The sequence below is a fragment of the Burkholderia sp. Z1 genome (assembly GCF_014893795.1).
Classification (GTDB): domain Bacteria; phylum Pseudomonadota; class Gammaproteobacteria; order Burkholderiales; family Burkholderiaceae; genus Burkholderia; species Burkholderia theae.
On record NZ_JACFYL010000002.1, the window covers coordinates 569,515 to 684,857 of the forward strand.

The 115,343-nt window shown below is 66.2% G+C and carries 101 protein-coding genes and 1 pseudogene (2 of these 102 only partly in view); 64 read left to right on the plus strand and 38 right to left on the minus strand.

Annotated features, from left to right (window positions below; translation table 11 throughout):
- A protein-coding gene (locus tag H3H55_RS19635) for a hypothetical protein (RefSeq protein WP_193099848.1) crosses the window boundary here: on the plus strand, positions 1-548 show its 3' portion. The gene continues 265 nt to the left of window position 1, outside the view; 548 of the gene's 813 nt are visible here — the last part of the coding sequence; the start codon falls outside the window, past its left edge; the stop codon is at positions 546-548.
- 20 nt (positions 549-568) lie between these two features.
- On the opposite strand, the gene H3H55_RS19640 is transcribed toward H3H55_RS19635, so the two are convergent.
- Positions 569-1,837 (minus strand): lipoprotein-releasing ABC transporter permease subunit, encoded by a 1,269-nt coding sequence (locus H3H55_RS19640; RefSeq protein ID WP_193099849.1) that lies wholly within the window; start codon positions 1,835-1,837, stop codon positions 569-571.
- Between the two features lie 291 nt (positions 1,838-2,128).
- Between H3H55_RS19640 and H3H55_RS19645 the strand changes: the two genes are divergently transcribed.
- Positions 2,129-8,134: an alpha-2-macroglobulin family protein gene (locus H3H55_RS19645; RefSeq protein WP_193099850.1), complete on the plus strand. Its 6,006-nt coding sequence runs from the start codon at positions 2,129-2,131 to the stop codon at positions 8,132-8,134.
- Between the two features lie 45 nt (positions 8,135-8,179).
- Positions 8,180-10,591: a penicillin-binding protein 1C gene (gene pbpC / locus H3H55_RS19650; RefSeq protein WP_193099851.1), complete on the plus strand. Its 2,412-nt coding sequence runs from the start codon at positions 8,180-8,182 to the stop codon at positions 10,589-10,591.
- A gap of 55 nt (positions 10,592-10,646) precedes the next feature.
- On the opposite strand, the gene H3H55_RS19655 is transcribed toward pbpC, so the two are convergent.
- The gene (locus tag H3H55_RS19655) at positions 10,647-12,575 is read right to left on the minus strand and encodes a protease pro-enzyme activation domain-containing protein (protein WP_193099852.1); all 1,929 of its coding nucleotides are present in this window, start codon (positions 12,573-12,575) and stop codon (positions 10,647-10,649) included.
- A 1,042-nt stretch (positions 12,576-13,617) separates the two neighbouring features.
- Positions 13,618-13,956, minus strand: a complete 339-nt coding sequence (locus H3H55_RS19660) for a helix-turn-helix domain-containing protein (RefSeq protein ID WP_069617470.1) — start codon at positions 13,954-13,956, stop codon at positions 13,618-13,620.
- A 78-nt stretch (positions 13,957-14,034) separates the two neighbouring features.
- Between H3H55_RS19660 and H3H55_RS19665 the strand changes: the two genes are divergently transcribed.
- Entirely contained in the window at positions 14,035-14,934 is a 900-nt protein-coding gene (locus H3H55_RS19665; protein WP_129515685.1) for a hypothetical protein, read from the plus strand.
- 207 nt (positions 14,935-15,141) lie between these two features.
- Entirely contained in the window at positions 15,142-15,372 is a 231-nt protein-coding gene (locus tag H3H55_RS19670; protein ID WP_193099853.1) for a hypothetical protein, read from the plus strand.
- A gap of 97 nt (positions 15,373-15,469) precedes the next feature.
- On the opposite strand, the gene H3H55_RS19675 is transcribed toward H3H55_RS19670, so the two are convergent.
- From H3H55_RS19675 to H3H55_RS19705, 7 genes are all read right to left on the minus strand, one after another.
- Positions 15,470-16,477: an aldo/keto reductase gene (locus H3H55_RS19675; RefSeq protein WP_193099854.1), complete on the minus strand. Its 1,008-nt coding sequence runs from the start codon at positions 16,475-16,477 to the stop codon at positions 15,470-15,472.
- A gap of 45 nt (positions 16,478-16,522) precedes the next feature.
- The gene (locus tag H3H55_RS19680) at positions 16,523-16,849 is read right to left on the minus strand and encodes a carboxymuconolactone decarboxylase family protein (RefSeq protein ID WP_193099855.1); all 327 of its coding nucleotides are present in this window, start codon (positions 16,847-16,849) and stop codon (positions 16,523-16,525) included.
- Positions 16,850-16,970: 121 nt separating this feature from the next.
- Positions 16,971-17,864, minus strand: coding sequence for a LysR family transcriptional regulator (locus H3H55_RS19685; protein ID WP_193099856.1), 894 nt, complete (start codon positions 17,862-17,864; stop codon positions 16,971-16,973).
- Between the two features lie 76 nt (positions 17,865-17,940).
- Positions 17,941-18,819, minus strand: a complete 879-nt coding sequence (locus tag H3H55_RS19690; protein ID WP_193102064.1) for an alpha/beta hydrolase — start codon at positions 18,817-18,819, stop codon at positions 17,941-17,943.
- 122 nt (positions 18,820-18,941) lie between these two features.
- Positions 18,942-19,670 (minus strand): alpha/beta fold hydrolase, encoded by a 729-nt coding sequence (locus tag H3H55_RS19695; RefSeq protein ID WP_193099857.1) that lies wholly within the window; start codon positions 19,668-19,670, stop codon positions 18,942-18,944.
- Entirely contained in the window at positions 19,667-20,473 is an 807-nt protein-coding gene (locus H3H55_RS19700) for a DinB family protein (RefSeq protein ID WP_193099858.1), read from the minus strand. The genes H3H55_RS19695 and H3H55_RS19700 overlap by 4 nt, the downstream gene beginning before the upstream one ends.
- Positions 20,474-20,575: 102 nt before the next feature.
- Positions 20,576-21,454, minus strand: coding sequence for a LysR substrate-binding domain-containing protein (locus H3H55_RS19705; RefSeq protein ID WP_048243251.1), 879 nt, complete (start codon positions 21,452-21,454; stop codon positions 20,576-20,578).
- Positions 21,455-21,637: 183 nt separating this feature from the next.
- On the opposite strand from H3H55_RS19705, the gene H3H55_RS19710 reads away from it, so the two are divergent.
- The 3 genes from H3H55_RS19710 (at position 21,638) to H3H55_RS19720 (ending at position 25,083) form a co-directional block, all read left to right on the plus strand.
- Complete coding sequence (locus H3H55_RS19710; protein WP_193099859.1) at positions 21,638-22,777, plus strand: C45 family autoproteolytic acyltransferase/hydolase; 1,140 nt, start codon at positions 21,638-21,640, stop codon at positions 22,775-22,777.
- Positions 22,778-22,943: 166 nt separating this feature from the next.
- On the plus strand, positions 22,944-23,696 hold the full coding sequence (locus H3H55_RS19715) for an alpha/beta hydrolase (RefSeq protein ID WP_193102066.1): 753 nt from the start codon (positions 22,944-22,946) through the stop codon (positions 23,694-23,696).
- A gap of 4 nt (positions 23,697-23,700) precedes the next feature.
- Positions 23,701-25,083, plus strand: a complete 1,383-nt coding sequence (locus H3H55_RS19720) for an MFS transporter (protein ID WP_193099860.1) — start codon at positions 23,701-23,703, stop codon at positions 25,081-25,083.
- A 39-nt stretch (positions 25,084-25,122) separates the two neighbouring features.
- Here H3H55_RS19720 and H3H55_RS19725 read toward each other — a convergent pair whose 3' ends face one another.
- Together H3H55_RS19725 and H3H55_RS19730 are read right to left on the minus strand one after the other, a co-directional pair.
- Entirely contained in the window at positions 25,123-25,554 is a 432-nt protein-coding gene (locus H3H55_RS19725; RefSeq protein ID WP_193099861.1) for a YciI family protein, read from the minus strand.
- 212 nt (positions 25,555-25,766) lie between these two features.
- Positions 25,767-26,213 (minus strand): YciI family protein, encoded by a 447-nt coding sequence (locus H3H55_RS19730; protein WP_048243256.1) that lies wholly within the window; start codon positions 26,211-26,213, stop codon positions 25,767-25,769.
- Positions 26,214-26,418: 205 nt separating this feature from the next.
- Between H3H55_RS19730 and H3H55_RS19735 the strand changes: the two genes are divergently transcribed.
- On the plus strand, positions 26,419-26,649 hold the full coding sequence (locus H3H55_RS19735; RefSeq protein WP_129517323.1) for a hypothetical protein: 231 nt from the start codon (positions 26,419-26,421) through the stop codon (positions 26,647-26,649).
- Between the two features lie 42 nt (positions 26,650-26,691).
- Here the strand turns inward: H3H55_RS19735 and H3H55_RS19740 are convergent, their stop codons facing one another.
- From H3H55_RS19740 to H3H55_RS19755, 4 genes are all read right to left on the minus strand, one after another.
- A complete protein-coding gene (locus tag H3H55_RS19740; protein WP_226800310.1) occupies positions 26,692-26,955 on the minus strand; it encodes a hypothetical protein in 264 nt (87 codons plus the stop codon).
- A gap of 20 nt (positions 26,956-26,975) precedes the next feature.
- A complete protein-coding gene (locus tag H3H55_RS19745; RefSeq protein WP_193099862.1) occupies positions 26,976-28,400 on the minus strand; it encodes an MFS transporter in 1,425 nt (474 codons plus the stop codon).
- A 150-nt stretch (positions 28,401-28,550) separates the two neighbouring features.
- A complete protein-coding gene (locus H3H55_RS19750) occupies positions 28,551-29,312 on the minus strand; it encodes an ABC transporter permease (protein WP_048243260.1) in 762 nt (253 codons plus the stop codon).
- 5 nt (positions 29,313-29,317) lie between these two features.
- Positions 29,318-30,262 (minus strand): ABC transporter ATP-binding protein, encoded by a 945-nt coding sequence (locus H3H55_RS19755; protein ID WP_193102068.1) that lies wholly within the window; start codon positions 30,260-30,262, stop codon positions 29,318-29,320.
- A 437-nt stretch (positions 30,263-30,699) separates the two neighbouring features.
- On the opposite strand from H3H55_RS19755, the gene H3H55_RS19760 reads away from it, so the two are divergent.
- From H3H55_RS19760 to H3H55_RS19800, 9 genes are all read left to right on the plus strand, one after another.
- Positions 30,700-30,996 (plus strand): cupin domain-containing protein, encoded by a 297-nt coding sequence (locus H3H55_RS19760; protein WP_193099863.1) that lies wholly within the window; start codon positions 30,700-30,702, stop codon positions 30,994-30,996.
- A 617-nt stretch (positions 30,997-31,613) separates the two neighbouring features.
- The gene (locus tag H3H55_RS19765) at positions 31,614-33,227 is read left to right on the plus strand and encodes a DUF2957 domain-containing protein (protein WP_193099864.1); all 1,614 of its coding nucleotides are present in this window, start codon (positions 31,614-31,616) and stop codon (positions 33,225-33,227) included.
- A gap of 73 nt (positions 33,228-33,300) precedes the next feature.
- Complete coding sequence (locus tag H3H55_RS19770; RefSeq protein ID WP_193099865.1) at positions 33,301-34,554, plus strand: DUF2957 domain-containing protein; 1,254 nt, start codon at positions 33,301-33,303, stop codon at positions 34,552-34,554.
- Positions 34,555-34,627: 73 nt separating this feature from the next.
- Positions 34,628-35,452 (plus strand): OmpW/AlkL family protein, encoded by an 825-nt coding sequence (locus tag H3H55_RS19775; RefSeq protein WP_048243265.1) that lies wholly within the window; start codon positions 34,628-34,630, stop codon positions 35,450-35,452.
- Positions 35,453-35,573: 121 nt separating this feature from the next.
- On the plus strand, positions 35,574-36,077 hold the full coding sequence (locus H3H55_RS19780) for an activator protein (protein WP_129515668.1): 504 nt from the start codon (positions 35,574-35,576) through the stop codon (positions 36,075-36,077).
- Positions 36,078-36,310: 233 nt separating this feature from the next.
- Positions 36,311-37,432 (plus strand): hypothetical protein, encoded by a 1,122-nt coding sequence (locus tag H3H55_RS19785; RefSeq protein WP_193099866.1) that lies wholly within the window; start codon positions 36,311-36,313, stop codon positions 37,430-37,432.
- 346 nt (positions 37,433-37,778) lie between these two features.
- Entirely contained in the window at positions 37,779-38,921 is a 1,143-nt protein-coding gene (locus H3H55_RS19790) for an MGDG synthase family glycosyltransferase (protein ID WP_048243268.1), read from the plus strand.
- Positions 38,918-39,415, plus strand: coding sequence for a hypothetical protein (locus H3H55_RS19795; protein ID WP_048243269.1), 498 nt, complete (start codon positions 38,918-38,920; stop codon positions 39,413-39,415). Before H3H55_RS19790 ends, H3H55_RS19795 begins: the two co-directional genes overlap by 4 nt.
- A gap of 13 nt (positions 39,416-39,428) precedes the next feature.
- The gene (locus H3H55_RS19800) at positions 39,429-40,028 is read left to right on the plus strand and encodes a dual specificity protein phosphatase family protein (RefSeq protein WP_193099867.1); all 600 of its coding nucleotides are present in this window, start codon (positions 39,429-39,431) and stop codon (positions 40,026-40,028) included.
- A 79-nt stretch (positions 40,029-40,107) separates the two neighbouring features.
- Here the strand turns inward: H3H55_RS19800 and betA are convergent, their stop codons facing one another.
- Genes betA through betI form a run of 3 tightly spaced genes read right to left on the minus strand, consistent with a single transcriptional unit; the run spans position 40,108 to position 43,918 of the window.
- Positions 40,108-41,808: a choline dehydrogenase gene (gene betA / locus H3H55_RS19805; protein WP_193099868.1), complete on the minus strand. Its 1,701-nt coding sequence runs from the start codon at positions 41,806-41,808 to the stop codon at positions 40,108-40,110.
- Positions 41,809-41,831: 23 nt separating this feature from the next.
- Positions 41,832-43,301, minus strand: coding sequence for a betaine-aldehyde dehydrogenase (betB, locus tag H3H55_RS19810; protein WP_193099869.1), 1,470 nt, complete (start codon positions 43,299-43,301; stop codon positions 41,832-41,834).
- A gap of 32 nt (positions 43,302-43,333) precedes the next feature.
- Complete coding sequence (gene betI, locus H3H55_RS19815; RefSeq protein WP_048243403.1) at positions 43,334-43,918, minus strand: transcriptional regulator BetI; 585 nt, start codon at positions 43,916-43,918, stop codon at positions 43,334-43,336.
- Between the two features lie 364 nt (positions 43,919-44,282).
- Here betI and H3H55_RS37565 point away from each other — a divergent pair, with 364 nt between their 5' ends.
- The 10 genes from H3H55_RS37565 to fdhA all read left to right on the plus strand — a co-directional run bounded on the left by H3H55_RS37565 (position 44,283) and on the right by fdhA (position 55,385).
- Positions 44,283-44,408: a hypothetical protein gene (locus H3H55_RS37565; RefSeq protein WP_264299675.1), complete on the plus strand. Its 126-nt coding sequence runs from the start codon at positions 44,283-44,285 to the stop codon at positions 44,406-44,408.
- 231 nt (positions 44,409-44,639) lie between these two features.
- On the plus strand, positions 44,640-45,542 hold the full coding sequence (locus H3H55_RS19820; protein WP_193099870.1) for an alpha/beta fold hydrolase: 903 nt from the start codon (positions 44,640-44,642) through the stop codon (positions 45,540-45,542).
- Positions 45,543-45,600: 58 nt separating this feature from the next.
- The gene (locus tag H3H55_RS19825; protein WP_011547084.1) at positions 45,601-46,170 is read left to right on the plus strand and encodes a methyltransferase family protein; all 570 of its coding nucleotides are present in this window, start codon (positions 45,601-45,603) and stop codon (positions 46,168-46,170) included.
- Positions 46,171-46,187: 17 nt separating this feature from the next.
- A complete protein-coding gene (locus tag H3H55_RS19830; RefSeq protein ID WP_193099871.1) occupies positions 46,188-47,471 on the plus strand; it encodes a glycosyltransferase in 1,284 nt (427 codons plus the stop codon).
- Complete coding sequence (locus H3H55_RS19835) at positions 47,468-49,063, plus strand: DHA2 family efflux MFS transporter permease subunit (RefSeq protein WP_193099872.1); 1,596 nt, start codon at positions 47,468-47,470, stop codon at positions 49,061-49,063. The genes H3H55_RS19830 and H3H55_RS19835 overlap by 4 nt, the downstream gene beginning before the upstream one ends.
- A gap of 10 nt (positions 49,064-49,073) precedes the next feature.
- Positions 49,074-50,012 carry a glycosyltransferase family 2 protein gene (locus H3H55_RS19840; protein ID WP_129515659.1) on the plus strand — a complete coding sequence of 313 codons (939 nt, stop codon included), beginning with the start codon at positions 49,074-49,076 and terminating at the stop codon, positions 50,010-50,012.
- 8 nt (positions 50,013-50,020) lie between these two features.
- Positions 50,021-51,868, plus strand: coding sequence for an efflux transporter outer membrane subunit (locus H3H55_RS19845; protein ID WP_193099873.1), 1,848 nt, complete (start codon positions 50,021-50,023; stop codon positions 51,866-51,868).
- Positions 51,868-53,058 (plus strand): efflux RND transporter periplasmic adaptor subunit, encoded by a 1,191-nt coding sequence (locus H3H55_RS19850; RefSeq protein ID WP_193099874.1) that lies wholly within the window; start codon positions 51,868-51,870, stop codon positions 53,056-53,058. The genes H3H55_RS19845 and H3H55_RS19850 overlap by 1 nt, the downstream gene beginning before the upstream one ends.
- 174 nt (positions 53,059-53,232) lie before the next feature.
- Positions 53,233-53,991, plus strand: a complete 759-nt coding sequence (locus H3H55_RS19855) for an SDR family NAD(P)-dependent oxidoreductase (protein WP_193099875.1) — start codon at positions 53,233-53,235, stop codon at positions 53,989-53,991.
- Positions 53,992-54,188: 197 nt separating this feature from the next.
- Entirely contained in the window at positions 54,189-55,385 is a 1,197-nt protein-coding gene (fdhA, locus tag H3H55_RS19860; protein ID WP_193099876.1) for a formaldehyde dehydrogenase, glutathione-independent, read from the plus strand.
- Between the two features lie 93 nt (positions 55,386-55,478).
- Here fdhA and H3H55_RS19865 read toward each other — a convergent pair whose 3' ends face one another.
- Complete coding sequence (locus H3H55_RS19865) at positions 55,479-56,237, minus strand: hypothetical protein (RefSeq protein ID WP_193099877.1); 759 nt, start codon at positions 56,235-56,237, stop codon at positions 55,479-55,481.
- 260 nt (positions 56,238-56,497) lie between these two features.
- The gene (locus H3H55_RS19870; protein WP_193099878.1) at positions 56,498-57,919 is read right to left on the minus strand and encodes a PLP-dependent aminotransferase family protein; all 1,422 of its coding nucleotides are present in this window, start codon (positions 57,917-57,919) and stop codon (positions 56,498-56,500) included.
- 266 nt (positions 57,920-58,185) lie between these two features.
- Between H3H55_RS19870 and H3H55_RS19875 the strand changes: the two genes are divergently transcribed.
- Positions 58,186-59,598, plus strand: coding sequence for a discoidin domain-containing protein (locus tag H3H55_RS19875; protein ID WP_193099879.1), 1,413 nt, complete (start codon positions 58,186-58,188; stop codon positions 59,596-59,598).
- Between the two features lie 233 nt (positions 59,599-59,831).
- Here H3H55_RS19875 and H3H55_RS19880 read toward each other — a convergent pair whose 3' ends face one another.
- The 6 genes from H3H55_RS19880 to H3H55_RS19905 form a co-directional block, all read right to left on the minus strand.
- Complete coding sequence (locus tag H3H55_RS19880; RefSeq protein WP_319022305.1) at positions 59,832-60,347, minus strand: hypothetical protein; 516 nt, start codon at positions 60,345-60,347, stop codon at positions 59,832-59,834.
- Between the two features lie 21 nt (positions 60,348-60,368).
- A complete protein-coding gene (locus tag H3H55_RS19885; RefSeq protein WP_193099880.1) occupies positions 60,369-60,857 on the minus strand; it encodes a hypothetical protein in 489 nt (162 codons plus the stop codon).
- Positions 60,857-61,531, minus strand: coding sequence for a M35 family metallo-endopeptidase (locus H3H55_RS19890; protein ID WP_193099881.1), 675 nt, complete (start codon positions 61,529-61,531; stop codon positions 60,857-60,859). Before H3H55_RS19890 ends, H3H55_RS19885 begins: the two co-directional genes overlap by 1 nt.
- Positions 61,518-62,069: a PAAR domain-containing protein gene (locus H3H55_RS19895; RefSeq protein ID WP_193099882.1), complete on the minus strand. Its 552-nt coding sequence runs from the start codon at positions 62,067-62,069 to the stop codon at positions 61,518-61,520. The genes H3H55_RS19890 and H3H55_RS19895 overlap by 14 nt, the downstream gene beginning before the upstream one ends.
- A 10-nt stretch (positions 62,070-62,079) precedes the next feature.
- Complete coding sequence (locus H3H55_RS19900; protein ID WP_193099883.1) at positions 62,080-62,763, minus strand: hypothetical protein; 684 nt, start codon at positions 62,761-62,763, stop codon at positions 62,080-62,082.
- Positions 62,764-63,450: 687 nt separating this feature from the next.
- Positions 63,451-64,476 carry a GlxA family transcriptional regulator gene (locus tag H3H55_RS19905; protein ID WP_193099884.1) on the minus strand — a complete coding sequence of 342 codons (1,026 nt, stop codon included), beginning with the start codon at positions 64,474-64,476 and terminating at the stop codon, positions 63,451-63,453.
- 445 nt (positions 64,477-64,921) lie between these two features.
- Here H3H55_RS19905 and H3H55_RS19910 point away from each other — a divergent pair, with 445 nt between their 5' ends.
- From H3H55_RS19910 to H3H55_RS19970, 13 genes are all read left to right on the plus strand, one after another.
- Positions 64,922-66,196, plus strand: a complete 1,275-nt coding sequence (locus tag H3H55_RS19910; protein ID WP_048243288.1) for a serine hydroxymethyltransferase — start codon at positions 64,922-64,924, stop codon at positions 66,194-66,196.
- A gap of 42 nt (positions 66,197-66,238) precedes the next feature.
- Positions 66,239-67,210: a dipeptidase gene (locus tag H3H55_RS19915; protein WP_129515643.1), complete on the plus strand. Its 972-nt coding sequence runs from the start codon at positions 66,239-66,241 to the stop codon at positions 67,208-67,210.
- A 139-nt stretch (positions 67,211-67,349) separates the two neighbouring features.
- A complete protein-coding gene (locus tag H3H55_RS19920) occupies positions 67,350-67,883 on the plus strand; it encodes a DUF5943 domain-containing protein (protein WP_048243292.1) in 534 nt (177 codons plus the stop codon).
- Between the two features lie 76 nt (positions 67,884-67,959).
- On the plus strand, positions 67,960-70,023 hold the full coding sequence (locus H3H55_RS19925; RefSeq protein ID WP_193099885.1) for an NADH:flavin oxidoreductase: 2,064 nt from the start codon (positions 67,960-67,962) through the stop codon (positions 70,021-70,023).
- Positions 70,024-70,025: 2 nt separating this feature from the next.
- Positions 70,026-71,951: a (Fe-S)-binding protein gene (locus tag H3H55_RS19930; protein WP_193099886.1), complete on the plus strand. Its 1,926-nt coding sequence runs from the start codon at positions 70,026-70,028 to the stop codon at positions 71,949-71,951.
- Between the two features lie 8 nt (positions 71,952-71,959).
- Positions 71,960-73,129 (plus strand): electron transfer flavoprotein subunit alpha/FixB family protein, encoded by a 1,170-nt coding sequence (locus H3H55_RS19935; RefSeq protein WP_193099887.1) that lies wholly within the window; start codon positions 71,960-71,962, stop codon positions 73,127-73,129.
- Positions 73,126-73,911: an electron transfer flavoprotein subunit beta/FixA family protein gene (locus H3H55_RS19940; RefSeq protein ID WP_193099888.1), complete on the plus strand. Its 786-nt coding sequence runs from the start codon at positions 73,126-73,128 to the stop codon at positions 73,909-73,911. Before H3H55_RS19935 ends, H3H55_RS19940 begins: the two co-directional genes overlap by 4 nt.
- A gap of 52 nt (positions 73,912-73,963) precedes the next feature.
- Positions 73,964-75,205, plus strand: a complete 1,242-nt coding sequence (locus tag H3H55_RS19945; protein WP_193099889.1) for an aromatic ring-hydroxylating oxygenase subunit alpha — start codon at positions 73,964-73,966, stop codon at positions 75,203-75,205.
- A 29-nt stretch (positions 75,206-75,234) separates the two neighbouring features.
- On the plus strand, positions 75,235-76,383 hold the full coding sequence (locus H3H55_RS19950; protein ID WP_193099890.1) for a hybrid-cluster NAD(P)-dependent oxidoreductase: 1,149 nt from the start codon (positions 75,235-75,237) through the stop codon (positions 76,381-76,383).
- Between the two features lie 133 nt (positions 76,384-76,516).
- Positions 76,517-77,380 (plus strand): glycine betaine ABC transporter substrate-binding protein, encoded by an 864-nt coding sequence (locus tag H3H55_RS19955; RefSeq protein WP_193099891.1) that lies wholly within the window; start codon positions 76,517-76,519, stop codon positions 77,378-77,380.
- Positions 77,381-77,548: 168 nt separating this feature from the next.
- Entirely contained in the window at positions 77,549-79,204 is a 1,656-nt protein-coding gene (locus tag H3H55_RS19960) for an APC family permease (RefSeq protein ID WP_193099892.1), read from the plus strand.
- Between the two features lie 206 nt (positions 79,205-79,410).
- Positions 79,411-80,028 carry a TetR/AcrR family transcriptional regulator gene (locus tag H3H55_RS19965; protein WP_193099893.1) on the plus strand — a complete coding sequence of 206 codons (618 nt, stop codon included), beginning with the start codon at positions 79,411-79,413 and terminating at the stop codon, positions 80,026-80,028.
- 163 nt (positions 80,029-80,191) lie between these two features.
- Entirely contained in the window at positions 80,192-81,184 is a 993-nt protein-coding gene (locus H3H55_RS19970) for a DMT family transporter (RefSeq protein ID WP_193099894.1), read from the plus strand.
- 33 nt (positions 81,185-81,217) lie between these two features.
- Here H3H55_RS19970 and purU read toward each other — a convergent pair whose 3' ends face one another.
- Together purU and H3H55_RS19980 are read right to left on the minus strand one after the other, a co-directional pair.
- On the minus strand, positions 81,218-82,102 hold the full coding sequence (purU, locus tag H3H55_RS19975) for a formyltetrahydrofolate deformylase (RefSeq protein WP_193099895.1): 885 nt from the start codon (positions 82,100-82,102) through the stop codon (positions 81,218-81,220).
- A gap of 174 nt (positions 82,103-82,276) precedes the next feature.
- Positions 82,277-83,182, minus strand: a complete 906-nt coding sequence (locus tag H3H55_RS19980) for a choline sulfate utilization transcriptional regulator (RefSeq protein WP_193099896.1) — start codon at positions 83,180-83,182, stop codon at positions 82,277-82,279.
- 240 nt (positions 83,183-83,422) lie between these two features.
- Between H3H55_RS19980 and betC the strand changes: the two genes are divergently transcribed.
- From betC to H3H55_RS19995, 3 genes are all read left to right on the plus strand, one after another.
- Complete coding sequence (gene betC / locus H3H55_RS19985) at positions 83,423-84,958, plus strand: choline-sulfatase (protein WP_193099897.1); 1,536 nt, start codon at positions 83,423-83,425, stop codon at positions 84,956-84,958.
- 45 nt (positions 84,959-85,003) lie between these two features.
- Positions 85,004-85,969 carry a choline ABC transporter substrate-binding protein gene (choX, locus tag H3H55_RS19990; protein WP_193099898.1) on the plus strand — a complete coding sequence of 322 codons (966 nt, stop codon included), beginning with the start codon at positions 85,004-85,006 and terminating at the stop codon, positions 85,967-85,969.
- Positions 85,970-86,226: 257 nt separating this feature from the next.
- Positions 86,227-87,366, plus strand: a complete 1,140-nt coding sequence (locus H3H55_RS19995) for a porin (protein WP_129515630.1) — start codon at positions 86,227-86,229, stop codon at positions 87,364-87,366.
- Between the two features lie 103 nt (positions 87,367-87,469).
- On the opposite strand, the gene H3H55_RS20000 is transcribed toward H3H55_RS19995, so the two are convergent.
- Positions 87,470-88,645, minus strand: a complete 1,176-nt coding sequence (locus tag H3H55_RS20000; protein ID WP_193099899.1) for a helix-turn-helix transcriptional regulator — start codon at positions 88,643-88,645, stop codon at positions 87,470-87,472.
- Positions 88,646-88,648: 3 nt separating this feature from the next.
- Between H3H55_RS20000 and H3H55_RS20005 the strand changes: the two genes are divergently transcribed.
- From H3H55_RS20005 to H3H55_RS20020, 4 genes are all read left to right on the plus strand, one after another.
- A complete protein-coding gene (locus tag H3H55_RS20005) occupies positions 88,649-90,109 on the plus strand; it encodes an aldehyde dehydrogenase family protein (RefSeq protein WP_226800312.1) in 1,461 nt (486 codons plus the stop codon).
- Between the two features lie 61 nt (positions 90,110-90,170).
- Positions 90,171-91,301 carry an NAD(P)-dependent alcohol dehydrogenase gene (locus H3H55_RS20010; protein WP_193099901.1) on the plus strand — a complete coding sequence of 377 codons (1,131 nt, stop codon included), beginning with the start codon at positions 90,171-90,173 and terminating at the stop codon, positions 91,299-91,301.
- Between the two features lie 93 nt (positions 91,302-91,394).
- Positions 91,395-92,228 carry an alpha/beta hydrolase gene (locus H3H55_RS20015; protein WP_226800314.1) on the plus strand — a complete coding sequence of 278 codons (834 nt, stop codon included), beginning with the start codon at positions 91,395-91,397 and terminating at the stop codon, positions 92,226-92,228.
- A 236-nt stretch (positions 92,229-92,464) separates the two neighbouring features.
- On the plus strand, positions 92,465-93,715 hold the full coding sequence (locus H3H55_RS20020) for an MFS transporter (RefSeq protein ID WP_193099903.1): 1,251 nt from the start codon (positions 92,465-92,467) through the stop codon (positions 93,713-93,715).
- 13 nt (positions 93,716-93,728) lie between these two features.
- On the opposite strand, the gene H3H55_RS20025 is transcribed toward H3H55_RS20020, so the two are convergent.
- The 5 genes from H3H55_RS20025 to H3H55_RS20045 form a co-directional block, all read right to left on the minus strand.
- A complete protein-coding gene (locus H3H55_RS20025; protein ID WP_193099904.1) occupies positions 93,729-94,091 on the minus strand; it encodes a YbjQ family protein in 363 nt (120 codons plus the stop codon).
- Between the two features lie 248 nt (positions 94,092-94,339).
- A complete protein-coding gene (locus H3H55_RS20030; RefSeq protein WP_193099905.1) occupies positions 94,340-95,593 on the minus strand; it encodes a M20/M25/M40 family metallo-hydrolase in 1,254 nt (417 codons plus the stop codon).
- A gap of 79 nt (positions 95,594-95,672) precedes the next feature.
- A complete protein-coding gene (locus H3H55_RS20035) occupies positions 95,673-97,385 on the minus strand; it encodes a M36 family metallopeptidase (protein WP_193099906.1) in 1,713 nt (570 codons plus the stop codon).
- A 474-nt stretch (positions 97,386-97,859) separates the two neighbouring features.
- Entirely contained in the window at positions 97,860-98,804 is a 945-nt protein-coding gene (locus tag H3H55_RS20040; RefSeq protein WP_129515624.1) for a GlxA family transcriptional regulator, read from the minus strand.
- A gap of 125 nt (positions 98,805-98,929) precedes the next feature.
- Positions 98,930-99,916, minus strand: a complete 987-nt coding sequence (locus H3H55_RS20045; protein WP_226800316.1) for a helix-turn-helix domain-containing protein — start codon at positions 99,914-99,916, stop codon at positions 98,930-98,932.
- 220 nt (positions 99,917-100,136) lie between these two features.
- On the opposite strand from H3H55_RS20045, the gene H3H55_RS20050 reads away from it, so the two are divergent.
- From H3H55_RS20050 to csgH, 13 genes and pseudogenes are all read left to right on the plus strand, one after another.
- The gene (locus H3H55_RS20050) at positions 100,137-101,294 is read left to right on the plus strand and encodes an amine dehydrogenase large subunit (RefSeq protein WP_193099907.1); all 1,158 of its coding nucleotides are present in this window, start codon (positions 100,137-100,139) and stop codon (positions 101,292-101,294) included.
- Between the two features lie 7 nt (positions 101,295-101,301).
- Positions 101,302-101,856: a MauE/DoxX family redox-associated membrane protein gene (locus tag H3H55_RS20055; protein ID WP_193099908.1), complete on the plus strand. Its 555-nt coding sequence runs from the start codon at positions 101,302-101,304 to the stop codon at positions 101,854-101,856.
- Positions 101,853-102,479 carry a methylamine dehydrogenase accessory protein MauD gene (gene mauD, locus H3H55_RS20060; RefSeq protein WP_193099909.1) on the plus strand — a complete coding sequence of 209 codons (627 nt, stop codon included), beginning with the start codon at positions 101,853-101,855 and terminating at the stop codon, positions 102,477-102,479. The genes H3H55_RS20055 and mauD overlap by 4 nt, the downstream gene beginning before the upstream one ends.
- 39 nt (positions 102,480-102,518) lie before the next feature.
- A complete protein-coding gene (locus H3H55_RS20065; protein WP_193099910.1) occupies positions 102,519-103,046 on the plus strand; it encodes a methylamine dehydrogenase light chain in 528 nt (175 codons plus the stop codon).
- The gene (locus tag H3H55_RS20070) at positions 103,043-103,543 is read left to right on the plus strand and encodes a c-type cytochrome (RefSeq protein WP_193099911.1); all 501 of its coding nucleotides are present in this window, start codon (positions 103,043-103,045) and stop codon (positions 103,541-103,543) included. The genes H3H55_RS20065 and H3H55_RS20070 overlap by 4 nt, the downstream gene beginning before the upstream one ends.
- Positions 103,544-103,575: 32 nt before the next feature.
- On the plus strand, positions 103,576-104,091 hold the full coding sequence (locus tag H3H55_RS20075) for a c-type cytochrome (protein WP_193099912.1): 516 nt from the start codon (positions 103,576-103,578) through the stop codon (positions 104,089-104,091).
- A gap of 56 nt (positions 104,092-104,147) precedes the next feature.
- A pseudogene (locus H3H55_RS20080) lies at positions 104,148-104,345 on the plus strand (aldehyde dehydrogenase family protein); the annotation flags it as partial.
- A gap of 547 nt (positions 104,346-104,892) precedes the next feature.
- Positions 104,893-105,447 (plus strand): CsgE family curli-type amyloid fiber assembly protein, encoded by a 555-nt coding sequence (locus tag H3H55_RS20085; protein WP_193099913.1) that lies wholly within the window; start codon positions 104,893-104,895, stop codon positions 105,445-105,447.
- A gap of 46 nt (positions 105,448-105,493) precedes the next feature.
- The gene (locus H3H55_RS20090; RefSeq protein ID WP_226800318.1) at positions 105,494-105,913 is read left to right on the plus strand and encodes a curli assembly protein CsgF; all 420 of its coding nucleotides are present in this window, start codon (positions 105,494-105,496) and stop codon (positions 105,911-105,913) included.
- A 23-nt stretch (positions 105,914-105,936) separates the two neighbouring features.
- Positions 105,937-106,875 carry a CsgG/HfaB family protein gene (locus tag H3H55_RS20095; protein WP_226800320.1) on the plus strand — a complete coding sequence of 313 codons (939 nt, stop codon included), beginning with the start codon at positions 105,937-105,939 and terminating at the stop codon, positions 106,873-106,875.
- Between the two features lie 24 nt (positions 106,876-106,899).
- Positions 106,900-107,442 carry a hypothetical protein gene (locus H3H55_RS20100; RefSeq protein WP_193099914.1) on the plus strand — a complete coding sequence of 181 codons (543 nt, stop codon included), beginning with the start codon at positions 106,900-106,902 and terminating at the stop codon, positions 107,440-107,442.
- Between the two features lie 105 nt (positions 107,443-107,547).
- Complete coding sequence (locus tag H3H55_RS20105; protein WP_193102075.1) at positions 107,548-108,918, plus strand: beta strand repeat-containing protein; 1,371 nt, start codon at positions 107,548-107,550, stop codon at positions 108,916-108,918.
- 114 nt (positions 108,919-109,032) lie between these two features.
- Positions 109,033-109,353: a curli-like amyloid fiber formation chaperone CsgH gene (gene csgH / locus H3H55_RS20110; protein ID WP_193099915.1), complete on the plus strand. Its 321-nt coding sequence runs from the start codon at positions 109,033-109,035 to the stop codon at positions 109,351-109,353.
- Between the two features lie 11 nt (positions 109,354-109,364).
- Here the strand turns inward: csgH and H3H55_RS20115 are convergent, their stop codons facing one another.
- Positions 109,365-109,814 (minus strand): DMT family transporter, encoded by a 450-nt coding sequence (locus H3H55_RS20115; RefSeq protein WP_193099916.1) that lies wholly within the window; start codon positions 109,812-109,814, stop codon positions 109,365-109,367.
- A 118-nt stretch (positions 109,815-109,932) separates the two neighbouring features.
- On the opposite strand from H3H55_RS20115, the gene H3H55_RS20120 reads away from it, so the two are divergent.
- Positions 109,933-110,826, plus strand: a complete 894-nt coding sequence (locus tag H3H55_RS20120; RefSeq protein WP_193099917.1) for a LysR family transcriptional regulator — start codon at positions 109,933-109,935, stop codon at positions 110,824-110,826.
- A gap of 95 nt (positions 110,827-110,921) precedes the next feature.
- On the opposite strand, the gene H3H55_RS20125 is transcribed toward H3H55_RS20120, so the two are convergent.
- Together H3H55_RS20125 and H3H55_RS20130 are read right to left on the minus strand one after the other, a co-directional pair.
- Positions 110,922-113,297 carry a GGDEF domain-containing phosphodiesterase gene (locus tag H3H55_RS20125; RefSeq protein WP_226800322.1) on the minus strand — a complete coding sequence of 792 codons (2,376 nt, stop codon included), beginning with the start codon at positions 113,295-113,297 and terminating at the stop codon, positions 110,922-110,924.
- Between the two features lie 591 nt (positions 113,298-113,888).
- Complete coding sequence (locus tag H3H55_RS20130; protein WP_193099919.1) at positions 113,889-114,491, minus strand: NADPH-dependent F420 reductase; 603 nt, start codon at positions 114,489-114,491, stop codon at positions 113,889-113,891.
- Positions 114,492-114,670: 179 nt separating this feature from the next.
- Between H3H55_RS20130 and H3H55_RS20135 the strand changes: the two genes are divergently transcribed.
- Positions 114,671-115,343: the 5' portion of a LysR family transcriptional regulator gene (locus tag H3H55_RS20135; protein ID WP_193099920.1), read on the plus strand. Its footprint extends 257 nt past the window's final position; only the first 673 of its 930 coding nucleotides appear in the window; the start codon lies at positions 114,671-114,673; its stop codon lies off the right edge, out of view.

Below are 115,343 nucleotides of genomic sequence, written 5' to 3' on the forward strand. Positions count from 1 at the left end.
TGGCCGACGCGCAGTTCGATTTCATGACCGACAACGGCCGGATCAAGGTCGTGTCGAAGACGATGACGGAAAGCGATCGCGCGTGGGTGGAGTCGACGCTGAACGCGAACGCGGGCCTCGTGCTCGCGACACGCGACTTTCACGAGCAGGCCGTCGACTTCGCCGAGCAGGGCGCTGCCGCGGTGGGCGACACGTTCACGGACGACGATCGCAAGGTGGCCAGCCAGCGCGCCGATGCGGACTTCCACTTCATGAGCGAGATCAACGCGTCCGTCGCGCGCAACCAGAAGTTCGAAGAGATCGGCGGGCATTTCACCACGCAGGATGGCGCGCGGCTGAAGTTCGAGCAGTCGGCCGGCAGCGCGCGCGGCACGCTCGCGTTGCTGGATACCGATCGTCAGTTGTCGTCGGGCGCGGCGGTTTTCGTCGACGATGCAGGTCAGAAGACGTACGGCAGGCGCGCGAACCTGATCGACGTCGGCCTGGGCGGCGCGTTCGAAGACATCCTGAACGGCAGCAACAGCGTCGGTTTCCACGAGATCGCGTAACGCCGCACCGGCCGTCGCGCCTATTCGTCGCGCAGCGCTTCGGCCGGCCGCACCCGCGCGGCGCGCCAGCTCGGGTAGAGCGTCGCGACGCACGACATCAGGAACGCGGCCGCGGCGATCTCGATCACGTCGCTCGCCGCGAGCTTCGACGGCAGCGAGCTGAGGAAATACACGGACGGCGTCAGGAAGCGGATGCCGAGCAACTGCTCGATCGCCGGCAGTACCCACGGGATGCTCACCGCGATCGCGCAGCCGAACGCGACGCCCGCCAGCGTGCCGGCGAGGCCGATCGTCATCCCCTGGATCGCGAAGATCTTCGTGATCGACCCGGGCGGCGCACCGAGCGTGCGCAGGATCGCGATGTCGCCCTGCTTCTGCGTGACGGTCATCACGAGCGACGACACCAGATTGAACGCGGCGACCGCGACGATCAGCATCAGGATCAGCGACAGCATGCGCTTCTGCAGCCGCTCGGCTTCGAACCATGTGCGGTTCTGCCGCGTCCAGTCGCGGATATAGAGATCGCCCGACAGCGTGCGCGACAGCGCCATTGCGATTTCGGGGGCGCGCTGGAGATCGTCGAGCCGCAGCCGGATGCCGGTCGGCGCGGGTGCGTTGAACAGCGTCTGCGCGTCGCGGATGTGGATGTACGCGAGTGCGCTGTCGTATTGATAGTGACCCGACTCGAACGTGCCGACCACGTTGAACTGGCGGAACCGCGGCAGCGCGTCGCCGATGCGCGCGCTGTTGCCGGGCGCGAAGAACGTGATGCGGTCGCCGATCTTCACGTGCAGCGCGTTGGCCAGCGCCGCGCCGAGCACGATGCCCATCTCGCCCGGCACGAGCGCGTCGAGGCGCCCGGTCTTCAGTTTGCGCGCGATCTCGGACACACGCGGCTCGAGCACCGGATCGATACCGCGCAGCGCGACGCCCGTCACGCTGCCCGCGTTCGTCAGCAGCGCCTGCGCGTCGACATAGGGCGCGACGGCGCGCACGGCGGGGTTCCGCAGCGATTCGTGCGCGGTGAGCCGCCAGTCGGGCATCGCGCCGGACGGCGAGAAGATTTCCACATGTGCGAGCACCGACAGCATCCGGTCGCGCACTTCGGTGCGAAAACCGTTCATCACCGACAGCACGACGATCAGCGCGGCGACGCCGAGCGCGATGCCGGCCATCGCGGCGCCGGCGATGAACGACACGAAGCCGTCGCCGGCCGAACGCCGGCCGCCGCGCGCATAGCGCAGCCCGATCTGCCATTCGAACGGGAGTTTCAAGCGGTTTCCTTTCATTTCGATTCGATCCCTGTCGAGCCGCGCATTCTAGCGAACGCGGCGCGGCCGCGTGCAGAGGCCGGGACGCGGATGAAATGCCGCCCGACCGGCCGGTCATCGGCCGGCGTTGCACGCCCGCACACCGATATTTCCATCGTTTCGCCTCTGGTCGATAATGGCGCCCAGCATCCGGTCGAACAAAACATTCCAAGCATTCACGGCGCAACCAGGGCCGCGCCGCCACAGACCAATAAATCTCGGGGTACGTCGCCGCAGCCGGCAGCACGTCCTTGACAAGGAAATAACAAAATGGATTTGCTGCGCTTCCTGCTGCTCCTGCCGATTCGCGCGGCCGGGTTCGTCTGGCGCCTGCTCGGTCGCGTGCTGCGGCCGCTGGTCGGCGACGTGTCGTGGACGGCGCCCGCGTGGCCTGGCGTGACCGCCGCGGCCGTGCGCCGCCGCCCATGGCATGCCGGCGGCATCGTGCTGCTCGCGGCCGCGCTCGGGTACGGCGCATACTGGTTCAAGCATCGGCCGAAGCCCCCTGAGCCGCAGACCGTCGGCTTCACCGTGAAGGCGCCGGCGATCACGACCTACGAGGCGGACGACAGCGGCAAGCCGAAGATCACCGTGCATCCGCTCGAAGTGGCGTTCGCGCAATCGGCCGCGCCGATCGAGCTCGTCGGCAAGCCGGCCGGGCAGGGCATCGAGATGACGCCCGCGCTCAAGGGCGCGTGGGAATGGGCCGACGACAAGACGCTGCGCTTCACGCCGGCGGCCGACTGGCCGGTCGGCGCGCACGTCGAGGTGCGCTTCGCGGTGCATCAGGTGTTCGCGCCGCAGGTGGTGATGCGTGACGACCATTTCGCGTTCGACCTGCCGGCGTTCACCGCGACGTCGGGCGACAACCAGTTCTACCAGAACCCCGACAATCCGGCGGAGAAGCAGGCGCTGCTGCAGCTGCGCTTCAACTATCCGGTCGATCCGGCCGAGCTCGAGAAGCGCATCGGCCTCGTGCTGGTCGCCCGCGACGGCAAGACCGCAACGCCGCTGCGCTACACGGTCAACTACGACAAGATGAAGACGAGCGCGTGGGTCTACTCGCAGCCGCTCGAGATTCCGCGCGATCCGCTGACGGTGCGGCTCGACGTCGACAAGGGCGTGAAGAGCGCGCGCGGCGGCGACGGCACGCCGGCCGTGCTGCACGCATCGGTCGGCGTGCCGGGGCTCTACAGCCTGTCGATCGCCAACGTCGCGCCGACGCTCGTCGACAACGAGCGCTACGAACCCGAACAGGTGCTCGTCGCGGAAACGTCCGACGGCGTGCGCAGCGCCGATCTCGCCGCGCGCGCGAAGGCGTGGGTGCTGCCGAAGCGCAAGCCGGGCGTCGATCAGTCTGACGACGATCCGCCGTACGAATGGAACGTGGCCGACATCAGCGATGCGGTGCTGAAGCAGTCGAAGCCGCTGTCGCTCGAAGCGGTGCCGACCGAGAACGACTTCGCGACGCTGCAGAGCTTCAAGTATCACGCGACGCCGGGCGACCGTATCGTCGTGCGTTTCGAGGGCGACCTGAAGTCCGCGGGCGGCTACCTGCTCGGCGCGCCGGTGACGACCGCGTTCACGGTGCCCGACTATCCGAAGCTGCTGCGTTTCATGGCCGACGGCTCGTTGCTGTCGATGAGCGGCAGCAAGCGGCTGTCGGTCGTGTCGCGCAACCTGCCGGGGATGAAGGTCGAGATTGGCCGCGTGCTGCCCGACCAGCTCCAGCATCTCGTGAGCTTCAACAACGGCACGTATGCGCGGCCCGAGCTGTCGTACTCGTTCAGCGAGGACCACATCGTCGAGCGCTTCGTGCAGACGCGTGCGTTCCCGGCCGGCGACCCCGGCAAGGCGCATTACGAAGGCGTCGATCTCGGCCAGTACCTGAAGGGCGGCAAGCGCGGCGTGTTCCTGCTGCACCTGTCGAAGTACGATCCGGCCGCCGAGAAGAAGAAAGCCGACGATGCGAAGGACGGCGATGCGTCGTCCGACGACAGCAGCCAGGATCAGTCCGACAACGCCGATTCGGGCGACAGCAACAACAGCGGCAACGGCGACGACAGCGACAACGCGCTCGGCGACACGCGCCTGATCGTCGTGACCGATCTCGGGATGCTGGTCAAGCGCGCGCTGGACGGCAGCCAGGACGTGTTCATCCAGTCGATCCGCAACGGCCGACCGGTTGCGGGCGCAACCGTGTCGGTGCTCGCGGTGAACGGCCAGGCGCTGTTCACGCAGACCACCGGCGCCGACGGCGTCGTGCATTTCCCCGCGTTCAAGGGGCTCGACCGCGAGAAGCGTCCGCAACTGTATGTCGTGAAGAAGGACACCGACCTGTCGTTCCTGCCGGTGGCCGGCCGCGACCGCCAGCTCGACTTCTCGCGCTTCGACGTCGACGGCGAACGCAACGCGACGGGCCAGGGGCAGCTGTCCGCGTACCTGTTCTCGGATCGCGGGCTGTACCGGCCCGGCGATCCGTTCCACATCGGCCTGATCGTGCGTGCGGCGAGCTGGGCACGCAGCCCGGCCGGCGTACCGCTGCAGGCGGAAATCGTCGACCCGCGCGGGATCACCGTCGAGCGCAAGCCGGTATCCGTCGACGCGACGGGCTTCACCGAGCTCGGTTATACGACGGCCGAAACGGCGTCGACCGGCACCTGGACGGTCAACCTGTACATCGTCAAGGACGGCCAGCCGGGTGCCGAGCCGATCGGCAGCACGACGGTGCAGGTGAAGGAGTTCCTGCCCGACCGGATGAAGGTCGACGCAAAACTGTCGCAGCAGGTCGTCGAAGGGTGGGTGAAGCCGAAGGGGCTGAAGGGCATCGTCGATGCGCAGAACCTGTTCGGCACGCCGGCCGAGAAACGCCGCGTCGCGGCGACGTTGACGCTGCGCCCCGTGTGGCCGTCGTTCCGCAGCTGGCAGGGCTATCACTTCTTCGACGCGCGGCGCGCGAAGGAGGGCTATACGACGACGCTGCAGGACGGCACGACCGACGACAAGGGTCATGCCGAGTTCGACCTCGATCTCGACAAGTACGCGGACGCGACCTATCAGGTCTACTTCCAGGCGAAGGCGTATGAAGCGGAAGGCGGGCGCAACGTCGCCGCGAACGCGCAAGCGCTCGTGTCGAACAACGACTGGCTCGTCGGCTACAAGTCGGCCGACGATCTCGGCTACGTGAAGCGCGGCAGCCCGCGCACGGTGCGGCTCGTCGCGATCGATCCGGGTGCGAAGGCGATCGACGTGAAGGACCTGCGCGCGCAGCTCGTCGAGGAGCGTTACGTGTCGGTGCTGACCAAGCAGGATTCCGGCGCGTACAAATACGACTCGCGGCTGAAGGAAGTGCCGGTCGACGAGAAGCCGCTGACGATTCCGGCGGCCGGGCTCGACTTCACGCTGCGCACCGACAAGCCGGGCAGCTATGCGCTCGTGATCCGCGGCGCGGATGGCACCGCGGTGAACCGGATCGAGTATTCGGTCACGGGCGACGCGAACGTCACGCGCTCGCTCGACCGCAACGCCGAGCTGCAGGTGAGCCTCGCGAAGCACGACTACAAGCCGGGCGAGCAGGTCGAGATCGCGATCCGCGCGCCTTACGCGGGCAGCGGCCTGATCACGATCGAGCGCGACAAGGTGTATGCGCACGCATGGTTCCATGCGGACACGACGAGCTCGATCCAGCACATCACGGTGCCGGCCGGCTTCGAAGGCAACGGCTACATCAACGTGCAATACATCCGCGATCCGTCGTCGGACGAGATCTTCATGAGCCCGCTGAGCTACGGCGTCGTGCCGTTCTCGGTGAACCTCGACGCGCGCCGCAACGCACTGACGGTCGACGCGCCCGCGCTCGTGAAGCCGGGCGATACGGCCACCTTCACCGTGCATTCGGCGAAGCCCGCGAAGGTCGTCGTGTTCGCAGTCGACGAAGGCATCCTGCAGGTCGCGCGCTACAAGCTCGGCGATCCGCTGAAGTTCTTCTTCCGCAAGCGGATGCTCGAAGTCGGCACTTCGCAGATCCTCGACCTGATCCTGCCGGACTTCGAGAAGCTGATGGCGATGGCCGCGCCCGGCGGCGACGCCGACGACGCGATCGGCCGCCAGTTGAACCCGTTCAAGCGCAAGCGCGACAAGCCGGTCGTCTACTGGTCGGGGATCGTCGACGTGAACGGCGACACGCGCCTGAGCTACACGGTGCCCGACTACTTCAACGGCAAGCTGCGCGTGATGGCTGTGTCGGTGTCGCCGGACCTGGTCGGCACGTTCGAAGGCGCGACGACGGTGCGCGGCGATTTCGTGCTGTCGCCGAACGTGCCGACGACGCTTGCGCCGGGTGACGAGGCCGACGTCAGCGTCGGCGTCGCGAACAACCTGACGGGCGTCGGCAACCAGCCGGTGCCGGTCGCGGTCACGCTGAAGACGGGCCCGCAGTTGCAGGTGATCGGGCCGGCGACGCAGAACGTCGCGCTCGCGCCGCAACACGAGGGCGTCGCGCTGTTCCGCGTGAAGGCGACCGACACGCTCGGCTCGGGCGCGCTGTCGTTCGGCGCGCGCTACGGCACGAAGGGCGCGCAGCAGCGCGTCGACGTGTCGGTACGGCCGGCCGCCGCGTTCCGCACACAGCTCGACATCGCGCGGCTCGACCCGGGCAAGAAGGCGAGCGTGCCGAACCTGCGGCCGATGTACGACGCGTATGCGTCGCGCGATGCGAGCATCTCGACCGCGCCGCTCGTGCTGTCGGAGGGGTTGTCGTCGTATCTCGTCAACTTCGACCACTACTGCAGCGAGCAGATGGTGAGCGCGGTCGTGCCGCGCGTGTTCGCGTCGAAGTGGCTGTCGGTGCGGGCGCTGACGAGCGCGATGCATGCGCCCGAAGGCGGCGCCGACGCGGCGAACGCGGCGGCAATCGCGCAGTTCCTCGGCGTGCTGCGCAGCCGGCAGAACGCGCAGGGCGGCTTCGGTTTGTGGAGCGCGACACCCGATGCCGATTCGTTCGTGTCCGCGTACGCGATGCACGTGCTGCTCGATGCGCGCGAGCGCGGGATGGCCGTGCCGAAGGACATGCTCGACGCGGGCAACGCGTATCTGCAGAAGCTCGCGGCGAACGATTCGCTCGGCTCGCTCGACCTGCTGCGGCAGCGCGCGTATGCGGTGTACCTGCTGACGCGCCAGGGCAACGTGACGACCAACAGCCTCGCGGCCGTGCAGAAGCGCCTGCAGGATGCGTATCCGAACGATTGGAAGAACGATCTTGCGGCCGCATGGCTCGCCGCGTCGTACCAACTGCTGAAGCAGGACAAGGAGGCCGCCGCGCTGATCGCCGGGCCGCAGGCGTTGCTCGAACGCAAGCGCGCGTCCGGCGGCGATTACGTGACGGGCTACTACATCGATCCGCTGACGCGCGATGCGAGCGTGCTGTACCTGCTCGCGAAGCACTTCCCCGAGCGCGTGCGCAAGCTGTCGCCGCGCGCGATGGACAACATCGCCGCGCCGCTGGTCGACAACCGCTACAACACGCTGTCGTCGGCGATGACGATCCTCGCGCTCGATGCGTATGCGGCGTCGAACGCGGGGCAGCTCGACCAGCTCGCGATCGACGAGGTGCGCGCGGGTGCTGCGGCTAAGGACGTGTCGTCGATCCAGGCGAACCTCGTGCGTTCGGGCACGTGGGCGGCCGGCGCGTCGCGCGTCGATTTCGTGAACGGCAGCGCGCTGCCCGCGTGGTGGGTCGCGAGCCAGTCGGGCTACGATCGCGGCACGTCGACGAAGGCGATCAAGAACGGGCTGGAGATCGTGCGCGACTACACCGACACGAACGGCAAGCCGCTCGACAAGATCACGCTCGGCCAGGAGATCGACGTGCACCTGAAGATCCGTGCGACCGGCTCGGCGAACGTCGGCAACATCGCGATCGTCGACCTGCTGCCCGGCGGCTTCGATCCGGTGATCGCACCGCCGCCCGCGACCGACACGCAGGACGGCGACAGCGGGGACGGCGGTGCGTCGACGCCGGTGGCCGATGCGCCTTGGCGTTCGCCGATCGGCGTGACGGGGTCGACGTGGCAACCGCAGTTCGCGGACGTGCGCGAGGACCGCGTGGTGATCTACGGCACCGCGACGACCGACGTGCGAGAGTTCGTCTACCGGATCAAGGCGAGCAACGCGGGCCGCTTCGTCGCGCCGCCCGCGTACGGCGAGTCGATGTACGACCGCCGCGTGCAGGCGCAGGCACCGGGCGGCGCGGCGCTGACGGTGGAGCGCGTGCGATGACGGGGCGGCGGCACCGGCCGTGCCGGGCAGCCGGAGCGCCCGCGCATGGCTGACGTATCCGGGCTCCGGCGCGCACTGCACGGCGCCGGGCGCTGGCTGCATCGCTGGCAGAACTGGGTCGCCGGCGCGCTGCTCGTGTTCGGCGTGCTGGCCGCGTGCCGGTTGTGGCCGCATCCGCCGCTGCGCGACTGGAAACCGACGTCGGTCGCGGTGGTCGATGCGCAGGGCCGGCTGCTGCGCCTGACGCTCGCGAAGGACGACCGCTACCGGCTGTGGGTGCCGCTCGACCGGATGTCGCCGCAGCTCGTCGAGGCCGTGATGCTGCACGAGGACCGCTGGTTCTGGTGGCATCCGGGTTTCAATCCGTACGGGCTCGCACGTGGCGCGTGGATCACGTACGTACGCGGCGGCAATCCGCAGGGCGGCTCGACGCTGACGATGCAGCTCGCGCGCTCGCTGTGGCGGCTGAACACGCGCACGCCGGCCGGCAAGCTCGAGCAGGTCGCACGCGCGGTGCAGCTCGAACTGTTCTACTCGAAGCGGCAGATTCTCGAGGCGTATCTGAACGACGCGCCGTACGGCCGTAACGTCGAAGGCGCGGGCACCGCGAGCGTCGTCTATTTCGACCGGATGCCCGACGCGCTGACGCTGCCCGAGGCGCTCGCGCTCGCGGTGATTCCGCAGGACCCGGCGCGGCGCGTGCGCGGCGGGCAGGACGCGATCAACCGCGCGCTGGCCGCGTCGCGCAACCGGTTGTACGCGCGCTGGCTGGCGCAGCATCCGGACGATGCGTCGCTCAGGCCGCTGTTCGCGTTGCCGCTCGCGATGCGGCCGCTGTCCGCGCTGCCGTTCGACGCGCCGCACGCGGTCGACCAGGCGCTCGCCGCGCGCAGCGCGTGGCGCACGACATTGGGTGCTGCCGATGACGAGCACGACGCCGGCGCGCGGCTCGTGACGACGCTCGATCTCGATCTGCAGCGCACGCTCGAACGGCAGATCGCGCGCTACGTTGCGCGCAACGACACGCGCGGCGTGCGCAACGCGGCCGCGCTGCTCGTCGATACGCGCGACATGGGCGTGAAGGCGCTCGTCGGTTCCGCAAACTTCTTCGATCGCACGATCGACGGGCAGGTGAACGGCACGCTCGCGCGGCGCTCGCCGGGTTCGACGCTCAAGCCGTTCATCTATGCGCTCGGCTTCGACCAGGGCGTGCTGCATCCGCAGACGGTGCTACGCGACGTGCCGACCGCGTTCGGCCCGTATGCGCCGGAGAATTTCGACGGCCATTTCCTCGGGCCGATCACCGCGACCGACGCGCTGAACCGCAGCCGCAACGTGCCGGCCGTGTGGGTCGCGTCGCAGCTCAAGTCGCCCGATCTCTACCGTTTCCTGCAGGAAGCCGGCGTGCGCCGGCTCGCGAGCGCGCAGCACTACGGGCTCGCGCTGGTGCTCGGCGGCGGCGAAGTGACGATGCAGGATCTCGCGGCGCTCTACGCGATGCTCGCGAATCGCGGCGAGTTCAGGCCGCTGCGGCTGCGCGCGGACGAGCCGGCCGCGCCCGGCCGGCGCCTGCTGAGCGCGGAGGCGAGCTACATGACGATGGACATGCTGCGCCAACACCTGCGTCCCGACGAGACGAGCGGCGCGCAGCCGTCGAGCGTGCCGGTTTATTGGAAGACCGGCACGTCATGGTCGTTCCGCGATGCGTGGACGGCCGGCGGGTTCGGCCCGTATGTGCTGGTCGTCTGGGTCGGCAACTTCGACAATTCGACCAATACGGCGTTCGTCGGCGTCGACGCGGCCGCGCCGCTGTTCTTCCAGATCGTCGATGCGCTGAACGCCGAGCGTACGCTCGTCGAGCCGCCGCGCGCGGTGCCGCCGCACCTGAAGCGCGTGCGCATCTGCCTCGCGAGCGGCGACCTGCCGAACGAGTGGTGCCCGCAGCAAGGCTGGACGTGGTTCATTCCGGGCACGTCGCCGATCCGCGTGAGCACCGTGCACCGGCCCGTCGTGATCGACGACGCGACGGGGAAGGCCGCATGCCCGCCGTATGACGGCAAGCGCACGCATACGGAGATCTTCGAGTTCTGGCCATCGGATTTGCAGCAGGTGTTCGCGCAGGCCGGCATTCCGCGCCGGCGGCCGCCGCAGAACGCGGACTGCCGCGATGCGGGGCAGGTCGACGGCGATCCGCCGCGCATCACGTCGCCGCTGCGCGGCAGCACGTATGCGATGCGCGTGAAGAGCACGGACGAGACGCGCATCGCGTTCAACGCGACGGTCGACGCGAGCGCGCATGCGCTGTACTGGTTCGTCAACGACGCGTATGTCGGCCGCAGCACGCCGGGCGAAGCGCTGTTCTGGCAGCCGCAGACGGCCGGCAGTTATACGGTGCGGGTGGTCGACGATCATGGCCGCAGCGATCAGCGGCCGCTGGCGGTGGGGCTGGAGCAGTAGGCGCGCGCGACGCGATGCGGCAGCTTCGCCGCACCGCATCGCGCCGGGGTCTTGCTTACTTGGCCGAACTCGCGCTGACCTTCGCGAAGTCCAGGCTGCCGAAGCCCGTATCGTCGTCCCAGCCGGCCTTCGCGGTATAGCCGTGGCTGCTATACCCGTTGTTGCCCGATGTCACGTCGTGGAGCAGCGACGTATTGGTCGGGAAGTTCTGATAGAACGCCGACGTCGGCAGGCCGAGGCTGTTGTTGTTCGCCGATTCGACCCGCGCCCAGCCGCCGACGAAGATCGGCGACGCGAGGCTCGTACCGCCGACGAGCTGGTTGGTCTGCCCGTTGATGACGATATACGCGCCCGTCGACTGCGCGGCGTCGAACGCGACGTCCGGCACCACGCGCTTCGTCACCGTGCTGCCGAGCGCGGCGGTCTGCCAGCTCGGCGCGGCTTCGAACGCGCTCACGCCGCCGCCCGTCGCCCAGATCCGCACCGCGTTGTCGACCGGGTTGCCGTTGCTGTCGAGATCCGCATACGCGACGCCTTCGTTCCACACGGTTTCGCCGGCCCACGTCGTGGTGCCGGTGGTCGACAGCGTCGTGCCGCCGACCGCGACGACGTACGGCGAGCTGGCGGGCGACGACACGCTGTACTTGGACAGGTTGATCGTCGTCCTGACCGAAGTGCCGTTGTACGTGCCGATGTAGCCGGGCGCGCCTTGCGGCGACGTCGACCATTGATAGACGCCCGCGTCGCCGGCCGAGACCGAGAAGACCTGGCCTTGCGCGACGGCCTGCTTGAACACCGCGTCGTCGGCGGCGAGCGAGCCGTCGGAATTGGCGGCGGTTTCGTCGAGGCCGAGCGACACGTTGATGACGGTCGCCTTGTTGTCGGTCACCGCCTTGTTGTAGGCGTCCGTCAGCGTCGCGTCGGTCAGGCCGCTGTCGCTGCTGTCGCCGTTCACGGCGGAATAGAAGATCAGCTGCTTGACGCCGCCGGAGGTGCCGATGATGTCCTGGCTGTCGAGATCCCATTCGCCCGGATCGCCGTCGTCGGCCAGCGTGCCGGACCCGCCGGCGACCACCGCCGTGTTGACGGTCGCCAGGCCGGCGTTCTGCGTGAAGGTGTTCAGGTCGGCAATGGTCTGGGTCATGTCGCCCCAGGTGATGATGCCCACCGTGGTGTTGGTCGCGGCGGGCAGGCCGCTTGCGTCATAGATCTTCGCGAAATCGGTCGGCTGGTGGCCGACTTGCTGCGAAGCGGCGGTCGCGTTCTTCGAGATCTTGTTCGGTTCGATCGCGGCGGCCGGCGCGAAGCGGTGAAGCAGGCGGTGCGGCACGGCGGCGTTCTGCAGACCGAGCACCGAATCGACGATCGAGCCGAGCGACGCGGGGATCAGCGCGGCCGAATCGTTCGCGAAGACCGGCTTGCCGCGATAGTTGAAGCGCTTGATGCTGGCCTGGAAGCCGTTTTGTGCATTGCCCGCGTTGCCGTCGGCGGAGACCAGCGTGTTGTTCGCCGACACCGAGATGTTGCTGAAACCGTTCGCCTTCAGATGCGCCACCACGGCCGCGACCTGCGCGTCGGTCGGCGCGAAGCGTGCCTTGAACTGGGCCGGCGTGAGGTACTTGTGATAACTCGCGCTGCCCGGCTGGTTGACGTCGTGCAGGAACGCGTCGAGCTGATCGGTATTGCGGTGCTTCAGCACCACGGTGACATGCAGCGGCTGGCTCAGTTCGAGCGGCGTCACGTGCGTGTCGGCGAGCGCCGGCGTGCCGATGCTGTTGAGCGAGTACGCGGGCTGTGCCTGCGAAGCAGTCGAAGCCGCCGCGGCGGGTGCATTCGACAGCAGGAAAGCGGTGGTGCGGGTCGGGACCCAGTTGGTCGCTGCCTGGGCGGGCAGCGGCGCCAGTGTGGCGGCTACCGCGAGCGGCAGCGCGGCGAGGGCAAAGCGTTGCGAGAGTGTGCGTTTGATGTGCTGAGTTCTCTGCATTGTGAGCTCCGGGATTTCGACGAAGAACCGGTGCAGCGCGCGGCCCGGATCGCGGGTAGCGATGGGGCGGCGGATGCAACCTGACGCAAGACCAGACCGACCAGCAAGATTCACGGCGACATAAGTTTTCCTCCCCCTCCCACCATCAAGACCGGAGGCCGGTCGGGGCATCGGACTCGCCCATTGCGAGCGTCGATCCCGCGCACGGCCCTCTATCGTGTCGGGCCGCAACGCATCCACGGCGTCGCGGCCCGACCATCTCGTTCTCATCAATCTGCTGCGACGGCTGCTTCAATGCGTTATCACTTAATTAGGAATCCAATATATAAAATCCGGATAAGCGGGTGCTGCATTGTCGTTCGAAAGCGAGGTGCGCGTGTTCCGTGTGAGGTGCCGGGAGCGAGATCGAATATCCCGGTCAGCCGTGGGAGATGTCGATGTCGGCCTCTTCCGCCTGCGGCGGAACGGGATGACCGGTGAAGCGGGGACTGTGTATTGCGAGCAGATGATACGGATTACGAATCAGCTACTGTCCTCGTGAGGCGTAATTAAAACGGAAGCTGTTTGTCGGGCCGTTGATTTCTTGATGCGGATTCGATTGCGCGACGGGTTTTCTTGCGGGGAAAGATAGCAAGAAAGAAAACGGTGCGTCAAACTTTTTTTGATTAGGTCTAAAAAGTTTAGATAATCGCTTCGGCGGGTATTTTTAATAAGCGGGAAACGATGATGTAAGTCATTCGTCATCCTTGGCGAACGCTGCATATCGGGGCTCGGGCGAAGCGCAGGTGCAGCAAAAAGATGCTGCCGCAACGGTCATTCAGCAGCGACGACGGAAAACCAGTTCTCGGTGTTTCCTTGCATGCGTGTAGCTGGGGAGTATGCATCCGGCGCAACGGCAGATGCTCGCCGATCGAAACCGGGCGGCCCCGGTTGATCGTGTGGATGGGTGCGACTTCTACTTTTCTTTCTTGTCGGTCTTCCCGTTTTTTGCCGCGGCGGTGCACGGGTCGCACGCCGCGTGTCATGCGCCACTTCCACGTTGTTACCCGTCGTCGGCCTTCGCCTGCAGCCCCTTCAACCCCTGAATCACGACCAGCAACGCACGCCCGTGCTCGTCGGAGCCGTCCCATGCGTCGACGATCGCGTCGCGCAGCAGGTCGTTATAACGACGACGCGATGGCTCCGTATCGACGCCATAGAAACTGCATAGCTTATTGAATGGCGCGCTGCGACGCAGCCGATGCCCGTTTGACAGCCGCAGCCGCGACACGGTTGGCTGGCTGACCCCGGAAAGTCGCGCGATTTCGCTGGACGAGCGTGTATCTGCCATCAGGCGGCGCAACAGGTCTTGAACGGGAAAATCTTGGTCCGGGGCTTCCATGCGATGCATTATACCTATACAGTTACGGCTGTTGAATGGGCTTGCTGTCACCAGCGAGGCTGTATCCCGAGAAAGTTGATGACACTGAAACACCTCCCACCCACGTTCTGCTGGACCAAGATCGGTACCGAGTCCGGCGAGGAACTGCCGACCGTCGTGCTCCGCAAGGAATGGGAGCGCCGGCTCGGGGGCGGGCGTTTTCTGTGGGGCATCAACCAGCCGCTCGGCAGCAGCGCGCAAGTCGCCGCGCATCGCACGGGCTCGCTGCTCGCGCTGTTCTCGCCGGTCGCGTCGCGCCCGCGCGCGGGCGAGCGCAAGGACGCGCTGTTGTGGAATGCATGGGTCGATGCGAACGGGCAGGTGCGGCCGCTGCCGCCGCACACGTTCATCGCGAGCCGATCGACGCTGCCGTCGGGTCGGCGTCGCGAACAGCACTACGCGCTCGTGTGCGCGTCATCCACCGCGCTGACGGTCGGCACGCAACTGCGCGTGTATCCCGACCACCTGCGCAGCGTGAGCACCGGCAAGCCGCTGGGCGCCGCACAGGGCGCGGCCGTCGTAGATTGCGTCGGGCGTGCGAAGGAGCAGACGGGCAAGAGCTATCCGCTCGCGCTGTCGGTCGAGCTCGAAGCACCGTATTTCGTGCGGCTTGCGCAGCCGTGCGTGCTGAAGGCGCGCGATCTCGCCGAAGTGAACAAGGCGACGCGCGCGGGTGATTTCGATCGTTTTGTCGAACTCGTCGCGCGGTTGCGCGGCCGTTCGCCGACGGACGCCGTGCGCGGCGTCACGCGCGATCTGTTCGACGTGCCGCCGCTCGAAACCGCGGCCGCGTATGTCGCGCCCACGCATGCGGCGCGCTTGCGCAGCCGGCCGGCGGTCGAGCATCCGCGTGATCTCACGGGCGACCTGTTCGACCTGTCGCCGGGTGAGCCCACTGCGTTCGGCGGCCTTGCACACCCGCGCATCGGGCGCGCGTGACGGCAAGCGCGGAGAAGGTCGCGCAAGAATTTGTTGCAATCTCGCCATAGCGGAGCGGCGAGTGCGGAGGGACAATCGGCACGAAGCGCGCTGCGCAGCGGCCGATGCATCGACAATCGATGCGCCGTGGTTCACGCCGCCGACATGCGCACCACGCACACTGAGCGTCGGCTTGCTTCACACTGCAACCCTGTAGGAGAAGTGTCGATGTCGACCCACATCTGTTCGCAGGAAGCCCGGGCCGCGCAACGCTTCGTCGAAGCGACGCGCAACGTCGATCTGGCGTTTCGCGCGGTGCGCGGCGAGAGTGACGACGACGTCTCGTCGGTCGAATACGCACGTGCAATGTCGCGCCTCGATCGCGCGCTCGACGAGCTGGCGCGTGCGCAGGAATGCTTCGATCGCGTGGTCGGCGCCGACGCGGCAAGCGGCAACTGATTCCGCCGCTGCCGTTTTTGCGCGCGTCGGGCGACGTGCGTTCATCTTCATGCCGGGCATGCGGCCCGGCATGTCAGTCCTTCATCCCGTCCGAACTTCAGACCTTGCGGCCTTCGACCGGATAACTGGGATCGGTATAGCCGTGCGTCGACGCGTGTCCGGGCGGCACGAGCGAATCGACGAACCGTTCGTCGTCGGGGCCGAGTTCGAGCGTCAGCGCATCGATGTAGCTGTCCCAGTGCGCTTCGGTGCGCGGCCCCGCGATCGTCGAGCTGACGATGCGGTTCTTCATCACCCACGCGAGCGCGAACGCGACCGACGTCGTGCCGCGCGCGGCCGCATGCGCGGCGACCTGCTGCGCGATGTGCAACGATTCGGGTCGCCATTCCGTTTGCTGGATACGCCGGTCGCCGCGGCCCGCGCGCGAATCGGCGGGCGGCTGCGTATCCACCGCGTATTTGCCGGTCAGCACGCCGCGCGCGAGCGGGCTGTACGGCACGACGCCGATTCCGTAGTGCGCGGCGGCCGGAAGCTGTTCGACCTCGGCCGTGCGATCGACGAGGTTGTACAGCGGTTCGCTCGCGACAGGACGATCGATGCCGAGCTGGTCCGCGAGCCGCACGATCTCGGCAATGCGCCAGCCCTTGAAGTTCGACAGCCCGAAGTAGCGCACCTTGCCTTGTCGGATCAGGTCGGCCACCGCGCGCATGCCTTCGTCGAGCGGCGCATCGGTCAGCGCGCGATGGAAATAGAGGATGTCGATGTAATCGGTGCCGAGCCGCTTCAGGCTCGCGTCGACCGATTCGACGATCCATTTGCGCGACTGGCCTTGCCGGTTCGGCCCCGCGTCCGGTCCGGCCGGATAGCCGAACTTCGTCGCGACGACCCAACTGTCGCGACGCGGCGCAATCGCGCGGCCGACGACCGTTTCAGAACGACCGGCGTGATAGACGTCGGCCGTGTCGATGAAATTGACGCCCTGGTCGAACGCCTTGTCGATGATGCGCGCCGACGTCGCTTCGTCGGTCTCGCCGCCGAACATCATTGCGCCGAGGCACAGCGGCGACACCTTCAGCGCGCTGCGCCCGAGATAGCGGTAATCCATGTGTGAGGCTCCATGCGGGTAGGTGCCCGCCGGTTGAATGACAGGTTATACGCCGGCTTCGTCGAAGACGCGCTGCGCGATCGGCAGCGCCGAACTCGCGGTCGGCCAGCCCGAGTAGAACGCGAGGTGCGTGATCGCTTCGATCAGCTCGTCGCGCGTGAGGCCGTTGTCGAGAGCCTTCTTCAGGTGGAACGGCAGCTCGTTCACACGATACAGCGACACGAGGCTCGCGACCGTGATCAGGCTGCGATCGCGCGGCGACAGGCCGGCGCGTTGCCACACGTCGCCGAACAGCACGTGGTCGGTGTAGTCGGCGAGGGCGGGTGCGATGGCGCCGAACGCTTGGCGCGCGGCGGAAGTCGGTTCGGACATCGAGGGCTCCGGGGAACGTTGCGGACATCGACGATGGTAGCCACCGATGTGCTTATCGATAATCCCCGCTCGCTCGCATGCACTTATCGAACGGATTCATGAATCGCGGCGCGCAGGCGACTCATGCACGGTAGCGTAGCGCGTCGACGATCACCGCGAGCGCGCGCGACGATTGCCGCCGGCTCGCGTAATACAGGTGATGGCCGGGAAACGTCGGGCACCAGTCGTCGAGCACGCTGTCGAGGCGGCCGGCGGCGACATGCGGCGCGGCGAGCTCGGCCGGCACGTACGCGAGTCCGTAACCCGCGAGTGCCGCGTCGAGCATTTCATACGTGCCGTTGAACGTGACCTGCCCGTCGACGCGTACCTGCAGCGTGTCGTCGCCGCGCGCCAGTTCCCACGCGTACAGCGCTCCGTGCGTCGGCAGGCGCAGGTTGATGCAGTCGTGCGCGACGAGATCCTGCGGCGACGCGGGGCGTGCGCGCTCCGCGAAATACGCGGGCGCGCCGACGATCGCCATTTTCAGGTCGGGTGAAATGCGCACGGCGATCATGTCCTTCGCGACCTGGTCGCCGAGCCGCACGCCGAAGTCGAAGCGCTCCGCGACGATGTCGGACAGCCCGTAGTCGGTCACGAACTCGACCTTCAGGTCGCGATAGTCGCGCAGCATCGGGGCGAGCTTCGGCCACAGCAGCGTGCGGATCGCGTAGTCGGTCGCGTTGATGCGCACGGTGCCGGCCGGCTTGTCGCGCAGTTCCGCGAGCGTCGACAGCTCGGCCTCGATTTCGTCGAAGCGCGGCGCGAGGTTGCGCAGCAGGCGCTCGCCGGCTTCGGTCGGCGCGACGCTGCGCGTCGTGCGCGTCAACAGCCGCACGCCGAGGCGCGTTTCGAGTGAACGGATCGTATGGCTGAGCGCGGATTGCGACACGCCGAGCTGGGCGGCCGCACGCGTGAAGCTGCGCTCGCGCGCGACGGCGATGAAGGCGAGCAGGTCCGCAAAGGTGTCGCGCGGCATGGAGGAAGTCGGGTGGTCGATGCCAGCGCATCGTACCACCGGGGTCGCCGGGCCGCGTGGCGACGCGGTACGTGCGTCAGCCCGCGCGCGTCATGCCCGGTGCGGAGTTCGCCGGACGGTACGCGTAGCCGCGATGCTGGAACGATGCCGCGAAGAAGCGCATCTGGTAGCGAATCGCGTTCGCCCAGTAATCCCAGGTGTGACCGCCCGGCCGCTCCGCGTAGTCGTGCGGCACGCCAAGCGCGACGAGCCGTTCGTGCAGCGTGCGGTTCGAGCCGACGAACGCGTCGTCGCGGCCGCAATCGATCGTCAGGTCGAGATGCGCACGCACGAACGCGCGCGCGTTTTCGACGATCACGTTGCGATTCCAGAACGACGGATGGCGGCCGGGGTCGCCGAACACGTGGTCGATGCCCGGCTCGTCCTCGCAGCAGCGCGGATCGACCGCGCCGCTGATGCTGCCGACCGCGCCGAACGTGTCGGGCCGGTCGAGCGCGATGCGCAGCGCACCGAAGCCGCCCATGCTGAGCCCGGTGATCGCGCGGGCGCGCTGTGTCGCGATCGTGCGGAAGTGTGCATCGACGTAGGACACGACTTCGTCGCCGATGAAGGTTTCGTAGCGGCTGCCGGAATCGAACGGGCTGTCGATGTACCAGCTTTCGTGCCCGCCGTCGGGCATCACGAGGATCACGTGGTAGCGGTCGGCCAGCGCGGCGATAGGCGTGTTCGACGTCCAGTCGGTATGGTCGCCGCCCGAGCCGTGCAGCAGATAGACGACCGGATAACGTTCGCCGTCGCGGTTGCCGCGTGCGTAGTCGTCGGGCAGCACGACGGTTGCCTTGAGCGTCTCGCTCATCGCGGCGCTCGGAATCGCAACGACCCGCGCATGAAATGCGAACGCAGGGCTCGTGACGGCGAGCAGCAGAAGCAGCCAGAAGGCGCGTGCGAGGTGCATCGATCCTTGCATGTGTCGACCCTGTCCGGCGGCCGGGCGCCGGGGAAACCCTGTTCGGACGACTCTAGCAACCGCGCCTTTCAACCATATTTCGACGAACCCTACGCATTGTCAGGCGCGCTTCAGCCCAGGCAGCGCTCGACCGCCGCGCGAAACGCATCGGGCCGCTCGGCCGGCAGCAGGTGCCCGCAGCGTTCGATCGTGTCGCAGCCGGCGCAGCGCGCGAGCGCCCAGTCCGGCACGTGCCAGCCCGCGCGCGAGCGTTCGCCGGCGACCAGCCAGACCGGGTGGCGCTCGAACACCTGCGCGAGCGCCTGCAGGTAGCCCGGAACGCCCGTCGTCGCGACGACCGAGCGGCCCATCGCGCGCAGCGTCGATGCCGGTTGATGCGCGAGCCAGCGGTGTGCGTCGTCGAGCAAACGCGGCGACGGTTCGTCGATCGCGCCGCGCAGCCACGCGAGCGGATCGGCGCGCACGCCGTCGAGCATCGCGTCGGCTTCGGCGGGCGTCATGCGGCCGACCGACGCCGACCAGAATGCGTCGTCGAGCGTGAAGTTGCCTTCGACGTTGACGATCCGCCGCACGCGTTCGGGGTGCGCATGCGCGAACAGCATCGCGATCGCGCCGCCGACCGAGTGGCCGACGACATCGACCGGCTGCGCGCCGAAGTGCGCGTCGATGGCGTGCCGGACATGCTCGACCTGCGCGGCGAGCGTGATCGCATCGAACGGCGCCGCGCGATGCGCGCCATAACCGAGCAGGTCGGGGGCGAGATACGGGCCGTGCCATCCGTGCACGTCGAACGTGCCGATGAAGCCGTGAATGAAGACGACGGGAGCGGGTTGGGTCATGCGGCGGGCTCGGAAGGAAGGGGCGGCAAGTCGAGTTCGGCGAGCAGTTCGTCGAGTTCGAGCACGTGCGTGCGGTCGTGGTCGAGCAGTTCGCGCACGAGTTCGTCGAGCGACATGCGGCGGATGCTGTCGCGCAGCCCGCAACGCTCGAGCTGCGGCGGCTGCAACGTGGCGGCCGTCGCGCACAGTGCGGCACGCCCCGTGCGGAAGGCCGTAACCGCGCGGTCCAGCGGCTGCGCGAGATAGTCGCGTTGCGCCGCGAGCGCGGTGCCGTCGACCGATGCGATCACGGGCAGGTCAGTCGCGCGCACGACATCGATGCGTTCGGCGAACACCGCGTCGAGATCGCGCAGGTGGCACGCATGTTCGACAAGCGAGAAGCCGGTGCCGGCCGGGCGGCGCGTCCACAGCGCGGCCGGCACGTGTGCCGCATACGCGGCGAGGCGGCCCGGCATGCGCGCGAGCGCGACGACGACGTCGGCGAATGGCAACCGTTGCGGATACGGGCTGAACACCGCGCCATAACTGAACAGCGTGCCGCCGAGCCGCCCGCGTGCCTGCACGACCTCATGACTGTGGCGGCGCATGACTTCCGCGACCATCGCGCCGCAGAATTGGCGGGCTGTCGTGTCGGCCTCGATTTCGGGGAATTTGCGCGCGATCTCGTGCTGGATCGCGCCGATCGCGGCGACGCCCACGCGCGACAGCGCCGCGAACTCGAGATAACGCTCGGGTTGCGCGATCAGCGCTTCGAGCTGGGCGCCGAGCGCGGTGGTGCGGAAACGGTCGAAACGGGAATGCATGACGAACAGGCCCTGCCGAGTAACGTATCAAAACGATACGTTACTCGGCAGGGCTGCGTCAACCAGGCGTGGCGACCCGCCTGACCGCCTGCCGGCGCGGCTTCAGCCGGCGAGCGCCGTGAGCAGCTGGTTCCGCACGATCGCGGTGGCCAGCGGCTGACGGCCGAATTCGTACCACCCGATGTGACGCCGCCACGTCGCACCGGGAATCGGCTTTACGAACAGCAGCGGATCGTCGCTCCACGCGGCATGCCGCAGGCGCGGCACGATCGTGACGCCGATGTTCTGCCGCACGAGATCGGCGATCGCGGCGATCGAGTTCATTTCGAGCACCGGATTCACTTCGACGTGCAGGCGGCGCAGCAGGCTCGTGACGTGACGCCCGGTCGGCGAGGCGGCTTCGAAGCCGATGAACGGAAAGCGCTTGAGCAGCGACGCCACCGACGCATCGGCGGGCGCGATCGCCGGGTTGGCCAGCAGCACGAGCGGCTCGTCGTACAGGTACTCCCACGATTCGGGCAGCGTGGTCGTGCGCGGCTCGCCGATCAGCACCGCCGCATCGATCTCGCCGGCCCGCACCTGGCGTTCCAGTTCCGGGCTGCCGCCGTGCGTCAGCCGCACGTTCAGGCCCGGATACTGCACCTTCAGCCGAATCACGTTGGCCGCGAGAAAACCCATCGACGACACCGTCGCGCCGATCGTGATCGAGCCTTCGATGCTGTGCTGCCCGCTGACGCCGCGCACCAGCGAGTCGTACGCGGCGACCACCGAGCGCGCCTGCTCGAGGATCGAACGGCCGGCGTCGTTCAGTTGCACGCTCCGCCCGCTGCGGTCGAACAGTTGCCGCTGGCACACGCGTTCCAGCGTGCGCATCTGCGCGCCGACCGCCGCGTGCGTGAGCGCCATGCGGTCGGCCGCGGCGGCCATGGTGCCGTGTTTCTCGATGGCCAGAAACGTCCGCAGCATTCGAATCTCGCTCATCCCCTTCTCCTGAAAACAGCCCGGCAACGTGCGCACGCGGTGCGTCCCGCCGGTATGGCGATGCGCCGGATGATCGCACGATACTAAAAAAAATCTTTCGTTTGTGGAAATAAAATAACGCTTTTTATTTTGTTTATCGCGCCCGAGAATCGTTTCGTCCGATCCAGCGCAAGGAGTTTTCCGATGTCGTCCATCCAGCCCTTTCCCTTCGTCAGCGTGTCCGGCAAGCCGTACGAGCGCGGCGTGCAGTACGGCCGCGCCGCGGCGGCGCGCGTGCGCCTGAGCGCATCGCGCTACGGGCAGACGCTGCGCAATCTCGGCTACGGCGAGGCGGCGCAGGCGGCGTTCATCCGCTCGCTCGAACAGGCGATCGGCGCGTTCCAGCCGGCCTATCTCGACGAGATGCGCGGCATCGCCGCCGGGGCCGACGTGGCGTTCGACGACATCGTGCTCGTCAATGCGCGCACCGAAGTGCTTGCGAAGGCGCGCGCGGAACACGCGTTGCCGGCCGATGCGAACGCCGAGGACGAGGACGGCTGCACCGGTGTGCTCGTGCTCCCGTCGCGCTCGGCGACGGGCAAGCTGATCCACGCGCAGAACTGGGACTGGAAAGCCGACTGCATCGACACAGGGATCGTGCTGCGCGTGCACAACGACGACGGCCCCGACTTCCTGACGTTCGTCGAGGCGGGCGGGCTCGCGCGCAGCGGGCTGAACGCGAGCGGCGTGTCGATCACCGCGAACTACCTCGAATCGGATCGCGATTTCATGCATGCCGGCGTGCCGCTGTCGCTGCTGCGCCGGCGCGTGCTGGAGGAGCCGGTGTTCGCGAATGCGTTGCGCGTGATCGCGACGACGCCGAAGTCGTGCTCGAACAACATCATGCTTGGCATGGCCGACGGCTTCGGCATCGATTTCGAATGCGCGCCGGACGAGGCGTTCCCGATCTATCCGGGCGACGACGACCTGATCGTCCACGCGAACCACTGGGTCAGCCCGATCGCGCGCACCAAGCTGCGCGACACGGGCTGCGAGAACTCGCCCGACAGCTATTACCGCGACTGGCGCGTGCGCCGGCTGCTCGACGCACTGCCGAAGATCGATCGCGGCGCGGTCAAGGCGGCGCTGTTTGACGACTTCGGCGCGCCGTACTCGGTGTGCCGGCCGCCGCGCCCGGGCACGCGCCACACGCTGTCGGCGACGGTCGCGATGATCGTCATGCAGCCGGGCGACGGAGAGATGGACGTCGCGCCGATGCCTGCGCTCAACCGCGTGTTCACGCGTTATAGCCTGACGCGCGAGCCGCTGCGCGAAGCCGCCTGAACGCAGCCGCCACGCCCGCGCGATACACAACAATCCCCCAGGAGCGAGACAGATGTTCGATACCACCACGACGCCGGCCGGTCCCGGTGAAGCCAGGGCGGAGGCGCTGTACGACCTCGGCTCGACGACCGTCTACGCGAGCCGGCACGATCCGCGTTTTCCGTACGTGCTGTACGTGCCCGACGAAATCCGCGTGCCGGGCAACGACGTCGAGCTGGTCGTCGTGATGCATGGCACGGGGCGGCAGTTCACGCAGTACCGCGATGCGTTCGCGCCGTTCGGACGCTGGAACCGCTGTGTCGTGCTGTGTCCGCTGTTTCCGGTCGGCGTGTGCGGCGACGGCGATCGCAACGGCTTCAAGCGTCTCGCCGAAGGCGACATCCGCTACGACCGCGTGCTGCTCGACATGGTGAGCGAAGTCGGCGAGCGTTACGGCAAGCGGTTCGACCGGTTCGCGCTGTCCGGTTATTCGGGCGGCGGGCAGTTCGCGCATCGTTTCGCGTATGTGCATCCGGAGCGGCTGTGGGCCGTGTCGATCGGCGCGCCGGGCAACGTCACGCTGCTCGACCCGCACAAGGCGTGGTGGCTCGGCATCGGCGGCTTCGAGCGGCAGTTCGGCAAGCCGTTCGACGCGGCGGCGCTGGGGCAGGTGCCTGTTCAGATGGTGGTCGGCCACGCCGACCTCGAGACGTGGGAAATCACGGTGCGCGAGGACAGCGCGATGTACGTGCCAGGCATCAACGATGCGGGCGCGACGCGGCCCGAGCGGCTGCGTGCGCTCGCGGCATCGTTCGACGCGGCCGGCGTGCGCGTGCGCTTCGACGAACTGCCCAACGTCGCGCACAACGGCATGCAGACCGTCGAGACGGTGCAGGACTTCTTTGTGCAGGCGCTGCGCGCGATGCGCGCCGGGGGCTAGATCCATGGAAATCGGCTACGACGCAAGGCAAGCCCGCAAGGTCATCGTGTCGACCGTGATCGGCGGCACGTTCGAGTGGTTCGATTTCATGGTGTACGGCTACTTCTCCAGCCTGATCGCGCGGACGTTCTTTTCCGGCGTCGGGCGCGGCGAATCGATGCTGCTGACGTTCGCGACGTTTGCCGTCGGGTTCCTCGTCAGACCGGTCGGCGGCGTCGTGATGGGGATGTACGCGGATCGCGCGGGGCGCATGAAGGCGCTGTCGTGGATCATGGTCGCGATGTCGGTGGGGTCGCTGCTGCTCGGCCTCACGCCGGGTTTCGCGACCTGGGGAATCGCCGCGCCGGCGCTCGTCGTGGTCGGCCGGCTCGTGCAGGGGTTCGCGGTCGGCGCGCAGTTCGCGCTGTCGTCGGTGTCGATCTACGAGGTCGCGCCGCCGGGCAAGAAGATGTTCTACGGCAGCTTCAACATGCTGTCGCTCGGGCTCGCGGCGATGTTTTCGTCGGGCGGCAGCTACCTGCTGTCGCGGTACCTGTCGCATGCCGCGATGGCCGAGTGGGGCTGGCGCGTGCCGTTCCTGGTCGGCGCGCTGGTCGGTCCGCTCGGCTTCTACATCCGGCATCACGTCGACGAATCGGCGGCGTTCCAGCGGATGCGCGCGCGGCCGGCCGCTCGCGCGCCGGCCGGTGCGCGGGCACGGGCGTTCATCCGGGAGAACGGCGATGCGCTCGTCTGCGCGATCGGCGTGATGATCGCCGGCACGTCGCTGAACTACGTATGGAATGCGTACCTGCCGAACTACGCGCAATCGCAGCTCCATCTGCCGCTCAGCTCGTCGCTGCAGGCCGTGTTCGTCACGAGCATCATGTCGTGCGTGCTGTCGCCGGTGTTCGGCAAGCTGGCCGACCGGGTCGGGCCGTACCGGCTGTTCTGCGGTTTCATCGCGGGCTGGCTCGTGTGCGTGTTCCCGCTGTTCTGGTATCTGCTCGATGCGCCGACGGCGAGCCGGCTGATGATCGTGCACTTGATCGGCATGCTGTTCCTGACGCTGCAGGGCGCCGCGCATCCGGGGATGCTCGTGCAGATCTTCACGGTCGAGGGGCGCTCGACCGGCGTGGCGATCGCGTACAACTCGTCGGTGACGCTGTTCGGCGGGCTCGCGCCGTTCTACATCTCGGTGGTCGCGCATCTGACCGATGCACGGTTCATCCCGCCGAGCTACCTGTTCGGCACGAGCGTGCTGGCGATCGCGCTGGTGCTCGCCACGCGCACCGGGCGGCGCTCGATACGGAACGACGGCTCGGCGCGCGGGCGGGACAGCGATTTCACGGGTGCTGCGCAGGCCGTTTCCGTTTCCGCGTCCGAGCAGACACAGGCGCGGCCGTGATGTCACCGGGCGCGCGCGGGCTTCGCTCGCGCCCGCCGGTCAGGATTTCTGCCGCGCGTCGATTTCCGTGCGCATGCGCGCTTCCTGCTCGCGCAGTTCGTCCGTCAATGCGGCGCCGAAATCCTCGGCCTCGAACAGCGGGCGGATTTCAATGTCGGAGTCCACCGGCATCGGATTCGGGCAGCGCTTCACCCATTCGATGGCTTCTTCCATCGATTTCACCTGCCACAGCCAGTAGCCCGCGACGAGCTCCTTCGTTTCGGCGAACGGGCCGTCGATGACGGTGCGGTTCTTGCCGGAAAAGTGCACGCGCTTGCCGCGGCTGCTCGGGTGCAGCCCGTCGGCGGCGAGCAGGATGCCGGCTTTCACCAGTTCTTCGTTGAAGCGGCCCATCTCGGCCATGATCCGGGTGTCGGGCATCTGGCCGGACTCGGAATCGGCGGTGGCCTTGACGATTACCATGACGCGCATTGTCGTATCTCCTTGAATGGGGGGAGGGTTCGTTGGCCGACAGGTCAACGTGGCTTACGACACTACGACGGACGACGATCGGGCAAATCGACGGCGGACACGAAAAAGATTTCGTACGGTGGTGCGGCAACGGCGGTGCGTTGCCGGCGGTCGATCGAAATGCGGTGTTGCGGGCGGGCCGCCGCGCCGCGCGGCCCGGTTCAAGCGTTCGGTCAGTTCCCGGCCGGCGGGGCCTGGTGGCCGTCGCCGAGCTGCGCGCGCAGTTTCGCTTCCTGCTCCTGCAGCTCGGGTGTGAATTCCGCGCCGAAATCCTCGGGCGAGAACACTTGCCGGATCTCGATCTCCGATTCGCCGAGCATCGGGTTCGGGCAGCGCTTCACCCATTCGACGGCTTCGTCCATCGAGCTCACCTGCCACAGCCAGAACCCGGCGATGAGTTCCTTGGTTTCGGCGAACGGGCCGTCGGTCACGGACCGGTCCTTGCCGGCGAAGCGTACGCGCTTGCCGCGGGCGCTCGGGTGCAGCCCTTCGCCGGCGAGCATCACGCCCGCTTTCACGAGCGCTTCGTTGTACTGGCCCATCGCGGCCAGCAGTTCGGTGTCGGGCATCTTGCCGGCTTCGGAATCGGCGGTCGCCTTGACGATGACCATCACGCGCATGATTGTTTCTCCTGGGTTGGGAAAGTGGGAGGGGGCGTCGGCCTTGCGGGAAAGCCGACTCGTTCTTGCGATGGTACGACGGGCGGCGCGCGGCGAAATCGACATCGGCACGAAAAAACGCCGTTGCGCGGGCGGCGGGCGCGCTGGCCGACCCCTTCTCCAAAACTGGTATGCTGATCCTCACCACGTTTACGCGGAGGGTGCCATGGCTGCTAAAGAAGTCTCGAAGAAGAAATACCTGAAAATCCTGAACAAACGCTTGCGTGCCGAACCGGCGGCCCCGGACGGCGCGTCGTTCGTGTTTTTCCCGCTGGGCGCGAAGGCGAAGCATGCGACGGGCATCGTGTCCGGCGATGCGCGCAGCAAGCGCGAACTGGCGGTGATGGCCGCAGTCCAGCGCAAGGCGGCCGAAGAGTTCGTCGTCTCCGGCGCCTGACCACGATCCGTCATACCAGGCTGGTGTCGCCGCCTGCGTGACCTACGCGGCGGCGGCTTCGCAATGCCCGATCGCACCGGCCAGCACGCGCGGGATGTCGTGCGTGATGGCCGGGCCGTGCATCGGCAGGATGATGTCGAGATCGAGCGCCTGGATGCGGCGCAGCGCGCTCGCCATGTGCGCGAGCGACGGCAGGTAGTCCGAGCGGGTGATCGAGTCGATGATCGCCGGCAGCGGGTCGTCGGTGGCGTCGTCGCCGAAGCGCATCAGGATGTCCGACGACAGCAGCGCCTTCCCGGCCTGCAAGACCCCCTCCGATCCGCGGCTCAGGACACCTTGTCCGCCGCTGCCGCCGCATACCGGCCGTTGCCGCCGGTTTCGTCGCCCGCCGCCAGTTGTTCCAGCGCGAGGCCCTTCGTCTCGATCCCGAGCGTCCACACGGCGATCGCGGCCGCGATGAACGACAGCGCGCCGAGCGTGAACACGCCGCCCTGGCCGAACACGGGCAGCACGACGCCGACCACGTAAGGCCCGATCAGCGACCCGACACGCCCGATCGCCGACGCAAAGCCCGAGCCGGTCGCACGCGCGCCGGTGCCGTACAGCTCGGGCGTGTACGTGTACAGCGCGGCCCACATCCCGAACAGGAAGAACTGCATCGCGAGGCCGGTGCCGATCAGCAGCGTCATGCTGCCGCCGTACAGCGCGCTCTGGCCGTACGCGTACGCCATCGCGCCGCCGCCGATCAGCGACGCGATGCAGGTCGGCTTGCGCCCCCAGCGTTCGACGAGCCACGCGGCGCACAGGAAGCCCGGCACGCCGCCGAGCGAGATCAGCACCGTGTAGAACACCGATTTCGTGACTTCGAAGCCGGCCTGCTGCAGCAGCGCGCCGAGCCACGACGTGAGGCCGTAGAAGCCGAGCAGCGCGAAGAACCACAGCAGCCACACCATCACGGTGCGGCGGCGGTACACGCCGCTCCAGATCTCGCGCAGCGCGCCGCGGCCGCGTGCGGCCACCGGTTCGGCGAGCCGCGACGGCGGCGGCAGCGTCGTGACGCCGGCCGAGCGCATCACCTTCGCCTCGATCACGTGCATCACCGTGTCGGCTTCCGCGTGCCGGCCCGCATGTTCGAGCCAGCGCGGCGATTCGGGCACGATGCGGCGCACGACGAGCACGAACACCGCGGGAATCGCGAGCAGCGCGAACACCGTGCGCCAGCCGAACTGCGGCAGCACGAAGTACGCGACGATGCCGGCCGTGATGAAGCCGAGCGGCCAGAAGCCGTCCATCAGCGCGATCAGGCGGCCGCGTTTCTCGGTCGGCACGAATTCGGACAGCAGCGTCTGCGCGACCGGGAATTCCATGCCCATCCCGATCCCGAGCAGCACGCGGTAGACGATCAGCGCGTCGACGCTCTGCGCGGTCGAACACAGGTACGACGCGGCGCCCCACAGCACCATGCTCCACTGGAACACGGGCCGGCGGCCGAAGCGGTCGGCAAGCAGGCCGGCGACGGCCGCGCCGAGCACCATCCCGAAGAAGCTTGCGCTCGCAACGAGGCCGGCGGCCGCGGTCGACAGCCCGAACTCCTTGCGGATCGAGCCGAGCACGAACGTCATCGTGCCGAGGTCGACCGAATCGAAGAAGAACGCGATCGCGATGATGAAGAAGATCCGCTTGTGATAACCGGAGAACGGCAGGCGTTCGAGCCGGGCGGCGGCGGAAGCGGGAGCGGTGGCGGCGGGCATGGCGTCCTCTGAAATGAAAAGGGGCCTTGCAGCGCATGCTCCAGGGCCCCGATGCTTCGGTATTCAGTAGACGCGACCACAAAATGCCGCATCAGAGGAAAAGCGCCGCCTGCTTGCCCAAATGCGTCATCGGCGGCGGCGCGTGCCGCGTCAATTCTTCAGCTTGTATCCGGTGCGGAACATCCATGCGACGATCGCGAGCAGGATCACGAGGAACAGCCCGGTGGCCGCGAGGCTGATCCACACGTGCACGTCCGCGATCCCGTAGAACGACCAGCGGAAGCCGCTGATCAGGTAGACGATCGGGTTGAACAGCGTGATGATGCGCCACGCGGGCGGCAGCATGTCGACCGAATAGAAGCTGCCGCCGAGGAACGTGAGCGGCGTGATGATCAGGAGCGGCACGAGCTGCAGCTTCTCGAAGCTGTCGGCCCAGATGCCGATCACGAAGCCGAACAGGCTGAACGTGATCGCCGTCAGCACGAGGAACAGCACCATCCAGAACGGGTGCAGGATGTGCAGCGGCACGAACAGGCCGGCCGTGGCGAGGATGATGACGCCGAGCAGCAGCGACTTCGACGCGGCCGCGCCGACGTACGCGATCACGATCTCCCAGTACGACACGGGCGCGGACAGGATCTCGTAGATCGTGCCCGTGAAGCGCGGGAAGTAGATGCCGAACGACGCGTTCGAGATGCTTTGCGACAGCAACGACAGCATCACGAGGCCTGGCACGATGAACGACCCGTAGCCGATGCCGTTCACGTCGCTGATGCGCGAGCCGATCGCGGAGCCGAACACGACGAAATACAGCGACGTCGAGATCACCGGCGCGATGATGCTCTGCATCAGCGTGCGGCGCGTGCGGGCCATTTCTGCGCGATAGATCGCGCGGATGCCTTGCAGGTTCATGGGCGTCAGGCTCCTTGTACGCCGTTGCGGCGGTTGTCGATCAGGCTGACGAAAATATCCTCGAGCGAGCTCTGCGTCGTGTGCAGGTCGCGGAAGCCGATGCCGGCCGAGCCGAGCGCGTTGATCAGTTTCGCGATGCTCGCGTCGTCGCGCTGCGAGTCGTACGTGTAGACGAGCGCGGTGCCGTCGTCCGCGCGTTCGAGCCCGAACGGCGCGAGCGTGGGCGGCACGTCCTCGAGCGGATGCTCGAGCTGCACGGTCAGCTGCTTCTTGCCGAGCTTGCGCATCAGCTCGCGCTTTTCCTCGACGAGCACGAGCTCGCCGCCGAGGATGATGCCGATGCGGTCGGCCATCTCCTCGGCTTCCTCGATGTAGTGCGTGGTCAGCAGGATCGTCACGCCGCTTTCGCGCAGCGAATCGACGAGCTTCCACATATCGCGGCGCAGCTCGACGTCGACGCCGGCCGTCGGTTCGTCGAGGAACAGGATGCGCGGCTCGTGCGACAGCGCCTTCGCGATCATCACGCGGCGCTTCATGCCGCCCGACAGCGTCATCAGCTTGTTGTCGCGCTTGTCCCACAGCGACAGCGCCTTCAGCGTCTTCTCGATATGCGCGGGATCGGGCGCCTTGCCGAACAGGCCGCGGCTGAACGACACGGTCGCCCAGACGGTTTCGAACGCGTCGGTCGTCAGCTCCTGCGGCACGAGGCCGATCATTTCGCGGGCCGCGCGGTATTGATCGCGGATGTCGTGGCCGCCGACCGTCACGCGGCCCGCGGTCGGCGTGACGATGCCGCAGATCGAGCCGATCAGCGTCGTCTTGCCGGCGCCGTTCGGCCCGAGCAGCGCGAAGATCTCGCCGGGGCGGATGTCGAGGGTCACGTGCTTCAGCGCCTGGAAGCCGGACGCGTAAGTCTTGGAGAGGTCGGAGACGGAAAGGATCGGTTGCATGCTCACGGATGGCACGGCCGGCCGGCGCGACGGCGTGCGCCGCGCGTGCCCGGCGTCGCCGCCGCTGCGAAGCGGCCGGGACCGGGGACGGCATGGCGGACGGGCGTCATGTCGAACGGCGCTGTGATGCGGGATCGCGGGACCGCCATATTAGCAATCGGTAGATGGAAATGCATTCTGATGGAAAGGCCGCGCAGGATCGGCGCCGGATTTGCGTGAAATGCACGTGCATCGTTCAATAAAGCGCCTGTTTATTTGAAGTGAGCGAACAATGCGTGCCGTTTTCCGTGAATCGGGCGGCGAGCGCGATCCGGCGCGGCAGCGCGGCGGCCGGCCGACTGTGCCGCCCGAACAGCGCCGCGCCGTACCGGGACGGCGTGTGCCGCGCTCGCGATAATGCGTTCCTTTCACGGTTCACGACTCACGGAGCGGCGCGCATGTCATTGGTCGATTTCAAATCCGTTGCGGCCGCGCAGGCCGTCGCATGGAAATCCACGATCGTCGGCGAAGTCGGGCCGGCCAGGATCAAGGTGTTGCGGATGGACGCGCAGCCTTACGAAGCGGAAGTGCACGACTACAACGAGGGGCTGCTGGTGCTCGACGGCAAGCTGATGCTCGAAGTCGACGCGGAAACGGTCGTGGTCGAGGCCGGGCAGATGTATCTCGCGCTCGCCGGCACGCGCCATGCGGTGCTGCCCGGCAGCCATGGCACGCTCGCGATCATCGACGTGTAAGGTTGCGCCGCAGCATGCATGCGGGCCGTCGCGGGCCGGCCCGCTTGGCTGGGCGCGGGTTGGCCGCCTTCGTTCAAACGCGTGTTATACCGCTCCGGTATTTGTCTGAGCAAATAAAATGAAGGCTGTTTGAAAATGTGTCAAATACCGTGTAAACGCTAGGGTCGAGCGACTTGCATCGTTTGGAACTCGGCATCCATTTACTTGTTTGAATGGTCCGCTCATAGTTTCGACAAACGACGCATCACGATAACCAATCAAGCGTACGTACGGAGACCCATTCATGAAGCGCGTATCCGCGGGGCCAATCGGACTGCCGTTTCCCAGTTTTTCGCTGAATGCAGGCGCGACGCAGGTCGCCTGCCTGCGTTATCGCATCGCCGTGTAGCGGCGAACCACTTTCCGTTTCGATTGTTCCGACGGCGCCGTGCCGGATGACGGCGCCGCGGGAGAGCGCTTGTCTGCCGCCGCGGTCTTCATCGCATTTGCGTGAGCCGCGGAGCGGTTGCCTTGCGCGCACCATCATGCGCCGCGTGTTCGTGCGGCGGCGCGATACCAACCGGCGGGCCATGCAGCCCGGCCGGACGAGACTTGTCGTACCTGAAAAGGAGGGGTTGATGCTTTGCATTCCTGAATGGCGGAAGGCGATCCTGTCGTGCGCCGTGCTGGCGCTGCCGTTCGTCGCCGGTTGCGGCGGCGGCGACGATCCGGGGCCGATCAACGTGCCGCAGTGCTCGGGCAGCGCATGCGGGCCGAGCGGCGCCGAAACGACGCCGCCCGTGGTGACGAAGCTGTGTCCGGACGCGCTCGATTACACGACCACCTATACGGGCGGCGCCGGCAGCGGCGAATACGTGAAGGTGAAGTTCGACACGACGAAGCTCACCTATCAGATGCAGTTCATCGAATCGTCGGTGCCGACGTCGGCAGGACAGGTCAACAACACGCGTGCGGGCCTGACGATCAGCGGCGCATTCCATCATCCGGCCAATCTCCCGACCGCCGAGCAGAATCGCTGCGCGTTCGTGCTCGACAGTGGCGCGACGAGCGATGGCGCGTATGCGGTGACGATCAACCGTGCGGATCCGCCGATGCTGTTCGTCGGCAATGGTGTGGTGGGCGGCGGGATTCCCGGGGCGACGATCGCGTTCGCCGGGATCGAACCGTTCCCCGGCTTCTTGTTGGGTGTCGTGCCGTCGCGCACGTTCGATTTTTATCCGTTCATCGGCTTTACCCAAACCGAAACTGATTTCACGAAGGTCGCGGGCAACTACAACGAAGTGGGTATCCACCTGTCGCCCGTCGGCGGCAGCGCCCAGAGCAGTGCCGGGGCGGTCGGCTGGGAGCCGGATGTGGTCAACTGGAACCAGACGTTCAATGCGGACGGTTCGTGCACGATCACCCCGAATAGCGACTACTCGTGCCAGACCACCGGGTCGCCGTGGGCATTGCGCAAGAACGCCGACGGATCGGCCGACAACGTGTTCGTGAGCAACGCGGTGGCGAACCAGTTCGGTGCGGTCTCGTATCCGGTGGCGGGTCAGGCGCCGGGACTCGTGATCGCGACGCCGAGCCAGGCGAAGGGGATCATGATTGTCGGCAAGCTGAACGGTGTGCGGGTGCCGGTCGTGATTCGAGTCGGTTACACGCATGTCGATTCGAGCAATGCGCTGGCGTCGGTCGCCGATGCCGAAGTGGGGATCTCGATGCTCTCGTCGACCACCGCCATCGCGGCAAACTCGCTGAAGGGCGGCTTCATCGGCGCAACGAGCGCGTCCGCATGCGGTGTCGTGGCGCCCAGCACCGCGACGTTCGCGGTCGCGAATTCGGGCCCGAGCTTCAACAACAACGTGCCGCACCCGGATCTGCCCGGCAGTTTCAACGGCACCTTCTTCCTGGCGCAGGCGGGCAGCTGCAACGACGGCACCGCGGTATCGACGATGGCCGCGAACTATACGTCCACGCTGTTCCAGGGCAGCACCGCGGCGTTCATCGACCCGCAGACGTCGTCGGTGACCTCGCAGTTCGCGCTGGACTACACGCAGGCCACGCCCGGCAAGATTAAGGTCACGGCCACGCAGGACTTCAACGCGAAGGGTGCAAGCGGCAACGTCGCGATCTTCAAGAAGGGCGACACCGGCTGGATCGTGACGGCCGGCAACGTCTACGCGATGGTCGTCAACAACAGCCAGGTCAACCCGTTCTTCACGGTCGGCGCGTTCGTCCAGTAACCCAGCGTACTGAACACGTAACACCGGCGGCGCATGCGTCGCCGCCGGCGAATCGAATTTCAAGAGGATTCCTATGAATTTGAAACATTGGATGGCCGCGGCCTCGCTCGCGCCGGTGCTGGCTGCGTGCGGCGGCGACGGCGACCCGCCGCCCGCGCCGGTGGTGCGACTGTGCCCGCAGACGATCGACTACAACACGGTGTTCATTGGCGGGTCGGGGTCGGGCGAGCTCGTGAAAGTGCAGCTCGACACGACGAAGATGACGTACCGGATGACCTATCTCGCATCGCCGGTGCCGACCACCACGGGCACCGTGCAGCCGACCCGCGATACGGCGCCTGCGAACGTGGTCGACGGCACGCTGGCCGACGAAACGGGGCTGCCGACCGTGAAGCTGAACCAGTGCACGTTCCGGATGCAGAACGCGAGCCTCGACCCGAGCCGGCCCGCGCGGTTGTTCCTCGGCGAAGGCGTGCTGGGCGGCGCGATTCCCGGCGCGAGTATCCAGTTCAACGGCGTGATCGGCGTCGGCAAGATTCCGCAGACGACGTTCCCGTACTACCCGTTCATCAGTTTCTCGTCGCTGGAAACCGATCTCACGAAGATCGCCGGGACCTACAACCAGCTCGGCTATCACCAGGTGCCGTCGCAGAGCTTCCAGCCGGTGGCGCTCGATCAGAAGGTGACGATCAACGCGGACGGCAGCTACGTCGAGACCGACAACTTCGGCAAGAAGAACGGCGGGCAGCCGCTCGCGTCGAGTGCGACCGTGAACCAGCCGTTCACGCTGCGCCCCGATGCGCCGGCGTTCCAGTCGCTCAACTACCAGCCGCAGATTCCGCCGACGCTGGCCGCGGTCGATCCGGCGAAGGCCGGCAAGGGGATCCTGATCGTCGGCAAGCTGCGCAACCAGCTCGTGCCGATCTTCATCCGCACCGGCGCGGCGAACGCGGACCTCACGCAGGGCCCGCCGAGCGCGGACGACGAATCGGGCATCTCGTTCCTGAGCCCGCAGACGGCGATCGCGCTGGGCTCGCAGAACGGCGAGTACACGGGTGTCGACAGCGCGTTCAACTACCGCGCGACCGCGCTCATCGGTGCGCAGGCGACGCTGCTCGATCCGTTCAACGCGTCGCAGGCCGCACTCACGCGCGCACTGAACCTCGACTACACGCAGAAAGTGCCGGGCGTCGTGACGACCGTGCACGCGGATGCGGCGTCGGGCCCGGCAACCGGCAAGTTCGTGTTCACCGGCGGCGTGTTCGGGTTCCTCGACATGGCCGATACGAGCAATCCGTACTTCACGGTCGGCGCGTTCGTGCAGTGACCACACCCGGACGGAGACACGGCGGCGTCGCGCGCGGATGCGCGGCGCCCGGACAGAATGAGGGGGAGACTTGATGAAGAAGCTGATTGTCGCGGGTGTCGTCGCAGGCATGTCGACGCTCGCATCGGCCCAGCAGGCGGGCGACAACGTCGCGACGCTCGGGTGGTTGCACATCATGCCGCAGGATTCGACCAACGGTCTGACGACGAATCTCGCGAGCATGCCGATCAACGGACCGCTGCGCCTGCCGGGGTCGTTCACGTCGCCGGGCACGAGCCTGACGGTCAACAACGCCGATACGGTCGGCCTCACGCTCACGCACTTCTTCACCGATCACATCGCGGTGACGTCGGTGCTCGGCGTGCCGCCCGAGTTCACGCTGACCGGCCACGGCACGATCAAGCCGCCCGGCCCGGCCGGCGCGCTCGGCAGCGTCAACATGGACGATCCGGCGAACCAGCCGGCTGTGAAGAACGCGCGGCAGTGGAGTCCGACGATCATTCTGCAGTACTACTTCAACTCGTCGACGGCACGGTTCCGGCCGTTCGTCGGGATCGGCGTGGCCTACAGCTGGTTCAGCAACATCGAACTGAACGGCAACTTCGCGAAGGACATCAACCAGAACCTCGGCAGCGTGCTCGCGGCCGGCGCCGGCAAGCCGGGGCCGACGTCGGTGGAGGGTAAGGCGTCGTCGTCGTTCACGCCGGTCTACAACGTCGGCGCGAGCTATGCGATCGACAAGCATTGGGGGCTCACCGCGACGCTGACGTACATGCCGCTGAAGACCTACTCGTCGCTCGTGATCAAGGCGGCGGACGGTTCGACGCTCGCGACCACGCGCACGCGGCTGAAGGCCGATCCGCTGATCACGTTCGTCGGGATTTCCTACAAGTTCTGAACCGACCGGCGCGCATGACGCGCGCCGGCGGTTTCCTGCGACCGGCTGGCCGGATTCGTCCGGCAGGAAGGTTGCGTTCCTGGCGGCGTGCCGCCATTTGTGAAGAGAGGGGGCAGTTCAAATGAGCATTCGCAAAATCGTGTCGCTTGTTGCTGCAGTGGCTTTCACCGCGGTTTCGGCCGCGCCTGCTTTCGCCGTCACCGTTTCGCGCGCCGATGGCCAGCCGATGAATCCGAACGGCGAGCCGTTTTCCGTGTCGGGGCTCACGAGCCTCAGCAAGGGCTCGATCAGCGCGACCTGCACGGCGACGTTCAACGGGACGATCACGTCGACCGGTATCGTCAACATCACGTCGACGACGTTCTCGGGCGGCGGCACCTGCGGCCTGATCAGCGGCACGGCGAGCAGCACGTCGCCGTGGACGGGCCAGGCAGACAGCACGACGCAGCTGTCGATCAACAACGTGCAGGTGAACGTCGCGCTGCTCGGCGCGTGCGGCCCGAGCAAGGTGGTCACGGCGTGGAACGATCCGAACTCGTCGCTGACGTTCAATAACTCCGTCCTGACGCCGAATTGCTCGGTGTCCGGCACGGTCACGACGTCGCCGAAGTTCCACGTGCAGTAAGCGTCGCGGAACGAAGCGGGAGCCCGTCGCGCGCGAGGGCCGTGCGGCAAGCGTGGCGGGTTTCCGTTACCTCGATCCATTCATATCGTCGCGCGTATCGGCGCGATGGCCGGTTGGCCGCACGTGTCGCGATCCGATGCGGGCGGCCTTGCAGGGTCGGCGCGGCATACCGCGCCACCCGATTCGACTGAAACAACAACATTCCGATTGGCCAGAACTATCCCGGACGACCCATGCTCACCGACCCAGCGAAGTATGGTGATGCCCGCGGCGCGACGCCTGACCGGCTGCGCACGGCCGCGTGGTTGCAGTACCTGATCGAACATCTCGACGCGGCCGCTTGCGCGATGGCGGCGGGCGACGCCGGCGACACGACCGTCGTCGCGTCGCGTGCGATACGCGTGCGGGCAGGCGAGAGCCTGTCTCGCGACGCGACGGCGGCCCTTCAACGGCTGGTACCGTGGATCGCAACGGACAGCGGCGGTTGCGCATGCGACCCGACCGACCTGTCCGGCGCGTGCTCGCATGTGCCTTCCGCGCAGCAGCTCGCCGAAGCCGACCGCTGTTGCCCCGGCTCGCGCGCCGTGTTCGAAGCGGCGCACGGCGTGATCGATGCGTGCGCATTCGACGATCCCGACGTCGGATGGGCTGCGCTCGAACGGATTGCGGGCGGTGTCGAATGCAACGACGCCGATGCCGGCGAACGCGCCGCAGATGAAAAAGACGGGCAGGGCGAGATACCCGTTGCTAAGAACCTGAGAGAAAAGCTGGCCGTCGTCGCGGCGACGCGTGCGGAAACATCGGCCCGGCCCGGCGCCATCATCGACGCGATCGTGCTGCGCGCGTGCGGCCCGCGCGACGACGCATCGCGCATCGACGAGATGGCCGCGCTCGCGATGTTCTCGGCCGAGCTTGCCGCCGGCAACGGGGTTTCCGTTGCCGCGTATGGCGGTCAACACAACCTCGTCGCGCAGGCGATCCGTACGCATCGCGCCGACCTCGCGTCGACGGACGCGCTGCTTGCGGCGCTGTCCGTGTGCAGGCTCGATCGACTCGTCGGCGCGGGCAGCTTCTGGGCGTATTACCTGCTGGCCGGCATCGTGATCGCGGCGCCGGACGCGGTGCGGGACATCGGCCGGCGCTTTCATGGCGACACATGGCGGACATGGCTCGATCACGTGCTTGCGTGGCCGGCGGTCAATCGCTTCGGGCCGACGGAGGATGCCGCGTTCGACCGCCTGCGCAATGCGATGAGCCTGACGTCGCGATGGAATCCGATCGTCCGCGCGAAGCGGATGCGGACGCACGCCGTGGCGGCAGCCCGGCCCGGTGACGACGCGAACAAGGCTGACTGACTCACGGCCTTTGCCGAAACGACACGAAACGACCCGCGCGCGAACACCCCGTTCGCGCCGAAATACAGCGCCCCATTCGCATGCGCGAGTGGGGCGCCAAGCGGCGGCACGCCGCGCTGTCACACCAACCTGACCGATCGCGCGACACCCGCGGATCCGAGCCGCATCGACCGGACGCAGTATGATTCCGCAGACGATGCCGGCGATCGATCGATTCGCAGTACCCGACCGCCCGCACCGCCGAAGGTCCGTCAAGCCAGTTGAAAGCCGGACGCGAACAGCCGTCGCGCGAGATCGCCGCTGCCGAACCCGCGTCCGGACCCCATTCATCGAAACGGTCGGTCAGATGTCAAAGCAACACAAGAAAATCCTTCTCCTGAGCGTCAGCGCCGGCGCCGGTCATACCCGCGCGGCCGAAGCGATCCGCGCATTTGCGGACCACCATCCCGCCGGCATCGAAGCCACGCACCTGGACGTGATGGACTTCGTTTCCACCGGCTTCCGCAAGCTGTACACCGATCTCTACATCAAGCTCGTCAGCAGCCAGCCGGCGCTGTGGGGCTACCTGTACCAGAAGACCGACGAGGTCGATCCCGCCGCGCCGTCGCAGAAGATCCGGCGCGCGATCGAACGGCTCAATTGCCGGCAGTTGCTCGCGGAGATCGAACGGCAGCGCCCCGACGCGATCATCTGCACGCACTTCCTGCCGGCCGAACTGTTGTCGCGCGAGATCCGCAAGGGGCGCGTCGACACGCCGGTGTGGGTGCAGGTCACCGATTTCGACCTGCACAGCATGTGGGTCGTGCCGAACATGCGCGGCTACTTCGCGGCCAACGACGAGATCGCGTGGCGCATGCACGCGCGCGGCATGGCGCCTGAAACGGTGCACGTCAGCGGTATTCCGATCATGCCGGCGTTCGGCCAGCCGCTCGATCGCGCGGCCTGCGCGGCCGAGTTCGGCCTCGATCCCGCGCGTCCGACGTTCCTGATGATGTCGGGCGGCGCCGGCCTCGGTGGGCTCGACGTGCTGGCGACGCGGCTGCTGGAGATGGACGCCGATTTCCAGCTGATCGCGCTGGCCGGCAAGAACCAGGCGATGCTGGCGTCGCTGCAGGCGCTCGCCGCGCGGCATCCCGGCCGGCTCTTTCCGCAGGGCTTCACGCAACAGGTCGAACGCCTGATGGCCTGCGCCGACCTCGTCATCACGAAGCCGGGTGGCCTGACGACATCCGAATGTCTCGCGATGAAGCTGCCGATGATCGTCAATTCGCCGATTCCGGGCCAGGAAGAGCGCAACGCCGATTTCCTGCTCGAACAGGGCGTGGCGCTCAAGGCCATCGACGACGATGCGCTCGTCTACCGGATCCGCGCGCTGCTGCAGACGCCGGAGCGCCTGGCCGACATGCGCCGCCGTCTGGCTCCGCTCGGGCGGCCGCTGGCCGGACGCTTCGTGCTCGACCGTGTACTGGGCCTGGAGCCTGCCGCATGAGCGTCGCGCGTTTTGTGCCGACGCGTCATACGCTGTTCGTCGTCGCATGGGTCATGTTGCTCGCGTTCTTTTTCGCGAACGTCGAGATCCAGATCGAGGGCAGCGCGGGCTGGGCCGCCAACCTGCCGACCTGGCGCATCGAGCATCACTGGCTGCTCGACCTCTTCTGGGGCGGGCGTCCGATGACCGGATACCACGCGTGGGTGTTCCCGTTCGTCGCACTCTTCTTTCACCTGCCGCCCATCTTCAACGCGCGGTGGTCGTGGCGCATCGAAGCCCGCATCATCGCGTGCATCATGGTGTTCTGGCTGACCGAGGATTTTCTGTGGTTCGTGCTGAATCCGGCCTATGGTCTGGCCCGCTTCAACCCGGCCAACGTGCCGTGGCATATCCACTGGCTGGGCGTCGCGCCGACCGACTACTGGACCATGAGCGCCGCCGCGATCGTGCTGTTCATCCTGTCGCGCGAGCGCAGCAAGCGCGCATTTTATTGAACGCTGAACCGACATGAAAATCGCCTTCATTGCCGCGCTCGCCGTCACGCTCGCCGCGCTCGGGCAGCCGGCCCATGCGGATCCGGCTTCCGGCGTTGCGGCCCGACCGATCGCGGCCCGACCGATCCAATGGGCGCAAAGCATTGCCGATGCGCGCGTGAACAACCTGCATCGGATCACGCCGACGCTGTACCGCAGCGCGCAGCTGTCGCGGGCGGACGTGCCGGAATTGCAGAAGCTTGGCATCCGCAAGGTCATCAGCTTCCGCTCGTTTCACGCGGACGACAGCATCCTGGCCGGTACGCAGATCAAGATGCAGCGCATCCGGATCAACACGTGGGACATCCGCGACGAAGACATGGTCACCGCGCTGAAGGCACTGCGAACCGCCGACCAGGACGGCCCGGTGCTGATTCACTGCCAGCACGGCGCCGATCGCACGGGCCTCGTCTCCGCGCTGTACCGGATGGTGTACCAGGGCTGGACGCGCGAGCAGGCGCTCGACGAGTTGCAACACGGTGGCTACGGGTTCCATCCGATCTGGCAGAACATCACGAATTACCTGGAGCACGTCGACGTCGAGCGTTTGCGGCGAGAGGTCAACAGCGGTTGAGCCGGGGATAAAAAAACGCCGCTGACGGGAATCGTCAGCGGCGTTTTCGTTGGGTGCGCGGGCAGTGCGCCCGCCATCGTCAAACCGTCTCCGGCTGCCGCACGGCCTTCGCGACATTGCGCGCCAGCGCGCCGTTCGCGACGAAGTACGGTACGTCGACACGCGCGAGCGCTTGGCGACCACGGATCTTGTCGGCGATCTTCTCGGCGATCATGATCGTCGGCGCGTTCAGGTTGCCGGTCGTGATGATCGGCATGATCGACGCATCGACGACACGCAGCCCTTCCAGCCCGTGCACGCGACCCTCTTCGTCGACCACCGCCATGTCGTCGTAACCCATCTTGCACGAACACGACGGATGGAACGCGGTCTCCGCGCGGGCCCGCACGAACGCGTCGAGCTCCTTGTCGGTCTTGCAGTCGGCGCCCGGGTTCAGCTCGCGGCCGCGATAGCGGTCGAGCGCGGGCTGCCGCATGATCTCGCGCGTCGCACGGATCGCATCGCGGAACTCGCGCCAGTCGAGCGCTTCGGCCATGTAGTTGAACAGGATGCTCGGATGCTGGTTCGGATCGCGCGAGCGCAGCTTCACGCGGCCGCGGCTCGGCGAGCGCATCGAGCCGACGTGCGCCTGGAAGCCGTGCATCTCGATCGCGTTCGAGCCGTTGTAGTTGATGGCAACCGGCAGGAAGTGATACTGGATGTTCGGCCACAGATCGTCGTCGCGCGTGCGGATGAAACCGCCCGCCTCGAAGTGGTTGCTCGCACCGAGGCCCGTGCCGTTCAGCATCCATTCGAGGCCGATCTTCGGCTGGTTCCACCACTTGAGCGCCGGGTACAGCGATACGGGCTCCTTGCACTCGTACTGGATGTACATCTCCAGGTGGTCCTGCAGGTTCTGGCCGACACCGGGCAGGTCGAGCACGACGGGAATGTCGAATTCCTTCAGCCACGCGCCGGGGCCGACGCCCGAGCGCTGCAGCAGTTGCGGCGACGCGATCGCGCCGCTGCACACGAGCACCTCGCGGCGCGCATGCGCGGTCGCGCGTTCGCTGCCGCGCAGGTACGTGACGCCCGATGCGCGCTTGCCGTCGAACAGGATGCGGTCGGCGAGCGCGTGCGTGACGATCTCGAGGTTCGGCCGTGCACGCGCCTGGTCGAGATAGCCGCGCGCGGTACTGGCACGGCGGCCCTTCGGCGTGACGGTGCGGTCCATCGGACCGAAGCCTTCCTGCTGATAACCGTTCAGGTCGTCGGTGCGCGGGTAACCGGCCTGCACGCCCGCGTCGACCATCGCTTCGAACAGCGGGTTCACGCCCGGCTTGCTGGTCGTGACCGACACGGGGCCGTTGCCGCCGTGGTAGTCGTTCGGGCCGACGTCGCGCGTCTCGGCTTTCCTGAAGTACGGCAGGCAGTCGAGATACGTCCAGTTCTCGAGGCCCTTGTGCGTCGACCAGTTGTCGTAGTCGAGCGCGTTGCCGCGGATGTAGCACATCCCGTTGATCAGCGACGAGCCGCCGAGCCCCTTGCCGCGGCCGCATTCCATCCGGCGGTTGTCCATGTGCGGTTCGGGGTCGGTCTCGTACGCCCAGTTGTAGCGGCGGCCCTGCAGCGGATAGGCCAGCGCCGCCGGCATTTGCGTGCGGAAGTCGAAGCGGTAGTCGGGGCCGCCCGCTTCGAGCAGCAGCACCGTGACGTCCGGATCTTCCGTCAGGCGCGTTGCGAGCACGTTGCCCGCGGAACCGGCGCCGCAGATGATGTAGTCGTATTCGCGTGTCGTCATGACGGGTTCTCCTCCTTGAAGACTCAAAACACCGGGTTGTAGCGGCCGAGCTCGACCTGCACCGACTTGATCCGAGTGTAGTGCTCGAGCGTCGTGATGCCGTTCTCGCGTCCGACACCGGATTGCTTGTATCCGCCAACCGGCATCTCGGCCGGCGATTCGCCCCACGTGTTGATCCAGCAAATGCCCGCTTCGAGACGATGGATCGTGCGGTGCGCGCGCGACAGGTTCTCGGTCACGACGCCGGCCGCGAGCCCGTAGTGCGTGTCGTTCGCGCGGGCGATCACTTCGTCCTCCGATTCGAAATCGAGGATGCTCATCACTGGCCCGAAGATTTCCTCGCGCACGATCTTCATGTCGTCGCGGCAGTCGCCGAACACGGTCGGCGCGACGTACTGGCCGCTGCCGAAGTGACCGTCGGTCAGGCGCGTGCCGCCCGCGAGCAGCTTCGCGCCTTCGGCCTTGCCGCTTTCGATGAAGCCGAGCACCTTGTCGAGCTGCGCGGCCGACACGAGCGGGCCGAAGTTGGTATCGGCATCGGTCGGCTTGCCGACGCGGATGCGCTTCACGCGTTCGAGCACGCGCTGCGTGAACGCGTCCTTGATCGAGCGGTGCACGAACACGCGCGTGCCGTTCGTGCAGACCTGGCCCGAGCTGAAGAAGTTGGCGGTCACCGCGATGTCGGCCGCGCGGTCGAGGTCCGCATCGTCGAACACGATCAGCGGCGACTTGCCGCCGAGTTCCATCGTTACTTCCTTCAGCGACGACGCGCCGGCCAGCGACATCACCTTCTTGCCCGTTTCGACGCCGCCCGTGAACGACACCTTCGCGATGTCCGGGTGGCCGGTGAGCAGCGCGCCGACCGAGCCGTCGCCCTGCACGACGTTGAACACGCCGGCCGGCACGCCGGCTTCCGTATAGATTTCCGCGAGCTTCAGCGCGGTCAGCGGCGTGACTTCGCTCGGCTTGAACACCATCGCGTTGCCGGCCGCGAGCGCGGGCGCCGTCTTCCAGCACGCGATCTGGATCGGGTAGTTCCATGCGCCGATGCCCGCGCACACGCCGAGCGGTTCGCGGCGCGTGTAGACGAACGAATCGGCGCGCAGCGGCACCTGCAGCCCTTCGATCGCGGTCGCGAGGCCCGCGTAGTACTCGATCACGTCCGCGCCGGTGACGATGTCGACCGCGAGCGTCTCGCCGATCGGCTTGCCGGTGTCGCGCGTTTCCAGCGCCGCGAGCTCGTCGTTGCGCTCGCGCAGCAGGTCGACCGCGCGGCGCAGGATGCGCGAGCGCTGCATCGCGGTCATCGCGGCCCATTCGCGCTGGCCTTCCCGGGCGGACGCGACCGCGCGGTCGACGTCGGCCGCGCTCGCCTGCTGCACCTGTGCGAGCAGTTCGCCGGTGGCGGGATCGAAGGTGTCGAAAGTCTTGCCGCTCGTGGCGTCGACGTAACCGCCGCCGATGTAGAGGCGCTGCAAACCGAATACGGACATGAGGATCTCCTAAAGGGCGATTGCGTGCCGCGTCAGTCGGACGCGAGCAGCAGGTCGATGTAATCGTGGGCGAGCTTCAACGCCGCCCGGGTGTCGATCGGGCCGCCGGCTAGCGCGCCGCGCAGCCACAGGCCGTCGATCAGCGCGGCGAGGCCGCTGGCGGCTTCCCGCGCTTTCGTGCGCGGCAAGGCCTTCGCGAATTCGGCGCACAGGTTCGAATGGAGGCGCCGCGTGTTGACGTGCTGCAGGCGCTTGAGCATCGGGTCGTGCATGCTCTGCGACCAGAACGCGAGCCACGTCTTCATCACGGGCGCGCTGACCTGCGTGTCGTCGAAGTTCGCGGCGACGATCGCGCGCAGCCGGGCGCGCGGGTCCTTGCGCGCGGCCACGCGACGGGCCGTGGTGGCCGACCACAGGTCGCGCAGCACGTGCCGCATCGTCGCTTCGAGCAGGCCGTCCTTGTCGCCGAAGTAGTGGCTGACGATGCCCGTCGAGATGTTCGCGCGCTGCGCGACCGATGCGAGCGTCGTGCCGGGCAGGCCCGCTTCGTCGATCGAGCGCAGCGTGGCGTCGATCAACTGCGCGCGGCGAATCTCCCGCATTCCGACTTTCGGCATCGCGACTCCCTTCGCCCGGACGGGCCATGCATGGAAGTCGAGAGCTTAGCGGTTTTTTATTGATCGTTCAATCAACAAAAAATCGGGGTCCGACGATCAAGTGGGGCTTGGCGGTGTCGCGGATCGGCCGCGTGCGGCGATGTGCAGGTGCGGAAAAATGAATTGAAAGAATGTTGAATAACGAGAATTATGTTTAAAACGGTTTGTGAAAAGACGATGCAATGCACCGGAAAATTTCCGACCTCGTTTCTATTACGAAACGAAAGAGTGTCGAGGTATGTGATATTCACCGCGATGTGAAATTGTGAATGCGGATGGTGAAGATCGGTGAATTCCAAAAATCCGTTTCAAGCAGGCGATTTAAATGCTGTACATCATTGAATACAAAGAAAATATATGGTTTTTGCATGCCGATGAAGGAGGCTCGCAAACGATTGCCGCCGCCTTCTGGGCGATCCCGCATACCATAGAAAATGATAAAAAAATTTGAATCCGGCCCATTTCCCAACTGAGTAGAGGGGCTCGTTGGAATGACTTGAGTCAGTAATATTGTCCGTATTAGTATGGCGCCGCACTACGAGGAATGAATGGGCGCCGCGGGTATTTGCCGCGGTGCGTCGGTTATGGGCTCGGCGACAGGCCGTGCGCCGGGCCGACGCCAGCCATTGCGCACCTGCAGCATGCCGCGACGTCGAGACGCCGCATCCACCGGAGAACGACGATGCCGACCGAAAAACACGTGGTCCCGCTGCCGAATGGTCTGAAGGTCTACGTCGAACGGAACGTGTTCGACCCGGCCTTCGACACGGCGATGCTCGTCAACGGCGCGCTCGCGACGACCGCGTCGTTCGGGCAGACCGTCCAGTATCTGGGCGAGCGGATGAACACGATCTGCTTCGACCTGCCGTATGCGGGGCAGTCGCGCCAGCACAACCCGGGCTGCTTCATCCTGACGAAGGACGACGAAGCCGCGATCCTCCAGCATCTGGTCGAGCGCTTCGCGCCCGCGTTCCTGGTGTCGGTGTCGTGGGGCGGCGTCGCGTCGCTGTTCGCACTCGCGCGCGGCTGCCCGAGCGTGCGGCGCGCGGCGATCTGCTCGTTCTCGCCGTTCCTGAACGACGCGATGGTCGACTACGTGACGCGCGCCCGCGACCACATCGCGGCCGGCGAGAACCTGAAGGCCGCGCAGTTGCTGAACGACACCGTCGGCCGCTACCTGCCGCGCATCATGAAGCTGTACAACTACCGGTATCTCACGCGCCTGCCGCGCGACGAGCAGGACCAGGTCGCGTTCCACGTCGACCAGATCCTGTCGCTGCAGCCCGAGCGCTACTTCAGCGAGTTCTCGAACATCGGCTGCGAGCTGCTGTTCCTGAACGGCGAGCGCGACGAATACACGACACCGGCCGACGTGCGCCAGCTCGGCGCGCACGTGCAGCGTGCGCGGTTCGCGACGGTGCCGGACGCCGGCCATTTTCTCGACATCGAAGGCCGCGCGCAGCGCGAATACACGCGTAACGCGCTGCTCGATTTCTTCTGCGACGGGGCGCCGGTCGCGGCCGGCATGGCGCTCGCCGCCGCGCAGGCGTGCGTGCCCGCGCCGATGCACGCGCTGTCGTCGTGACGCCGCGCATCGCGCATCCGGCGTATCCGAATTCCCATCCCAACGAGGCAGGCCAGCCGTGAATATCGTTCAGACCATCGCCATCGTCGTTCCGTGGGCCGCATGGCTCGCCTACTGGATCGCCACGTCGCAGGGCGTGAAGACGACCGTGCGCAAGGAAGCGTCACGCTCGCGCACGCTGCAGTCGATTCCGCTGATCGTCGGCGGCGCGCTGATCATCCTGCCCGATCCGTCATGGCAGGCGCTCGTGCCCGACTGGCAGCGCTTCGGCCTGCAGGCGCAGTGCGGGCTTGCGGTGCTGGTCGCCGGCCTGCTGTTCTCGGTGTGGGCGCGGCTGCACCTCGGCACGAACTGGAGCGTGTCGGTCACGCTGAAGGAAGACCATGAGCTCGTGCGCACGGGGCCGTACGCGCTCGTGCGCCATCCGATCTACACGGGCTGCCTGATCGCGCTCGTCGGCGCCGCGCTGATCGGCGGCGAATGGCGCGGCGCGATCGGCGTGCTGCTCGTGTTCGCGTCGCTCGCGTACAAGGTGCGCGTCGAGGAGAGCTGGCTGACCGGGTATTTCGGGCCGGCGTATGCGCAGTATCGCCGCGAGGTCGCGGCGCTGATTCCCGGCTTCTACTGAACCCCGCGAGGCGCGCGATGGCGAAGATGATCGTGACCGCGATCGGCTCGGCGGGCGACGTGCATCCGCTGCTCGGCGTCGCGCGCACGCTCGCGGCGCGCGGTCATGACGTCGTGTTCTGCACGCACGCGCCGTTCGAGGCGGCCGTGCGCCGTTGCGGTTTCGCATTCGTGCCGGTCGGCACCGCAGCCGAATACGAGGCCGCGATGGCGAACCCCGCGCTGTGGGATCCGCGCACGTCGTTCCGCACGCTGTGGCAGGTGATCGCGCCGATGCTGCGCCCGCACTACGACGCGCTGCGCGCGCTGACCGATGACGATACGGTCCTCGTCGGCACGCTGTGGGCGTTCTCCGCACGCTTCATGCAGGAGCTGCACGGCACGCCGTACGTGTCGGTGCAGGTGTCGCCGTCGACGCTGCTGTCCGCGCATGCGCCGCCGACGCACCCGCGCCTGACGATTCCCGCGCGCTGGCCACTGCCCGTGAAGTCGGCGCTGATGACGCTGATCGAGCGTCAGGTGCTCGACCGCGTGTGCGGCCCCGCGCTCAACGCGGTGCGCCGCGATCTCGGGCTCGCGCCCGCGCGGCGCGTGCTCGGCCGCTGGCTGCATTCGACCGACGGCGTGCTGTGCCTGTTTCCCGGCTGGTTCGCGCCGGCGCAGCCCGACTGGCCGTCGAATCATCTGCAAAGCGGTTTCCCACTGTTCAACGACATTACGACGCCCGACGAAGATGCGGAACTGGATGCGTTTCTGGCGGCCGGCGAGCGGCCGGTCGTGTTCACGGCCGGCTCGACGCTCGTCGATCATGCGGCGTACGCGCGCGCGGTGGCGGACGCGCTGCGTGCGACCGGCGCGCGCGGCATCCTGCTGACGCCGCACGATGTGGCGCCGGACGGCAACCGGCTGCTGGTGCGCCGCTTCGTGCCGATGCGCACGCTGTTGCCGCGTTGCCGCGCGCTCGTGCATCACGGCGGAATTGGCACCGCGGCGCTCGCGTGCGAGGCCGGGATCGTGCAGGTCGTGACGCCGTTCGCGCACGACCAGTTCGACAACGCGCAACGCGTCGCGGCGAGCGGCTGCGGTGTGCGCGTCGACGGCCCCGTCGACGGCGCACGTCTCGGCGCGGCGCTGGCGCGCGTGCTCGACGAACCCGCGTTTGCGGTGCATGCGGCGCGCACGCGCGCGCTGATCGCTGCCGCGCCGGACGGCTGTCACGCGGCCGCCGATTTCATCGAACGGTTCGCGCCGAAGCGCGGGCGGAAGGGCGCGCGAGCCGATGTCGCGGTGGCGGGCGCATGAGCACCGCGTCGCCGCTTCACGATGGGCCCGTCGCGCCGTCCGCGTTCGACGTGCCGGCCCCCGCGCCGGCCGCGCAGCCGGTGCGCGGCATCCGGCTCGCGCTGCTGACGTTCGCGCTGTCGCTCGCGACTTTCATCGAGGTGCTCGACTCGACCGTGACGAACGTCGCGGTGCCGGCAATCTCCGGCAGCCTCGGCGTGTCGAACAGCCAGGGCACGTGGGTGATCAGCTCGTATTCGGTCGCGGCTGCGATCGCGGTGCCGTTGACGGGCTGGCTCGCGCGCCGCGTCGGCGAGTTGCGGCTGTTCGTCGGCGCCGTGCTGCTGTTCACGCTGACGTCGCTGCTGTGCGGGCTCGCACGCGACCTGCACGTGCTGGTGATCTGCCGCGCGCTGCAGGGGCTGTGTTCGGGGCCGATGGTGCCGCTGTCGCAGACGATCCTGCTGCGCACGTTCCCGCCGGACAAGCGCACGATCGCGCTCGCGCTGTGGGCGATGACGGTGCTGCTCGCGCCGATCTTCGGGCCGGTGGTCGGCGGCTGGATCGTCGACAACTTCTCGTGGCCGTGGATCTTCCTGATCAACTTGCCGATCGGGCTGTTCTCGTTCGTGGTCTGCACCGCGATGTTGCGCCCCGACGCGCAGCGCGGCGCGGCCGGCCCGATCGACGTGCCGGGCATCGTGCTGCTCGTGATCGGCGTCGGCTCGCTGCAGGCAATGCTCGATCTCGGCCACGATCGCGGCTGGTTCGATTCGCCGCTGATCGTCACGCTCGCGGTGGTCGCGGGGCTCTCGATCGTGTCGCTGCTGATCTGGGAGGCGGGCGAGGCGCACCCCGTCGTCGATCTCAGCCTGTTTCGCGACCGCACGTTCTCGTTCTGCGTGCTGATCATCTCGCTCGGGATGATGAGTTTCTCGGTGGTCGGCGTCGTGTTCCCGCTGTGGATGCAGGCCGTGATGGGCTACAACGCGTTTCACGCGGGGCTCGCGACGGCATCGCTCGGCGTGCTCGCGCTCGTGTTCTCGATCCTCGTCGGCCTGTACGCGCATCATTTCGACGCGCGCGTGCTCGCGACGGCCGGTTTCCTCGTGTTCGCGGGCGTGCTCGCGTGGGATGCGCATTTCACGCTGAAGATGACGTTCGCGCAGATCGCCGCGCCCGGCCTGATCCAGGGGATCGGGCTGCCGCTGTTCTTCATCCCGCTGACCGCCGCGACACTGTCGCGCATTCCCGACGACCGGCTTGCCGCCGCGTCGAGCCTGTCGAACTTCCTGCGCACGCTGTCGGCCGCGTTCGGCACCGCGATGAGCGTGACGCTGTGGGACAACCGCGCGACCTATCACTACGACGTCGTGTCGCAATCCGTCACGCATGCGTCCGCGAACACGCAGCGCTTCGTGCATGCGCTGAACGGGATGGGCGTGGACGGCGTGCGCGAGCTGAGCACGCTGCACCAGGTCGTGATGCAGCAGGCGTACATGATGGCGACGAACGACATGTTCTGGATGGCGAGCATGACCTGCCTCGTGCTCGCGGCCATGATGTGGCTGACCCGACCCAAGCGCGGCGCGGCGGCGTCCTTCGGGCATTGAGGAGATGAACATGACGACACTCGGCGCACTCGTGATCCTGTATCACCCGAGCGATGCGCAGCTCGAAGCGCTCGGTGCATGGCGGCATGCGTGCGACGCATTGCTCGTCGTCGACAACACGCCGCAGCCCGATGCACGGGCACGCGACCTGTGTGCGCGCGACGGCATCGCGCTGCTGCATCACGGCAATCGCGGCGGGATCGCGGGCGCGTACAACGCGGGGCTCGCGGCGCTGTTTCGCGACCGCATCGATGCGGTCGCGCTGTTCGACCAGGATTCGTCGGTGCCGGCCGCGTATTTCCCGGTGATGCGTGACGTCTGTGCCGGGCTCGCGGGGCGTGCGTTCCTGGCCGGCCCGCGCATCTTCGACGAGAACGCGCGCAGCTTCCTGCCCGAGCTTTCGACCAACGGCATCGGGCTGCGCCGCCTGCACATCGAGCCGGGCGCGCCGTTGCAGCGCTGCGCGTTCCTGATCTCGTCGGGCTGCGTCGTGTCGCGCGACGCGTTCGACCTGCTCGGCCGGTTCGACGAGACGCTGTTCATCGATCACGTCGACACCGAATACAGCTTCCGCGCGCTGTCGCGCAACGTGCCGCTCTATGTCGTGCCGTCGCTGGTGCTGCCGCACCGGATCGGCGCAAAGCAGCGCCACGCGATCGGCCCTTTCGAAATGACGTCGATGAATCACTCGTGGCAACGCCGCTACTACAGCGCGCGCAATGCGGTGCAGCTCGGGATGCAATACGGGCTGCGCTTTCCGGTGGCGATCGTGCCGAACTTGCTGACCGTGTGGCAGATCGTGCAGATCGCGCTCGTCGAACGCGACAAGCGCGCGAAGCTCGCCGGCATCCTGTTCGGTGTCGCGGACGGCCTGTTCGGCCGGCTCGGCCCGCTCGAACGCACGCGGCCGCGGCTGGCCGCACGTGCGCAACGCATTCAGCAGGGATGAGGGGCGCGATGCGGCGTGTGAAGAAAGCGGCGAATCCGGCGCGGGGCGTGCAGGGCGGCGCGATGATCGCGGCGGCGGCTGTGTTGCTGGCGTTGGGCGGATGCGTGCCGTCGGGTTTCCTGCCCTCGCTGTCGCTGCGCGCGCCTGCCGACGATGCGCTCGCGCACACGGCTGGCCCCGGCGCGAACGGCGCGTGGCCGGCGCCCGACTGGGTAAAGCAGTTGCAGGATCCGCAACTCGATGCGCTGGTGGCGGAGGCGTCGCAGAACAGCCCCGATCTGCAGGTCGCGCGGGCGCGGCTGCGGATCGCGCAGGCGCAGCTTCAGCAGTTCGATTCGCTGACCGGGCTGACGGGCACGGCCGGCGCGACGGTCAGCCGCGCGCGGATGCCGAAGCCCGGTGACATCGCCGACGTGACGGCCGGCGGTTATCGTGTGCCGGTCGAGATCTTCGGCGATCCGAACGTATCGCCGTCGTCGGTGTTCGTCGGGTTGAACTACCAGCTCGACCTGTGGGGCAAGAACCGCGCGGCGACGAAGAGCCTGATGTCGCTGCGCGATGCGGCCGGTGTCGAGGCCGAACAGGTGCGGCTCACGCTCGCGGTCGCGATCGTCACCGTGTACTGCCAGCTCGACCAGGCATACGCGACACAGGATCTGCTGCAGCAGAAGTTGAAGGTTAGCCAGCGCGTGACGACCGTGCTGCGCGAGCGCACCGCGCGCGGTCTCGACAATGCGTACGACGCGAGCGATGCGTCGATCAAGCGCAGCAAGCTGCTCGCGCAGATCGCGCTGGGCGACGAGCAGATCAAGCTCGCGCAACTGCAGCTCGGCGTGCTGTCGGGCCGCGGCCCCGAGCGAGGGCTCGCGCTGCAGCGGCCGCGCGTCGGTGCGTTTGCCGGCGGCGCGCTGCCGGCGCGGCTGCCGGCCGACCTGCTCGGGCGCCGGCCCGACATCGTCGCCGCGCGGCTGCGCGTCGAAGCCGCGTTCGCGAATGCGGATTCGACGCGCGCGCAGTTCTATCCGGACGTGAACCTCGTCGCGCTCGGCGGCGTGTTCGCGCTGACGCCCGCGTCGCTGTTCTCGCGCGATTCGCTCGCCGGGTCCGTCGGCCCCGCGATCTCGCTGCCGATCTTTGACCGCGGCCGGCTGAAGGCGAAGCTCGGTGCGGACGTCGCGCAGGCCGACGTCGCGATCGGCCTGTACAACAAGACCGTCGACGACGCGCTCGGGCAGGTCGCGCAGATCGTCACGTCGCTGCAAACGTCGCAGACGCTCGTTACGCAGCAGCAGGATGCGGTGGCGGCCGCGCAGAAGATCGTGCAGATCGCGGCCGACCGCCACCGGCGCGGCGTGCTGATGCAGAAGGATGTCGATGTCGCGGATCTCACGCTGATCGACGAGCGCGCGCAGATGATCGCGCTGCTCGGCCGGCAGCGGACGCTGCGCGTCGGGCTGATCGGTGCGCTCGGCGGCGGGTTCGATGCGGGCGCAACGGTTGCGCAGGCGCCGGCCGTGCATCAGATGCGCAGCGGGGCGGCACGGCGAGGCGCAGCGGCTGCTGCGGCGGCGGCCGTGACCGCGAACCGCGCTGCGGCGGCCGGTACGTCGAACGATGCGCGCGCGGCAAGCGCTGTCGTGCCGCCGGTGACCGGCACGGCGAGCGTCGCACCAGCACGGCGCGACGATGCGGCGCGTCCGTCGACGGTCGGTGCGGCCAACCCTGCCGCGACGCCCCGGAGTACGCCTGTTCTCGCGCGCACGGCATCGGCAAGCCCCGCGCCGACCCCGTCGGTCATGCCGCCGGCGATCCCCGTCTTCCAGCACGATCGTCTGATCGTTACGCAAAGCGACTGATGCACCACGACAACCTTCATACCGCCGCGCCGCCGGCCGCGCTGAACGACCCGGCACTCGACGCGCGCCGTGCGACGCGCCGCAAGCGCTTCGCCGTGTTTTTCGCGATCGTGCTGCTGGCCGCACTTGCGTGGATCGCGTTCTGGCTGTTGAGCGACCGCTATTACGAAGACACCGACGACGCGTATGTCGCGGGCAGCATCGTGCAGGTTGCCGCGCAGATTCCGGGCGCCGTGACCGACGTGGTGGTCGCCGATACGCAGGCCGTGCGCGCCGGACAGACGCTCGTGCGGCTCGACGACACCGAGGCGTCCGTTGCGTTCGCGCAGGCGAAGGCGCAGCTCGCGCAGGCCGTGCGGCAGGTCGCGAACGCGAAGATCTCGAACACGATGTACGTCGAGGCCGTGAATGCGCGGCGGGCCGACCTGTCGCTCGCGCAGCGCGCACTGGTGGCGCGCTCGGGTGCGTCGGTCGAGATCGTCGCGCCCGAGGAACTGGCGCGTGCGCGCGCGGCGGTCGCCGGCGCGCAGGCGAATCTCGCGGCCGCGCAGGCGCAGCTCGACGCGGCGCGTGCGCTCGGCAGCAAGCTGCCCGTCGACGAGAGCCCGGCTGTCGTGCAGGCGGCCGCGCAGTTCAAGCTTGCGTACCGGAACCTGAAGCGCACGACGATCGTCGCGCCCGTCGACGGCACGATCGGGCAGCGCTCGGTGCAGGTCGGCCAGCAGGTCGGGCCGGGCGTGCCGCTGATGTCGATCGTGCAGTTGAACCGGTTGTGGATCGAGGCGAATTTCAAGGAAGGGCAGATCCGCCACATGCGCGTCGGGCAGCCGGTCGAGATCGTGTCGGACCTCTACGGCTCGCGCATCGCCTATCGCGGCCGCGTGCAGGGCTTCTCGGCGGGCACGGGCAGCGCGTTCTCGATGCTGCCGTCGCAGAACGCGGCCGGCAACTGGATCAAGGTCGTGCAGCGCGTGCCGGTCGTGATCGCGCTCGATCCGCGCGACCTCGCCGCGCACCCGCTGCGCGTCGGGCTGTCGATGCGCGCAACGGTCGACACGCACGACCGCAATGGCCATGCGCTCGACAGTGAACCGCCGACGCCGGCCGTCAGCACGCGCGTGCACGACGGTGTGGCAAGCGAGGCGGACGCGGCCGCCGCGGTGGTCATTCGCGAGAACGCCGGCGGTTGATCGTCCGCCGGTGCGTGATACGTCGAAGGCACTGGCCGGCCGAGCGATGTCCGAAAGATTCGAAAAAGGCATGATGCGCGTCAGAAAATATCGTGCCTTGTCGCGGCGCAACGTCATGTTGCGCGCGGCTATGCTGTCGCGCTATCTGGACAGCAATTCGAATCGGAGGCACGTGTGTTCGATCTTTCAGGCAAGGTCGCCGTCATCACCGGAGGAGCGAGCGGGATCGGGCTCGGCATTGCGCGCGGCATGGTTGCCGCCGGTGCGCGCGTCGTGCTCGTCGGCCGCGATCGCGCCAAGGGCGACGCGGCGCTGGCATCGCTGCCGGGCGGCAGCGAACGCGGCCTGTTCATCCAGGCGGACATCACGCAGCGCGACGCGTGCGTGAAGGCCGTCGAGCAGGCGGAGCAGCATTTCGGCAGGCTGGACATCCTCGTGAACAACGCGGGGATGAATATCCGCAAGCAAGGGCATGAACTGACCGCCGACGAGTGGTATCGCATCATCGATACGAATCTGAGCGGCGCCCATTTTTGCGCGCAGGCGATTCATCCCGCATTCCGGCGCGCCGGTGGCGGAAAGATCGTCAATATCGGTTCGATGCTGTCGCTATTCGGCACGACTTACGGCGCGGCCTACGCGGCCAGCAAGGGCGGGATCGTTCAGTTGGGCAAGGCGTGGGCCGTCGAATGGGCGCCGGACAACATCCAGGTCAACACGCTGCTGCCCGGCTGGATCGAAACCGAACTGATCGACGAGGCCAAGCGGCTGTTTCCGGATCTCGAACGAAGCGTCCTCGAGCGCACCCCGTTGCGGCGCTGGGGCAAGCCGCAGGACCTGGCCGGTATCGCGGTCGCGCTGTGCGCCGGCGAGTGCGACTTCGTGACGGGCGCGGTGATTCCCGTGGACGGCGGTTATTCGGTTCAGGGATGACGGCCGGCTGAAGCCCTCCCGTCGTTTCCCGTCCGACTTTCGCATTTCCGCCATCGATGTCGGCGCCGTTCAAACGCGCGTCGCGTTTGAGACATCGGCCCCCCCGTCTCCCGGACTACTCTCGAACAGCACGTTGCGCGTGCGCCGCATTCGCCGGCGCACCACAGCGCCAGCCAACGAGACATGGAGACAATACGATGAGCAGCAATCGAGGTGTCGTCTATCTTGGACCGGGCCAGGTCGAAGTCCAGAGCATCGATTATCCGAAGATGGTCGATCCGAGCGGCCGCGCGATCGGCCACGGCGTGATTCTTAAAGTGGTCAGCACGAACATCTGCGGCTCCGACCAACACATGGTGCGCGGCCGCACGACCGCGCCGGTCGGCCTCGTGCTCGGCCACGAGATCACGGGCGAAGTGGTCGAAGTGGGCCGCGACGTCGAGACGCTGAAGATCGGCGATCTCGTGTCGGTGCCGTTCAACGTTGCATGCGGCCGCTGCGCGATGTGCAAGGACACGCATACGGGCGTGTGCCTGAACGTGAACCCGTCGCGTGCCGGTGGCGCCTACGGCTACGTCGACATGGGCGGCTGGATCGGTGGCCAGGCCGAATACGTGCTCGTGCCGTACGCGGATTTCAACCTGCTGAAATTCCCCGACCGCGACCAGGCGATGGCGAAGATCCGCGATCTGACCTGCCTGTCCGACATTCTGCCGACCGGTTATCACGGCGCGGTGAGCGCGGGCGTGAAGCCGGGCTCGACGGTCTACATCGCGGGCGCGGGCCCGGTCGGCATGGCGGCGGCCGCTTCGGCGCGCCTGCTCGGCGCGGCCGTGACGATCGTCGGCGACATGAACGCGGAACGCCTCGCGCATGCGAGAGCGATGGGCTTCGAGACGGTCGACCTGTCGAAAGACGCGTCGCTCGGCGAGCAGATCGAGCAGATCCTCGGCGTGCCCGAGATCGACTGCGCGGTCGACTGCGTCGGCTTCGAGGCGCACGGTCACGGTTCGTCGGGCCACGCGGAGGAAGCGCCCGCGACGGTGCTGAACTCGCTGATGGAAATCACGCGGCCGGCCGGCGCGATCGGCATCCCGGGCCTGTACGTGACGGACGATCCGGGCGCGAAGGACAAGGCCGCGCAGCACGGCAGCCTGAGCATCCGCTTCGGTCTCGGCTGGGCGAAGTCGCATTCGTTCTTCACGGGTCAGACGCCGGTGCTGAAGTACAACCGCAACCTGATGCAGGCGATCCTGTTCGACCGACTGCCGATCGCGAAGATCGTCAACGTCGAAGTGATCTCGCTCGACCAGGCGCCGGAAGGCTACAAGAAGTTCGACGGCGGCGCGCCGCGCAAATTCGTCATCGACCCGCACGGGTTGCTGGCGGCCTGATGCGCTGACGTTCGACACGCGCAACGTGAAACGGGCGGCGCCGGAAACGGGCCGCCCGTTTTTGTTGCGGGAGCGAACGGCCGGACCACGCGCTCAGTGGCCGCGATAGAGCTTCGCGATCTCGGCGTCGGCGGGTGCGCCGTGCCGCACGTGGCCGGTATGCAGGCTCACACGGCGGATCGCATGCGTGCGATGCGCGGGATCGCGACTGCCTCGCCAGTCCGTCAGACGAACTGCGCCGCTATGCGTTTGGTCGGGCGAGCGTATCGACGGCGCGGCCTGCGCGACCGACATCGCGCCAGCGGGTTCGCTGGTGCTCGCGCCGCCGTGCGGTTGATCGGCCGCCACCTGCGTGCCATTGGTCGAATGAAACGGATAGACGGGCACCGGCAGGACCGGCGGCACCGGATCGTTCGACGCGAGCAGGCCGGCATCGAGCGCCGTCGCTGTCGGCGTATCGGAACCGCGACAAACCGGATCGGCCTTGCACGTCCGGTCGGCCGTCACATAGCCGCCGACCAGCAGCACGAGTGTCAGGATGCTCAGGATCGGTGCGCTCGATGCGCGAGGCCGCCGGAACGCCGCGTTGCGAAGCGTCCGCGCGACGCGTGACGACCACGTATGAAAGGACTGCGTTGCGTGCGTCGTGTGCGCATCGTCCTGCGCGTGGCGAATCGGCACGAACGGTCCGTTCCACTGGCCGCAGACGGGGCAGTGCTCGAGTGCGCGGAATGCCACGAAGCCGCATGCCCGGCAGCGGCAGCAAGCGGCGCGCCGCGATTCGACCCGTGCGCTCAGGACGGCGCGCCAGGCATCGCGCGGGTGGACGTTCCGGTTGGGCAGGATTCGCATCGTCGGAAGCGGGCAGGTGTCGTCAGCGGAGCGAACGATCGCCGGTCATCGTGATTCCGGCTCGTCCGTCACCTTTGCGCGGCGCGTGAGTCGTCGATGGTCGTTCGCTTGCGGTGTTCATGTGTTTCTCCATGACATCGAACGTGCGGAACGCGTTCGTCCGCAGGTGCTTTCCGCTTCATTCTTTGTCGCTGGTGCGCGAAATACAAGGCGCATGTCGGCGGTCGCGATCCGCGTGCACGCGCCCCGCAAGTTCCGTGCTAACCGTCGTGCCGCTGCCGGGCCGCGAGCGTCCCGATGGTCTGCATCGCGTGCTCGACGGCCGGCGTCCACGGCCGCCCGTAGTTGAGCCGCAGGTAACGGCGGAACCCGCCGGTCGCGGAAAACAGCGGCCCCGGCGCGATGCTGACGCCGCTTTCCATCGCATCGCCGAACAGGTGCATCGAATCCACGCGCGGCGGCAGTTCGATCCACAGGAAATACCCGCCGAGCGGCGCGAACACTTCGGTGCCGGCCGGAAAATACGCGCGAACCGCCGCGAGCATCTGCGCCTGGTGCGCGGCGAGATTGCGTCGCAGTTTCCGCAGGAAGCGGTCGTACCCGCCGTCGCGCAAGTAGCTCGAAATCGCCATCTGCGCGGGCACGTCGGCCGACGGCGCGCTCGCGCCCTTCGCCTGCCGGATCTGCCGCACGTAGCGTCCGGCCGCGACCCAGCCGATCCGGAACCCGGGCGCGAGGCATTTCGAGAACGAACCGCAATGCAGGACGAGCCCGCTGTTGTCATACAGTTTGGCGGGGCGCGTGGGCGCCGTGCCGAAATGCAGTTCGCCATACACGTCGTCCTCGATCAACGGAACGCCGCGCGACGCGAGCAGATCGATCAGCGCGTGCTTGCGCTCGTCGGTCAACGTCGCGCCGGTCGGGTTGTGGAACGACGTCATGAACCAGCAGGCGCGCACCGGATGCGTGTCGAGCGCCTCGGCGAGCGCGTCGAGGTCGAGGCCCGTGCGCGGGTCGACCGGAATCTCGACGGCCTTCAGGTGCAGGCGCTGCACGGCCTGCAACACCGCATGGAACGCCGGTCGCTCGATCGCGACGATGTCGCCCGGACGCGTCAGTGCCTGTAGGCTGAGCGTCAGTGCTTCGAGTGCGCCGGTCGTGATGACGATCTCGTCCATCGGCAACGCCGCGCCCGCGTTCAGGTAGCGCAACGCGATCTGGCGACGCAGTGCGTCGTGACCCGGCGGCAAGCCGGACAGCAGTTTCGTGCGATCCATGTTGCGGGCCGCCGATGCCATGTAGCGCCACAGGCTGCTCATCGGGAACAGCGAATAGCTGGCGAATGCGGAGCCGAGCGGGACGATGTCCTCGCACTTCAGCGAATCGAGCAGGCGCAGCAGCGTATCGTCGCCGCTGGTTTGCGCGGGGGCCGGTTTGCGCGGCGGCTCGTGACCGAACCGCACGTGTTTGTCTTCGAGGTTCGCAACGAAATAACCGGACCGCGCACGCGCGACGATCAGACCCTCGCTTTCGAGCGCGTAGTACGCGCGAAACACGGTGGACGGGCTCACGCCATACGCACGGCAGGCTGCGCGCACGGTGGGAATGCGCGCACCGGCCGCAAGGTCGCCGCGCCGGATCGCTTCGGCGATCGTCTGTGCCAGCGCCGCATATCGCTTCATGCCAGCCCTCCGGCCGCTCGGGCCTTGCTGAAAAAAGAGTAGCACGGCGCCGGTCGCATGCAATTGCGCCCCAATCGCTGATCCGCATGTTTTTGACGGGCTTTGATCCTTTTCTTTTGTCTGACGCGCGGGCATCCTCTCGCAAGTCTTGTTCCCGACGTCTGACTACGAAGGAGTCCACGCTGCCCGGCGGCTGATCCGTGACCCTTGCGCGTCCCGCGCGCGACCTTGTCTGCGGCGTCCTTACCTTACCGGAATCGTTCAGCGTGAAATCGAAGACCCTCATCGCGGGCCTCGTGGCCGGCCTCGCCCTCAACCTGCTCAGCGGCGCCGCCACGGCCGCCTGCGTCAGCAACCCCGCAGCCCAGCCCAACGCGACGTTTCCCGCATCGCTGACCGGCAAGCTCGTCTATCACAGCTACGTCAACTACGGCGACGGCACGAGCCAGTTGTTCCTCTACGACTTCTCGGCTCATACGCTGACGCAGTTGAGCAAGAGCACGTGGGGCATCACCGATCCGATGAACGGCGTGTTCAGCCCCGACGGCAAGTGGATCGCGTTCATGGGCGTCAGCAACGGCGCATGGAACGTGTTCATGCTGCAGCTCGGCGCCGGCACGCCGCCCGTCAACCTGACGAACAGCACGGGCGCCACGCGCAACGAGGATCCGAAGTTCAGTGCGGACGGCAAGACGCTCGTGTTCAAGCAGAACGGCGACGTCAAGCAGGCCACGCTGTCGTACACGAGCGCGGGCCCGGTGTTCACGTCGGTCGTGAGCCTGACGAACGCACCGGCCGGCGCCGAATACTCGATGCCGTATCTTTCGCCGGATTCGAGCGCGGTGTACTACGCGACCGGCACCGGTGCGAACATGGGGCTGATGAAGCGCACGATCGCGACCGGCGCGACCGCCGTGTTCGATCATCCGGCCGGGCTGCAGACGTACTACCCGATCGTGCGCGCGGACGGCATGGTGTTCTACGCGCGCTGGAAGGACAGCGGCGCGGCCGACCAGATCTATTCGAAGACCGCGGACCCGGCGTCGACGCCGAACGCGTTGTCACTCAACGACTGCATCAGCAACAACTCGGACCCGGCGCCGGTGAGCGGCACGAACTACCTGTTCTTCTCGTCGACGACGGCCGGTGGTTATCAGCTCTACGTGGGCGACGTGACGACCGGCCAGCGCTGGAGCCTGTCGCAGTTCGGCGTGAATGCCGACACGACGAAGGCGAAGCTCGGGTCGAGCTACTACGGCGGCCCGGCCGCCGCGCAGCCGACGCTGCTGTCGCAAGGGCATCCGGCTGCCGCGTCGGCGAGCTACAGCGCATCGTTCACACCCGACAAGGCGTTCGACGGCAACACGACGGGCACGCGCTGGGATTCGCCGGAAGGCGCCGGTGTCGGTTCGCAATGGATCTCCGTGGATCTCGGCGCGGTGAAGCACATCGATCACGTCGATCTGTACTGGGATGCGGGCGCGCTCGTTTATCAGATCCAGACGTCGAACGACAACGCCAACTGGACGACGATCTATTCGACGAGCAACGGTGGTTCATATACCCACGTCACGCTGCCGAATCTCAACGGCAGCGGTCGTTACGTACGGATGCTCGGCACGCAGCGCGCGACGCAGTGGGGTTACTCGTTGTACGAAATGCAGGTGTGGGGATCGTAAGCGCGAGCCGGACGCAGTCTTCAAGGTCTCGGCATAGTGTCGATCCCCATTGCTGCAGCGATCGCTGATACGTAGCAGATTCCGGTATCGCGATGTTTTGGGAAATGGATGAGTGTGTTCCATCAATAGCGGGAGCCAGGCTGGCCGGACGAGGAACGACGCGTGAGAAGGCGCCGGAACGGCAGGAAGACGACAGCCCGCTTTGCGCGGGCCGGTAACTGCGTCGTGTAACGTCAGTGCGTCTTAGGTATCGGGTTTAGTTTCGGGCAACAGTGATTAGGACACCCGGGGCCGAACGTGATCTCGACGCGCCGCCCGGTATCGTCAAACTCGCTGGCCGGAAACGGCAATCTGTAGATTCGCGCGATGGCGGAATTTCGTTCGCCTCGAACCGAAAATTGATCCAATGCGGCCTTGACATTCGCTGCACGTCGTTGAGCAAGGGCTTCTGGGTCTCTTTCCGTCGGTTCCGCCAAACCGACAACCGAAACCACATCGACAATGGAAAATCGATTGCGCATATCGGCTGACCACACTGACAGCTTCGCCAGTTCGGTGATAGATAGGTCGCTCGAATCATTGTCGAATCGAACATCAAAATCCCAGCCGGGCAAGTTCGACGGCTCATCGCACGCGAATGCCGTATGTGTGCAGCCCAACGCGAGCGCGACGGCAGTTGGCAATTTAGTCAATGTCAACGACATACCCCGCGATGCTGTCAGCGTTGGAATAAGAACGTTTGCATACACGGACGTTTCGTTCCATGGTCGTCAATTGATGGCTTTACTTCGTGGCGTAACGCGTGGATCGTTACACATCCATGCGCAGCTACCTTTACATATCGGTGTAAATTCCACGATTACCTGATGAATGTTGACTGTGCCGTCGGGTCGTTTCTCCACCATTTCATCGGTAAATGTCTTTTTGTCGACGAAAATATTCTCGGCGCTGATGCCAAGTTGTCGTAGGTAAGATATCGTATTATCGGCACGTGCATTCTTTAGATTCTCAATGTTTTTTTCGTGAATATAAGCGCCGGCAATTACGATTGCTTTAATTTTTACATCAGGCCATTTCTTGGCCTCAATAGCGCTACTCGCTATCGTCACTCTGTCTGCATTGGAAAATGTGGTTTCGTTGAATGGAAATTGCACCAGGGCTTCTTCGCCTATCGTACATGCGGTCGCGGTGCCGGACAGCATTGAAGACAGCGCGAGAAGGTAGGCTGGCAAGCCGGGTTTTAGTGAATGTCTGCTCATTATTTGACTATCTTGTCAAAGGTTGCAATGTAGCCGGTGATGCTGTCCGCGTTCGTGATGGCGAGATCTGGGTTCTGCATCGCAAATAATCGCATCCCGATTTCCGTGTCTCCATAGATGACGTCATCGGAATTGAATGTGTCGGTGTAGTGCGTACATTCGTGAATCAGAACCTTTATTTTTGATGCATGGTACAACTCGCCAAACGAATCGCTGCAAAATTTAGAATAGATGGCGATGACCCGTTTATGGGAGTCGGGTTTGCATACGGCTGCATGATTTCGGCCGTTGTCCGGTACAACCGAGCAAGTAAGATTCTTGCTAACTCGGCTGTCCCATCGAACAATTTTTTCAGGAACCAGATCATGCATCGCGGCAAGCAATCGTGGTAGTCCGGAAGATAGTGTGCTGCGAATCTGTGCGTCAGCACGTCCAAAATAGATTGTGGCGCGCGCTTGTTCGTTCGCGTCCCATCGCGCTACCGCTGCAATCCGGTCTTCAATCAGCCTGACGGCCGCGTCGCGTGCGCGCATAACGCTCTCTGCGAACTGCTCATTGCTCATGTTTGGGCATATCGGCGTCGTGTTGATGTCGACATATACCTTAGAGCCGGGCGTCGTGTTTGTCGTGGCCGTGTTGTGTACCAACACGTAGTCGTCGTCAGGATTCGGCATTTCCGTTCCTCGCAATCTCGAACTTGAGCGATTCCGCATGCGCGGATATAACGCGCTGCGTATGGCCCGTTGCGTCTGTCTTGCCGGTAAATACCTTTCCGGATGATAAGCGAATCCGATAGCGGACATTCGCGAGCGGTCGCCCGCTATCTGCATCGCGCAACACGTATTGTTCGTCATGGATGCTCGATGCCGGCGCGTGTCGCGTGGACGCAAACACGGAGCGCGCGGCGAACGGGTTCGCTGCATGGTGGCCGCCGTCGCCCCCATAGAAAATTGTGCTGTCGCTACCCGCGATCAGTCGGTTTTGCCCGCATGGACAGAGTACGGCGTCACCCTCGAGAGCAACACATCGCCCGTGGTGAGTCATGCGCTGCGCACCGCCTACTATCAAGAACGTCCCCTCGCAATTTCCGCATGTCGCCTTGTCGCCATCGAGAGCAACCTGTTTTCCGTGATTGAACATCGTAGACGTAACGGCGATGACGACACCGCCGGTTGTCGTCGCGTCGCCGTTCCTGACTGCTCGTCGGCTCATAGTCGTCTCCTCAATCGAAGTTGGTAAAGATCCAATCGGATGACTCGGGGTCATAGATCGCGTACTGATCGATCGCAGCATCTTCAACAGCGATGGTCGGCGGAATACTTGCCAGCGCTTCCCCCTCTGCATCGGCTATCTGATCAGCCGTCCACGCATCCATCATGTCGAGCGTCTTGCTGAATCCGGATAGTCCGGCCCGGAGATAGGCTGTTTCGATGCGCTCGACCACGCTATCGGGGAAACGGATCGTGAAGTGGGCGCGATGTTCGATCGGCACATCGAAGGATGCAAAGGTGTAGATCATCACTGGATGACCCGCATCGGAAACGATCAGACGGTCCCCGGTCGCCCCATAGGCATAGTTCACGGCGACCAACAGTCGGCCATGCTGTTCCATGAAACGACGCGTGTCGACTTGCCGAAAATCGATCGGCCAAAAGTGATCATCGTCGCCTACAAGCGTTCGGGAACCCATGACCGCGTCGAGGGGCGAAAGGTAGGTGCAAATGAACGGATCGCTCGTGCAGATCATCTGCATGTTGCCGCTATACATCGGATCGATTGCATCGCGCGAACAGGTTTGCGTGGTGTGTAGTTGCTGCACCATCGCGTAAAGCGAGATCGACGAGTGAAGAAAATACGGACAACCGGCACGCTCATTTTCTGCCATGGGCTCGGATATCTTGTGCATGGACGAGCTACGGAAGATCGCCGTTAACGATTGATTTGTATATGGGACGAGTACGGTTTTGCGTTAGGAATCCAATTGAAAATTGGAATGATTGACGAACGGCAATGCTGGGGAGAATGATGAGCGTTCAATCGAACACTAACGTCTACGAACCGCGCGTCAAAGTGCGCTGCAATCTCGGACCCGATTGTCTGCTGTCGGCACTACCTGCCAACAAGTGGTTGCAAGTTGATTTTTGAATCGCCGGAAAAACGCAATGGGGGCTCGACATTCAACATCGGCGGCGGAATGGATCGACGGTGACTCGACGACCTGGAAATGGGCGCGCGCCGTGCCGCGATGAACCATTCGCGGCACAACGGCGTATGCAGCGCGGTCGTGATGGCGTCGTGAACCCGTGCACTCAACCGCGGTTCGCGCTGCACTCTGGACATGAGATGCGGCGACTCCAGGCGGACTGTGAACGAAGGACGAGTTGATCGCGGGAAGGCGGGAAATCGGCCCGGCAGCCGAAATACCGTCAGGTAAGGTGGCTCGAAAGCATCGCGCGGAAAGTGAGCGCCTCTGCGTAGCGTTTGCGACCACGCATTTACGACCTCTCCTCTCAAACGAAAATGCCGTTCAGTTGATTAACTGAACGGCATCAAGATTCAAGGCCGCAGGATTCCTTACGGCGCAGCGCGCGCTTCACGCATGCAGCACATGCGCCGGAAACGCCGGTGCGGCGCTGGCTGACCCCTGCGCAAGCGGCGCGACCTGCTTGCGCCGCTCCCTCGTCGGCGCAACGCCGAACGAGTCGCGATAGCTCTTGCTGAAGTGGCATGCCGACTGGAACCCGCACGCCATCGTGATGTGCATGATCGACATGTCGGTCTGCAGCAGCAACTCGCGCGCACGGCGCAGCCGCAGCGTCAGGTAGTAGTGCGTCGGCGTCATCCCGAGATGTTCACGGAACAGACGCTGCAATTGCCGCTGCGACATGTTCGCGAGCCGCGCAAGCTCCTCGCGCGACAGCGGCTCCTCGATGTTGTTCTCCATCAGCGAAATCACTTCGAACAGCGACTTGTTCGCCGAGCCGAGCCGTGCGACGAGCGGCATGCGTTGCTGCGCGCTCGTATCGCGCACGTGTTCGACGATGAACTGCTCGGCGATCTGCGTGACACGTGCGGTGCCCACGCGCGCGGCGATCAGGTTCAGCATCATGTCGAGCGGCGCGACGCCGCCCGTGCACGTGATGCGGTCGCGGTCGATCACGAACAGTTCCTTCAGGAAGCGCGTATCCGGAAACTCTTCCTTCAGCGCCGACATGTTCTCCCAGTGGATCGCGCATGCGTAGCCCGCGAGCAGCCCCGACTTCGCGAGCGCATAGGTGCCCGTGCACAGGCTGCCGAGCGGGATGCCCGCGCGCGCGAAGCGGCGCAGTGCCGACAGATGGGAGGGCGTGGTCGCGCGCTGCACGTCGACGCCGCCGCACACGAACACGATGTCGGGCTGCCCGACGCATTCGGCCGGGCCCGTGTCGACCGTGAGGCCGTTGCTCGCCGTGACCGGGCCGCCGTCCGGGCTGATCACCGACCAGCGGTAGAGCGGCTGGCCGCTCAGGTAGTTCGCCATCCGAAGCACCTCGATCGCATTCGTGAACGCGATCATCGTGAAGTTCGGTAACGGCATGAACGCGAAGTGGGACAGCGACGCTGTGCGGTCGGGCGACATGGGGAGCTTCCTGGAATCTCTAATAGCTATAGGCCCGAGGCACGAAACGGGCTGCGGTATTGTGTGAGCCAGCGCAACAAGCGTGCCATACGGCTAAACCCTAGCTCCATACGTTGTATGGCTGAAAGCCGCATGCTGCACTGCACCGTATGCGGGCCGCGCTGCACTCCGTCCGGGCGGCACAGGCACTGCCGGAGTGCGTGTCCATAGGTGAACGGCCGACACCGTTTTTGCAGGTCAACCGGAAAAGCACGACCGGTCACTTGTATAAAACGGACGCGCATGGCGGAAAAGGCAAAGAACGCGTCTAAATTCATCAATCCGCCGAAAATCCGAACGACAAGAATAGAGCCGTCGGCAGCCTTGCACTGGGCAAGCGGGAAACCCAGGCACGGCGGGCCTTGAGCTTCGGTTTCAGCCCTTTATTCTTCGTCACGGACGCACTATGTCGAACAACCAGCCTTTCTTCTCGCAGCCCCTTGCCGAGCGCGACGCGCCGGTGCGCAGCGCCATCCTGAAGGAACTCGAGCGTCAGCAGTCGCAGGTCGAGCTGATCGCGTCGGAAAACATCGTGTCGCGCGCCGTGCTCGAGGCGCAGGGCTCGGTGCTGACCAACAAGTACGCGGAAGGCTATCCCGGCAAGCGTTACTACGGCGGCTGCGAATTCGCGGACGAAGTCGAGGCGCTGGCGATCGAGCGTGTGAAGCAGATCTTCAATGCCGGTTATGCAAACGTGCAGCCGCACTCGGGCGCGCAGGCGAACGGCTCGGTGATGCTCGCGCTGGCCAAGCCGGGCGACACGGTGCTCGGCATGTCGCTCGACGCGGGCGGCCACCTGACGCACGGCGCGAAGCCGGCGCTGTCGGGCAAGTGGTTCAACGCCGTTCAGTACGGCGTGAACCGCGACACGATGCTGATCGATTACGACCAGGTCGAGGCGCTCGCGCACGAGCACAAGCCGAACCTGATCATCGCCGGCTTCTCGGCATACCCGCGCGCGCTTGACTTCGCACGCTTCCGCGCGATCGCCGACAGCGTCGGCGCGAAGCTGATGGTGGACATGGCGCACATCGCCGGCGTGATCGCCGCGGGCCGCCACGCGAACCCGGTCGAGCACGCGCACGTCGTCACGTCGACCACCCACAAGACGCTGCGCGGCCCGCGCGGCGGCTTCGTGCTGACCAACGACGAGGACATCGCGAAGAAGATCAACTCGGCCGTGTTCCCCGGCCTGCAGGGCGGCCCGCTGATGCACGTGATCGCCGGCAAGGCCGTCGCGTTCGGCGAAGTGCTGCATGCGGACTTCAAGACCTACATCGACAGCGTGCTGGCGAACGCGCAGGCGCTCGGCGAAGTGCTGAAGGCCGGCGGCGTCGACCTCGTCACGGGCGGCACCGACAACCACCTGCTGCTGGTCGACCTGCGCCCGAAGGGCCTGAAGGGCGCGCCGGTCGAACAGGCGCTGGAGCGCGCGGGCATTACCTGCAACAAGAACGGCATTCCGTTCGACACCGAGAAGCCGACCGTTACGTCGGGCATCCGCCTCGGCACGCCGGCCGGCACGACGCGCGGCTTCGGCGTCGCGGAGTTCCGCGAAGTCGGCCGCCTGATCCTCGAGGTGTTCGACGCGCTGCGTGCGAATCCGGAAGGCGATCAAGCCACCGAACAGCGCGTGCGCCGCGAGATCTTCGCGCTCTGCGAGCGCTTCCCGATTTACTGATCGACCCCCACACAAGAGCAGAGACTGGAGCGAGAGGCAGATATGAGCACGCTGCATCAGGACAGCATCATCATCGACGGGCTGAACATCTCGAAGTTCGAGAAGCCGGTGTTCGAGGACATGCGCCGTGGCGGCATCACGGCCGCGAACTGCACGGTGTCGGTGTGGGAGAACTTCACCAAGACCGTCGACAACATCGGCGTGATGAAGAAGAAGATCCGCGACAACAGCGAGCTGCTGACGCTGGTGCGCACGACGGACGACATCTTCCGCGCGAAAAAGGAAGGCAAGACCGGGGTCATCCTCGGCTTCCAGAACGCGCACGCGTTCGAGGACAACCTCGGCTACATCGAGGCGTTCCACGACATGGGCGTGCGCGTCGTGCAGCTCTGCTACAACACGCAGAACCTGGTCGGCACCGGTTGCTACGAACGCGACGGCGGGCTGTCGGATTTCGGTCGCGAAGTGATCACCGAGATGAACCGCGTGGGCATCATGGTCGACCTGTCGCATGTGGGCGGCAACACGTCGTCCGAAGCGATCGCGTTCTCGAAGAAGCCGGTGTGTTATTCGCACTGCCTGCCGTCGGGGCTGAAGGAGCATCCGCGCAACAAGAGCGACGCCCAGTTGAAGGAGATCGCCGATGCGGGCGGCTTCGTCGGCGTGACGATGTTCGCGCCGTTCCTGAAGCGCGGGATCGAGGCGACGATCGACGACTACATCGAAGCGATCGATTACGTCGTGAACCTGATCGGCGAAGACGCGGTCGGCATCGGCACGGATTTCACGCAGGATTTCGCGAAGGAATTCTTCGACATGCTGACGCACGACAAGGGCCGTTATCGCCAGCTGACGAACTTCGGCAAGGTGATCAACCCGGACGGCATCCGCACGATCGGCGAATTCCCGAATCTGACCGCGGCGATGGAACGCGCCGGCTGGAAGGAGTCGCGCATTCGCAAGCTGATGGGCGAGAACTGGGTGCGCGTGTTCAAGGACGTGTGGGGCGCGTAAGCGCCACGCCGGGCCGGACAACCACCAACGTTCAACACTAGAAAAACCGGGACGTGCCCGCGCAAGCCGCGTGGGCACGCGGACGATGTCGTGCCTGCGCCCACGCCGCGCGGCCAATTTTCCTCACGGAGTCACCACGATGCAACCGCAACTGCCGATCAACGTCGATCCCGATACCGGCGTCTGGACCACCGATGCGCTGCCGATGCTGTACGTGCCGCGTCACTTCTTCACGAACAACCACGTCGCCGTCGAGGAAGCGCTCGGCGTCGACGCGTATGCCGAGATCCTCTACAAGGCCGGCTACAAGTCCGCGTATCACTGGTGCGACAAGGAAGCGAAGCTGCACGGCCTGACCGGCATGGCGGTGTTCGAGCACTACCTGAAGCGCCTGTCGCAGCGCGGCTGGGGCCTGTTCTCGATCATCGAGGCCGATCCGGCCAGCGCGCGCGCGAAGATCGAGCTGCGCCACTCGTCGTTCGTGCTCCAGCAGCCGGGCAAGGAAGGCAAGCTCTGCTACATGTTCGCGGGCTGGTTCGCCGGTGCGATGGACTGGGTGAACGACACGACGCCGGAAGGCAAGGGCGCGCCGCGCGCGCAATCGAAGGAAGTGCAGTGCGCGGCCGAGCATCACGACCACTGCGTCTTCGAAGTGTCGCCGATCGCGCACTGACGCACTGAAGCACTGACTCACCGATTCAAAACAACACCCGCAACACGAGACATTCGAACGCCAGAGGTCGCCAGCGATGCGTTATCCCCACCTGTTCAAACCCATGCAGCTGAACCAGCTGACGCTGCGCAACCGGATCGTCAGCACCGCGCACGCGGAGGTGTATGCCGAGCCGGGCGGCCTGCCGGGCGATCGTTATATCCGCTACTACGAAGAAAAGGCGAAGGGTGGCGTCGGCCTGGCCATTTGCGGCGGGTCGAGCCCGGTGTCGATCGACAGCCCGCAGGGCTGGTGGAAATCGGTGAACCTGTCGACCGACAAGATCATCGATCCGCTCACGCGGCTCGCGGACACGATGCACAAGCACGGCGCGAAGATCATGATCCAGGCGACGCACATGGGTCGCCGCTCGTCGTTCCACGGCGAGCACTGGCCGCACCTGATGTCGCCGTCGGGCGTGCGCGAACCGGTGCACCGCGGCAACGCGAAGATCATCGAGATCGAGGAAATCCGCCGCATCATCGGCGATTTCGCGGCGGCCGCGAAGCGCGTGAAGGCGGCCGGCATGGACGGTATCGAAATCTCGGCGGCCCACCAGCACCTGATCGACCAGTTCTGGAGCCAGCGTTCGAACCATCGCACCGACGAATGGGGCGGCAGCCTGGAGAACCGCCTGCGTTTCGGCATCGAGGTGCTGACGGCGGTGCGCGAAGCGGTGGGCAAGGATTTCTGCGTCGGCCTGCGCATGTGCGGCGACGAATTCCACGAGGACGGCCTCGACCACGAAGCGCTGAAGGAAATCGCGCAGGCGATGTCGGAGACGGGCCTGATCGACTACCTGAGCGTGGTCGGCTCGGGCGGCGATACGCACAACACGATCGCGAACTGCATGCCGCCGATGGCGTTGCCGCCTGAGCCGTTCGTGCATCTCGCGGCCGGCATCAAGTCGGTCGTGAAGATTCCGGTGATGCACGCGCAGAGCATCCGCGACGCGGGCCAGGCCGAGCGTCTGCTCGCCAACGGCATGATCGACCTGGTCGGCATGACGCGTGCGCAGATCGCCGATCCGCACATGGTGATCAAGATCCGCGACGGCCGCGAGGACGAAATCAAGCAGTGCGTCGGCGCGAACTACTGCATCGACCGCCAGTACAACGGCCTCGACGTGCTGTGCATCCAGAACGCGGCCACGTCGCGCGAAGCGACGATGCCGCACATCATCGAGAAGTCGCGTGGCCCGAAGCGCAAGGTCGTGGTGGTGGGCGCGGGTCCGGCGGGCCTCGAGGCGGCGCGTGTCGCGAAGCTGCGCGGCCACGACGTGGTGCTGTTCGAGAAGAACGCGGAAGTGGGCGGTCAGGTGATGATCGCCGCGAAGGCGCCGCAGCGCGAACAGATGTCGGGGATCATCCGCTGGTTCGACATGGAAACCAAGCGTCTGGGCGTCGACCGCCGTCTCGGCGTGGCCGCCGACGAGAAGATGATCATGGCCGAGAAGCCGGACATCGTCGTGCTCGCGACGGGCGGCTCGAGCTTCACGTGGCAGGTGCCGGGCTGGGGCGTGGCCGACGGCCTGGCCGTCAGCTCGTGGGACATCCTGACCGGCAAGGTCGAGCCGAAGCAGAACGTGCTGCTGTTCGACGGCGTGAGCACCCATGCGGGCGCGGGTGTGGCCGACTTCATGGCGAGCCGCGGCTCGAAGGTTGAGGTCGTCACGCCGGACGTGAAGGTGGCCGACGATTGCGGCGGCACGACGTTCCCGATCTTCTATCGTCGCCTGTACGCGTTCGGCGTGATCCCGACGCCGAACACGATGCTCGACCGCGTCTATGAAGAAGACGGCAAGACGATCGCCGTGCTGCGCAACGAATACACCGAGGAACTGGAAGAGCGTGCCGTCGATCAGGTGGTGATCGAGAACGGCTCGTCGCCGAACGACGAACTGTACTGGAAGCTCAAGCCGGAATCGCTCAATCGCGGCCAGATCGATCCGCACACGCTGTTCGCGGCCGAGCCGCAGCCGTGCCTGTCGGAAGAACTCGGCAACGGCCGCTTCCTGCTGTTCCGTGTCGGCGACTGCATCTCGATGCACAACGTCCACGGCGCGATCTACGACTCGCTGCGTCTCGTGAAGGATTTCTGAAGATGAATCCGTCCTTCCTCATTACCGCACTGTTGTGGCTGTCGGTGGCGGGGCTCGCGTTCGCGGTCGCGAAGCGCTCGTCCTACTGGCGCCTCGGCCGGGCCACGGCGCCCGGCTCGTTCGGCATCGCGAACCTGTTCGCGATTCCGAAGCGTTACTTCGTCGACCTGCACCATGTGGTCGCGCGCGATCCGTACATCGCGAAGACCCACGTCGCGACGGCCGGCGGCGCGATCGGCGCGCTCGCGCTGGTGTTCGTCAACTATGGCCTCGCGATCTACTCGCCGTGGCTCGACAAGCTGATTTTCCTCGCGGCGCTCGCGATGCTGGTCGGCGCGGTGTTCGTGTGGCGCCGGCGCGCGGCGAAGGACGTGCCGGCTCGCCTGTCGCGCGGCCCGTGGAATACGCTGCCCTGGCTGCTCGGCTCGTTCGCGCTCGGCCTCGTGCTGTTCATGCTGGTGCCCACCGGCGCGATGTCGGGTGCGTTCGCGGTGCTCTGCGCGCTGCTGATCGGCGTCGGCGCGTTCACGATGACGGTCGGCGCCGCGAAGGGCGGCCCGATGAAGCATGCGATCGCCGGCCTGCTGCACCTCGCATTCCACCCGCGCCAGGAGCGTTTCGCGGCAACGCGCGAATCGTTCACCGGCAACGGCACGGCCACGCCGCCGACCGCGCTGAAGCTGCCGGACCTCGAGCAGCAGGACTACGGCGTCGCGAAGCCGGTCGAATTCCGCTGGAACCAGCTGCTGAGCTTCGATGCATGCGTGCAGTGCGGCAAGTGCGAAGCCGCGTGCCCCGCGTTCGCGTCGGGCCAGCCGCTGAACCCGAAGAAGCTGATCCAGGATCTCGTCGTCGGGATGGCAGGCGGTACCGATGCGGCGTACGCAGGCAGCCCGTCGCCGGGCCTCGCGGTCGGCCAGCATCGCGGCGAGCCGAACGGCCCGATCGTGTCGGGCCTGATCGAGGAACAGACGCTGTGGTCGTGCACGACCTGCCGCGCCTGCGTGCAGGAATGCCCGATGCTGATCGAGCACGTCGACGCGATCGTCGACATGCGCCGCAACCGCACGCTCGTGCACGGCACGGTGCCCGGCAAGGGCCAGGAAGTGCTCGCGAACCTGCGTGAAACCGGCACGATGGGCGGCTACGACACGGCCGCGCGCTACGACTGGTCGGTCGACCTGAGCGCGCCCGTCGCGCAGCCCGGCAAGCCGGTCGACGTGCTGTTCGTCGCGGGCGAAGGCGCGTTCGACATGCGTTACCAGCGCACGCTGCGCGCGTTCGTCAGCGTGCTGAACAAGGCCGGCGTCGACTACGCGGTGCTCGGCTCGACCGAGACCGACACGGGCGACGTTGCGCGCCGGCTCGGCGACGAAGCGACGTTCCAGCAGATGGCGAAGCGCCTGATCGGCACGCTCGGCACGCTGTCGTATCAGCAGATCGTGACGGCCGACCCGCACGTGATGCACAGCCTGCGCAACGAATACCGTGCGCTCGGGCTGCGCGTGACGGTCAAGCACCATACGACCTACCTCGCGGAACTGGCCGAGAGCGGCAAGATCGCGCCGAAGGCCGTCGACGCGCTGCGCGAGAAGCGCACCACGTATCACGACCCGTGTTACCTCGGCCGCTACAACGGCGAGACGGAAGCGCCGCGCAAGCTGCTGAAGACGATCGGCATCCAGGTCGTCGAGATGGAACGCAACGGCATGCGTGGCCGCTGCTGCGGCGGCGGTGGCGGTGCGCCGCTCACCGACATCCCCGGCAAGCAGCGCATTCCCGACATCCGCATCGCCGACGCCCGCACGATCGGCGCGGACGTGGTCGCGGTTGCGTGCCCGAACTGCACGGCGATGCTCGAAGGCGTCGTGGGCCCGCGCCCCGACGTGCTCGATGTGGCCGAACTCGTTGCTGCGTCGCTGGAGTGAGTGAATCGATGAATACGATCAAACGAATCGATCCGCGCCGGCCGTTCGTCATCACGGCCGCGGGCCTGAAGCGCATCACGCTCGGCGAGGAGGGCAGCGCCGACGCGAACGCCGCGCATTGGTCCGCGCACGGTCATGGCGCCGTGGCCGCGAAGCCGCGCCGCGCGGTGCAGGACCCGAAGCACGTGATGCTGGTGGTCGCGCACGGCGAACGCGGTGCGCTCGACGATCACACGCGGCAGGCGATCGCCGCCGCCGCGCTGCTTGCCGACGCGCAAACCGAAGTCGCGCTGCTCGCGTTCGGCGAACTGAAGGACGACGTGGCCGAACTCGGCGTCGACAAGCTGGTTGAACTCGCCGGCTTCGATCGCCGCGCATTCGATCCCGAAAGCGAGTTGCAAGCATTGCAGGCGTGTGTGGCGGCACTCGCGCCGAAGCATGTGTTCGTGCCCGACAACGCGACGGGCGACGGCGATCTCGGCCGGCGCTACGCGGCGGCCGCCGGTGCGAGCGTCGCGACGAACGTCGTCGAGATCGACGCGAAGCATGTCGGCGCGTATGCACACGCCGGCCGTGCGTTCGCGACGCGCGGGCTGCCCGACGTGATCCTGCTCGCGCAGAACGCGGTCGACGCGAAGCTGCCGTTCGTCGGCGCGGGCGAACGCCTGGCCGCCGACTTCATCCGCCCGGCGGGCGATGCCGCGCAGCCGTATCGCGATCTCGGCCTCGACGAAATCGATGCGGCCCAGGTCGCGCTCGAGGAAGCGGATTTCATCGTGTCGGCCGGCAACGGCGTGTCCGACATCGGCGCGTTCGAGCGGCTGGCCGGCGCATTCGGCGCGGCGATCGGCGCGAGCCGCGTCGCGGTCGACAACGGCCACTTCACGCGCGACAAGCAGGTCGGTGCCACCGGCAAGACGGTCGAGGCGAGCGTGTATATCGCGTTCGGCATCTCGGGCGCGGTGCAGCACCTGCAGGGGATCAAGGACTGCCGTCATGTGATCGCGGTGAACCTCGACGGCAGCGCGCCGATCGCGAAGCGCGCGAACCTGACCGTGGTCGGCGACGCGCAGGCGACCATCACCGCGCTGATCGAACAGGTGCAGGCCGCGCGTGCCGCGCGCGGCGAATCGCCGGCCGCGGTCGGCACCCGTGAACCGGAAGGAGTTGCCGCATGAACGCCCCCCGCCAGTTGCAACGCATCGCGGTGCTCGTGTCCGTCGGCCGGCATCCGGTCAGCGGCGTCGCGCGCTACAGCCGCAACGATGCGGCCGCGCTTGAAACCGGCCGCCAGCTCGCCGAACGGCATCGCGCGCGGCTCGACGTGATCCATGCGGGCGACCCCGCGAATGCGGCACTTGCCGAATATCTCGCGCTCGGTGCGCAGGACGTCGAAGTGCTCGCCTGCCGCGACGACGACGATGCGGTGCACGCGCTTGCCGCACGCGTCGAAGGCTACGACCTCGTGCTGACCGGCACGCGCGCCGAGGGCGCGTACGACACCGGGATGCTGCCGTATCGCATCGCCGCCGCGCTCGGTTATCCGCTCGTCGGCTCGGCGGTCGACGTGACGGTCGAAGGCGGCCGCGCGGCGGTCCGGCAATTTTTGCCGAAAGGCTTGCGGCGGCGCGTCGATGCGGCGCTGCCGGCCGTCGTCGCCGTCCATCCGCTGGCCAATGCCGAGCCGCGCTACGCGTATGCAAGGCTGCGCGCCGGCGCGATCCGGCCGGCGCTCGCGGCGCCCGGCGCGGACGCCGACGCGGCCGCGTGGCAGGTCGGTCCGGTCGAGCGTAAACCCGTAAAGCTGGTCGCCGCCGAGAAGCGCTCCGGGCATGCCCGGATGCTGTCCGCGACGACGACCGAAAGCCGTGGCGGCAACGTCGTAAATGAAGGGAGTTCGGTCGAAAAAGCACAAGTGATACTCGCGTATTTGCGCGAGCATCAGCTCATCGACTACTGATTTTGATGCCTGTCGGCAAGAACCCAGGGATGCAAGGAATCCGGAGCAAACGATGAAAGTATCGGCAGACATTCGTGCATTGATCGAGCGGCGCAAGGAAGGGCACAGCCTCGATGCGCCGTTCTACACGAGCGAGGACATCTTCGCGCTCGACATGGAGGCGATTTTCCGCCAGCACTGGATCCAGGTGGCGGTCGAGCCGGACATTCCCGAGCCGGGCGACTACGTGACCGTGGAACTGGGGAGCGATTCGATCCTGATCGTGCGTGACGACGACATGGCGATCCGCGCGTTCCACAACGTGTGCCGTCACCGCGGCGCGCGCCTGTGCAACGAGGATAAAGGTTCGGTCGGCAACATCGTGTGCCCGTACCACAGCTGGACCTACAACCTGACGGGCCAGCTGATGTTCGCCGAGCACATGGGCGAGAAGTTCGACCGCTGCAAGCACAGCCTGAAGTCGGTGCACGTCGAGAACCTCGCGGGCCTGATCTTCATCTGCCTCGCCGACGAGCCGCCGGTCGACTTCGCGAAGATGCGCGCCGAGATGGAGCCGTACCTGTTGCCGCACGACCTGCCGAGCACGAAGATCGCCGCGCAGATCGACCTCATCGAGGAAGGCAACTGGAAGCTCACGATGGAGAACAACCGCGAGTGCTATCACTGCGTCGCGAACCATCCGGAGCTGACGATCTCGCTGTACGAATACGGCTTCGGCTACCAGCGTTCCGACGCCAACGCCGAAGGCATGGATGCGTTCGCCGAGACGTGCGTGCGGCGCGGCAAGGAGTGGGCCGAGATGGGCCTGCCGTCCGCGGAGATCGAAAAGCTGCTCGACGTGACGGGTTTCCGCACGCAGCGCCTGCCGCTCGATCGCCACGGCGAATCGCAGACGCTCGATGCGAAGGTCGCATCGAAGAAGCTGCTCGGCGGGTTCGACAAGGCCGACCTCGGCGGGCTGTCGTTCTGGACGCAGCCGAACTCGTGGCACCACTTCATGAGCGATCACATCGTGACGTTCTCGGTGATCCCGCTGTCGGCAGGCAAGACGCTCGTGCGCACGAAGTGGCTCGTGCACAAGGATGCGAAGGAAGGCATCGACTACGACGTGAAGAACCTCACGGCCGTGTGGAATGCGACCAACGACCAGGATCGTGCGCTCGTCGAATTCTCGCAGCGCGGCGCGAACAGCAGCGCGTACGAGCCGGGCCCGTATTCGCCGTTCACGGAAGGTCTCGTCGAAAAATTCTCGGCCTGGTACATCGGTCGGCTCGCCGAAAAAACCGGCGAATAGCACATAGCAGCAGACAAGCGGAGCAAGACATGATGCGAGATGCGGCCAATTTCGAGCCGACGGACAGCCGGGTGACGCGCCCGGCGTTCTGGAACGCCCTTCCCGAGCGCTGGACGAGCGACGTCGAGGAAACGCTGGTGTGCTGCCACGTGCGGCAGGAAACGCAGGACGTGAAGAGCTTCTTCTTCCGTTCGCCGCAAGGCCGCTCGTTCTCGTTCGAGCCCGGGCAGTTCCTCACGCTCGAGCTCGACATCGACGGCGAGACGATCAACCGCTGCTACACGATCTCGTCGTCGCCCGCGCGGCCGCACACGGTGTCGATCACGGTCAAGCGAGTGCCGGGCGGCAAGGTGTCGAACTGGCTGCACGACAACCTGCAGCCGGGCGCGCCGGTGCGCGTGCTCGGTCCGGCCGGCGAATTCACGTGTGCACGGCATCCGGCGCGCAAGTACCTGTTCCTGTCGGCCGGCTCGGGCGTCACGCCGCTGATGTCGATGAGCCGCGCACACCATGATCTCGCCGAGGATCGCGACATCCTGTTCGTGCACAGCGCGCGTACGCCGGACGACATCATCTTCGCGCGCGAGCTCGACCTGATCGCGTCGAATCACACGAATTTCCGCACGTCGTTCGTCGTCGAACGCCTGGGCGCGCGCACCAACTGGCCGGGCGTCACGGGCTTCCTGACGCTGCCGCTGCTGAAGCTGATCGCGCCGGATTTCATGGAACGCGAGATCTTCACGTGCGGCCCCGCGCCGTACATGAAGGCGGTGCGCGACCTGCTCGACGAAGCCGGTTTCGATCGCAAGCAGTATCACGAGGAGAGCTTCTCGTTCGAGACGCTCGCGCAGACCGCGAGCGACGAATTGCTCGCCGATCTCGCACCGCCGGCCGAAGACGGCGACGCCACGACCAAGCAGTTCACAGTCAGCTTCGCGAAGAGCAACCGCGAGATCGTGTGCGGCTCGGCGCAGCACGTGCTCGACGCGGCACGCCAGTCGGGCGTGCGGCTGCCGGCATCGTGCACGCAGGGCATGTGCGGCACCTGCAAGGTGAAGCTCGTGTCGGGGCAGGTCGAGATGAAGCACAACGGCGGCATCCGCCAGCGCGAGATCGATCAGGGCATGGTGCTGCTGTGCTGCAGCAAGCCGCTGTCCGACCTCGTGATCGACAAGTAGTCGCAACACGCCATCGGCTGTCCGGACGCGTCGTGTCCGGACAAGCATCCGTCGGAAAACAACGATACCGCGGATTTGTGGTTGAAGAACCTAGAGAGACAACGCGCGCAGGCGCACATCAAGGAGATCGACCATGAAGCTGTTCGGAAAATTGTTGTGGACCGGCGCGCTGTCGGCAATGGTGGCACTGAGCGCGTCGGCGCTCGCCGATACGAAACCGACGCTGAAGATCGGCTACGTCGAAGGCTGGGACGACAGCGTCGCGACGACGAACGTCGCGGCCCGTGTGATCGAGAAGAAGCTCGGTTACCAGGTGCAGCTCGTGCCGGTCGCGGCCGGGATCATGTGGCAGGGTGTCGCGCGCGGCGATCTCGATGCGACGTTGTCCGCGTGGCTGCCGGTGACGCACGGCTCGTACTGGGACGAGTACAAGGCCAAGGTCGTCGACCTCGGCGCGAATTTCCCGGATGCGAAGATCGGCCTGATCGTGCCCACGTATGTGAAGGCGAAGAGCATCGACGACCTGAACGCGGAGAAGGCCAATTTCGGCGGCCGGATCGTCGGCATCGACGCGGGTGCAGGTGTGATGCGCAAGACCGACGAAGCGATCAAGAGCTACGGACTGAACTACACGCTGATGCCGAGTTCGGGCAGCGCGATGACGGCCGAGCTGTCGCGTTCGGTCAATGCGAACAAACCCGTCATCGTGACCGGCTGGGCACCGCACTGGATGTTCGCGAAGTGGAAGCTGCGCTTCCTCGAGGATCCGAAGAAGGTGTTCGGCGGCGCCGAGCACGTCGACAGCGTCGCGAATCCGTCGCTTGAAACGAAGGCCAAGCCGGTCGCCGCGTTCCTGAAAAAATTCCAGTGGAAGCCGGGTGAAATCGACAGCGTGATGCTGGCGATCCAGAACGGTTCGAAGCCGGAAGCGGCCGCCGATGCGTGGATTGCGGCCCATGCAGACCGCGTGAATGCGTGGACGGAAGGCACGCAGTAAGTCGTCACAAGAATCCCTAAAACAAGCAGTCCGGGGATGGCTGGCAGGATTCCTAATGAAATTGGAAACTATCCATCCATATCCCGGAATTTTTTTGATGATTGTGCAAGAAAGCGCAAAGGTTGTTACACTGCGCCTCTTGTGCGGAGTCATCACAGGAGGAATTGGATGAGTCAGGCAGGACTGCGTGCGAACCGCACCAGTGATGTTGAGGCAACCATCTCACATGATTCGACGGGCCACACGCTGCATCGTGGCCTGACTTGGAAAGACGCATTCTGGGTAACGAGCGGCGTGCCGGCAGGCGTGCTGTTCACGATCGGCGGCGTATGCGCGACGATCGGCCAGCCCGCGTGGGCGATCTGGATCGCCGCGATCACGATGGGGCTGATTCAAAGCGCGACTTATGCGGAAATATCGGGGCTATTTCCCCATAAATCGGGCGGCGCGTCGGTGTATGGCGCGATCGGCTGGGTCCGTTACAGCAAGCTGATTGCCCCGGTGTCCGTGTGGTGCAACTGGCTCGCGTGGTCGCCGATGCTCGCGCTCGGCTGCGGCCTCGCGGCGAGTTATGCGCTCACGAGTCTCTTTCCCGCCAACGCGGCGGTGCTGCACTGGCAGCTCAAGGTTGCGGATCTCGGATTCATCAAGCCGGGTCTGTCCCTGCGGATCAACGCGACGTTCATCATCGCGACGATCCTGCTTCTCATCACGTTCAAGCTTCAACACAGCGGTGCATCGAAGGCTGCGCGCACGCAGCGCATTCTCGGCATCGCGTCGCTCACGCCGCTGTTGATCGTCGGCATCGTGCCGTTCGTCACCGGCGACGTGCCGATGTCGAACCTGCTCCCGCTGCTGCCGCTCGGTCACGACGCGCACGGCAACCTCACGGCCGCGACGTTCGGCTCGTGGAACGGGCAAGGCGTCACGATGGCGCTCGGTGCGATGTTCATGGCCGGCTGGGCGTCGTACGGCTTCGAAACGGCCGTGTGCTACACGCGCGAATTCCGCGATCCGCGCCGCGACACCGCGAAGGCGATCTTCTGGTCGGGTGCATTGTGTCTCGTCGTGATGACGCTCGTGCCGCTGGCGTTCCAGGGCGCGCTCGGCACGCAGGCGATGCTCGATCCGTCGATCGGCGACGGCACCGGCGTGGCGGCCGCGATGGCGAAGATCGTCGGTGGCGGCGCATGGGTCGCGAATGCGGTCGTCGTGATGCTGATGCTGTCGATCCTGCTGATCGTGATGACGTCGATGATGGGCTCGTCGCGCACGCTGTATCAGGCTTCCGTCGACGGCTGGCTGCCGAAGTACCTGTCGCACGTGAACGAGCACGGCTCGCCCACGCGCGCGATGTGGACCGATCTCGGCTTCAACCTCGTGTTGCTGATGATGTCGGACTACATGACGGTGCTGTCGATCTCGAACGTCTGCTACATGTTGTTCGTATTCCTGAATCTTCAGTCGGGCTGGATCCACCGGATGGATCGCGGCAACTGGGATCGGCCGTTCCGCTGCCCGACCTGGCTGCTCGTCGGCGGCGCGATCTGCGGTTATGCGAACCTCGTTTATGTTGGCGCGGGCGCGAACCTGCAGGGCGACGGCACGCTGCGCAACGGACTGATCGCGATGCTGCTGATCGTGCCGGTGTTTCTCTATCGTCACTACTGGCAGGATCGCGGCCGGTTCCCCGCGCAGATGCAGCGCGACATGGAGCTCGAAGTGCCGAAGCGCGCGATGTGGCTGAACCTGATGCCTTATGCAGCGCTGATCGGCGCGGGGCTGACGATCTGGTTGTCGTATTACTTCGCGTGGGTGAAGTGATGCGTCTGTCCGTGTAACGGCGCGCAGCGTCCGGAAACCGCACCCGGGCGCTGCGATCGATCTCGCGGCAGGCAACGAAGCCCGACCGGCTTGCAAGCGGTCGGGCTTTTGTCGTTCAGGGCCGGCAGCGTTGCCGGCATGGGCGGTGTATTCACGCAATCGAAGTCGCTTGATTTTGAGAATGATCGGTTCTAATATCCGTTCTCATGAGCCCGATCCCGACTCCTTCCGGCTCCCGCGACAGGGGGCGACCACGCGAATTCGACACCGACGAGGTGATCGACGCCGCTGCGCGCGTGTTCTGGGAGCAGGGGTATCACGCGACGTCGATCGACGCATTGTGCGACGCGACCGGCGTGTTTCGCGGCAGCCTGTATCGGACGTTCGGCGACAAGCACGGGTTGCTGGTCGCCGCGTTCGACCGTTATGCGGAAGGCGCGGTGGCACGGCTCAAGGAGCGTCTCGCGGCGGACCTTCAGCCGCGGCAGACGCTCAGGGAGGCGCTGATGCACTATACGAAGGTCGGTGCGCGCCTGTCGGAGCGTCGCGGCTGTTTCATCACAAATGCGGCCATCGAACTGCTGCCCGGCGACGACGAACTGCGCCCGCACATCGAATCGACGCTGCTGCGCATCGCCACGCAACTGAGCCTCGCCGTGGCGCGCGGCCAGCAGTCGGGCGACTTCGATCGGAACCTCGATCCGGAAGACGTCGGCCGGTTCCTGCTTTGCCTGATCCAGGGCATGCGCGTGCTGGGCAAGTCGAGTGCGTCGGAGGCGGAGCTGACATCGATCGTCGATATCGCGGTGCGGGCTCTGACCTGATTTTTTTGATTATTTTGAGAATGATCGGTTTCAAATATCAGGCATTCCCCAGGCCTCTGTCGAGACCGTGAAGGACAGACAAAAACAGCAAGGAAATTGACAAGCCGCCGCTGCACACAGCCGCACCGGCATCATTTTTCGATTAATTTGGGAACGATAGGTCATGAATAATGCACATATCGCAATGCCCGCCGCGAGCGCGTACGGGAAGGGCATCGTCGCATGCGTGACCGCGACGATCCTGATGGGCGTGATGTTCCCGGTGATGACCGATGCGTTGCGGTACATCGATCCCTTCACGTTCACGTCGCTGCGTTACCTGGTCGCCGGTACCGGCTTCATCGTGTTGCTGCGGATCGTCGAAGGGCCGGGTGCGTTCTGGCCTGCCGGCGAGTCGGTGCCACTCGCGTGGCTGCTCGGTTCGATCGGCTTCTGCGGATTCGGATCGTTCGTGTTCCTGGGCCAGCAACTGGCCGGCGACGAAGGTGCGCTGACCGCGTCGATCATGATGGCGACGCAGCCGATGATGGGGCTCCTGCTCAACGCGCTGGTGCGGCGCGTCGCGCCGGCCCCGGTGTCGGTGCTGTTCGTCGTGCTGTCCTTTACCGGCGTTGCGCTCGTCATCACACGCGGCGACGTGATGGCCGCGCTGCACGCACCGCAGCACTACGCGGCGAATGCGCTGATCATCGTCGGTGCGTTGTGCTGGGTCGTCTATACGTTCGGCGCGGCGCGGTTCACGCGCTGGTCGGCATTGAAATACACGACCGTCACGACGTGGCTCGGACTGACCACGATCGTCGCGGTCAATCTGGTGCTGATCGCCACGCACCGGATCGCCGCGCCGTCACTGGCCGCGGTGCACGCGATCCTGCCGCATCTCGCGTACATGGGGCCGGTGGCCGGCTTCGGCGCAATCCTGCTGTGGATGACCGGCAACCGGAACCTGGGGCCGATGAATGGCGTGCTGTTCATGGACATCGTGCCCATCACGGCATTCATCGTTTCAGCCTTCACGGGCGTGGTGCCCAACCGCGCGCAGATCGCGGGCGCCGCGCTGACGGGCGTGGCGCTGATCCTCAACAACCTGTACCTGCGGCGCCGCGCGCGGCGACTTGCCCCGGCGCCTGCGCGTGTGCCGTCGGCTTCCGCGTGACGGACGGTCCATCCCGCGCGCCGCGTACCGGCTTTACGAAAACACCACCGTCCGATCGCCGTTCAGGAACACGCGCCGCTCGATGAACGCCTTCACCGCGCGCGCAAGCGTGATGGATTCCACATCGCGCCCCACCGCGAGCAGCTGCTCCGGCCGCAGCGCGTGATCCACACGCTCGACGACCTGCTCGATGATCGGGCCTTCGTCGAGATCGTCGGTGACGAAGTGCGCGGTCGCGCCGATCAGCTTCACGCCGCGCGCATGCGCCTGGTGATACGGTTTCGCACCCTTGAAGCCGGGCAGGAACGAGTGATGGATGTTGATCGCGCGGTTCGCGAGTTTCGCGCTCGTTTCCTGCGACAGCACCTGCATGTAGCGCGCGAGGATCACGAGCTCGGCGCCGCTCGACTCGAAGAAGTCGAGCCACTGCGCTTCCTGCTGCGCCTTGGTGTCGGCCGTGATCGGGAAATGCCGGAACGGCAGCCCGTGCTGCGCGGCGAGCGGCTCGAAGTCGGGATGGTTCGACACGATGCCGACGATATCCATCTTCAGTTCGCCCATCCGCCAGCGGAACAGCAGGTCCGCGAGGCAGTGCTCGAGTTTCGAGACCATGATCAGCACCTTCGGCCGTGCGTTCACGTCGTGGATCGCCCATTGCATGTCGCCGTCGTGGCCGCCGAGCGCGGCTGCGATCGGCGCGAATTCCTGGCGCAGCGCGTCGATCTGCAGCGTTTCATCCGTCGGATGAAACACGCAGCGCACGAAGAAACGGTTGCTGAGATCGTCGTCGAACACGTTCAGCGCATCGACGTAACAGCGATGGCGATCGAGAAAGCCGACGACGGCGGCGACCTGGCCGGCCGCGCTCGGGCACGACAGTGTCAGGACGAATTGATCGGGGCGGTGCTCGGCGGTCATGAGACTCCTCGGTTTGCATGGGGCGCACGGCCGTGCGGCGGCGCACGAAGGCGCCGCGCCGCGCGGTTGGCGGGAGGCTCAAGTAAATCAGGACGATTTTGGCGAGGATAGAACCAACGCGCCGTGTGGCTGGTATCGGCGCGCCAGCGCGCGGAGGGGGGCGGGCTCGGCGCGTCAGGCGCTCGCGCACGCGTCGAGCAGCCAGCGCCGGAACACGTGGGTCGCGTCCGGCTCGGGCCGTTGCGGCGGCCGCACGAGGAAGTAGCCGCGCGACGTGACGACAGGCGCGTCGACAAGCTTCACGAGCTGCCCGGACGCGACGAGTTCGTCGACGAGCGGCGACCAGCCGAGCGCGACGCCTTCGCCGAGCAGCGCCGCGTGGATCACGAGCGCGTAGCTGTTGAAAGTCACGCCGCGCGCGGCGGCCGCCGTGTCGAGGCCGTGCGCGTCGAACCAGCCGGACCACGACAGCCAGCGCTCGGGGCGCGTCGGCTGCACGTGCAGCAGCGGCAGCGCGAGCAATTGGTCGGCCCGCGCGACTTGAGGGTGCGCATTGCGGAACGCGGGCGAGCACACGGGCGTGACGGATTCGGGGAAGAGCCGCGCGGCCGTGCACGACGGCCAGTGGCCGTCGCCGAACAGGATCGCGATGTCGCCGTGGTCGCGCTGCGCGTCGTAATCCTGTGACGTGACGACGCGCACGTCGACATCCGGCATCACGCGCTTCAGGCCGGCCAGGCGCGGCATCAGCCAGTAGGTCGCGAAGCCGAAGTCGGTGACGATCGTGAGCGCGCCGTGCTCGCGGCGCGCGCGCAGCGTCGCGGTGGCGCCGCGCAGCGTGTCGAGGCTCAGCCGCACGGCTTCGTACAGGCACTCGCCGTCGGCCGTCAGCGTGACCCCGCGCGGGCTGCGCTCGAACAGCGGCACGCCGAGCTCGGCCTCGAGCTGGAACACCTGCTGGCTCACCGCCGGCTGCGTCGAGCCGAGCTCGCGCGCGGCGGCCGTGAAGCTCGCGAGCCGGGCAGCCGACTCGAACGCGCGCAGCGCCTGCATCGACGGTAACGGTTCGGATTTCGACATAAGCCCCTCTAATGGCCCCATAAGGGCAGGACGCCTACCCGCCCGAATTCGGGCGGGTGATAGTGCATCGGACGGCACGGCACGCGCGCTTCACGGCCGCTACGCCAAGCCTTCCGCGATTCTAGCCAGTCGCGACGGGCACGCGCGGCACTTTCTGCGGGCCGCTTCCGTCATGCCGGACGTCTCGCTGCCCGAGCGGCGCGCCGTTCCATTCGAACACCGCTTTCCCCACGACCGCCGATGACGAACCCGACACCCAACATCCTGATCCTGATGGCCGACCAGCTCACGCCGTTCGCGCTGCCGGCGTACGGCAACCGCGTCGCGCGCACGCCGACGCTCGACCGGCTCGCCGCGCAAGGCGTGGTGTTCGACGCCGCGTACTGCGCGAGCCCGCTGTGCGCGCCGTCGCGTTTCTCGCTGCTGACCGGCAAGCTGCCGTCGGGGATCGGCGCCTACGATAACGCCGCCGAATTGCCGGCGCAAACGCTGACGTTCGCGCACTACCTGCGCGCGGGCGGCTACCGGACGATGCTGTCCGGCAAGATGCATTTTTGCGGGCCCGACCAGTTGCACGGCTTCGAGGAGCGGCTCACGACCGACATCTATCCGGCCGATTTCGGCTGGGTACCCGACTGGGACAGCCCGGCCGAGCGGCCGAGCTGGTATCACAACATGAGTTCGGTGCTGGAGGCCGGCCCGTGCGTGCGCACCAACCAGCTCGATTTCGACGACGAGGTCACGTTCGCCGCGAAGCAGAAGCTGTACGACGTCGCGCGCGAACGCGCGGCCGGCCACGATGCACGGCCGTTCTGCATGGTCGTGTCGCTGACCCATCCGCACGACCCGTATGCGATCACGCGCGAATACTGGGACCAGTACCGCGACGACGAAATCGACATGCCGGCCGTGCGGCTCGGCGCGGCGGACAGCGACCCGCATTCGCAGCGGCTGCGCTTCGTCTGCGAGAACGACCGCACGCCGCCGACCGACGCGCAGATCCGCGCCGCGCGCCGTGCGTACTACGGCGCGACGTCCTACGTCGACACGCAGTTCGGCAGCGTGCTGGCTGCGCTCGAGCAGTGCGGGTTCGCCGACGACACGATCGTGATCGTCACGTCGGACCACGGCGACATGCTCGGCGAGCGCGGGCTCTGGTACAAGATGACGTTCTTCGAAGGCGGCTGCCGCGTGCCGCTGATCGTCCATGCGCCGGGCCGTTTCGGCGCCGCGCGCGTGCGTGGACCGGTGTCGCACGTCGACCTGCTGCCGACCCTCGTCGACCTGGCCGGCGCAGCGCCCGCTGGCGGCTGGCCCGACCCCGTCGACGGTGCGAGTCTCGTGCCGCACCTGCACGGCACGCCCGCGCACGATGTCGCGCTCGGCGAATACCTCGCGGAAGGCGCGGTCGCGCCGGTCGTGATGATTCGCCGCGGCGACTGGAAGTACGTGCATTGCCCGGCCGATCCCGACCAGCTCTACCACCTCGCGGACGACCCGCGCGAGCTGACGAACCTGGCCGGCGCGCCGGAAGCCGCCGACGTGCTCGCGGCGTTCCGCACACAAGCCGCGCAACGCTGGAACCTGCCCGAACTCGACCGGCAGGTGCGCGCGAGCCAGCGGCGCCGGCGCTTCCATTACGCGGCGACGACGCAGGGCCGCATCCACGCGTGGGACTGGCAGCCGTTCACCGACGCGAGCCAGCGTTACATGCGCAATCACATCGAACTCGACACGCTCGAGGCGATGGCGCGTTTTCCGCGTGTCGGGCGCTGAGTGTCCCGCATCGCGAACCTGAACGAACGACGGAGGAAGCGGACGATGGAACGGCAATGCAACACAGCAATCCGGATCGGCGCGGCGCTTGCCGCGGCCGCTTGCCTGATGACGACGCAGGGCGCGCGCGCGGCCGACCCGCAGACCTGCGGCGACGTGAAGATGGCGGCGCCCGGCTGGACCGACATCGACGCGACGAACGCGATGGCGGGCGTCGTGCTGAAGGCGCTCGGCTACCGGCAGGACGTGGCGAACCTGTCGGTGCCGATTACGTACCAGGGGCTCAAGAAAGGGCAGGTCGACGTGTTCCTCGGCAACTGGATGCCCGCGCAGGCGCCGCTCGTGAAGCCGTTCGTCGACGAGAAGTCGATCGACGTGCTGCACGCGAACCTGAGCGGCGCGAAGTTCACGCTCGCCGTGCCCGACTACGTGGCGGCCGCGGGCGTGCATACGTTCGCCGATCTCGCGCGCTATGCCGACCGCTTCGGCGGCAAAATCTACGGGATCGAGCCCGGCGCGCCCGCGAACCAGAACATCAAGCGGATGCTGTCCGACCATGCGCTCGGCCCGGCGAACTGGTCGCTCGTCGAATCGAGCGAGACGGGCATGCTCACGCAGGTCGAGCGCGCGGTGCGCGACAAGCGCTGGATCGTCTTCCTTGCGTGGGAGCCGCACCTGATGAACACGAAGTTCCACCTGACCTACCTGTCCGGCGGCGATACGTATTTCGGCCCGAACTACGGCGGCGCGACGGTCAACACGGTCACGCGCGCCGGGTTTGCCGGCCAGTGCGCGAACCTGGCGCGGCTGTTCCGGCAGATGACGTTCTCCGTCGACGTCGAGAACCGGATGATCGCCGACATGCTCGACCACAAAACCTCGCCCGCAGTCGCGGCGCAGCATGCGCTGAAGGCCGACCCGGCGCTGGTCGCCGGCTGGCTGGACGGCGTGACGACCGCCGCCGGCGCACCGGGCCTGCCGGCCGTGCGCGCGGCCCTCGACAGCCATTGACCTCCCCTCTGGCGGCCGGCTTTTTGTCGCGCCGCCTGTCTACGTGTTTTCCCGACCGGTCGCATCGTGACCATTTGGTGTCGCCTTCAGACGGGTGACCCGAAATATGGGTTTGTATTTTTCGCCAATGGCTGCGTTATTGCGAAAAACGAAATGCCGGAGCCAGCGGGCGTACTGAATTCGAATCCACCGGCGCATCGCGGTACGCGCCGGGACGAGGTTCTTTCCATCGAATGGTTCAGGGAGGGTGGTCGATAATGAAGCACACGAAAGTCGCCGTAGCCGCCGCGCTTGCATGCGCGGCCAGCATTCCCGCCATCGGGCATGCCCAGAGCAGCGTGACGCTGTACGGGATTCTCGACGCGGGCATCACGTATGTGAACAACACCGGCGGCTCGCACGTGGTCAAGTTCGACGACGGCGTCGCGTACGGGAACCGCTTCGGCCTGAAGGGCACGGAAGACCTGGGCGGCGGCCTGAAGGCGGTGTTCACCCTCGAAAGCGGCTTCCGCCTCGGCACCGGGCAACTCGGCTTCGGCGGCTCGGAGTTCGGTCGGCAGGCGTATGTCGGCCTGCAGAACGACTGGGGCACGCTGTCGTTCGGCAACCAGCTCGACATCACGAACGAACTCGTGTCGATCTACAACATCTCGGCGTGGGGCAGCGGTTATGCGATCCACCAGGGCGACTTCGACCGCTTCAACGGCGACCGCTTGCCGAATTCGGTGAAGTTCCTGTCGAACGATCTCAGCGGCTTTAAGTTCGGCGCGATGTACTCGTTCGGCAACGTCGCGGGCAACTTCCACCGCAACAGCGCATGGAGCGCGGGCGCGAGCTTCACGAAGGGCGACTTCTCGATCGGCGCTGCGTACACGCGCCTGAACAACCCGAACGGCATCTACGCGTTCGACCCGTACGCGATGATCGGCACGCACACGTTCCTCGGCCAGCAGACCGTCACCGTCGATCCGGCGACCGGCGCACGGACCGACCTGTTTGCGAACACGCCGATGGACGTCGACAGTCAGGGCACGTTCGGCATCGGCACGAGCTACACGATCGACAAGCTGACGCTCGACGCCAACTTCTCGTACACGACGATCAAGGGCTTTGGCCAGTCGTCGCACATGCAGGTGTATGAAGGCGGCGGCTCGTACCAGTTCACGCCGGCGCTGAGCCTGATCGCGGGTTACCAGCACACGCGCTTCGAAGGCCATCACTGGAACCAGGGCACGGCGGGCCTGCACTACATGCTGTCGAAGCGCACGGACGTGTACATCTCCGGCGATTACCTGCGTGCGTCGCAGGGCGTCGATGCGGTGATCGGCTACAGCTTCACGCCGTCGACGACGCAGACGCAGGCCGACGTGCGGATCGGGATGCGGCATTCGTTCTGAGCAGGGTGGTTTGGAGCAGCGACGTCTTCAGCGAGGTCTCTCTTTGGCGCGAACCGCGGTTCGCGCTTTTTTTTGTTTACCTGACGGATCAGCTTGCTACGGACTACGACGACGCGATGGTTCGGCGTTTCGCGCGCGTATCGGACGGACGCTCGCCGAACATCTGCCGGTAATCCGCGGCGAATTCGCCGAGATGGCCGAAACCCCAGCGTGTCGCGATCTCGGTGATCGAAGCGGTTTCGTCCGGCGCCTGCAGCGCCGCCCGGGCGCGCTGCAGGCGGATTTCCTTCAGGTAGCGCATCGTGCCGGTGTCGCGCCATTGCCGGAACGCGCGCTGCAGCGTGCGCACGCTGCAATGCGCGGCGGCCGCGATGTCGCACAGCGTCAGCGGTTCGCCAGCATGCTCGTCGATGTACGCGACGGCGCGCTTCACACACGCCGGCGCCACGTCGTCGCGGGCCGGCGCCGCGCGCGCCAGCTGCTCGCCGACGAGGCTCATGATCAGCAACTCTTCCACCAGTGGCAGTTGCATCGCTTTCAGCGCGGACGGCGTGCCGGGATCCAGCAATTGCCGCAACGTCTGCACCGACGCTAGCCAGCGGTTGCGGTGCGCGTCGAGCAGCGTGCACGACGGCAGTGAGGACGGCGGCGCGCGTCCCGAGACGCGGCGCCAGAGATCGGCGATGCGCTGCGCGTCGATGCGCACGCCCATCTGGACGTTGTCCTCGCTGTAACGAAATTGCGCGCGCTCGTCCGAGGTGACGAGCACGGTCGACCCGTGCCCACCGACGTGCGCGAGCCGGCCGCTGCGAATGTCCGCATGTCCGGCCAGCGTCGTGAGCACCAGGACGAAATCGCCGAAGACTTCCGGCCGGATTGCGATTTCCGTCCCGTACGCGAACCACGACAGTGCGACATTGTCGCCGTCGAGCTTGAACATGGTGGCGGGCATCGCGCGGTGCCGGGCCGCGCTGAACGCGTACGGACGATAGACCTTGCCGATCTCGCGGCGGGCAATTTCCAGATCGTCGGATTCGAACAGCATCGCGCCGCGCGGGATGTCGCCGTCGGATAGCGGTGGCGGGAACGCCGGCAGCGACAGGCCGGACCGGGGAAGTCGATCGTTCATGGGGTCCCTTCTGGCGGAAGCGGAGACACCGCATCGAATAGTGGCGCGTTTCCGATGCCGGTGGCGCCGAAGCGATAGTCGCCCGCGCCCGCGCCGGGAATCATGGGGCCGTGTGGATGTTAAGCGGATCGCAACGGAACCATGGAGCATTCAATGAGCGGAAATTATACGGCGTACATCGACGGCGGGTTCGTCCGCCCGCGCGGTGGCGCGACCTTCGCCGCCGTCAACCCGGCCACCGGCGAGCATCTTGCGGAGATCGCGCGATGCGGCGCGGCCGACGTCGCCGCGGCGGTCGAGGCCGCACGGCGCGCGCTGCCGGCCTGGAAGGCAACGTCGTACGAGACCCGGGCCGCGCTGCTGAGCCGGCTTGCCGATGCGCTGGAGCAGGCGCTGCCGCGCCTCGCCGAGCTCGACGCGCGGGACATCGGGCGGCGTATCGCCGAGACGCGCATCGATCACGAGAAGGCGATCGCGCAATACCGCTATTTCGCGGGCGCGATCCTGACCCACGAGGGGTACGGGAAGCCGATTCCCGGCGGCTATCTGGTCGTGAAGCGCGAGCCGATCGGCGTGATTGGCCAGATCATCCCGTGGAACGTGCCGGCGCTGATGGTCGCGTTGAAAGTGGCGCCGGCCGTCGCGGCGGGCAACACCGTCGTGCTGAAGCCGGACGAGAACGCGTCGTTGTCCACGCTTGCGTTCGCGGAGATCGCGGGCGGCATCTTCCCGCCGGGCGTCATCAACGTCGTACCGGGTTTCGGCGACGAGGTCGGCGCCGCGCTGACCTCGCATCCGCACGTGGCGAAGCTGGCTTTCACCGGGAGCCCGGAGGTCGGCCGCCTCATCGGCCGCGCGGGCGCGGATCGCCTGGTGCCCGTGTCGCTCGAACTGGGCGGCAAGAGTCCCAACATCGTGTTCCCGGACGTGGAGCGCATCGATGCGGTCGTCGACGACGCGCTGTTCGCCGCGATGTACTGCAACGGCCAGTCGTGTCTGGCCGGCACGCGCCTGTTCGTGCACGACGACATCTACGCGCCGTTCGTCGACAAGCTGATCGCGGCCGCCGCGCGCATGAGGATCGGCGATCCGCTCGACAAGGACGTGGACCTGAGCTGTCTCGTCTCCGCGAAGCAGGGCGAGCGCGTGCTGGATTACATCGGCATCGGCAAGGAGGAGGGGGCGAAGGTGCTGTTCGGCGGCGCGCGCGCGAAGGTACCGGGCTGCGAGGCCGGCTACTTCATCCAGCCGACGCTGCTGGAGGCGCGCAACAGCATGCGTGTCGCGCAGGAGGAAATCTTCGGGCCGGTGCTGTGCGTGCTGCGCTGGAGCGACGTCTACCGGATGCTGGCGGAAGCGAACGACGTCCCGTACGGGCTCGCCGCCGGCATCTACACGTCCGATCTCGACAACGCGATGCGCACGGCCGATGCGCTCGAGGCCGGGTCGGTGTGGATCAACCAGTATTTCAATCTCGCCGGCGGCGTGCCGTTCGGCGGCATCAAGGAAAGCGGCATCGGAGTCGAGCATTGCCGCGAAACGCTCAATCTCTATTCGCACGTGAAGTCCGTGACGATCCGGAACCGCGTGGCTGCACCGTCATCCGCCGCGTGACGTGGGTGCGATTCGTTCAGGCGCCGCCGCGTGCGGCGGCAACCGGCAGGAGGATCTCCCGATGAGCAAGCCCGCGTTTCGCGACATCGTCGCAGCGGTCACCCGCAGCAAGGGCGCACCGTTTACGCTGGAGCCGGCGCGCCTGCGCGCGCCGGTGAACGACGAAGTACGGGTGCGCATCGTGGCCACCGGCATGTGCCATACCGACCTGATCATTCGCGATCAGTATTACCCGATGCCATTGCCGGCCGTGCTCGGGCACGAAGGCGCCGGCGTCGTGGAAGCGGTCGGTCCCGAGGTCAGGTCGCTGTCGCCGGGCGATCACGTGGTGCTGACGTACGGGCATTGCGGGCATTGCCTGTCCTGCTGCGCCGGCCACACGTCCTACTGCACGGATTTCTTCAGGCGCAACTTCGGCGGCAGTGGAGAAGACGGGCAGGTGGCGATCACGACGCCGGGCGGTGCGCTGCTCCACGATCACTTCTTCGCGCAGTCGTCGTTCGCGACCTACGCGCTGAGCCGCGAAAGCAGTGCGATCAAGGTGCCGAAGGCAGCCCCGCTGAGCCTGCTGGGGCCGCTCGGCTGCGGAATCCAGACCGGCGCGGGCGCGGTCATTCATTCGTTGAAGGTGACACCGGGCAGCCGCTTTCTGGTGCTGGGCGCCGGCGCGGTTGGCATATCCGCCGTGCTCGCGGCCCGGCTGGCGGGCGCGGCCACCATCGTCGCGGTGGACGTCGTGCCCACCCGGCTGGCGCTCGCGTGTGAGCTCGGTGCGACGCACGCGATCGACAGCCGGGAGCCCGGTTGGGTCGAGGCCGTCAGGGACATCACCGGCGGCGGCGCCGATTTCGCGCTCGAATCGACCGGGTGCCCGGCGATTCTCGCGCAAGGCGTGGCGGCGCTGGGGCCGCGGGGCGTACTCGGTGTCGTGGGCGCATCGCCGCAGGGCACGCAAGCCGCCTTCGACCTCAACGACCTGATGATCGCGGGCAAGCGCATCCAGGGCATCTGCGAAGGCGACAGCGTGCCCCGCAAATTCATTCCGGAGCTGGTCGAGCTGCACATGCAGGGCCGCTTCGCGTTCGACCGGCTCGTGACGTTCTATCCGTTCGCCGACATCAACCGGGCGGCGGCGGACAGCGAAGCCGGCTTGACGCTGAAGCCGGTCCTGCTCGTCGACGGCCATGCGTGAATCCGCGGGCGCGCGGCCTGCGTCGATGCAACGGCCGTCCACCCGCGCGCCACACGGCGACCCCCTGTCTCGACGGACACCCTTCATCGGAGCATGAGCATGACCTACCTTTATCGCGGCATGGATCGCATCGCGCTCGACGCCGCGTACGACAACACCAAGGCCATACCGGATTTTCCGGCCGTGCTGGCGGATTGCCAGGCGCGCAGCGCGAAGCTTTACGACACGGCGTCGTGCTGGCGCGACCTTCGCTACGGCGATCGACCGCGCGAGCGTTACGACTGGTTCGCCTGCGAGCGGCCGAATGCGCCGACGTTCGTGTTCATTCACGGCGGCTACTGGCAGCACTGTACGAAAGAGGATTTCGCGTACGTCGCGAACGGGCCGCTTGCTGCGGGGTTCAACGTCGTGCTGGCCGAATATACGCTGGCGCCCGATGCGTCGATGACGCAGATCGTCGGCGAAATCGGCCGCCTGCTCGACCATCTCGCCGGCGATCGCGACCGGCTTCGGATCGCCGGCAAGCCGCTGGTGCTGAGCGGCCACTCGGCAGGCGGTCACCTGACCTTGCAGCATCGCTCGCACCGGGCCGTCACGGCCGCGCTGCCGATCAGCGCGCTCGTCGACCTGGAGCCGATCAGCCTGTCCTGGCTCGACGACAAGCTGAAGCTGTCGAAGCATGAGATCGACGCGTTCAGCCCGTTGCGGCATGTCGGCAGCGGGGTGCCGATCGTCGTCGCGGTCGGTGGCGCGGAGCTGCCGGAGCTCGTGCGCCATTCGGACGACTATGCCGCCGCCAGCCGGGCGGTCGGCGAGACCGTCGATCTGATCCACGTTGCGGGGTGCACGCATTTTTCGGTGCTCGACGAACTGGCGCGTCCGGACGGGTGTCTGGTGCAGGCATTGTCCGCGCTCGTCGCCGGATGACATGCGGGCGCGGTACCGATGCGATCTGCGTCCCGCCCGCAGGTGAGTGCCCGATGCGGGCGCGTGCAGTCGCGGCGCCGTTCTCGGTAACGGTCCTGCTGACCCAAGCGGCGGCAGCGAGTCGATTCGACCTGAGGGACGGGGTCGCGCGTGCATGACGCGCTCGCGGCCGCGTTTGGCTTATCATCGACGCCTGGCCTGGCAGCGACAGCCTTGGGCCAACCGCCGAGACCTCGATGACCGACTCCGTGCCCGACCCCAGTCCTTTATCCCCGTTACCCGCGAACCTGTTCCGTCACGCACCGTTCCAGCGCTTCTGGGGCACGCGCGTGATGTCGTCCCTGGCATTTCAGATCCTGTCGGTCGCGATCGGCTGGTACGTCTATGCGCTCACGCACAGCGCATTCGCGCTCGGTCTCGTCGGCCTTGCGCAGTTCGTGCCGATGTTCGCGCTGACGCTCGTCGTCGGGCAGGTGGCCGACCGCTACGACCGCCGGCGCATCGCGACGATCTGCCAGAGCGTCGAGGCGCTGGCCGCGGGCGTGTTCCTGCTCGGTGCCGTGCAGGGATGGCTGGCCGCGCCGGCCGTGTATGCGCTCGCGGCGATCGTCGGCACGGCCCGCGCGTTCGAGTCGCCGTCGGTTTCGTCGCTGCTGCCGGCCGTGGTGCCGCGCACCGACCTGCCGCGCGCAACCGCGCTGTCGACGTCGGCCAACCAGGCCGCGCAGATCCTCGGACCCGCGTTCGGCGGCTTGCTATACGGAGTCGGTGCACCCGCCGCGTTCGGCACGAGCGTCGTGGCGTTCGCGATCGCGGCGATGCTGAGCGGCACGATTCCGCTGCGCAGCGCGCCGCCCGCACGCGAGCCGGTCACGTTGCGCTCGGTGTTTTCCGGGATCGCGTTCATCCGGCGCGAACCGGCGATCCTCGGCGCACTGTCGCTCGACCTGTTCGCGGTGCTGTTCGGCGGCGCGACCGCGCTGCTGCCGATCTACGCGCGCGATATCCTGCAGGTCGGCCCGTGGGGGCTCGGCGCGCTGCGTGCGGCACCCGCGGTCGGCGCGCTCGCGGGCACGCTGTGGCTCACGCGTTTTCCGCTGAAGGGGCGGCCGGGCCGCGCGATGTTCGGTGGCGTGATCGCGTTCGGTATCGCGACGATCGTGTTCGGGGTGTCGCGGCACTTCGCGCTGTCGCTCGTGGCGCTGGCCGCGCTTGGCGCATCGGACGTGGTCAGCGTCGTCGTGCGGCTGTCGCTCGTGCAGCTTCGCACGCCCGACGACATGCTCGGCCGCGTGAGCGCGGTCAATTCGCTGTTCATCGGCACGTCGAATCAGCTTGGCGAATTTGAATCGGGCGTGACGGCCGCATGGTGGGGTGCGCCGACGGCGATCGTCGTCGGCGGCGCCGCGACGATCGCGGTCGCGCTCGCATGGATGCGGTTGTTTCCGCAGCTCACGAACATGAAATCGCTCGAGCGCGACGTCTGACGCGCGTCACGCATTACGCGTCCTGCGTCACGCGCACGGCCGTGCCGTAGCAGATGACTTCCGTCACGCCCGCGCCGATCTCGGTCGAGTCGTAGCGCATCGCGACGATCGCGTTCGCGCCGAGCTTGCGCGCATCGTCGAGCATCTTGTCGAATGCGTGCTGGCGAGCCTTCTCGCACAGCGACGTATAGAGCGTGATGTTGCCGCCGAAGATCGTCTGCAGCGATGCGCCGAACGAGCCGACGATCGAGCGCGAGCGCACGACGATGCCCTGTGCGACGCCGAGCGAGCGGACGGTCGTATGGCCGGGCAGGTCGAACGCGGTCGTGACGCGAGCGGGCGACAAGTCGTCGATGGAGCGGGAGATATCGATCATGGCGGGAGGCATGTAGCGGAGTGGTCGAGTGACGATTCTATCCGGATGCGCGTGTGCGTCCGGTTCGATCGAGTCGATCGCCCTGTACGTGGCGTGCCATGAAGGCTTCCGAGGTGGTTGTTAGCGCATGCGTCTCTTCGGGACGCTGACCGGAATCGTCGGGAAGGAAGCGTGTGCGAACGACGCGCACACGCTTCCTTCATTTCCGGACGCACGGATGGACCGACAAACGATCCGTCAGCGCGCCGTCAGGGCTTCACAGCCGTGCCGCCATCCCCGCCGAGATCGACCGCATAGGCCAGCGCCAGCTTGCCGAACTTCAGCGCATGGTTCGCCTGGCGATCCGAGTTCTCCAGCGTGTCGTTCACAGTATGGATATACGGGCTGTCGTTCTGGTCGGCCTCGAACGGGAACGACGCCGGATAACCCTGCGCATTCCACGACGCGTGATCCGAGCACGCATACCCGCACTGCGACGTGCCGATCGCGAGTTCCGGCAGGTAGGTCTTCGCCAGATTCGTCAGGTAGGTGTTCTGCGCCGCGTTCGTGTAGTCGGTGATCAGGTAAATGTCCTTCGGATCGCCCTTGTAGTTCGTCATGTCGAGCTGCAGCACGCCGACCACGTTCGCATTCTGCGCGCGGAACTGTTTCGCGATCGCCTTCGAGCCGAGCAGCCCGGCTTCCTCGGCCGCATACCCGATGACCTTGATCGTCCGCTTCGGCCGGTAGTTGTTCGCGAGCAGCACGCGCAGCGCTTCGGTGAGGCTCGCGATACCCGACGCATCGTCGTCCGCGCCGGGCGAGCGCGTGTTTTCCGTCGTGCGGCCGACGGTCGAATCGAGGTGGCCGCCCAGCACGACGGTGCCCGCGGCGGGATCGCTGCCGCGGATCGTCAGGATAACGGACTTCTGCGGAAAGCCCGTGTGCGCGAATTGCTCGACGGTGATGTCGGCACGCGAACCCGCGAGTTGCTTCCACTGCAGCGCGAGCCAGTCCGATGCGGCGACGCCGTGCGATGTCGTGTAGTAGCGGTTCGTGAAGCTCGACAGCGACGTGATCGTGCCGACGATGTTGCTGGCCTGCAGTTGCTGGATCCAGGTGCCGATCTGCGGCGCGTTCGATACCTTGAACACGGAGGCGGCCGCCTGCTTCGCGAGCGTGGCGGGCAACGGCTGCAGCGCCTGGCGTGCTTCGTCGAACGAATCGTGCACGACGTAGCCGGGCCCGTGGCCGCGCGTATGGTGGACCGCATGGGCCAGTTCGCCGAGCCGCGCATCGTCGATCTCGACGACGTGAACGGTTTCGCGGCGCACGGTGCCGTCGGCCGTCTTGCCGGCGTCGACGGTCGTGCTGTATTGCGCGGTTGCGCTCGCATCGATGCGTTGAAGCTGGCGGAACGACGCGTCGCCGAGCGTGATCCACACGGGCGTCGCGTGCGCGGCGGCGGTCAGCAGCATGCCGCCCAGCGCGGCGCTCAGGCGGGTCAATTTCAGAGTAGGCATGTTCGATCTCGTGAGGGTAGCGATGTCGAGGAAGAGGGCGTGCCGCAGGTCGTGCGATGCGCCCCCGCCTGCTGCGGGATTACGATTTCTGCGGCACGGTCACGCCGTACGTGCAGCTCTTGTTGTACGCATTGCCGATCGCGGTGAGTTGCGCGTTGCTGTAGCCGAGCGCGGAAGCCGCCGTCAGCACGGCCTGCGCGGCGGCCTTCTGGTTGGTCGAGCTGTTCGTCATCGACAGCCCCTTCAGGAACGCCTTGTCCATCGCCTGCGCGCCGATCGCGTCGCGCGCGACGAGGTTGCACGAGGCCCAGTACTGGCCGGCCGTGTGGATCTCCGCGCCGCGCGCCTGCGCATAGGTGCGCCCGACGTTCCAGTTGGTCACGCGGCCGCCCCAGAACTCGTTGTGGCCGTCCCAGTTGTAGACCCAGTGGTACTGCGCATCCGACGGGCTCCACTGGTTGAAGTCGCGGCTGTACGCGGCGGCGAGATAGTCGCCCGTGCCTTCGGACAACCCTTCCTGTTGCGACAGGCCGCCGTTCGTCACCCAGTCGTGGATGCCGTGGCCGAGTTCGTGGATCACGACGTCCGCATCTTCCGCATCGTCGACGCCGCCTTGCCCGAACGTCAGCCGGCCGCTGCTCGACGAGTACGACGAGTTGTCGTCACCCGATTCGCCGTGCGGGTCGTACTGCACGCCGCCCGTGTACTGGTACGGCAGCGCCTTGATGCCGAGCGTCTGGTTCACGTAGCGCAGGAACGTGTCGATGTGGTAGTACGCGTTCACGGCTTCGAAATACAGGTTGCCGCGCGTGAACTCGAACGCGGGCGTCGATTGCACGGGGCACGCTTTGTCGAGCGGCGCATCGAAATCGACGCACACCGCGTACGGGCCCGACAGCGAATAGCGCGAGCCCGACTGCGCGAGATCCTTCAGCGTCACGCGCACGCGCGCGGCGGTGAGCTGCGGCGAATCGGCGTCGTTGTTGTCCTTGTAGCCCGCGCTGCCGTAGCTGCTCTTCGTCGACGACAGCGGGTCGGGCCGGAACACGAAGCCGGTGCCGTCGGTGGCGTAGAACGCCTTGTCCTCGGCGCGCAGCACTTCGCCGCTGCCCGAGTCGATCAGCAGTTCCCAGTCGCCCTTCGGGCCGTCCTGCGGGCGGCCGCGCACCTTCCACGCGGTGTGCGTGCCGGTCTTGTCGACGAACGCGACGAGCTGCGCATTCAGATTCGTGAAGCCGCTCACGCCGAGATACGCGCGTGCGCGGTCGAGCGCTTGCTGCTGGTCGACGGCCTGCGACTTGCGCGACGTCGCGACCACGCCGTTGATCGTGTTGCTCGCCACATACAGGATGCGGCCGTCCTTCGCGACCGTCACCGCGATGTCGCTGCCGTACACGGGCAGCCCGGCTGCCTGCTGCTGCAGGCGCACGACGGTGAAATCGGCGTCGTTGCGCTCCGACGTGACGACGAGGCTTGCGAGCGCGGCCGGGTCGAGCCCGAGCTGCGCGGCCTGCGACGCGACGAAGTCACGCGCGGTGGCGGCGGGCGTCGTGGCGGCCTTCTTCACGCGATACGCGGGGTTGTACAGCGTGACGGCGACGCCGTCCGCACGGAACTGCCCGCCGGCCGTATCGGCTTTCGTGGCCGGCGGCGCGACGCCGCGCGTCAGGCTTTCGCGCAGGCTCGTTGCTTGCGGGTTCGAGACTTTTGTATCGGCCGAGGTACCGCCGACGATGCCGAAACCGAGCGCGAGACCCAGGGCGAGCGGCAATGCTTTGCGTGATGTCTGCATACGTGATCCTCATCTCAACGGTTGGACACGCCCGCGCGCTCGTGGCGCGCAGGCACGACACGGCCCGCGCGCCGGTTCGATGGAACCGGCGCGACGAAGCGGTGTTGGGGTGTCGACTGACTTAGGAAACCTAAATGTCAGGTCGAAAAGAAATAGGCGGGAAACGTGACGGAGAAGCGAACGGCAGGCAGGTGCGGCGACGGCGAATCGAGCATCGTCATGTCATACCCCTCGGATCGGAATCGATATCGGTGGGCAGCCCGCGCGGCTCGATGTGCATCGAACCCGAGCGCGTCTCGTTAGGCTGCCTATCTAATTTCAGGATATGTTACAGAATATTTTCAGCGACATTGCAAATTATTTTCGATGATCGCTTCGGTCCGTCGATCAATCGCCGGCATTGTTCAGCGAGCGGCGGGAAACGCTGCTGGAACGCGTAATACCGCGCCGGATTGTGATTAAAACTCGCGACGATCAGCGTGTGGCGCGTCGATCGCTGCGCGGGCTTACGCCGAATCGCGCGCGATACGTGCGCGAAAAATGCGACGGCGATTCGAACCCGCACGCGACGCACACCGACGTGATGCTCATGTCGGTCTGCTGCAGCAGCTCGCGGGCACGATCGAGGCGCAGGTTCAGGTAGAAACGCGTCGGCGTGTCGTTCAGCGTCGCGCTGAACAGCCGTTCGAGCTGGCGCCGCGTGATCGATACCTCCTGCGCGAGCGCATCGGAGCCGAGCGGATTTTCCATGTGTCGCTGCATCGTGCCGATCACCTGGATCAGCTTGCGGTTGTGCACGCCGTAGCGCGCGGCGATCTCGAGCCGCTGGCTGTCCGAGCGCTGCCGGATGCGGCTGACGACGAACTGCTCGGAGATCGCCGCCGCGAGATCGGCGCCATGCCGGCGCCCGATCAGGTCGAGCATCATGTCGATCGACGCGGTGCCGCCCGCGCACGTGATGCGCCGTTCGTCGATCTCGAACAGCTCCTGCGTCGCGTTCAGGCCGGGATAGCGTTCGCGGAACGCGGCAAGCGCTTCCCAGTGCAGCGTGAGCGGCTGCGATGCGTCGAACAGCCCGGCTTCCGCGAGCACGAAGCTGCCCGTGTCGATCCCGCCGAGCGTCGCGCCGTGCCGGTGCTGGCGGCGCAGCCAGTCACCGAGCGCGCGCGTGTAGCACACGAGCGGATCGAAACCCGCGACGACGAACACGGTATCGACCTGCGCGACGTCCGCGCACGCGGCTTCGGCGGCGACCGGAATGCCGTTGCTCGCGGCGACGGGTGCGCCGTCGGCGCTGATCACGTGCCAGCGATAAAGCTCGGTGCGGAAGCGGTTCGCGACGCGCAGCGGTTCGACCGCGGACATGAAGCCGAGCGCGGAGAAGCCGGGCAGCAACAGGAAGTGGAAATCCTCGGGCATCGGGGCAGGGGATGGAATCCGGTGGTCGTCACGCAGTGCGGGGGCGGCGATCGGCCCGGCACACGCCGCGGCCGGTTCGCAGTCGCCGAACGGTCAGCGGGAGATTATCGCGGGTTTTGCGGGGTTCAGCGTGTTTTTGCAGCGCGCACGGACCGGCGCGCGGTGGTCGACGGCAGCTCGCCAAACTGGGCCTTGTACGCGTTCGCGAAATGCCCGAGATGGATGAAGCCCCAGCGCGCGGCCGCGTCGCTGATCGGCAGGTCGGCCAGCCGCGTGTCAAGCAGCATGCGCCGCACCTGCGACAGGCGCAGCGAGCGCACGTAGCTCAGCGGGCTGGTCTGCACGACCGACTGGAAAGAGTTCTGCATCGTGCGTCGGCTCACGCGCAGCTGCGCGCACAGGCTCAGGATGTCGACCGGCGCCTCGGGGTGTTCGATCACATGGTCGTGCACGCGGCGCACGATGTCGGCGCGGCACGCGTGCGTGAGCCGGTTCGGCGGTTCGGGCATCCGGTACGTGAGGAGATCGACGAGCACGTTGCCGATGTCGCCGCGCAGTTCGCATTGCGCGCGTGCGTCGACGAACGCGTCGGGCGCCGCGAGCACGCGTTCGAGCTGCGTCGCGACCTGCAGGCTCGCGCGCATCAGCACGGCGGTCGGCATGTCGACGACGCCGCGGCGCAGCGTGGCTTCGTCGAGCCGCACATCGGCCGCATCCTCGATCTGCTGCGTCAGTTCGGCATCGACGACGACGCCGATCAGCGACATGTCGTCGGGCGAATGCAGTTCGAACGGCGCGCCGCCGCGCGCCATCACCATCGTGCCGCGTTCGATGCGCGCGCCACCGAATGCGAATGCACCCGAGCCGGTGAGCGGCATGCCGAATACCGTATGGCCGGGCGGGAGCCGGCCGCGCTGGATGATGCGAACGTTCGCGGCTTCCTGAAACAGTTGCGTGCCGTCGAGCACGACGTGCTTGACCGCGCTGCGGTACGCGCCCGAACCGATCTGGTCGTAGCGCTGGTTCCAGCCGCGCAGCGCCTCGGCATGCCGGTCCGCGTCGTCGAACTTCTCGTGGAACACGAACACAGCGCCTCCGGGGATGTCGAGCATGACCGCGCAAGATTAAACCGACCGCGCGGTCGGCGCAATAAGGAGGAGTGCGATTCGGCGCGCATGGGTCAGAGGGTCGGAAGCCGCGAGCGCAAGCGCCTTTCACGTGCATTTCCAATATCCCGAATCGGCACGCACGCGTTGCCGGTCCGGGTGCTGACGGCATTTATTGTCGAACTACAGTCGCCCCACATCACGTGAATCCCCAACTGGAGGCGACATGAGGACAAGGCGACGAACCGCGGCGCTCGCGGCGACGCTGGCGTTCGCGGCGGCATGGATCGGCAATGCGCAAGCGACGGAAAAGCCGGAAGAGCTGGTCGTGCAGAAGATGCCGCCGTGGCATCCGCACGAGGTCTATATCGTCGACATCTCGATGCCGTCGATGACCGACGGGCGCATCTACGTGTACGACGCCGATGCGAAGAAGCTGCTCGGCCAGATCGACGGCGGCTTCGGCCCGGGCTTCGCGATTTCACCCGACCACAAGACGAGCTTCGTCGCGACGACCTACTTCTCGCGCGGCTCGCACGGCACGCGCACCGACGTCGTCGAGATGACGGACAACACGACGCTCGATCACGCGGGCGAGATCGTGATCCCGCCGAAGCACGGGCAGCATGTGCCGTCGCCGTACAACACCGCGTTCAGCACCGACGGCAAGCGGCTGTACGTCGCGAACATCACGCCGGCCGCATCGGTGACGGTGATCGACGCGGTCTCGAAGAAGGTGCTCTCCGAGATCGACACGGCCGCGTGCGTGCTCGCGTATCCGTCCGGGAATGACCGCTTCACCGCGCTGTGCGAAAGCGGCAAGGCGCTGACCGTCACGCTCGACGCGAACGGCAAGGAAACGAAGCGCACGATGTCGGATGCGTTCATCGACGTCGACAAGGATCCGGCGTTCGTGAATGCGTCGCGGTACCACGGCGACTATTTGTTCACGACGTATGGCGGCAACGTGCGCAGCGCGGATTTCAGCGGCGACAAACCGGCGTTCGGCAAGCCGTGGCCGCTGCTGACGGACGCCGAGCGCGCCGAAGGCTGGCGTCCGGGCGGCATGCAGCAGACGGCCGTGCAGGCGAAGCAGAACCGCTACTACGTGCTGATGCACAAGGGCGTCGACGGCTCGCACAAGGATCCCGGCACGCAGGTGTGGGTGTATGACCTGAAGTCGAAGCAGCGCGTCGCGCGCTGGGATCTCGCGCAACAGAAGGTCGATCCGCTCGTGTCGATCCAGGTCAGCGAGGACGACAAGCCGCTGTTGTACGGGCTGACGGCGACGTCCGACCTCGTCGTGATGGATGCGCGCACCGGCCGGCTGCAGAACATCGAGAAGCAGATCGGCAATACGTCGTCGCTGCTCGTCAACCCGTGAGGCCGCGATGACCCTCGATCCCGTACTCGCCACCAGTGCGCAGGCCGGCGCGGCCGTCGTCGTGCTGCTCGGCGCCTTCGCAAAGATGCGCCGGCCCGCGGCGTTTCGCCAGGCGCTCGCCGGCTACCGGCTGCTGCCCGATGCGCTGACCGCGCCCGTCGCGTTCGCGATTCCGCTCGCGGAAACCGTCGGCGCCGCGGCGCTGCTGTTTCCCGATACGCGCATGGCCGGCGCGCTCGGCCTGATCGCGTTGCTCCTGGCGTTCGCCGCCGGCATCGCGATCAACCTGCTGCGCGGCCACACCGACATCGACTGCGGCTGTTCCGGCTTCACGGCTGCGCGCACGGATGCGCCGCGCGGCATCGGCTGGCTGCATGTCGGCCGCGTGCTGCTGCTCGTCGCGCTGGCCGCGACCGCACTCGTCGAACCGGGCACCCGCGCGGTCGTGTGGTTCGACTACCTGACGCTGTTCTTCTCCGTGCTGCTGATCGTCTGCGCGCTGCTCACCGTCGACGTGCTGCTCGCCAACGTACCGCGCCTTTCCCACCTGAGGAATTCATGATGCAAACCGCTCTCACCGTTTCCACCGCCCTGCTGTGGGTGGCCGTCCTCGCGCTCGGCGCGATCTGTCTCGCGCTCGTGCGCCAGATCGGCATCCTGTACGAACGCATCATGCCGGCCGGCGCGTTGATGATCGACAAGGGGCCGGCGGTCGGCGCGATCGCGCCGATGTTCGAGCTGACCGACATTCGCGGCGCGCAGGTGAAGGTCGGCGGCATCGATGCGTCGGGCAAGGCGACGCTGCTGTTCTTCCTGTCGCCGACGTGCCCGGTCTGCAAGAAGCTGCTGCCGCTGTTGCCGTCGCTGCAGGCGAGCGAATCGACGCCGGTGAACATCGTGCTCGCGAGCGACGGCGATCTCGACGAGCACGCGCGCTTCGCGCGGAAGCACGACCTCGGGCGCTTCCCGTACGTGCTGTCGCAGGAGCTTGGCCTCGCCTACCAGATCGGCAAGCTGCCGTATGCCGTGCTGCTCGACGAAACCGGCACGGTGCGCGCGAAGGGGCTCGTCAACACGCGCGAGCATCTCGAGAGCCTGTTCGAGGCGAAGGAGCGCGGCGTCGCGTCGCTGCAGCAGTTCGTGCACGGCGATCACAGCCACGACGCCCACGCGCAGCACGCCTGACCGGCCGAACCCCTTTCAACGTCATGGGAGAACAACGACATGGGCCTGTTTGATTCATGGTTCGAGCGGTCGGCGCGCGGCGTCGCGCAGCACAGTTCGCGGCGCAGCGCGATGGCGAAGCTCGGCAAGGTGCTGGTGGGATCGGCGATGCTGCCGCTGCTGCCCGTCGATCGCACCGCGTATGCAGCCGACGCGGCGTCGGGCGCGGCTGCAGCGGGGGCGAGTGATGACCCGATGAGCTGCGACTACTGGAAATACTGCGCGATCGACGGCTGGCTCTGCAGCTGCTGCGGCGGCACGTCGAGCAGTTGCCCGCCGGGCACGACGCCTTCGCCGATCACGTGGATCGGCACCTGCCGCAATCCGCACGACGGGTCGGATTACATCGTGTCGTACAACGATTGCTGCGGCAAGACGTCGTGCGGCAAGTGCTTCTGCAATCGCAACGAGCGCGAGAAGCCGCTGTACAAGCTGTCGTTGAACAACGACATCAACTGGTGCATGGCGAACGGTAATTCGAATTACCACTGTTCGGTTTCGGTTCTGCTGGGAGCGGCAAAACAATGAAAGTGAAGCAAGCAGGAAGGGGCGTGGTCGCATGCGTGGCGACTGTCGCTGCCGTCGCGTTGCCGGGCATCGCCGGCGCGCAGCAGGCCGTGCATTACCCGGCCGGCAAGAGCCTGTTCGACGCGCAGTGCGCGGTGTGTCATCAGGCGGGCGGCAAGGGGCAGGACGGCCTCGCGCCGCCGCTCACTGAATATCCGGGCAAGTACGCTGCGGCCGACGCCGGACGCGCGCAACTGGTCGCGACGCTGCTGCACGGGATGTTCGGCGAGATCAAGGTGCGCGACAAGAGCTACAACTTCAAGATGCCGTCGTTTGCGAGCGCGAGCGACGACGACATCGCGCACGTGCTCAACTACGTCGTGTTCGACCTCAACGCGCAGCACGGTGACGCGAAGCCGTTCACGGCCGCCGAGATCCGCGCGGCGCGTGCGAAGGAGATGGACGGCACAGCGGTTCATGCGCAACGCGACGTGGTGATCAAGGGGCTGGGACTGTGAACGGCGCCCGTGCATCGCGCGTTGGCGAGCCGATGCGGGGCGCACGGCGCACGTCGAAGGCGGCCGCGCGGATCGGTTACCTGTCGCATCGCCTGTCGTCGTCGCTGCTGCTTGCCGTCGCAGCGGCATGCGTGGCCGCCACGCCGGCGCATGCCGACGGCGCGGCCGACGCAGCACTTGCGCGACAGAACTGGGTGCTCAACTGCATGGGCTGCCACACGGCGACGGGCGGCGGCATTCCCGGCAAGGTGCCACCGCTTGCAAACTCGCTCGGCTACTTCACGCATCTGCCGGCAGGGCGCGAGTACGTGATGCGCGTGCCCGGCGCGTCGAACTCGGCGCTGTCGGATCAGGATCTGGCGGACGTACTCAACTGGGTGCTCACGACGATGAACCGCGATGCGCTGCCGCGCGACTTCAAGCCCTATACCGCCGCCGAAGTCGCCGCACACCGCCGTCCCGCTTTTTCCGACGTCGCGACCGTGCGCGCCGGCCTCGTCCGCGCCTTGCAGGCGCGCGGGATCGACGGCGTCACGGAGCGCTACTGACCGACCCATTCGAGGAATCAAGAGCGGACATGGAGACGAACGGCACCTTGCCGTTCGCGATTCATCAACTCGTTCCGCGTATCGTAGCCGGCCCTCTGTGAGTCAATTGCCATTCGCTGCTCGACAACGCGATGCCGTTCGGCGGGATGAAGCAGTCGAGCTTCGGGCGTGAGCTCGGGCGCGCGGTGATCGACGAGTACACCGAAAGCGAAACACATCTGATTTCACTTCGATTTAAAGCGCTGACGTATTAATTAGAAAAACAATAATTGCGCCGCTGCCGCGCACGCCGAAATCGCTTGACCTGCAACGCATTTCTTATATCAGAGAACGATAATCGACCGTCCGTTCGGGCTCACTTCATACAAAAACCGGCTTTCATCGGACAATTATCATCCCGTGACAGGACGTTACGGCGTGTCGTTACGGATGTGTTCTTATTGGAACGTTACGTTTCGCGGCCCGATATTATCGGGTTCAGGAAAATGCGGACATTCGTATGACATTACGATCCGGAAGGGGCGGGTAAACAAGAATGCTTTTTAATGAATTCAGGATCGCAAACGTTTTACGTGAAGAAAATATGTAATACGGAATAATCGCCTTTCTAGAAAATAACGCGCCGTCAATAAATTCTCGTCAGGCATGCCTCTTGCTCCTTCAACGACCCATGTGCCGCATCACGCTAGACGCAGTCCGGTGAAAACGAAAGACAGACCGGCGTCATAGTTAGTACAAGTCAACCGGGGGTTGGGGAAAATGATTTCGAGTTCACGCCTGCGAACTGCGGGAGGGGCGCTGTTGTGCCTGTCGCTCTGCGCGACGGCCGGCGCCCAGGACACGATCGACCTGTCGCCGTCGGCAGCGCCCGTCGGACACCCCATCGCTCCGCCTTCGACGCTGCTGAACGCCGAACGCGTCATGGAACCGCCGCCGCCGGCCGCGAATCCGGGCGTGGTCGCGGCGAAGCCGGCCACCGGCGCTGTATCGCGCGCCATTACACCCGCACCCCGCAAGCCGCTTCCTGAAGATCGACTCGGAGGCACGGTCACCACCGACGCCGTGACACTCGCCGGCCGCGACTTCTTTACTTACTTCTCGCGCGCATGGACGGAGATTCCGTTGAGCGAGCGTTATGTGGTTGCCATTCACGAACGCCCGTCGGGGCGGTACGGCAGCCTGATCTGGGTCGAGTATCAGCAAAAGCGCGTGTTTCAGACCTTCCTGCCGATCGCGCGCTCCAATGTCCGCGGGGTGGCGGAGAGCGCCGCCAATCTGGCCTTTCAAACCGTCATTCAGGACGACCTGTCGAATCTGCTGTTCCCCGACGTCGACCTCGCGAAGGACGAGATTTAACCAAAAAATGTTGTGAAGGAACGAGGAGAGGACTGATATGAAAACCATGAAATTAGTTGTACTGATGGCGATGATGTCGGCGTCGACGTTCGCGTCGGCTTCAGCGCTCGTCTATACGCCGAACAATCCGAACTTCGGCGGCAATCCCGCCAATGGCCCGAACCTGCTGAACGAGGCCAATGCGCAGAACAAGCACACCGATCCGTCGCTGTCGTCGTCGCCGTCGACGTCCCAGTCGTCGCTGGATCAGTTCAACGCGCAATTGCAGCAGGCGATCCTGTCGCGCGTCGCCGGCTCGGTGACGAACTCGATCGTCGGGACCAACGGCGAACTCAAGCCGGGGACCATCAGCACCGGCAACTTCACGATCGTCGTGAGCCAGGCCGGCAACGGCAACCTTCAGGTGACGACGACGGACAAGACGACCGGGGCGACCTCGACGTTCATCGTAAGCAACGGCCAATAAATCGAAAAGCAACCGAGCAGACCATGAAAAAAATGATCGACATCGCGCGCGGCGCGACGGGGATGACGCGCGCCGCGTTGGGGGCGACGCTGGTGCTGTCGATGGTCGGATGCGTCACGCGTCCGATGCCGGCCGCGAGCAACGCGACGCTGACGCCGCCGACACGCACCACGCGCGACCTGACCCACCTGCCGCCGCCGAAAGGCAGGATCGTCGCCGCCGTGTACGGCTTTCGCGACCTGACGGGCCAGTACAAGGCATCGCCCGACAGCTCGTTCTCGTCGCAGGTCACGCAGGGCGGCGCGTCGTTCCTGGTCAAGGCGATGCGCGACTCCGGCTGGTTCACGCCGGTCGAGCGCGAGAACCTTCAGGATCTCCTGACCGAACGCAAGATCATGCGCGCGATCGACGGCGCGGACGCGAAGAAGGCGCAGAACGACGGGATGGCGCCGCTCATGCCCGCGAACATCGTGCTCGAAGGCGGGATCGTCGGCTACGACACGAACGTACGCACCGGCGGGGCCGGCGTCGCCTATCTCGGGATCAGCGGATCCGCCCAGTATCGGATCGATCAGGTCACGGTCAACCTGCGCGCGATCGATATCCGCACCGGCCAGGTGCTCAACAGCGTATCGACGACCAAGACGGTCTATTCGTATCAGGTCGATACGGGCGTCTATCGCTTCGTCGGTTTCAAGGACCTGCTGCAGGCGGAAGTCGGGATGACCCGCAACGAACCCGCGCAGATCTGCGTGAACGAAGCGATCGAGTCGGCGCTGACCCACCTGATCGTTCAGGGCGTCGAGAACCAGACGTGGGCGCTGAAGAACGACCAGGACTGGTACGACCCGACGATGCAGCGGTACCTGCAGGAGGACCGGCAGTACGCGCAGGACATGGAGGACGTCAATACGGCGTATGACCCGCAGAAGGTCGATCGTCAGGGCGCATCCAGTCATTAACCGGCATCAGGTCTCGGAGAAAACATGATGAATCGACAGCTCGATCGACGCGCACGCGCGGGTTTCGCGTGGCGGGTGCTGGCGGCCGTCTCGCTCGTCGCGGCGGCCCACGCCGCGGCCGGTGCGCCGGTGCCGCTCAATGACCTGGGGCCGCCGGAGCCTGCGTTCGACTACAGCGGCAACATCCTGACGCTCCAGCAAGTCGGCAGCGGCAATGCCGCATCGCTCGACCAGGCCGGCCGGAACGGGGCAGCAGTCTGGCAGACCGGCGACGGCAACACGATCACGTCCCGGCAGGTCGGCGCGCAGAACTGGGTGGGCGCGTCGCAGTCCGGCAGCGGCAACACGCTGAATGCCGCGCAACGCGGTAGCGGCAACACGTTGCGGGTGCAACAGAACGGCGCGGGCAATTCGGTCGACGCGACGCAGAACGGCACGTCGCTGTCGGCGCGCGTCACGCAGAACGGCAGCAACAACGCGGTGAACCTGGTGCAGGGCGGATCGAACACCGGGATCCAGGTGATTCAGTCGGGTAACGGGGCGCGCGCCACGGTGCTCACGCATTGATGCAGGTGTGAAGCGTTTTACAAGGTGGGGGCAACCTCAACTGGCGGGGGCGCCGGGGAAGGCCAGTCTTTTCCGGCAAATTTTCTTTCGAATCAGGAGCAAAAAATGACGGTGACCAAGTCTGCAATCGCAATGGCAGTGCTCGCGCTCGCATCGGCCGCGGCCCATGCCGATTCGTCGGGCAATACGGTGAACGTGAACCAGTTCGGCAGCTTCAATTCGGCGAGCGTCGATCAGACGGCGACGACCGGCGACAACGTGTCGATCACGCAATCGGCGGCCTCGACGTCGCTGTATCCGTTCAGCGCCAAGGTGACGACTCAGGGCGGGTCGGGCGATACGACGGTGATTTCGCAGTGGTCCAACTGGGCGCAACCGGCGTCGAGCGCAACGGTGGATCAGACGGGCACGTCGAACGAAAGGAACACCATCACGCAGGTCGGTGGCGGCAACTTCTCGGCGAAGGTGCTGGAGACGGTCTCGGCCTTCACGGGCGGCGCGCGATACGATACCAACATCATCAACCAGTACGACTGGGCGAACAGCGCGTCGATCTCGCAGCAGGGCGGTGGCTGGAACACGGTGACGATCAACCAGGGTTCGCCGAGCCGGTACGCGGCGCTCAACAACGCGACCGTGACGCAGGCCGATACTTACTCGAACAACGTCGGCATCACGCAGACGGGCGTGGGCGGCACGGCATCCGTCCAGACGAACTGGGGCGGCGGCAACACGACGTCGATCACGCAAACGGGCGGCTCGACCCATGCAGGCGTGACGCAGTTCGCGGAATACGGCGACAGTGTGACGACGCACCAGAACGGCGTCGAGACGGCCAATGTGACGTCGTCGTTCGGCGGCGGCAACGTGACGACGATCTCGCAGTCGGGTGGCGTGGCCGGCAACAACGCGACGGTGAATCAGTTCCTGTCGAACAACGATACGACGTCGATCACGCAAACCGCCGACAACAACAAGGCAACGGTGAACCAGGCGCTGGATTACGTCGATACCGCGACGATCAACCAGTCGGCCGCGTCGAACACGGCGACGATCACGCAACAGTTCGGCCACGGCAATACCGCGACCATCACGCAAACCGCCGCGAACAACCTCGCCACGATCTGGCAGAGCGGTTCGTCGAACTCGAAGGCTTCGATCGAGCAGGATTCGGCGAACAACCAGGCGAACGTGACCCAGACGGCGTCGAACTCGACGGTGTCGGCGCACCAGTCGGGGGATGTCGGCAACCTGGCCAACGCGACGCAGTTCGGCGCGGACGATACGCTGACGCTCTCGCAGTCGGGCGGTTCCAACGTCATCACCGCGGCGCAACTGTCCGGCACGGGCAACCAGGGCTACGTGACGCAGATCGGCTACAACAACAACGTCGCGCTGCAGCAGCAAGGCAACGCCAACTACGCGAACATCAGCCAGGTCGGCTTCGGCAACTCCGCAACGGTCAAGCAGCACTGAGCGTTGCCGTTGTGATCGGAAAGCCGGACGGTCGCCCGTTAGGCTTTTTTGTTTCATCCGCGAGCGGCGCATCGCGTTTCGTGCCGGCTCCGTCTCGTCCGACAGGAAACGATCATGGTTGGAATTCACGCTCTGAATGCCTATTTCGACATTGCCGCCAGCGCCGGCGGTGTGAACATCGTGCCGCATGTGCGCGCGGCCGCGTCGCTCGATCTGTCCTATAGCCTGCATGTGACGAAAGCCGGCGGCGCGGGTTCGGTCACGCTGACGCGTTCCGGCCAGTCGCGGCTCGCCGACGGTGAGGACAAGCCGCTGGGAACGCTGCAGCTGAGCGTCGGTCCGGATGACACCTGCCACGCGACGCTGGTCGTGCGCGTGAACGGTGAACAGGCGGAATACGCGGCGAACTGCAATCCGCATCGCGCATCGGACTGACCGATCGCGCGTTACGCGCGCACGAGCACGACGCCGACGATGAGGCAGGCCGCGCCGGCAATCCGGATCGGGCTGGCCGAATGCTGCTGGACGCCGAACAGGCCGAAATGATCGAACGCGAGTGCGCCGACCATCTGCCCGACGACGATCAGCGCGAGCGTCGTGGCCGCGCCGAGCCGCGGCACCATCAGGACGGCGACGCCGACGAATACGGCGCCGAAAAATCCGCCTGTCCAGCTGAACCACGAGCCCGGTGCCGGGAACGCCACGCTCACACGCGACGGCGGGGCGAGCATCGCGACGGTGAGCATCACGATCAGGCCGACGAGATAGCTCACCGATCCGGCCCACCAGGGCGAACCCAGTTGTGCGCGGAGGTTCGCGTTGAGCACCTGCTGCAACGCGACGCTGATGCCGGCGGCAACGACGAGCAGGTAGGACAGCAGGGGAGTCGCGGACATCGAATGCTCCAGAATGTCCGGGCCTTTGCGGCGCTTTCGTCCCGGAAGGCTTCCATTCTCGCGAGCGCCCCGGTATAAGACAAATATCGAATCAGACGCCTATCCATCTCGTTTCGGCATGCCATCCCTGCGGCAAATCCAGTACTTCCTGACCGTGGCCGATCTCGGCGGCTTCACGCCGGCCGCGGCCGCGCTTTATGTCGCGCAGTCGGCCCTCAGCCGGCAGATCGGTCAACTGGAAGACGAACTGGGGTTCCGGCTGTTCGAACGGGAACCGAGGGGCGTCCGGCTCACGCCGGCCGGGGCGGTCTACCGCGATCGCGTCGCGTCGGTGCCGACGATGCTGGTCGCGGCCGCCGACGAAGGCGCGCAACTGTCGCGCGGCGAAGCCGGCGTGCTGAGGCTGCTGCATTCCAGCACCATTCCCGTCAACAGCCTGATGGCGGATCTCGACCGCTTCATGCGCGATTGCCCGAACGCACGCATCGATCTCGACCGCGCGTCGTCGGAGGACCAGGTGTCGGAAGTCGCGAACGGCCACGCCGATATCGGTATCGTGCGCTTGCCGGTGTTGCGGCGCGATGCGCGTGTGCGCTTCGTCGAACTCGCGGCCGAGCGGCTGTGCGTCGCGTTGCCGATCGACCATCGGCTCGCCGCGCGAAGGCGCACGACTGTCGCGCAGCTGAAACGGGAGCCGTTCGTATCGGCCGTGCATCGCGAGCGCGGCGGCCTGGCGCGCGTCGTGATCGATCTCTGCCTGAAGCGCGGGTTCGTGCCGACCGCGGCAAGGATCGTTTCGCCGAAGACGTCGATGCTCAATCTCGTCGCGGCCGGGCGCGGCATTGCGATCGTGCCGGAGCGGATGGCAAGCCTCGGTGTCGACGGTGTCGTGTTCGTGCCGCTTTCGGACGACGATGCGCGGTCGATGTGCGCGCTGGTGTTGCCGGTCGAGCCGACGGTGCTGGCGGAGGCGTTTGTGCGGGTCGTGATGGCGGGGTGTGGTGAGGGTTGACGGCTCGAGCGCCGGGTGCCAGCGGCGCGTCGCGACTGCGGATTCAATCCGCCGTGACCTCTACGGCGGAACGTGCAGCCGCGACAATCGAACGCTTACCCTTCCGAACCAGGCGTCGCGGAGGGTGCGATGTGACCCTGGCGCAGAAGCTCGCTGGCTCGATCGGCGCCCACCGCTTCGCTGAAACGGAAACCTTGCGCGCTCGTAGCCCGGTTCGTCGCCGCCAGCAGCGCACGCTGTTGCTCGGTCTCCACGCCTTGGGCAATGACTCCGATCCCGAGACTGTGCGCCAGGGTGACGATGGCACGTATCGTCGCCGCGCTCTCCGGGTCGCGGGTAGATCGGTGGATGAGGGATCGCGCGATCTTGAGATGATTCACGCGATAAGCCTTCACATACTCGAATGACGCGTAACTGCTGCCAAAATCATCAATGGCAATCTTTGCGCCGAGCTCATGCAGCTGCGGGAGGATGTCGCTTCGTGCCCACGACAGCCGGGCAAGCGTCGCCTCGGTCACGTCGAATTCCAGGTCCGACGGGGCGAGACGCCACTTCGCGACCGCTTCCGCGACATCGCGCACGAACGTTTGCGCACCCGTGAGCTCGAACTGAGTCAGGTTGATCGCGATCATCAACGGGGCCACCCCCTCGTCGCGCCATGCTCTCATTTGTCGGCACGCCTGATCCAGCACCCAGCGCCCGAGCGCTGCCATGGTGCCGTCCCGCTCGGCGATCGGGATGAACACCCCGGGGGCAATGAGGCCCCGCGTCGGATGATGCCAGCGCGCCAGCGCCTCCATCCCCAGAATGTTTCCGGAGGACAACTCGACCTCGGGTTGGTAACGGAGTTCGAACTCGCCGCGATCGATCGCGCCGCTCAGTTCGTCGGCGAGTGCAACACGATCGCGCGCCGCCTGGTCGAGTTCGTCGGAATGAAAGTGATACCGGTTGCCGCCCTTGTGCTTCGCACGGCGCAGCGCCAAGTCGGTCTGCATCAGCATGACGTCTGCACCACGGTCGCCCGGGACATACGCACGAATGCCGATACTCGCCGAGATACGCACGTCGTTGCCATCGAGCAGACAGGGCGCCGCCAGCGCCGCCTGAAGCTTCGCCGCCAGCGCTGCGGCGTTGGCCGGCTCGATCATCTCGCCCTGCAGCACGGCAAACGTATCGCCGCTCAACCGTGCGACCAGGTCGCTTTCTTGAGCGGCATGCCTGAGACGTTCAGCCACTTCCCGAAGCAACAGGTCGCCGACCGGGTGACCCAGTCTGTCGTTGATCAGCGTGAAGTCGTCGAGCGCGACAAAGAGGATCGCAAATGGCATCGCGCCATGTTGGGCTGCAGCGAAAGCCTGGCGCACCTGCGCGATGAAGCTGGCGCGATTCGCCAATCCCGTGAGCGCATCCGTGCCGGCAAGCCGTGCGACTTTTTCCTCCGCCGCCTTGCGCCCGGTGATGTCGATGATGATCCCTTCGACTTCGATCAGCCGTCCGTCGTTGTCGCGGACCGGCACATAGCGATTCTCGACCCAACGGCAAGCGCCGTCGCCCGTGCGCAAGCGGAACTCGATCGACACGCCTTCGGCGTCCGTTTCCAGTATTCGCGCCAGTGCTGCATCGACTTTCGCCTGGTCTTCCGGCGCGACAAGTTCGTTGGCCCAGAATGGCGACGCGAGCAACGCAGCGCGGTCGTGGCCGAACGTGGCGATGTCATGCGAGATGTAGATGAGCGGAAACGACGGCACGCCACGCAAGCGGTAAAGGACGACCGGACTGTTCCGGACGATGATGTTGGCCTCAGCCAGCGCATGGATTCTTTCCTCGACGAGCGCTTCCAGGTCGCTCGGCTTGACGACCGCTTCTTTCGTCATCTGCCATTTCGCGGTCAGCACGCTGGCCGCCTGACGGACCTCGATGTTGTTCAATGGCTTCTTGAGAACGAGCAGCCGGTCGTCTGCGCCCAGATGCCGGACCAGGGTGCCCCAAGGGGGATCGGAAGGCAGGCTGCACAGGGCAACCTGCAACGTCGGGTCCACTTGCCAGAGTCGCTCGATGGTCTGAACGCAGTTCCAGCCGTGCAGCATGTGCGTGTCGACAAAGGCCATCGCATAGGGCTTGTTCTCCGCCAGCGCTTGCACGACCCGCTCCAGCGCTTCCCGGCCCTGATAGGCGGAATCGATTTGAAACGCCGCGCGATCGGATGGAGCCTCGTCGAAAAAAGGCGCGTCGGTTGTGGCCGGCGCAGTTTCGCTGTCCAGCGGGCGAGCGAGAATCTTGCGGAAATTCTGGTGAGTCGCAGCCTTGTCGTCGATCACGAGGACGCGACGATTGACCGGATCGCCCTGCGCGTTTCCGTGAGGCGCTTCACTGTGCCAGTGGTGGGGCCAGGGCAACGATCTCGCCCTGGCAGGTGTCGTCGCGCTGTGTTTGCCGGCGCGTACACCCCAGGGCAGCCAGTGCGATTTCATGTCGAACCCGGCGTGAGGCGAGGACCGCGCGCCCCCTTGCCCGTGGTGAAGCCTGGATTGAAATCGCATGCCAGATTCTCCCCCGCAATCCCGCTAACGGCTGTCGCTGCAACGAACCGATCTCGGGTGCCTTGCCAACAAAAAGTGCACCGAACACGTATAGGGGCGCATCGATCCTGCCCATCGCACGCGTATCGAACCAGCCGTCGGTGCGAGGTTGGTCGAATACGCGATGGTGACGGGGTAGGCCGCGAATAATCGATTGCTTAGGACAGTTTGACGATTCCGTTCGCTCCACGCGTGAAGCGATGTGGGTTCAATGCGTCAATGTCGACTTGCCGACGTACCCCGTGTAGCGGGCTGCTCATGTTTTGCGATCAAGCTCCGCCCTGAAGACTGGCCCAATTTCATCAGACGATCGAAGTATAGGCGCGCGCATCGAACTAACAAACCCGGTTGACCGGGAATCGCATTCGCGCTTGACGGCGAATCGAGGGTCGGACGCGGCATGGTCGGTTGCGGGGCAGGTTGCGCCCACTCGGATCAGCCGCGCGCCGACATTCGAGACCGTCAATTGCGTCGGCCAACGGGTTAGCCGAATTTGACGAGATCAAGCACCGGCAACGGACCGCCCGGGATTTGCACCAGTTGCCCGCCGCCTACGAGCAAACCCAGGTCGATGCCGAAGAAGCCGAGCCGCGCGATCAGTCGGCTCACAGCCGATTTCGCCTGCGCGTCGTCTCCCGCGAAGAACAACACGCGGTGTCCGCCCTCGGCCTGCGGATCGTCGGAAAGGAAGTGCGCCGGGAGGTGATTGAACGCCTTCACGACGCGTGCGCCCGGCACGAGATCCGCGAATACTTCGCTCGATGTTCGGCCATGCAACTCGGCGGGTTCGAACGTCGGCGCCTCGATCGGGTTGTTCGCGTCGATCACGATGCGTCCGCCGAAGTCCGGCAACCCGGCGAGGGCGGACGGCAGCTTCGCCCAGTTCACGGCGACGAGGACGATGTCCTGCGCGGCCGCTTGTTCGCGCGTGCCCGGCGTAATTGAGGGACCGAGTTCGCGTGCGAGATTCGCGAGCGATTCCGGGCCTCGGCTGTTCGAGATGATGGCTTCGACGCCTTTGCGCGCCAGCGCTTTCGCGAACGCGGACCCGATGGCGCCTGCTCCGATGATACCGATGGTGCTCATGACGATGCTCCTGGTGAAGAGGGATGAATCAAGTGGCAGCCGATGCCGGTGTCGGCGAGGAGAGAAACCGGTGAAGTTCGCTCCCCAAGGCTGGTTGAGCGAATGTTGCCGCCTTTATTGCTTGATAATTAGCGGGTAATTGTTTGAATTATTTTCAATCAATGCTTTAAGATCGATGCATGGAAACACTCGCCAACCTCGAATCGTTCGTGCGCAGCGCTGAAACGGGCAGCTTCTCCGCGGCCGCGCGGCGTCTTGCGCTGACGCCCGCCGCGGTCAGCCGCAACGTTGCGCTGCTGGAACGCAATCTCGGCGTGCGGTTGTTCCAGCGCTCGACGCGCAAGCTCACGCTGACCGAGGCGGGCGCGCGCTTTCTCGTGGAAATTGGCGGCAATCTGGACGCGCTCCAGGCAGCGATCGCGTCCGTGTCGACCGATCGCAGCGAGCCGGCCGGCGTGCTGAAAGTCAGCATGGCGCCGACGTTCGGCATGACGTACGTCATGCCGCTGCTGCCGGCGTTCCTCGCTCGCTATCCGATGGTTCGCCCAGACTGGTACTTCGAGAACCGACCGGTCGACCTGATTGCCGAGGGATACGATGCGGCGCTGGGTGGGGGATTCGATCTCGCACCGGGCGTCGTGTCTCGTCCATTGGCGCCTGCGCATCTCGTGGCGGTTGCGTCGCCGGCCTACATGGCCGGCCGCACGCCGCCGACCGATCCTGGTGACCTTGCGGAACTCGGCGGCATCGTGATGCGCTCGAGCCGCACCGGCCGCGTGCGGCAACGGACGATGCGCGACGCAGCAGGCGGCGAAATGCCTGCGCTGCTCGGCGAGACCATCGTCGTCAACG

What these genes read in the sequence shown, in the direction of transcription:
- H3H55_RS19640 (WP_193099849.1), bottom strand. Translation starts at nt 1,837, where the DNA reads ATGAAAGGAAACCGCTTGAAACTCCCGTTCGAATGGCAGATCGGGCTG.
- H3H55_RS19645 (WP_193099850.1), top strand. Translation starts at nt 2,129, where the DNA reads ATGGATTTGCTGCGCTTCCTGCTGCTCCTGCCGATTCGCGCGGCCGGG.
- pbpC (WP_193099851.1), top strand. Translation starts at nt 8,180, where the DNA reads ATGGCTGACGTATCCGGGCTCCGGCGCGCACTGCACGGCGCCGGGCGC.
- H3H55_RS19655 (WP_193099852.1), bottom strand. Translation starts at nt 12,575, where the DNA reads ATGCAGAGAACTCAGCACATCAAACGCACACTCTCGCAACGCTTTGCC.
- H3H55_RS19660 (WP_069617470.1), bottom strand. Translation starts at nt 13,956, where the DNA reads ATGGAAGCCCCGGACCAAGATTTTCCCGTTCAAGACCTGTTGCGCCGC.
- H3H55_RS19665 (WP_129515685.1), top strand. Translation starts at nt 14,035, where the DNA reads ATGACACTGAAACACCTCCCACCCACGTTCTGCTGGACCAAGATCGGT.
- H3H55_RS19670 (WP_193099853.1), top strand. Translation starts at nt 15,142, where the DNA reads ATGTCGACCCACATCTGTTCGCAGGAAGCCCGGGCCGCGCAACGCTTC.
- H3H55_RS19675 (WP_193099854.1), bottom strand. Translation starts at nt 16,477, where the DNA reads ATGGATTACCGCTATCTCGGGCGCAGCGCGCTGAAGGTGTCGCCGCTG.
- H3H55_RS19680 (WP_193099855.1), bottom strand. Translation starts at nt 16,849, where the DNA reads ATGTCCGAACCGACTTCCGCCGCGCGCCAAGCGTTCGGCGCCATCGCA.
- H3H55_RS19685 (WP_193099856.1), bottom strand. Translation starts at nt 17,864, where the DNA reads ATGCCGCGCGACACCTTTGCGGACCTGCTCGCCTTCATCGCCGTCGCG.
- H3H55_RS19690 (WP_193102064.1), bottom strand. Translation starts at nt 18,819, where the DNA reads ATGCACCTCGCACGCGCCTTCTGGCTGCTTCTGCTGCTCGCCGTCACG.
- H3H55_RS19695 (WP_193099857.1), bottom strand. Translation starts at nt 19,670, where the DNA reads ATGACCCAACCCGCTCCCGTCGTCTTCATTCACGGCTTCATCGGCACG.
- H3H55_RS19700 (WP_193099858.1), bottom strand. Translation starts at nt 20,473, where the DNA reads ATGCATTCCCGTTTCGACCGTTTCCGCACCACCGCGCTCGGCGCCCAG.
- H3H55_RS19705 (WP_048243251.1), bottom strand. Translation starts at nt 21,454, where the DNA reads ATGAGCGAGATTCGAATGCTGCGGACGTTTCTGGCCATCGAGAAACAC.
- H3H55_RS19710 (WP_193099859.1), top strand. Translation starts at nt 21,638, where the DNA reads ATGTCGTCCATCCAGCCCTTTCCCTTCGTCAGCGTGTCCGGCAAGCCG.
- H3H55_RS19720 (WP_193099860.1), top strand. Translation starts at nt 23,701, where the DNA reads ATGGAAATCGGCTACGACGCAAGGCAAGCCCGCAAGGTCATCGTGTCG.
- H3H55_RS19725 (WP_193099861.1), bottom strand. Translation starts at nt 25,554, where the DNA reads ATGCGCGTCATGGTAATCGTCAAGGCCACCGCCGATTCCGAGTCCGGC.
- H3H55_RS19730 (WP_048243256.1), bottom strand. Translation starts at nt 26,213, where the DNA reads ATGCGCGTGATGGTCATCGTCAAGGCGACCGCCGATTCCGAAGCCGGC.
- H3H55_RS19735 (WP_129517323.1), top strand. Translation starts at nt 26,419, where the DNA reads ATGGCTGCTAAAGAAGTCTCGAAGAAGAAATACCTGAAAATCCTGAAC.
- H3H55_RS19745 (WP_193099862.1), bottom strand. Translation starts at nt 28,400, where the DNA reads ATGCCCGCCGCCACCGCTCCCGCTTCCGCCGCCGCCCGGCTCGAACGC.
- H3H55_RS19750 (WP_048243260.1), bottom strand. Translation starts at nt 29,312, where the DNA reads ATGAACCTGCAAGGCATCCGCGCGATCTATCGCGCAGAAATGGCCCGC.
- H3H55_RS19755 (WP_193102068.1), bottom strand. Translation starts at nt 30,262, where the DNA reads ATGCAACCGATCCTTTCCGTCTCCGACCTCTCCAAGACTTACGCGTCC.
- H3H55_RS19760 (WP_193099863.1), top strand. Translation starts at nt 30,700, where the DNA reads ATGTCATTGGTCGATTTCAAATCCGTTGCGGCCGCGCAGGCCGTCGCA.
- H3H55_RS19765 (WP_193099864.1), top strand. Translation starts at nt 31,614, where the DNA reads ATGCTTTGCATTCCTGAATGGCGGAAGGCGATCCTGTCGTGCGCCGTG.
- H3H55_RS19770 (WP_193099865.1), top strand. Translation starts at nt 33,301, where the DNA reads ATGAATTTGAAACATTGGATGGCCGCGGCCTCGCTCGCGCCGGTGCTG.
- H3H55_RS19775 (WP_048243265.1), top strand. Translation starts at nt 34,628, where the DNA reads ATGAAGAAGCTGATTGTCGCGGGTGTCGTCGCAGGCATGTCGACGCTC.
- H3H55_RS19780 (WP_129515668.1), top strand. Translation starts at nt 35,574, where the DNA reads ATGAGCATTCGCAAAATCGTGTCGCTTGTTGCTGCAGTGGCTTTCACC.
- H3H55_RS19785 (WP_193099866.1), top strand. Translation starts at nt 36,311, where the DNA reads ATGCTCACCGACCCAGCGAAGTATGGTGATGCCCGCGGCGCGACGCCT.
- H3H55_RS19790 (WP_048243268.1), top strand. Translation starts at nt 37,779, where the DNA reads ATGTCAAAGCAACACAAGAAAATCCTTCTCCTGAGCGTCAGCGCCGGC.
- H3H55_RS19795 (WP_048243269.1), top strand. Translation starts at nt 38,918, where the DNA reads ATGAGCGTCGCGCGTTTTGTGCCGACGCGTCATACGCTGTTCGTCGTC.
- H3H55_RS19800 (WP_193099867.1), top strand. Translation starts at nt 39,429, where the DNA reads ATGAAAATCGCCTTCATTGCCGCGCTCGCCGTCACGCTCGCCGCGCTC.
- betA (WP_193099868.1), bottom strand. Translation starts at nt 41,808, where the DNA reads ATGACGACACGCGAATACGACTACATCATCTGCGGCGCCGGTTCCGCG.
- betB (WP_193099869.1), bottom strand. Translation starts at nt 43,301, where the DNA reads ATGTCCGTATTCGGTTTGCAGCGCCTCTACATCGGCGGCGGTTACGTC.
- betI (WP_048243403.1), bottom strand. Translation starts at nt 43,918, where the DNA reads ATGCCGAAAGTCGGAATGCGGGAGATTCGCCGCGCGCAGTTGATCGAC.
- H3H55_RS37565 (WP_264299675.1), top strand. Translation starts at nt 44,283, where the DNA reads ATGCTGTACATCATTGAATACAAAGAAAATATATGGTTTTTGCATGCC.
- H3H55_RS19820 (WP_193099870.1), top strand. Translation starts at nt 44,640, where the DNA reads ATGCCGACCGAAAAACACGTGGTCCCGCTGCCGAATGGTCTGAAGGTC.
- H3H55_RS19830 (WP_193099871.1), top strand. Translation starts at nt 46,188, where the DNA reads ATGGCGAAGATGATCGTGACCGCGATCGGCTCGGCGGGCGACGTGCAT.
- H3H55_RS19835 (WP_193099872.1), top strand. Translation starts at nt 47,468, where the DNA reads ATGAGCACCGCGTCGCCGCTTCACGATGGGCCCGTCGCGCCGTCCGCG.
- H3H55_RS19840 (WP_129515659.1), top strand. Translation starts at nt 49,074, where the DNA reads ATGACGACACTCGGCGCACTCGTGATCCTGTATCACCCGAGCGATGCG.
- H3H55_RS19845 (WP_193099873.1), top strand. Translation starts at nt 50,021, where the DNA reads ATGCGGCGTGTGAAGAAAGCGGCGAATCCGGCGCGGGGCGTGCAGGGC.
- H3H55_RS19850 (WP_193099874.1), top strand. Translation starts at nt 51,868, where the DNA reads ATGCACCACGACAACCTTCATACCGCCGCGCCGCCGGCCGCGCTGAAC.
- fdhA (WP_193099876.1), top strand. Translation starts at nt 54,189, where the DNA reads ATGAGCAGCAATCGAGGTGTCGTCTATCTTGGACCGGGCCAGGTCGAA.
- H3H55_RS19865 (WP_193099877.1), bottom strand. Translation starts at nt 56,237, where the DNA reads ATGCGAATCCTGCCCAACCGGAACGTCCACCCGCGCGATGCCTGGCGC.
- H3H55_RS19870 (WP_193099878.1), bottom strand. Translation starts at nt 57,919, where the DNA reads ATGAAGCGATATGCGGCGCTGGCACAGACGATCGCCGAAGCGATCCGG.
- H3H55_RS19885 (WP_193099880.1), bottom strand. Translation starts at nt 60,857, where the DNA reads ATGAGCAGACATTCACTAAAACCCGGCTTGCCAGCCTACCTTCTCGCG.
- H3H55_RS19890 (WP_193099881.1), bottom strand. Translation starts at nt 61,531, where the DNA reads ATGCCGAATCCTGACGACGACTACGTGTTGGTACACAACACGGCCACG.
- H3H55_RS19895 (WP_193099882.1), bottom strand. Translation starts at nt 62,069, where the DNA reads ATGAGCCGACGAGCAGTCAGGAACGGCGACGCGACGACAACCGGCGGT.
- H3H55_RS19900 (WP_193099883.1), bottom strand. Translation starts at nt 62,763, where the DNA reads ATGCACAAGATATCCGAGCCCATGGCAGAAAATGAGCGTGCCGGTTGT.
- H3H55_RS19905 (WP_193099884.1), bottom strand. Translation starts at nt 64,476, where the DNA reads ATGTCGCCCGACCGCACAGCGTCGCTGTCCCACTTCGCGTTCATGCCG.
- H3H55_RS19910 (WP_048243288.1), top strand. Translation starts at nt 64,922, where the DNA reads ATGTCGAACAACCAGCCTTTCTTCTCGCAGCCCCTTGCCGAGCGCGAC.
- H3H55_RS19915 (WP_129515643.1), top strand. Translation starts at nt 66,239, where the DNA reads ATGAGCACGCTGCATCAGGACAGCATCATCATCGACGGGCTGAACATC.
- H3H55_RS19920 (WP_048243292.1), top strand. Translation starts at nt 67,350, where the DNA reads ATGCAACCGCAACTGCCGATCAACGTCGATCCCGATACCGGCGTCTGG.
- H3H55_RS19925 (WP_193099885.1), top strand. Translation starts at nt 67,960, where the DNA reads ATGCGTTATCCCCACCTGTTCAAACCCATGCAGCTGAACCAGCTGACG.
- H3H55_RS19930 (WP_193099886.1), top strand. Translation starts at nt 70,026, where the DNA reads ATGAATCCGTCCTTCCTCATTACCGCACTGTTGTGGCTGTCGGTGGCG.
- H3H55_RS19935 (WP_193099887.1), top strand. Translation starts at nt 71,960, where the DNA reads ATGAATACGATCAAACGAATCGATCCGCGCCGGCCGTTCGTCATCACG.
- H3H55_RS19940 (WP_193099888.1), top strand. Translation starts at nt 73,126, where the DNA reads ATGAACGCCCCCCGCCAGTTGCAACGCATCGCGGTGCTCGTGTCCGTC.
- H3H55_RS19945 (WP_193099889.1), top strand. Translation starts at nt 73,964, where the DNA reads ATGAAAGTATCGGCAGACATTCGTGCATTGATCGAGCGGCGCAAGGAA.
- H3H55_RS19950 (WP_193099890.1), top strand. Translation starts at nt 75,235, where the DNA reads ATGATGCGAGATGCGGCCAATTTCGAGCCGACGGACAGCCGGGTGACG.
- H3H55_RS19955 (WP_193099891.1), top strand. Translation starts at nt 76,517, where the DNA reads ATGAAGCTGTTCGGAAAATTGTTGTGGACCGGCGCGCTGTCGGCAATG.
- H3H55_RS19960 (WP_193099892.1), top strand. Translation starts at nt 77,549, where the DNA reads ATGAGTCAGGCAGGACTGCGTGCGAACCGCACCAGTGATGTTGAGGCA.
- H3H55_RS19965 (WP_193099893.1), top strand. Translation starts at nt 79,411, where the DNA reads ATGAGCCCGATCCCGACTCCTTCCGGCTCCCGCGACAGGGGGCGACCA.
- H3H55_RS19970 (WP_193099894.1), top strand. Translation starts at nt 80,192, where the DNA reads ATGAATAATGCACATATCGCAATGCCCGCCGCGAGCGCGTACGGGAAG.
- purU (WP_193099895.1), bottom strand. Translation starts at nt 82,102, where the DNA reads ATGACCGCCGAGCACCGCCCCGATCAATTCGTCCTGACACTGTCGTGC.
- H3H55_RS19980 (WP_193099896.1), bottom strand. Translation starts at nt 83,182, where the DNA reads ATGTCGAAATCCGAACCGTTACCGTCGATGCAGGCGCTGCGCGCGTTC.
- betC (WP_193099897.1), top strand. Translation starts at nt 83,423, where the DNA reads ATGACGAACCCGACACCCAACATCCTGATCCTGATGGCCGACCAGCTC.
- choX (WP_193099898.1), top strand. Translation starts at nt 85,004, where the DNA reads ATGGAACGGCAATGCAACACAGCAATCCGGATCGGCGCGGCGCTTGCC.
- H3H55_RS19995 (WP_129515630.1), top strand. Translation starts at nt 86,227, where the DNA reads ATGAAGCACACGAAAGTCGCCGTAGCCGCCGCGCTTGCATGCGCGGCC.
- H3H55_RS20000 (WP_193099899.1), bottom strand. Translation starts at nt 88,645, where the DNA reads ATGCTCCATGGTTCCGTTGCGATCCGCTTAACATCCACACGGCCCCAT.
- H3H55_RS20005 (WP_226800312.1), top strand. Translation starts at nt 88,649, where the DNA reads ATGAGCGGAAATTATACGGCGTACATCGACGGCGGGTTCGTCCGCCCG.
- H3H55_RS20010 (WP_193099901.1), top strand. Translation starts at nt 90,171, where the DNA reads ATGAGCAAGCCCGCGTTTCGCGACATCGTCGCAGCGGTCACCCGCAGC.
- H3H55_RS20015 (WP_226800314.1), top strand. Translation starts at nt 91,395, where the DNA reads ATGAGCATGACCTACCTTTATCGCGGCATGGATCGCATCGCGCTCGAC.
- H3H55_RS20020 (WP_193099903.1), top strand. Translation starts at nt 92,465, where the DNA reads ATGACCGACTCCGTGCCCGACCCCAGTCCTTTATCCCCGTTACCCGCG.
- H3H55_RS20025 (WP_193099904.1), bottom strand. Translation starts at nt 94,091, where the DNA reads ATGATCGATATCTCCCGCTCCATCGACGACTTGTCGCCCGCTCGCGTC.
- H3H55_RS20030 (WP_193099905.1), bottom strand. Translation starts at nt 95,593, where the DNA reads ATGCCTACTCTGAAATTGACCCGCCTGAGCGCCGCGCTGGGCGGCATG.
- H3H55_RS20035 (WP_193099906.1), bottom strand. Translation starts at nt 97,385, where the DNA reads ATGCAGACATCACGCAAAGCATTGCCGCTCGCCCTGGGTCTCGCGCTC.
- H3H55_RS20040 (WP_129515624.1), bottom strand. Translation starts at nt 98,804, where the DNA reads ATGCCCGAGGATTTCCACTTCCTGTTGCTGCCCGGCTTCTCCGCGCTC.
- H3H55_RS20045 (WP_226800316.1), bottom strand. Translation starts at nt 99,916, where the DNA reads ATGCTCGACATCCCCGGAGGCGCTGTGTTCGTGTTCCACGAGAAGTTC.
- H3H55_RS20050 (WP_193099907.1), top strand. Translation starts at nt 100,137, where the DNA reads ATGAGGACAAGGCGACGAACCGCGGCGCTCGCGGCGACGCTGGCGTTC.
- H3H55_RS20055 (WP_193099908.1), top strand. Translation starts at nt 101,302, where the DNA reads ATGACCCTCGATCCCGTACTCGCCACCAGTGCGCAGGCCGGCGCGGCC.
- mauD (WP_193099909.1), top strand. Translation starts at nt 101,853, where the DNA reads ATGATGCAAACCGCTCTCACCGTTTCCACCGCCCTGCTGTGGGTGGCC.
- H3H55_RS20065 (WP_193099910.1), top strand. Translation starts at nt 102,519, where the DNA reads ATGGGCCTGTTTGATTCATGGTTCGAGCGGTCGGCGCGCGGCGTCGCG.
- H3H55_RS20070 (WP_193099911.1), top strand. Translation starts at nt 103,043, where the DNA reads ATGAAAGTGAAGCAAGCAGGAAGGGGCGTGGTCGCATGCGTGGCGACT.
- H3H55_RS20075 (WP_193099912.1), top strand. Translation starts at nt 103,576, where the DNA reads ATGCGGGGCGCACGGCGCACGTCGAAGGCGGCCGCGCGGATCGGTTAC.
- H3H55_RS20090 (WP_226800318.1), top strand. Translation starts at nt 105,494, where the DNA reads ATGAAATTAGTTGTACTGATGGCGATGATGTCGGCGTCGACGTTCGCG.
- H3H55_RS20095 (WP_226800320.1), top strand. Translation starts at nt 105,937, where the DNA reads ATGAAAAAAATGATCGACATCGCGCGCGGCGCGACGGGGATGACGCGC.
- H3H55_RS20100 (WP_193099914.1), top strand. Translation starts at nt 106,900, where the DNA reads ATGATGAATCGACAGCTCGATCGACGCGCACGCGCGGGTTTCGCGTGG.
- H3H55_RS20105 (WP_193102075.1), top strand. Translation starts at nt 107,548, where the DNA reads ATGACGGTGACCAAGTCTGCAATCGCAATGGCAGTGCTCGCGCTCGCA.
- csgH (WP_193099915.1), top strand. Translation starts at nt 109,033, where the DNA reads ATGGTTGGAATTCACGCTCTGAATGCCTATTTCGACATTGCCGCCAGC.
- H3H55_RS20115 (WP_193099916.1), bottom strand. Translation starts at nt 109,814, where the DNA reads ATGTCCGCGACTCCCCTGCTGTCCTACCTGCTCGTCGTTGCCGCCGGC.
- H3H55_RS20120 (WP_193099917.1), top strand. Translation starts at nt 109,933, where the DNA reads ATGCCATCCCTGCGGCAAATCCAGTACTTCCTGACCGTGGCCGATCTC.
- H3H55_RS20125 (WP_226800322.1), bottom strand. Translation starts at nt 113,297, where the DNA reads ATGAAATCGCACTGGCTGCCCTGGGGTGTACGCGCCGGCAAACACAGC.
- H3H55_RS20130 (WP_193099919.1), bottom strand. Translation starts at nt 114,491, where the DNA reads ATGAGCACCATCGGTATCATCGGAGCAGGCGCCATCGGGTCCGCGTTC.